117 protein-coding genes and 6 tRNA genes (2 of these 123 only partly in view) are annotated in these 111,995 nt (G+C 73.3%); 90 read left to right on the forward strand and 33 right to left on the reverse strand.

Annotated features, from left to right (window positions below):
* From DER29_RS02325 to DER29_RS02565, 53 genes are all read left to right on the forward strand, one after another.
* Positions 1–1,119: the 3' portion of an ADP-ribosyltransferase gene (locus DER29_RS02325; RefSeq protein WP_121395805.1), read on the forward strand. 1,767 nt of this gene lie to the left of the window's left edge; 1,119 of the gene's 2,886 nt are visible here — the last part of the coding sequence; the start codon falls outside the window, past its left edge; it ends in the stop codon at positions 1,117–1,119.
* 62 nt (positions 1,120–1,181) lie between these two features.
* On the forward strand, positions 1,182–1,487 hold the full coding sequence (locus tag DER29_RS02330; RefSeq protein WP_121395806.1) for a hypothetical protein: 306 nt from the start codon (positions 1,182–1,184) through the stop codon (positions 1,485–1,487).
* A gap of 149 nt (positions 1,488–1,636) precedes the next feature.
* The gene (locus DER29_RS34040; RefSeq protein WP_158618955.1) at positions 1,637–2,185 is read left to right on the forward strand and encodes a hypothetical protein; all 549 of its coding nucleotides are present in this window, start codon (positions 1,637–1,639) and stop codon (positions 2,183–2,185) included.
* An 18-nt stretch (positions 2,186–2,203) separates the two neighbouring features.
* Positions 2,204–3,121: a P22 phage major capsid protein family protein gene (locus DER29_RS02340; protein WP_121395807.1), complete on the forward strand. Its 918-nt coding sequence runs from the start codon at positions 2,204–2,206 to the stop codon at positions 3,119–3,121.
* A 15-nt stretch (positions 3,122–3,136) separates the two neighbouring features.
* The gene (locus DER29_RS02345; protein ID WP_199729092.1) at positions 3,137–3,577 is read left to right on the forward strand and encodes a hypothetical protein; all 441 of its coding nucleotides are present in this window, start codon (positions 3,137–3,139) and stop codon (positions 3,575–3,577) included.
* Positions 3,574–3,843 carry a hypothetical protein gene (locus tag DER29_RS02350; RefSeq protein ID WP_121395808.1) on the forward strand — a complete coding sequence of 90 codons (270 nt, stop codon included), beginning with the start codon at positions 3,574–3,576 and terminating at the stop codon, positions 3,841–3,843. The genes DER29_RS02345 and DER29_RS02350 overlap by 4 nt, the downstream gene beginning before the upstream one ends.
* A 4-nt stretch (positions 3,844–3,847) precedes the next feature.
* Entirely contained in the window at positions 3,848–4,144 is a 297-nt protein-coding gene (locus tag DER29_RS02355) for a hypothetical protein (RefSeq protein ID WP_121395809.1), read from the forward strand.
* Positions 4,141–4,533, forward strand: a complete 393-nt coding sequence (locus tag DER29_RS02360; RefSeq protein ID WP_121395810.1) for a hypothetical protein — start codon at positions 4,141–4,143, stop codon at positions 4,531–4,533. Before DER29_RS02355 ends, DER29_RS02360 begins: the two co-directional genes overlap by 4 nt.
* A gap of 12 nt (positions 4,534–4,545) precedes the next feature.
* Positions 4,546–5,094 carry a hypothetical protein gene (locus tag DER29_RS02365; RefSeq protein WP_121395811.1) on the forward strand — a complete coding sequence of 183 codons (549 nt, stop codon included), beginning with the start codon at positions 4,546–4,548 and terminating at the stop codon, positions 5,092–5,094.
* A gap of 117 nt (positions 5,095–5,211) precedes the next feature.
* Positions 5,212–5,484, forward strand: a complete 273-nt coding sequence (locus DER29_RS02370; RefSeq protein ID WP_121395812.1) for a hypothetical protein — start codon at positions 5,212–5,214, stop codon at positions 5,482–5,484.
* Between the two features lie 375 nt (positions 5,485–5,859).
* Positions 5,860–8,109: a hypothetical protein gene (locus tag DER29_RS02375; RefSeq protein ID WP_121395813.1), complete on the forward strand. Its 2,250-nt coding sequence runs from the start codon at positions 5,860–5,862 to the stop codon at positions 8,107–8,109.
* Between the two features lie 120 nt (positions 8,110–8,229).
* On the forward strand, positions 8,230–9,063 hold the full coding sequence (locus tag DER29_RS02380) for a phage tail domain-containing protein (protein WP_199729094.1): 834 nt from the start codon (positions 8,230–8,232) through the stop codon (positions 9,061–9,063).
* Complete coding sequence (locus tag DER29_RS02385) at positions 9,060–10,202, forward strand: siphovirus ReqiPepy6 Gp37-like family protein (protein ID WP_121395815.1); 1,143 nt, start codon at positions 9,060–9,062, stop codon at positions 10,200–10,202. Before DER29_RS02380 ends, DER29_RS02385 begins: the two co-directional genes overlap by 4 nt.
* On the forward strand, positions 10,202–11,110 hold the full coding sequence (locus tag DER29_RS02390) for a hypothetical protein (protein WP_121395816.1): 909 nt from the start codon (positions 10,202–10,204) through the stop codon (positions 11,108–11,110). The genes DER29_RS02385 and DER29_RS02390 overlap by 1 nt, the downstream gene beginning before the upstream one ends.
* Before the next feature lie 8 nt (positions 11,111–11,118).
* Positions 11,119–12,258 (forward strand): hypothetical protein, encoded by a 1,140-nt coding sequence (locus DER29_RS35025; protein ID WP_121395817.1) that lies wholly within the window; start codon positions 11,119–11,121, stop codon positions 12,256–12,258.
* A 68-nt stretch (positions 12,259–12,326) separates the two neighbouring features.
* On the forward strand, positions 12,327–13,280 hold the full coding sequence (locus tag DER29_RS35030; protein ID WP_121395818.1) for a peptidoglycan-binding protein: 954 nt from the start codon (positions 12,327–12,329) through the stop codon (positions 13,278–13,280).
* 7 nt (positions 13,281–13,287) lie between these two features.
* Positions 13,288–13,629 (forward strand): hypothetical protein, encoded by a 342-nt coding sequence (locus DER29_RS02405; RefSeq protein ID WP_121395819.1) that lies wholly within the window; start codon positions 13,288–13,290, stop codon positions 13,627–13,629.
* A gap of 58 nt (positions 13,630–13,687) precedes the next feature.
* A complete protein-coding gene (locus DER29_RS02410) occupies positions 13,688–14,005 on the forward strand; it encodes a hypothetical protein (protein WP_121395820.1) in 318 nt (105 codons plus the stop codon).
* A 378-nt stretch (positions 14,006–14,383) separates the two neighbouring features.
* Positions 14,384–14,743 carry a hypothetical protein gene (locus DER29_RS02415; RefSeq protein WP_121395821.1) on the forward strand — a complete coding sequence of 120 codons (360 nt, stop codon included), beginning with the start codon at positions 14,384–14,386 and terminating at the stop codon, positions 14,741–14,743.
* A 119-nt stretch (positions 14,744–14,862) separates the two neighbouring features.
* Positions 14,863–15,273, forward strand: coding sequence for a hypothetical protein (locus DER29_RS02420; RefSeq protein ID WP_121395822.1), 411 nt, complete (start codon positions 14,863–14,865; stop codon positions 15,271–15,273).
* Complete coding sequence (locus DER29_RS02425) at positions 15,270–15,917, forward strand: hypothetical protein (RefSeq protein WP_121395823.1); 648 nt, start codon at positions 15,270–15,272, stop codon at positions 15,915–15,917. The genes DER29_RS02420 and DER29_RS02425 overlap by 4 nt, the downstream gene beginning before the upstream one ends.
* Positions 15,918–16,083: 166 nt before the next feature.
* The gene (locus DER29_RS02430; protein ID WP_121395824.1) at positions 16,084–16,704 is read left to right on the forward strand and encodes a hypothetical protein; all 621 of its coding nucleotides are present in this window, start codon (positions 16,084–16,086) and stop codon (positions 16,702–16,704) included.
* 238 nt (positions 16,705–16,942) lie between these two features.
* Complete coding sequence (locus DER29_RS02435) at positions 16,943–17,764, forward strand: hypothetical protein (RefSeq protein WP_199729096.1); 822 nt, start codon at positions 16,943–16,945, stop codon at positions 17,762–17,764.
* Positions 17,761–18,126 (forward strand): hypothetical protein, encoded by a 366-nt coding sequence (locus tag DER29_RS02440; protein ID WP_121395825.1) that lies wholly within the window; start codon positions 17,761–17,763, stop codon positions 18,124–18,126. The genes DER29_RS02435 and DER29_RS02440 overlap by 4 nt, the downstream gene beginning before the upstream one ends.
* Before the next feature lie 132 nt (positions 18,127–18,258).
* Positions 18,259–18,981 carry a hypothetical protein gene (locus DER29_RS02445; protein ID WP_121395826.1) on the forward strand — a complete coding sequence of 241 codons (723 nt, stop codon included), beginning with the start codon at positions 18,259–18,261 and terminating at the stop codon, positions 18,979–18,981.
* Positions 18,982–19,308: 327 nt separating this feature from the next.
* The gene (locus tag DER29_RS02450; protein ID WP_121395827.1) at positions 19,309–19,533 is read left to right on the forward strand and encodes a hypothetical protein; all 225 of its coding nucleotides are present in this window, start codon (positions 19,309–19,311) and stop codon (positions 19,531–19,533) included.
* Positions 19,530–19,751, forward strand: a complete 222-nt coding sequence (locus tag DER29_RS02455; protein ID WP_121395828.1) for a hypothetical protein — start codon at positions 19,530–19,532, stop codon at positions 19,749–19,751. The genes DER29_RS02450 and DER29_RS02455 overlap by 4 nt, the downstream gene beginning before the upstream one ends.
* Complete coding sequence (locus DER29_RS02460; protein WP_148709964.1) at positions 19,748–20,197, forward strand: hypothetical protein; 450 nt, start codon at positions 19,748–19,750, stop codon at positions 20,195–20,197. The genes DER29_RS02455 and DER29_RS02460 overlap by 4 nt, the downstream gene beginning before the upstream one ends.
* Positions 20,198–20,272: 75 nt before the next feature.
* Positions 20,273–20,443, forward strand: coding sequence for an Lsr2 family protein (locus DER29_RS02465; RefSeq protein ID WP_121395830.1), 171 nt, complete (start codon positions 20,273–20,275; stop codon positions 20,441–20,443).
* 6 nt (positions 20,444–20,449) lie between these two features.
* Positions 20,450–20,558, forward strand: a tRNA-OTHER gene (locus DER29_RS33805).
* A 211-nt stretch (positions 20,559–20,769) separates the two neighbouring features.
* A complete protein-coding gene (locus DER29_RS02475) occupies positions 20,770–23,448 on the forward strand; it encodes a phage/plasmid primase, P4 family (protein ID WP_199729098.1) in 2,679 nt (892 codons plus the stop codon).
* On the forward strand, positions 23,445–23,606 hold the full coding sequence (locus DER29_RS34045) for a hypothetical protein (RefSeq protein ID WP_158618957.1): 162 nt from the start codon (positions 23,445–23,447) through the stop codon (positions 23,604–23,606). The genes DER29_RS02475 and DER29_RS34045 overlap by 4 nt, the downstream gene beginning before the upstream one ends.
* Complete coding sequence (locus DER29_RS33810) at positions 23,603–24,031, forward strand: hypothetical protein (protein WP_148709965.1); 429 nt, start codon at positions 23,603–23,605, stop codon at positions 24,029–24,031. Before DER29_RS34045 ends, DER29_RS33810 begins: the two co-directional genes overlap by 4 nt.
* 40 nt (positions 24,032–24,071) lie before the next feature.
* The gene (locus DER29_RS02485) at positions 24,072–24,320 is read left to right on the forward strand and encodes a hypothetical protein (protein ID WP_121395834.1); all 249 of its coding nucleotides are present in this window, start codon (positions 24,072–24,074) and stop codon (positions 24,318–24,320) included.
* A 75-nt stretch (positions 24,321–24,395) separates the two neighbouring features.
* Positions 24,396–24,662, forward strand: a complete 267-nt coding sequence (locus tag DER29_RS02490) for a co-chaperone YbbN (RefSeq protein ID WP_121395835.1) — start codon at positions 24,396–24,398, stop codon at positions 24,660–24,662.
* Entirely contained in the window at positions 24,650–26,578 is a 1,929-nt protein-coding gene (locus tag DER29_RS02495) for a DNA polymerase (RefSeq protein WP_121395836.1), read from the forward strand. Before DER29_RS02490 ends, DER29_RS02495 begins: the two co-directional genes overlap by 13 nt.
* Positions 26,579–26,634: 56 nt before the next feature.
* A complete protein-coding gene (locus DER29_RS33815) occupies positions 26,635–26,982 on the forward strand; it encodes a hypothetical protein (RefSeq protein ID WP_148709966.1) in 348 nt (115 codons plus the stop codon).
* Positions 26,982–27,335, forward strand: coding sequence for a DUF4406 domain-containing protein (locus DER29_RS02500; RefSeq protein WP_121395837.1), 354 nt, complete (start codon positions 26,982–26,984; stop codon positions 27,333–27,335). The genes DER29_RS33815 and DER29_RS02500 overlap by 1 nt, the downstream gene beginning before the upstream one ends.
* 235 nt (positions 27,336–27,570) lie before the next feature.
* Positions 27,571–28,362 carry a hypothetical protein gene (locus DER29_RS02505; protein ID WP_121395838.1) on the forward strand — a complete coding sequence of 264 codons (792 nt, stop codon included), beginning with the start codon at positions 27,571–27,573 and terminating at the stop codon, positions 28,360–28,362.
* Positions 28,363–28,458: 96 nt separating this feature from the next.
* On the forward strand, positions 28,459–28,620 hold the full coding sequence (locus DER29_RS34050) for a hypothetical protein (RefSeq protein ID WP_158618958.1): 162 nt from the start codon (positions 28,459–28,461) through the stop codon (positions 28,618–28,620).
* A complete protein-coding gene (locus tag DER29_RS02510) occupies positions 28,617–28,859 on the forward strand; it encodes a hypothetical protein (protein ID WP_121395839.1) in 243 nt (80 codons plus the stop codon). The genes DER29_RS34050 and DER29_RS02510 overlap by 4 nt, the downstream gene beginning before the upstream one ends.
* Complete coding sequence (locus DER29_RS02515; protein WP_121395840.1) at positions 28,856–29,143, forward strand: hypothetical protein; 288 nt, start codon at positions 28,856–28,858, stop codon at positions 29,141–29,143. The genes DER29_RS02510 and DER29_RS02515 overlap by 4 nt, the downstream gene beginning before the upstream one ends.
* On the forward strand, positions 29,140–30,168 hold the full coding sequence (locus DER29_RS02520) for a hypothetical protein (protein ID WP_121395841.1): 1,029 nt from the start codon (positions 29,140–29,142) through the stop codon (positions 30,166–30,168). Before DER29_RS02515 ends, DER29_RS02520 begins: the two co-directional genes overlap by 4 nt.
* A gap of 69 nt (positions 30,169–30,237) precedes the next feature.
* Positions 30,238–30,447, forward strand: a complete 210-nt coding sequence (locus tag DER29_RS02525) for a hypothetical protein (RefSeq protein ID WP_121395842.1) — start codon at positions 30,238–30,240, stop codon at positions 30,445–30,447.
* A gap of 13 nt (positions 30,448–30,460) precedes the next feature.
* Positions 30,461–30,973, forward strand: coding sequence for a hypothetical protein (locus DER29_RS02530; protein ID WP_121395843.1), 513 nt, complete (start codon positions 30,461–30,463; stop codon positions 30,971–30,973).
* A 136-nt stretch (positions 30,974–31,109) separates the two neighbouring features.
* The gene (locus tag DER29_RS02535; protein WP_121395844.1) at positions 31,110–31,409 is read left to right on the forward strand and encodes a hypothetical protein; all 300 of its coding nucleotides are present in this window, start codon (positions 31,110–31,112) and stop codon (positions 31,407–31,409) included.
* Positions 31,410–31,494: 85 nt separating this feature from the next.
* Complete coding sequence (locus DER29_RS34055) at positions 31,495–31,662, forward strand: hypothetical protein (RefSeq protein WP_158618959.1); 168 nt, start codon at positions 31,495–31,497, stop codon at positions 31,660–31,662.
* Complete coding sequence (locus DER29_RS02540; RefSeq protein ID WP_121395845.1) at positions 31,659–32,564, forward strand: hypothetical protein; 906 nt, start codon at positions 31,659–31,661, stop codon at positions 32,562–32,564. Before DER29_RS34055 ends, DER29_RS02540 begins: the two co-directional genes overlap by 4 nt.
* 131 nt (positions 32,565–32,695) lie before the next feature.
* A complete protein-coding gene (locus DER29_RS02545; protein ID WP_148709967.1) occupies positions 32,696–33,115 on the forward strand; it encodes a hypothetical protein in 420 nt (139 codons plus the stop codon).
* Between the two features lie 113 nt (positions 33,116–33,228).
* Positions 33,229–33,456, forward strand: coding sequence for a hypothetical protein (locus DER29_RS02550; RefSeq protein ID WP_121395847.1), 228 nt, complete (start codon positions 33,229–33,231; stop codon positions 33,454–33,456).
* Positions 33,457–33,729: 273 nt separating this feature from the next.
* Entirely contained in the window at positions 33,730–33,957 is a 228-nt protein-coding gene (locus tag DER29_RS34415) for a GntR family transcriptional regulator (RefSeq protein WP_305036115.1), read from the forward strand.
* Positions 33,945–34,349 carry a YciI family protein gene (locus DER29_RS02560; protein ID WP_121395849.1) on the forward strand — a complete coding sequence of 135 codons (405 nt, stop codon included), beginning with the start codon at positions 33,945–33,947 and terminating at the stop codon, positions 34,347–34,349. Before DER29_RS34415 ends, DER29_RS02560 begins: the two co-directional genes overlap by 13 nt.
* 3 nt (positions 34,350–34,352) lie before the next feature.
* Complete coding sequence (locus DER29_RS02565; RefSeq protein WP_121395850.1) at positions 34,353–35,615, forward strand: RNA polymerase sigma factor; 1,263 nt, start codon at positions 34,353–34,355, stop codon at positions 35,613–35,615.
* A 293-nt stretch (positions 35,616–35,908) separates the two neighbouring features.
* Here DER29_RS02565 and DER29_RS02570 read toward each other — a convergent pair whose 3' ends face one another.
* Positions 35,909–37,297, reverse strand: a complete 1,389-nt coding sequence (locus DER29_RS02570; RefSeq protein ID WP_121395851.1) for a cellulase family glycosylhydrolase — start codon at positions 37,295–37,297, stop codon at positions 35,909–35,911.
* Between the two features lie 239 nt (positions 37,298–37,536).
* Between DER29_RS02570 and DER29_RS02575 the strand changes: the two genes are divergently transcribed.
* Both DER29_RS02575 and DER29_RS02580 read left to right on the forward strand, forming a co-directional pair.
* Complete coding sequence (locus DER29_RS02575; protein ID WP_121395852.1) at positions 37,537–38,499, forward strand: TIGR03557 family F420-dependent LLM class oxidoreductase; 963 nt, start codon at positions 37,537–37,539, stop codon at positions 38,497–38,499.
* Positions 38,496–39,353, forward strand: coding sequence for an alpha/beta fold hydrolase (locus tag DER29_RS02580; protein ID WP_121395853.1), 858 nt, complete (start codon positions 38,496–38,498; stop codon positions 39,351–39,353). Before DER29_RS02575 ends, DER29_RS02580 begins: the two co-directional genes overlap by 4 nt.
* 247 nt (positions 39,354–39,600) lie before the next feature.
* Here the strand turns inward: DER29_RS02580 and DER29_RS02585 are convergent, their stop codons facing one another.
* The 7 genes from DER29_RS02585 to DER29_RS02615 all read right to left on the reverse strand — a co-directional run bounded on the left by DER29_RS02585 (position 39,601) and on the right by DER29_RS02615 (position 45,892).
* Positions 39,601–40,341: a hypothetical protein gene (locus tag DER29_RS02585; protein WP_148709968.1), complete on the reverse strand. Its 741-nt coding sequence runs from the start codon at positions 40,339–40,341 to the stop codon at positions 39,601–39,603.
* 120 nt (positions 40,342–40,461) lie between these two features.
* Entirely contained in the window at positions 40,462–41,265 is an 804-nt protein-coding gene (locus DER29_RS02590) for an endonuclease/exonuclease/phosphatase family protein (RefSeq protein WP_121395855.1), read from the reverse strand.
* Positions 41,266–41,273: 8 nt separating this feature from the next.
* A complete protein-coding gene (locus DER29_RS02595; protein WP_121395856.1) occupies positions 41,274–42,764 on the reverse strand; it encodes a phosphatase PAP2 family protein in 1,491 nt (496 codons plus the stop codon).
* A 79-nt stretch (positions 42,765–42,843) separates the two neighbouring features.
* Positions 42,844–43,845, reverse strand: a complete 1,002-nt coding sequence (locus DER29_RS02600) for a YihY/virulence factor BrkB family protein (protein ID WP_121395857.1) — start codon at positions 43,843–43,845, stop codon at positions 42,844–42,846.
* The gene (locus DER29_RS02605) at positions 43,838–44,842 is read right to left on the reverse strand and encodes a diacylglycerol kinase family protein (protein WP_121398944.1); all 1,005 of its coding nucleotides are present in this window, start codon (positions 44,840–44,842) and stop codon (positions 43,838–43,840) included. Before DER29_RS02605 ends, DER29_RS02600 begins: the two co-directional genes overlap by 8 nt.
* A gap of 235 nt (positions 44,843–45,077) precedes the next feature.
* The gene (locus tag DER29_RS02610) at positions 45,078–45,656 is read right to left on the reverse strand and encodes a Clp protease N-terminal domain-containing protein (RefSeq protein ID WP_121395858.1); all 579 of its coding nucleotides are present in this window, start codon (positions 45,654–45,656) and stop codon (positions 45,078–45,080) included.
* The gene (locus DER29_RS02615; protein ID WP_111218248.1) at positions 45,656–45,892 is read right to left on the reverse strand and encodes an HTH domain-containing protein; all 237 of its coding nucleotides are present in this window, start codon (positions 45,890–45,892) and stop codon (positions 45,656–45,658) included. The genes DER29_RS02610 and DER29_RS02615 overlap by 1 nt, the downstream gene beginning before the upstream one ends.
* A gap of 81 nt (positions 45,893–45,973) precedes the next feature.
* Here DER29_RS02615 and DER29_RS02620 point away from each other — a divergent pair, with 81 nt between their 5' ends.
* Together DER29_RS02620 and DER29_RS02625 are read left to right on the forward strand one after the other, a co-directional pair.
* Complete coding sequence (locus tag DER29_RS02620) at positions 45,974–46,408, forward strand: VOC family protein (RefSeq protein ID WP_121395859.1); 435 nt, start codon at positions 45,974–45,976, stop codon at positions 46,406–46,408.
* Between the two features lie 109 nt (positions 46,409–46,517).
* A complete protein-coding gene (locus DER29_RS02625) occupies positions 46,518–47,270 on the forward strand; it encodes a PP2C family serine/threonine-protein phosphatase (protein WP_233599619.1) in 753 nt (250 codons plus the stop codon).
* Between the two features lie 77 nt (positions 47,271–47,347).
* On the opposite strand, the gene DER29_RS02630 is transcribed toward DER29_RS02625, so the two are convergent.
* Complete coding sequence (locus tag DER29_RS02630; protein ID WP_121395861.1) at positions 47,348–47,941, reverse strand: hypothetical protein; 594 nt, start codon at positions 47,939–47,941, stop codon at positions 47,348–47,350.
* Positions 47,942–49,149: 1,208 nt separating this feature from the next.
* Here DER29_RS02630 and DER29_RS02635 point away from each other — a divergent pair.
* The 5 genes from DER29_RS02635 to DER29_RS02655 all read left to right on the forward strand — a co-directional run bounded on the left by DER29_RS02635 (position 49,150) and on the right by DER29_RS02655 (position 56,548).
* On the forward strand, positions 49,150–50,007 hold the full coding sequence (locus DER29_RS02635) for a universal stress protein (protein WP_121395862.1): 858 nt from the start codon (positions 49,150–49,152) through the stop codon (positions 50,005–50,007).
* A 96-nt stretch (positions 50,008–50,103) separates the two neighbouring features.
* Positions 50,104–52,506 carry a phosphoketolase gene (locus tag DER29_RS02640; protein ID WP_121395863.1) on the forward strand — a complete coding sequence of 801 codons (2,403 nt, stop codon included), beginning with the start codon at positions 50,104–50,106 and terminating at the stop codon, positions 52,504–52,506.
* Positions 52,507–52,721: 215 nt separating this feature from the next.
* Positions 52,722–53,594 carry a universal stress protein gene (locus tag DER29_RS02645; protein ID WP_121398945.1) on the forward strand — a complete coding sequence of 291 codons (873 nt, stop codon included), beginning with the start codon at positions 52,722–52,724 and terminating at the stop codon, positions 53,592–53,594.
* A 97-nt stretch (positions 53,595–53,691) separates the two neighbouring features.
* Complete coding sequence (locus tag DER29_RS02650) at positions 53,692–54,774, forward strand: nitroreductase (RefSeq protein WP_370040020.1); 1,083 nt, start codon at positions 53,692–53,694, stop codon at positions 54,772–54,774.
* 142 nt (positions 54,775–54,916) lie between these two features.
* On the forward strand, positions 54,917–56,548 hold the full coding sequence (locus DER29_RS02655) for a GAF domain-containing protein (protein WP_233599991.1): 1,632 nt from the start codon (positions 54,917–54,919) through the stop codon (positions 56,546–56,548).
* Positions 56,549–56,559: 11 nt separating this feature from the next.
* Here the strand turns inward: DER29_RS02655 and DER29_RS02660 are convergent, their stop codons facing one another.
* Positions 56,560–57,198, reverse strand: coding sequence for a response regulator transcription factor (locus tag DER29_RS02660; RefSeq protein WP_121395865.1), 639 nt, complete (start codon positions 57,196–57,198; stop codon positions 56,560–56,562).
* Between the two features lie 224 nt (positions 57,199–57,422).
* Here DER29_RS02660 and DER29_RS02665 point away from each other — a divergent pair, with 224 nt between their 5' ends.
* The gene (locus DER29_RS02665) at positions 57,423–58,397 is read left to right on the forward strand and encodes a nitroreductase (protein WP_121395866.1); all 975 of its coding nucleotides are present in this window, start codon (positions 57,423–57,425) and stop codon (positions 58,395–58,397) included.
* Positions 58,398–58,434: 37 nt separating this feature from the next.
* Here the strand turns inward: DER29_RS02665 and DER29_RS02670 are convergent, their stop codons facing one another.
* The 4 genes from DER29_RS02670 to DER29_RS02685 all read right to left on the reverse strand — a co-directional run bounded on the left by DER29_RS02670 (position 58,435) and on the right by DER29_RS02685 (position 61,075).
* On the reverse strand, positions 58,435–59,445 hold the full coding sequence (locus DER29_RS02670; RefSeq protein ID WP_121395867.1) for an NAD-dependent epimerase/dehydratase family protein: 1,011 nt from the start codon (positions 59,443–59,445) through the stop codon (positions 58,435–58,437).
* A 418-nt stretch (positions 59,446–59,863) separates the two neighbouring features.
* Positions 59,864–60,418, reverse strand: coding sequence for a dihydrofolate reductase family protein (locus DER29_RS02675; protein WP_121395868.1), 555 nt, complete (start codon positions 60,416–60,418; stop codon positions 59,864–59,866).
* Positions 60,419–60,878: 460 nt separating this feature from the next.
* Positions 60,879–60,953: transfer RNA gene (locus DER29_RS02680), tRNA-Val, on the reverse strand.
* Positions 60,954–61,002: 49 nt separating this feature from the next.
* Positions 61,003–61,075: transfer RNA gene (locus tag DER29_RS02685), tRNA-Gly, on the reverse strand.
* Positions 61,076–61,239: 164 nt separating this feature from the next.
* Between DER29_RS02685 and DER29_RS02690 the strand changes: the two genes are divergently transcribed.
* Together DER29_RS02690 and DER29_RS02695 are read left to right on the forward strand one after the other, a co-directional pair.
* The gene (locus tag DER29_RS02690; protein ID WP_091620076.1) at positions 61,240–61,479 is read left to right on the forward strand and encodes a DUF6458 family protein; all 240 of its coding nucleotides are present in this window, start codon (positions 61,240–61,242) and stop codon (positions 61,477–61,479) included.
* Positions 61,480–61,669: 190 nt separating this feature from the next.
* Positions 61,670–63,400 carry a helix-turn-helix domain-containing protein gene (locus DER29_RS02695; protein WP_199729102.1) on the forward strand — a complete coding sequence of 577 codons (1,731 nt, stop codon included), beginning with the start codon at positions 61,670–61,672 and terminating at the stop codon, positions 63,398–63,400.
* A gap of 444 nt (positions 63,401–63,844) precedes the next feature.
* On the opposite strand, the gene DER29_RS02700 is transcribed toward DER29_RS02695, so the two are convergent.
* The 3 genes from DER29_RS02700 to DER29_RS02710 form a co-directional block, all read right to left on the reverse strand.
* Positions 63,845–63,919, reverse strand: a tRNA-Val gene (locus DER29_RS02700).
* Positions 63,920–63,932: 13 nt separating this feature from the next.
* A tRNA-Cys gene (locus DER29_RS02705) sits at positions 63,933–64,003 on the reverse strand.
* Positions 64,004–64,037: 34 nt separating this feature from the next.
* A tRNA-Gly gene (locus DER29_RS02710) sits at positions 64,038–64,110 on the reverse strand.
* A 305-nt stretch (positions 64,111–64,415) separates the two neighbouring features.
* Here DER29_RS02710 and DER29_RS02715 point away from each other — a divergent pair.
* Both DER29_RS02715 and DER29_RS02720 read left to right on the forward strand, forming a co-directional pair.
* Positions 64,416–65,018 (forward strand): TetR/AcrR family transcriptional regulator, encoded by a 603-nt coding sequence (locus DER29_RS02715; RefSeq protein WP_121398949.1) that lies wholly within the window; start codon positions 64,416–64,418, stop codon positions 65,016–65,018.
* 217 nt (positions 65,019–65,235) lie between these two features.
* A complete protein-coding gene (locus DER29_RS02720) occupies positions 65,236–65,811 on the forward strand; it encodes a TIGR03086 family metal-binding protein (RefSeq protein ID WP_121395869.1) in 576 nt (191 codons plus the stop codon).
* A gap of 138 nt (positions 65,812–65,949) precedes the next feature.
* Here the strand turns inward: DER29_RS02720 and DER29_RS02725 are convergent, their stop codons facing one another.
* Positions 65,950–67,128 (reverse strand): alkane 1-monooxygenase, encoded by a 1,179-nt coding sequence (locus DER29_RS02725; RefSeq protein WP_121395870.1) that lies wholly within the window; start codon positions 67,126–67,128, stop codon positions 65,950–65,952.
* 248 nt (positions 67,129–67,376) lie between these two features.
* Between DER29_RS02725 and DER29_RS02730 the strand changes: the two genes are divergently transcribed.
* Positions 67,377–70,307 (forward strand): M36 family metallopeptidase, encoded by a 2,931-nt coding sequence (locus tag DER29_RS02730; RefSeq protein ID WP_121395871.1) that lies wholly within the window; start codon positions 67,377–67,379, stop codon positions 70,305–70,307.
* A gap of 80 nt (positions 70,308–70,387) precedes the next feature.
* Here the strand turns inward: DER29_RS02730 and DER29_RS02735 are convergent, their stop codons facing one another.
* On the reverse strand, positions 70,388–71,269 hold the full coding sequence (locus DER29_RS02735; protein ID WP_121395872.1) for a hypothetical protein: 882 nt from the start codon (positions 71,267–71,269) through the stop codon (positions 70,388–70,390).
* Between the two features lie 240 nt (positions 71,270–71,509).
* On the opposite strand from DER29_RS02735, the gene DER29_RS02740 reads away from it, so the two are divergent.
* From DER29_RS02740 to DER29_RS02755, 4 genes are all read left to right on the forward strand, one after another.
* Positions 71,510–72,178, forward strand: a complete 669-nt coding sequence (locus DER29_RS02740) for a methyltransferase (RefSeq protein WP_121398951.1) — start codon at positions 71,510–71,512, stop codon at positions 72,176–72,178.
* 9 nt (positions 72,179–72,187) lie between these two features.
* Entirely contained in the window at positions 72,188–73,351 is a 1,164-nt protein-coding gene (locus DER29_RS02745) for a cytochrome P450 (protein ID WP_121395873.1), read from the forward strand.
* A gap of 193 nt (positions 73,352–73,544) precedes the next feature.
* Positions 73,545–74,477: an ABC transporter ATP-binding protein gene (locus tag DER29_RS02750; RefSeq protein ID WP_121395874.1), complete on the forward strand. Its 933-nt coding sequence runs from the start codon at positions 73,545–73,547 to the stop codon at positions 74,475–74,477.
* On the forward strand, positions 74,474–75,226 hold the full coding sequence (locus tag DER29_RS02755) for an ABC transporter permease subunit (RefSeq protein ID WP_121395875.1): 753 nt from the start codon (positions 74,474–74,476) through the stop codon (positions 75,224–75,226). Before DER29_RS02750 ends, DER29_RS02755 begins: the two co-directional genes overlap by 4 nt.
* A 36-nt stretch (positions 75,227–75,262) precedes the next feature.
* On the opposite strand, the gene DER29_RS02760 is transcribed toward DER29_RS02755, so the two are convergent.
* The 4 genes from DER29_RS02760 to DER29_RS02775 form a co-directional block, all read right to left on the reverse strand.
* Positions 75,263–75,940 (reverse strand): response regulator transcription factor, encoded by a 678-nt coding sequence (locus DER29_RS02760; RefSeq protein WP_121395876.1) that lies wholly within the window; start codon positions 75,938–75,940, stop codon positions 75,263–75,265.
* Complete coding sequence (locus DER29_RS02765) at positions 75,937–77,718, reverse strand: sensor histidine kinase (protein WP_121398952.1); 1,782 nt, start codon at positions 77,716–77,718, stop codon at positions 75,937–75,939. The genes DER29_RS02760 and DER29_RS02765 overlap by 4 nt, the downstream gene beginning before the upstream one ends.
* Before the next feature lie 54 nt (positions 77,719–77,772).
* Positions 77,773–78,501, reverse strand: a complete 729-nt coding sequence (bioD, locus tag DER29_RS02770; protein WP_121395877.1) for a dethiobiotin synthase — start codon at positions 78,499–78,501, stop codon at positions 77,773–77,775.
* A gap of 133 nt (positions 78,502–78,634) precedes the next feature.
* Complete coding sequence (locus DER29_RS02775) at positions 78,635–79,771, reverse strand: 8-amino-7-oxononanoate synthase (RefSeq protein WP_121398954.1); 1,137 nt, start codon at positions 79,769–79,771, stop codon at positions 78,635–78,637.
* A 154-nt stretch (positions 79,772–79,925) separates the two neighbouring features.
* Between DER29_RS02775 and bioB the strand changes: the two genes are divergently transcribed.
* Genes bioB through DER29_RS02790 form a run of 3 tightly spaced genes read left to right on the forward strand, consistent with a single transcriptional unit; the run spans position 79,926 to position 81,663 of the window.
* Complete coding sequence (gene bioB / locus DER29_RS02780) at positions 79,926–80,921, forward strand: biotin synthase BioB (protein ID WP_121395878.1); 996 nt, start codon at positions 79,926–79,928, stop codon at positions 80,919–80,921.
* A complete protein-coding gene (locus DER29_RS02785) occupies positions 80,918–81,151 on the forward strand; it encodes a hypothetical protein (RefSeq protein WP_370040024.1) in 234 nt (77 codons plus the stop codon). Before bioB ends, DER29_RS02785 begins: the two co-directional genes overlap by 4 nt.
* 5 nt (positions 81,152–81,156) lie before the next feature.
* Positions 81,157–81,663, forward strand: a complete 507-nt coding sequence (locus tag DER29_RS02790; RefSeq protein WP_121395879.1) for a GNAT family N-acetyltransferase — start codon at positions 81,157–81,159, stop codon at positions 81,661–81,663.
* Positions 81,664–81,697: 34 nt separating this feature from the next.
* Here DER29_RS02790 and DER29_RS02795 read toward each other — a convergent pair whose 3' ends face one another.
* Complete coding sequence (locus tag DER29_RS02795; protein WP_121395880.1) at positions 81,698–82,222, reverse strand: DUF488 family protein; 525 nt, start codon at positions 82,220–82,222, stop codon at positions 81,698–81,700.
* 9 nt (positions 82,223–82,231) lie between these two features.
* On the opposite strand from DER29_RS02795, the gene DER29_RS02800 reads away from it, so the two are divergent.
* Positions 82,232–83,293, forward strand: a complete 1,062-nt coding sequence (locus tag DER29_RS02800) for an endonuclease domain-containing protein (protein WP_233599620.1) — start codon at positions 82,232–82,234, stop codon at positions 83,291–83,293.
* A 90-nt stretch (positions 83,294–83,383) separates the two neighbouring features.
* Here the strand turns inward: DER29_RS02800 and DER29_RS02805 are convergent, their stop codons facing one another.
* Positions 83,384–86,317 (reverse strand): glycoside hydrolase family 9 protein, encoded by a 2,934-nt coding sequence (locus DER29_RS02805; protein ID WP_121398959.1) that lies wholly within the window; start codon positions 86,315–86,317, stop codon positions 83,384–83,386.
* Between the two features lie 445 nt (positions 86,318–86,762).
* On the opposite strand from DER29_RS02805, the gene DER29_RS02810 reads away from it, so the two are divergent.
* Together DER29_RS02810 and DER29_RS02815 are read left to right on the forward strand one after the other, a co-directional pair.
* On the forward strand, positions 86,763–88,328 hold the full coding sequence (locus DER29_RS02810; protein WP_121395881.1) for an aldehyde dehydrogenase family protein: 1,566 nt from the start codon (positions 86,763–86,765) through the stop codon (positions 88,326–88,328).
* Positions 88,329–88,398: 70 nt separating this feature from the next.
* Positions 88,399–88,794, forward strand: coding sequence for a VOC family protein (locus DER29_RS02815; RefSeq protein WP_121395882.1), 396 nt, complete (start codon positions 88,399–88,401; stop codon positions 88,792–88,794).
* A 21-nt stretch (positions 88,795–88,815) separates the two neighbouring features.
* Here DER29_RS02815 and DER29_RS02820 read toward each other — a convergent pair whose 3' ends face one another.
* Positions 88,816–89,877 (reverse strand): GNAT family N-acetyltransferase, encoded by a 1,062-nt coding sequence (locus DER29_RS02820; RefSeq protein ID WP_121395883.1) that lies wholly within the window; start codon positions 89,875–89,877, stop codon positions 88,816–88,818.
* Positions 89,878–90,001: 124 nt separating this feature from the next.
* Complete coding sequence (locus DER29_RS02825; protein WP_121395884.1) at positions 90,002–90,706, reverse strand: amino acid-binding protein; 705 nt, start codon at positions 90,704–90,706, stop codon at positions 90,002–90,004.
* A 152-nt stretch (positions 90,707–90,858) separates the two neighbouring features.
* Here DER29_RS02825 and DER29_RS02830 point away from each other — a divergent pair, with 152 nt between their 5' ends.
* Both DER29_RS02830 and DER29_RS02835 read left to right on the forward strand, forming a co-directional pair.
* Positions 90,859–91,947: a phosphotransferase family protein gene (locus DER29_RS02830; protein WP_121395885.1), complete on the forward strand. Its 1,089-nt coding sequence runs from the start codon at positions 90,859–90,861 to the stop codon at positions 91,945–91,947.
* The gene (locus DER29_RS02835) at positions 91,947–93,161 is read left to right on the forward strand and encodes an acyl-CoA dehydrogenase family protein (protein WP_121395886.1); all 1,215 of its coding nucleotides are present in this window, start codon (positions 91,947–91,949) and stop codon (positions 93,159–93,161) included. The genes DER29_RS02830 and DER29_RS02835 overlap by 1 nt, the downstream gene beginning before the upstream one ends.
* A gap of 446 nt (positions 93,162–93,607) precedes the next feature.
* Here the strand turns inward: DER29_RS02835 and DER29_RS02840 are convergent, their stop codons facing one another.
* The 6 genes from DER29_RS02840 to DER29_RS02865 form a co-directional block, all read right to left on the reverse strand.
* Positions 93,608–94,654: a LacI family DNA-binding transcriptional regulator gene (locus tag DER29_RS02840; RefSeq protein ID WP_121395887.1), complete on the reverse strand. Its 1,047-nt coding sequence runs from the start codon at positions 94,652–94,654 to the stop codon at positions 93,608–93,610.
* Positions 94,655–94,739: 85 nt separating this feature from the next.
* Complete coding sequence (locus tag DER29_RS02845) at positions 94,740–96,173, reverse strand: GH1 family beta-glucosidase (RefSeq protein WP_121395888.1); 1,434 nt, start codon at positions 96,171–96,173, stop codon at positions 94,740–94,742.
* A complete protein-coding gene (locus DER29_RS02850; protein WP_121395889.1) occupies positions 96,170–97,012 on the reverse strand; it encodes a carbohydrate ABC transporter permease in 843 nt (280 codons plus the stop codon). The genes DER29_RS02845 and DER29_RS02850 overlap by 4 nt, the downstream gene beginning before the upstream one ends.
* Positions 97,013–97,023: 11 nt before the next feature.
* On the reverse strand, positions 97,024–97,995 hold the full coding sequence (locus tag DER29_RS02855) for a carbohydrate ABC transporter permease (protein WP_121395890.1): 972 nt from the start codon (positions 97,993–97,995) through the stop codon (positions 97,024–97,026).
* Between the two features lie 156 nt (positions 97,996–98,151).
* Positions 98,152–99,444 carry an ABC transporter substrate-binding protein gene (locus tag DER29_RS02860; protein WP_121395891.1) on the reverse strand — a complete coding sequence of 431 codons (1,293 nt, stop codon included), beginning with the start codon at positions 99,442–99,444 and terminating at the stop codon, positions 98,152–98,154.
* Between the two features lie 373 nt (positions 99,445–99,817).
* Complete coding sequence (locus tag DER29_RS02865) at positions 99,818–100,363, reverse strand: plasmid pRiA4b ORF-3 family protein (protein ID WP_121395892.1); 546 nt, start codon at positions 100,361–100,363, stop codon at positions 99,818–99,820.
* A gap of 150 nt (positions 100,364–100,513) precedes the next feature.
* Between DER29_RS02865 and DER29_RS02870 the strand changes: the two genes are divergently transcribed.
* The 10 genes from DER29_RS02870 to DER29_RS02915 form a co-directional block, all read left to right on the forward strand.
* Positions 100,514–101,260 (forward strand): pyrimidine reductase family protein, encoded by a 747-nt coding sequence (locus tag DER29_RS02870; RefSeq protein ID WP_121395893.1) that lies wholly within the window; start codon positions 100,514–100,516, stop codon positions 101,258–101,260.
* A gap of 144 nt (positions 101,261–101,404) precedes the next feature.
* Positions 101,405–103,159 (forward strand): ATP-binding protein, encoded by a 1,755-nt coding sequence (locus DER29_RS02875; RefSeq protein WP_121395894.1) that lies wholly within the window; start codon positions 101,405–101,407, stop codon positions 103,157–103,159.
* A gap of 9 nt (positions 103,160–103,168) precedes the next feature.
* The gene (locus tag DER29_RS02880) at positions 103,169–104,317 is read left to right on the forward strand and encodes an exonuclease SbcCD subunit D (protein ID WP_121395895.1); all 1,149 of its coding nucleotides are present in this window, start codon (positions 103,169–103,171) and stop codon (positions 104,315–104,317) included.
* The gene (locus DER29_RS02885) at positions 104,317–106,791 is read left to right on the forward strand and encodes an AAA family ATPase (RefSeq protein ID WP_121395896.1); all 2,475 of its coding nucleotides are present in this window, start codon (positions 104,317–104,319) and stop codon (positions 106,789–106,791) included. Before DER29_RS02880 ends, DER29_RS02885 begins: the two co-directional genes overlap by 1 nt.
* A gap of 37 nt (positions 106,792–106,828) precedes the next feature.
* Positions 106,829–107,788, forward strand: coding sequence for a hypothetical protein (locus tag DER29_RS02890; protein WP_121395897.1), 960 nt, complete (start codon positions 106,829–106,831; stop codon positions 107,786–107,788).
* The gene (locus DER29_RS02895; RefSeq protein ID WP_121395898.1) at positions 107,788–108,645 is read left to right on the forward strand and encodes a spermidine synthase; all 858 of its coding nucleotides are present in this window, start codon (positions 107,788–107,790) and stop codon (positions 108,643–108,645) included. The genes DER29_RS02890 and DER29_RS02895 overlap by 1 nt, the downstream gene beginning before the upstream one ends.
* A gap of 175 nt (positions 108,646–108,820) precedes the next feature.
* The gene (locus DER29_RS02900; RefSeq protein ID WP_121395899.1) at positions 108,821–109,516 is read left to right on the forward strand and encodes a sigma-70 family RNA polymerase sigma factor; all 696 of its coding nucleotides are present in this window, start codon (positions 108,821–108,823) and stop codon (positions 109,514–109,516) included.
* Positions 109,513–110,292, forward strand: coding sequence for an anti-sigma factor (locus DER29_RS02905; RefSeq protein ID WP_121395900.1), 780 nt, complete (start codon positions 109,513–109,515; stop codon positions 110,290–110,292). The genes DER29_RS02900 and DER29_RS02905 overlap by 4 nt, the downstream gene beginning before the upstream one ends.
* A gap of 217 nt (positions 110,293–110,509) precedes the next feature.
* Entirely contained in the window at positions 110,510–111,139 is a 630-nt protein-coding gene (locus DER29_RS02910; protein WP_121395901.1) for a hypothetical protein, read from the forward strand.
* Positions 111,140–111,307: 168 nt separating this feature from the next.
* Positions 111,308–111,995, forward strand: partial view of a DNA-3-methyladenine glycosylase gene (locus DER29_RS02915; protein WP_121398961.1) — the 5' portion only. It continues 233 nt past the right edge of the window; the window shows 688 of its 921 coding nt (coding positions 1–688); its start codon is at positions 111,308–111,310; the stop codon falls past the right edge of the window.

Consider the following 111,995-nt stretch of genomic DNA (forward strand, 5'->3'; position numbering starts at 1 on the left):
GCGCGGGCCGAGCGGACGAAGCTCGAAGTCGAGGCGAAGGCCGCCGCCGCGAAGGCCGCCATCGTCAAGAAGTGGAAGGGCAAGCCGGCGCCGCAGCCGCCCGACAAGCCGAAGCCGCCGGTTCCCGAGAAGCCGCGCTTCCTGGACGGTTGGGTCGCGAAGGTGAAGGCCCGCTATGAAGCCTTCGCCCCGGGCAAGAAGCTCGAAGACTCCCATAATTGGGCCCTGGTCGAGCAGGTCGTTAACGAACACAGCCTTTACGCGGTCGAGCAACTGCGCCTGAAGTCGTACATCGATTGGGACCTGTCGCAGGAAGCCGCCGACCTGTTCGGCGACTACCTCGAAGCGGTCGAGGCCGCCGAGAGCGACGCCGACTACCTGAAGGCCCTCCGGTCCTACAAGAACCGCGCGACCCGCTACAAGCGGTATCTCGCCGAGTGGCGGGAAGCCAACGGCGGCGGCGGGGCGCTGCGGGGCATGGACGCCCCGGTCGAGCGGCACAGCTCGCACGAGGAGGGCGAGGCGTGGGCCGACCGGGTGTTTACACGGCCGGGCACCGTCGAGGCCGCCGCGCTGAACAGGTACACGGGTAGCGACTACACGCCTTGGAACACGGCCCTTCGGCAGACCGCCGACAAGGCCGCCGTTCCGCCGGGCTGGGAAGAGGACACCCGCAACGCCGACGCCGGTATGTCGGCGATCCCGGAAGACGTGATCATTCACCGTGGGACCGACTTCCTAGAGTTCGCCTTCCCGGACGGCACGCGAACGGCCTACCTTCCGCCGCCGGACCCGCGCGAGTTGGTCGGCACCGTCCAGACGCAGCACGGCTACATGTCAACGTCGGTCGGTCACCGCGCCGCCTTCTACACGAAAGACGTCCAGCTAGTGATCCGGATGCCTGCCGGGCATAAGGGCGCCTACGTCAATCACTTCTCGCAGTTCGCGGGCGAGTATGAATTGCTGGTTGAGCGGTCGTCGTCGCTGTTCATTCACGACGTCTACCGGCGCGGGCATCAGTGGGTGGTCGAGTGCGAGATCCTTCCGCCGGGCGCCGACCCGGCGTCGTTCGAGGGCCTGGCCCCGATGCCCCGGGCGTCGAAGCCTGACCTCCCGTGACCTGGGCTGGTACGCTAAACGTTCAACGGAAGGACGGCCCGATGCCCTGGCGCCCACAACCTATGGACCTCGCCCACGCCCCGCCGCGCTACCCCGGACACGACTACCGGGGTGACGGCGAGATCGTGACCGTGCGGGTAGCCGGCGAAGTCGTCGGCCACCTGTCGCGGAAAGACTGGACGGCGGTTGGCTGGCTTCCCCGGCCCGACCTGTCCGAGGATGCCGACACCGTCCGCGTGATGGTTCAGGACATCCTCCGGGACTTCGCCCGCGACGGACGGCCCCTGGTCGACGCCTGGGCCGAAGTCCTGAACCACACACAGCACGATGCCCCCGTGACCGCTCCCCTGGACGGCCTCGCGGGGTAGCCCCGTAACACCCCCTGAGAGGGCCCCTGACCGCTTGGCGGTTGGGGGCCCTTGTCGTTCCCTAGCCAAGGTGCGTTGAACGTTCCACGCGCCTCCTAGGACCCCCGCGCGGGCAGGCCCCGCGCCCTACCTGACCCAGGAGGTCACCCATGCCCGACCCCGAGACCGCCCCGACGACCACCCCGGACCCGACCGGCGCCACGCCGCCGGCTGACCCGGCCCCGACGGGCGACCCGGCCCCGGGCACTACCCCGCCGGCCGTCACCCTCGACGGCCCGTACGACGAAGCGCGCGGAACCCAGCTCATCGCGAACCTTCGCGCCGAGCTGGCGGCCGAGAAGGCGAAGCGCCGGACCGGCGAGCCCGCGCCCGACGTCGCCGAGCTGAAGGCCCAGCTCGACGCCCTGACCGCCGAGCTGGCGAAGACCCGTACCGACGCGATCGAAGCCGCGAAGCGTGCCGCGATCGCAGACGCGAAGGTCCCCGCCCACCTGACGGCCTACGTCACCGGCTCGACCGCCGAGGAGATCGCCGCGAGCGCCGCGAAGGTCGCCGCCGACTTCGCCGCCGGCCAGCCGCCGGCCGAGGACCCGCTTCCCGGCCTGCCGCGACCGCAGCTCACCCCGGGCCGCGCGCCGGCTGACGCCGCAGCCCCCTTCGACCCCCTCGCGACCGCCCGCGCGGCTCGCGGTTACTGACCCCCTGGAAGGTAGGAAATGCCTCACTCTTTCGTCATCCCTGAGCAGGTTCTCTCCACTGCAATCGCACTGGTGACCGACGACCTGGCCCTGGCCGCGACCGTCAATCGCGACTACGAGGACGCCTTCGGCGGGGGCCGGGGCACCGTGGTCAACGTCCGCGTGCCGGCGACCCTGAAGGCCCGGCGGCGGAAGCTGACCGAGGACGGGACCCCGATCGTCGTGGACACGGTCACCGAGGAGACCGTCCCGGTGACCATGACCGAGCACGTCTACAGCGCGACCGACGTCTCTGACGTTCAGATGCGCATGGACATCGCCGACTTCTCCCGTCAGGTGACCGTCCCGCAGGTCAGGGGCATGGTCGAGGACCTGGAAAACCTGGTCGCCGAGACCATGCAAGCCCTTCCCGAGTCGCTGGGGATCGCCTTCGACGCTGCGGCCCCGCACAAGACGTTCAACGCCGCGCGGAAGACCCTGCGCGACCTGGGCGTCCCGCAGGCCGGCATGTTCGCGACCGTCGGTACCGACGTCTACCGGCAGCTTCTCGACGCGCGGGTTCTGTCCGACGCCGGTCAGTCCGGCTCGACCGCCGCGCTTCGGAACGCGACCGTCGGTAGCCTGTCCGGCTTCACCGTCGTCGAGAACAACCGGATCGACGAGGACGAGATCATCTGGTACTCGCGGGACGCCTTCACCCTGGCAATCCGGGCCCCGTACCCGCCGGACGGCGCGGCGTTCTCCGCGTCGACCTCGGAGGGGAACTTCGCCATGACGTGGATCAAGGACTACGACGCGTCGATCCTGAAGAACCGGTCGGTCTTCCAGACCTACGCCGGTTGCCAGGCCATGCAGATCAAGCGCCTGGCGAAGGACGGCACGACCACGAAGGTTGTCCCGGCCCTGCGCGTGAAGACCTCCACCGTCCCGGCCTGACCGAAGGGGTAACCCGTGAGCCTGCCCCCGCTCGCCCCGGTCGCTGAACTAGAGCGGCGGCTAGGGCTGGCCCCGGGCACGCTGACCGGATCGGACCTGGTCCGGGCAGGGGTGGCGCTAGAAGACGCGTCCACCCTTGTCCGGGCCGAGGCCGGGACCGATTGGGTCGCCGAGGACGGCGTCACGGTTACGGCCCCGGCCGTAGTCGCGACGGTCGTTCTCGCGGCGGCCCTGCGTGCCTACCGAAACCCCGACGGCTACCAGGGCGAGTCCGTCGGCGACTACTCCTACCAGTACGCCCGCGAGTCGACGTCCGGCTACCTGACCGCGAGCGAAGCCCTGATCGTCCGGCGGGCCGCAGGCAAGACGGCCGGCATGGGCGTTTACACGGTCCGGACCCCGTCGGCCTACGAACCGCCCGCCGCCCCCGACCCGTTCCGGGCGGTGATCGCGTGAGGTTCCCGGACACGGTCGAAGTCCTGCGCCCAACCGGCGCCGACGAGTACGGGAACCCGGGCGCCGGCCCGCACGCCCCCGCCGGGACGTTCGCCGGCTTCCTGTCCGGCGACGCCGTCTACGGCCCGCCGACCGCCGACGTTCAGCGGGGCGATCGGCTGCGGATCGGCCCGGACGTCTACGACGTCGAGGGCGACCCCCGCCGGCTGCGGTCGCCCTCGAAGGCGGTCCTAACCCGCGTCGCTGTCCGTCTGCGAAGGAGGTAAGCCCGTGGCGGGCGCGAAGATCCGGCTCGACTCGAAGGGCATTGCCGCGCTGCTGAAGTCGGCAGGCTTCGCGGCGGCGGTCGCGACGAAGGCCGCCGAGGTCGAGACGCTTGTCTCGGCGCATCACTCGGTACGGCGGCACGGGATGCCGGTTGAGCGCGAGGCGTACGTGACCGACCGTGCGGCACAGGAAGTGACGATCGCACACCCCGGCGGTCTGCCCGTTCAGGCGAAGTACGGCGCCCTGACGCAGGCCGCCGCCGCAGCCGGTCTCGAAGTGACCGAGGAGGCCCCCGAGTGAAGGTCCGCCACCACGACCCGCGCGCCGGGACCCTGGCGGTCGTGCGGGCCCTGCGCCCGGACGCGACCTTCGGGACGCTGCGGCTCGAAGACTTCCCCGAGGGCGACGTTCCGGCGCTCCCCTATGGCCTGGTCGCCGCTGATGGGACCTTCGTCCGTCAGCGGGTCACCGCGAGCGCGACCGTGAGGGTCGCTGTGTGGGCCGAGACCGACGCTGCCGGCTACGACCTCGCCGACGACCTTCACGCGTCCCTCCTCGCGTACGTCGGCGGGCCGCAGGTCGTCAGCTTCCGCCCGATGACTGGGCCCCTCCCCACGACCGACCCGGACACGGGGCGGCCGATGACTTTCTTCACCGTGCGCGCCCGGCTTCGCCCGCGCACAGACTAGGAGCGTTTACACATGGGCGACCCGACGAAGGTAAACCTTTGGTCCGGCGCGGACGTCTTCATCGCCGAGGTCGGCACCGCTGACCCGTCCGACCTCGTAACCCCCTGGGCGGTCGATTGGGACCCGGTCGGCATCCTCGACGGCGAGGAGGGCTTCACCTGGGAGCGCGAGGAGGACTCTTCGGAGTTCTTCGGCTGGGGCGGCATTCTCGTAAAGAAGACCCGCTCGAAGCACAAGCGGACCGTCACGTTCGTTGCGATGGAAGACAACCCCGTGGTCTTCGAGCTGGTCAACCCTGGCTCGACCCAGACCGTCGCGGGCGGTATCACGACCTCGAAGGTCAAGGTTCCGCAGACGCGCGAGTTCGCGATCGGCTTCGAGCTGCGCGAGGGCACGAAGGTCCGGCGGCGCATGGTGAAGCGGGCGACCGCCGAGGTCACCGGCGAGGTCAAGGAGTCCGAGACCGAGCCGACCGTCTACACGATCACCGTGACCCTGTACCCCGAGGCCGACGCCACCCTCTACACCGAGCTTTCCGGCGACACCGCCGTCACGCCGTAGTGCGTTGAACGACTAACGCACCGACCGCACTACCCGGACCCCGAGGCCGCCGCGCGGACGGCCTCGGGGTCCCTCTTTCCGCGCCCAACCGCGCCGCACTCCCGAAGGAGCCCCCGAATGAAGGCACCGCAGACCCAGGCCGCTCGCGCCGAGGCCGCCGGCCAGCTCGCGCAGTTCGTCTACGACGGCGAGACCTACACGGTCGCGCCTACGACCGATTGGGACCTCGACGCCCTGGCGGCGTTCGAGGACGGCCACATTCTGACCGCCGTGCGGCTCATCCTCGGCGACGCGCAGATGAAGACTTTCCGCTCGAAGCGGCGGACGATCGGCGACCTGAACGACCTCTTCGAGGCCGCACAGAAGGCCGCCGGGATCTCGGGAAACTAGCCGCCCTCGTCCGTCTCCTCGGGGAGCACTACGACGCCGTAGAAGCCGATCTTCAGCGCTTCTACGGCGTCGACCTCGGGGACCTCTGGACGGGGGCCCTGTCCCTGCGCCGGGTGTGCGCCCTGGTCGCGAACCTCCCGCCCGGGTCTGCCGTCTGGGCGGTCGAGTCGGACCTTCCGCCCGGCCTGACGCCGTCAGACGTCCTTCTCGCCGACGTCTACCACGCGCTTACCGGCACCCCTCACCCGCTGCGCCCGCAGCCGTCCCCCGAGGCGACGGCGACCGCCGCGCGCACCCATCACGAAAACCTCGCCGCGAAGCTGCGCGCCCTGCGCGAGCGGCACGGCCGACCGCCCCGAGAGGAGGCCCCGCCCAATGTCGAACGTCGGCTTCGCGACGCTTCAGGTACTCCCGAGCCTGAAGAACCTCCGGAAACACCTTCAGCGTGACGCGGACCCGATCCTGTCCGCCTGGGCGAAGGAGGCAGGGAAGACCATCGGCGACGGCCTGGCGGCCTCTGCCGGACAGGGGATCGCCGACGCCGTAGGCGACGCGCTGAAGGACGGCGCCGACCGGGGGGCGGACGGTCTCGGCGACAGCGTCCGCGAGTCCGTCGGCGACAGCGTCCGGGACGGCTTCCGGGACGGCTTCCGGGACAGCGCCGACGACGCGGAAGAGGCCGTCGCGCGCCCGCTGCGGCGGGGTGTGACCCTCGCCCTGCGCGACGGCTTCCGCCAGGGCTTCCGAAGTCTGTTCTCGATTTCTCAGGATCAGGGCGGCCGTATGCGGAAGTCCCTGGCGCTGGGCGTCGCGGGCGGACTCATCAACGGCGCGAAGGAGGGCTTCGACGCCGCGATGGACGCGGCTAAGGGGTTCTCGAAGTTTCTGAGCGACGTCGGCCGGGCGGGCGGGCAAGCCGCTTTCGCCGGCCTCACAACGGCGCTTCAGGGCCTCGGGACGACTGTCGCGACCGGCGGCCTGAACCTACTTGCCGGCGCGCTACTAGCGGTCGCGGCGGCGGTCCCTGCCGTCCTGACCGGCTTCACCGCGCTAGCCCCGGTCGTGCTACTGGCGGGCGGACTCTTCGGGTCGCTGTTCACGATCATCGCGGGCGGCGTCGGCTCGGTCGGCGTCTTCGCCCTGGCCTTCCGGGGCCTCGGCGACGCCTTTTCCGAGGTCATGGAAAAGGGCAAGGCGACCGATGAAACGCTGAAGAAACTCGCGCCGAACGCGCGTAAGTTCGTAAAGGCGTTCGCCGGCCTGCGTAAGCCGCTGTCTGACCTTCGCCGCGCTGTTCAGGACAAGCTTTTCGACGGACTCGACAAATCGCTGAAGAGCCTCGCGAAGAGTTGGCTTCCGCAGCTAAAGCCGATGCTTACCGACCTCGCCGCACGGTTTGGCAAGTTCGGCAAGACGGTCATGTCTGCGCTCGGGAAGCCGGACTTCATCCGGAATATCCGGGAAGCGATGCTCGGCTTCGGCGCCTTCCTCGACCGCCTCGGCGAGTCAATGGACCCGCTTATCGGGGCGTTCGGAAAGCTCGCGAAGGCGGCGGGCCCCTTCCTCGCCACGCTCGGCGACAGCCTGGCCGGTGCGTTCGAGACCTTCAGCGCGTGGATCGACAAGGCCGAGAAGTCGGGCGCGCTGTCGACGTTCTTCACGGACGCCGCGAAGGCCCTGCGGGATATCTGGGATATCGGTGGGCTTGTCCTCGGAATTGCTAAGGAGCTTATTAGCACGTTCTTCCCGTCCTCGAAGGCGGCGAGCGACACCTTCCTAGGCGGCGTGAAGCACTGGCTCGGGGAAATCAAGGCGTGGCTCGCGGACCCCGAGAACAAGAAAAAGATCCAAGAGTTTATGGACAAGCTCGGGGAATTCGTAAAGAAGGCCACAACCGAATGGCTTCCCGCCGTAATGGATTTCATGACGAAGGTCGACGGCTGGGCCACGCGAATCGAAAGCTGGGGCGCGACGGTCGAGGGCTGGGGCCAGCGAGTCTCGGGCGTCTTCGCCACCGTGCGCGCGATCGTGTCCGTTTCGGTCGCGGCGATGCGGGCGGCGATCGACACGCTTACGTACCCCCTCGACGCTGCGATCGGGGCCTTCCGCCGGCTGCGCACGGGCGCCGAGGGTCAGCTTCGGGCCCTCCTCGGCGTGGTCTCGTCCATTCCGGGACGCATCCTCGCGGCGCTCGGCGGCCTGGGCGGAATGCTTTACGGCGTCGGCGCGAACATCGTTCAGGGCTTGATTAGCGGCATTCGGGACATGATCCCATCGGCCGCGTCGGTCGCCCGTTCCCTGGCGGGCAGCGTTCGGGCCGCCGCAGAAAGCGCCCTCGGCATTAACAGCCCGTCCCGCGTCTTTATGAAGATCGGCGGGTTTGTCGCTGAAGGTATGGCGCTCGGTATCGACAAGGGGACCCCGAGGGTCACTAAGGCTGTTACCGCAATGACGCGGGTCCCGGATACCGCGCGGGCGACCGCCGGTCCGGATTGGCAGGCCGCGCCCTCGGCGGCGCCCTCCTCGACCGCTTATCACCTTCACGATTCGCGGGCGACTATCGCACAGCTCGAAGCCCTTCAGGCCCGACAGGCGATCCTCGCCCGAGCTGGGAGAGCCCGCTAAATGCCTATCCTCATTCGTCCGGGGGCGGTTGTACCGCCGCCCCCGGGCCTGCCGAACGCGCCCCCGAACCCGGTCCACGCATGGCCCGAGCTGGACATGCGGCGCCCTACGGCGTCGTTCGTGGCCCCTGACGGGTCAGTGTGGCCGCTGTCCTCGCCCGAGCTGGGTTGGGCCACGCTGGATGACGTTACGGGCCTCGGCCCGGCGCCGGTCGACCTCGTGACCGACCCGCACCCGCGCGGCGGCGAGCGCGTCCGCCACGTTCAGCCGCTCGCGCGGGTGGTCACCTGGCCCCTGGCGGTGTGGGGCGACTCGCACCTTCAATTCCTCGCGCGCTGGCGGGCGTTGTCGCGGGCGTTCGCCCTGACCCGCCGCCTCGGCCCCGGCCGCCTTCAGATCACCCGCCCGGACGGCAGTCGCCGGGAAATCCTCGTCTATTTCCAAAATGGGTTCGAGGGCGTCCCGGGGATGGGCTATACGGACGACGTCGCGGTTATCTCGCTGCTATGCGAAGACCCGTACTTCCGGGCGGTCGACCCGCTGGCGGTCACGTTCGGAACGGGCGCGTCGCGGCCCTTCCTGAATCCGTTCCCGTCACTGTCGTCCGGGCGCGTCCTGGGCGACGTGAAGGTAACGAACCCGGGCGAGGTCGAAGCGTGGCCGGAATGGACCCTCACCGGGCCGTTTAGTAGCTTCGTCGCCTTTAACCGGACCCTCGGTCAGACCTTCGTCCTGAACTACCCGCTCGCCTCCGGCCAGCGGGTCACGATTTCGACGGACCCGCCGACGGTGCGAGGGCCTGCCGGCCAGCCGTTGACGTACGCGCTTCAGTGGCCCGGCTCGGTCCTTTGGCATTTAGAACCGGGAACGAACGACGTCCAGTTTACCGCGCACGACGCGGAACCCGGCGCGTCGGTCGTTCTCGAATACCGGCCGAGATTCGAGACCGCATGATTACTCTTCTTGTCACGGATCGGAACCTAAACGTACTCGGCGACCCGATTACGCAATGGACCGACATTGACATAACCCTTCGGTTCAACGAACCGGACAGCGGCTCGGTCGCCCTCCCGACCGGCGTCCTGTCCCCCGCCCAACTCGCCCCCGGTAACCGCCTGGTCGTCATCCGCGACGGGGCGTACTTCACGGCGGGCCCCATCGAAACCCCGGGCGCGCTGTCCTGGTCCGTCAGGGGCGGGGACAGCGGTCCGGGGACGACGACCCTCACCTTCGCGTCCGACCTCGCGTCGATCGTGGCCGAGGTCGCCTACCCGGACCCGGCCCGCGCGATCACGGCCCAGACGGTCGCCCGGCGCACGTTCACCAACGCGAACGCCGAGGCCGTCATGCGTCAGCTTGTGACCGAGAACGTCGGGCCAGCTGCGCTAGCTGCGCGCCGCATCCCGGGCCTGTCCCTGGGCGCGGTCGCGGGGGTCGGCTCGGCGGTGACCTTCGGCTTCCGCCTCGACCAGCTCGGCGACGCGTTGCGCGCGGTCGCGCTGGCGGGCGGGGGCCTCGGCTTCCGGACGCGCTGGACGGGGACGGGGATCACCTTCGAGGTCTATCAGCCGCGTGACCTGCGCGCACAGGTCCGGTATTCGCGGGGCCTCGGGAACCTGCGTGGCTACGAGTTCGACCCCGCCGCGCCGACCGCAACGGTCGCGATCGTAGGGGCCACCGGGGAGGCCGCAAACCGGGCCTTTTCCGAGTTCGTGTCGCCGGCCGCCGCGACCTGGGGCCGCATGGTGACCGTAGTTGACCAGAGGACCGCCGAGGACCCCGCCGAGATCGTTCAGGCCGGCGCGGAAGCCCTCGCGCAAGGAGCCGAGTCGGCCCGACTGACGGCGGACACGGTCGACACCGCCACGCAGCGATACGGCACGCATTACGGCCTCGGCGACCTCGTTTCAATCGAACTGAACAACGGCGTCGAACTAGCCGACATCGTCCGCGCCGTGAATCTCAAAGCCACGCCGGCTACCGGCGAGGTCGTCACTTCGACTATCGGTACGCAGAGCGCGAGCGTCGACCCGGATTGGGTCCGTTTGCTGCGCGACCTCGCCCGCAGACTCGGGCGTTTGGAGGCAATCTAATGGCGCAGGAATCGCCCCTTAGCGCTACCGGCGCACTGACCGAGGCGCAATACGAAAGGCTAGCCGCGCCGCAGTGTGCGGACGGTCTGATCGGTCACCCGAGCAACCCCGCGCCGGTCACCGTGTCGGGCGGACAGGTGCGGGTGCGTGCGGGCCTCGCCGGCCTATTGCGGGGTTTCCCCTGGGCCAGCGGCGACGCCGACACCGTTTACACGCCCAGCCTGACCGGGCCGGCCCGAACCGACCTCGTTGTGCTGCGGCTCTACCGCGACCAGGGCTACAAGGTCGAAACCGCCATTCGCACCGGCTCCCCCGGGGCGGGCGCTCCCGTTCCGTACACGGACACGGGCCCGACCGACTGGCACGAAATCCCCCTTGCGGAGTACGACGTCGCGAACGGGGCCTTCGGCGCGGTCCGGCGGCGGGCCTGGTACATCGGCGACGACGGCCAGATCCTCTGCCGGTCGGACTCCCGCCCGCCTCACCAGGCAGGCCGCCGAATCCGCGAGGTCGACACGGGCCGCGCGTATGAGTCGAACGGCAGCCGGTGGGTGACTCTGCTTGACGACTCGGGCCCGCTGACTCATCTCGCGGTCGCCAATTGGACGTACTCGAAGCGGTATCTTCGCCGGTTTAACGGCATGGTGACGTCGCAGGTAAGCGCGAGGCGGTCCGGCGCCATCCCCGGGTCCACGCAGCAGCTTATCGCCACCCTGCCGCCCGGAACCGTGCCCGACACGGCACTAGAGACCACGGCGTTTATCACGGGCGCGGGAAACGGCTCGGGACCCTACTCGACCTGGGCGGAATACCGCACTAACGGCATGATCGTCGCCGATTTGTCCCGAGGAATCGCTAGCGGCGCCTGGGTAATCACGGCGCCCGCAACCTTCGTCCCCACCGCGTAAGGAAACCAATGTCCATTTACACGCACGGCGGCGACCTCGCCGCGTATGTGATCGTCGCGGGTGAGGGGAACGCCCTCACCCTCGGCGCGGGCGCGGCCCTCGACGCGTGGAACACCCGCACGGGCGGCGAGCAACTGACCGACCTAACCGCGCTCGACGGCGCCCCGCTCGCGGCTATCGTCTCCTCGGACGGGACGGACGGCTTCGCGCCGGGTCAGATCGCCCCGTACAAGGCCCCGTTGCCGGCTGTATGGCTCGGCGAGGCGGGGAACCCGGCCGCCCCGCGCGTCCTGTCCCTGACCGTCGACATGCCGGACCTGATCTCGCAGGTAGGCCAGGCCGCGACCGACGCCCAGCGCGCCGCCGAGGCTGCCGCCGCGTCCGCCGCCGAGCTGGCCGCGAGTTCGTCCGTGGACGGTCACGAGGCCGCCGCCGACCCGCACCCGCAGTACCTCACCCCCGAGCGCGGCGACGGCCGCTACCTGGCCGCGAAGCCGCCGCCGTCCGCCCCGCTGACCGAGGCCCGCGAGGTCTTCGACTTCACCTCGACGCCGGCCAGCTCGGACGCGGACATGCGTCAGGTCTACGTGACGCACAACGGCGTCCGCCGGTTGGTGGCGTGGCTGAACGAGAGGGGATACTACCGGGCCGAACAGGTCTCGGGTGCCCTGTACGACGCCCCGCTTGTGTCGATCACGGCGCACAACGGCACCGGCCGCGCCCTTCAGATTCAGCAGCGGGGCGCGGACAACGTCCGGCGCGACGTCGGCGGGATCGACAAGGACGGCCGGGTCGTGACGACCGATCAGGCGTGGGTGGCCCCCGCCGCCGTCGACCCGGGCGCCACGGGGAAGTACGTCGCGAAGACCGGCGGGAGCCTCGACCCGCTCGGCGTCCGGTTCGACTCGAACGACATCGTCCGGATGCGGGGCCGCCTGACCTACACGGCGAGCACCGTAAGCGGCGAAGTGATGTTCACGCTTCCCGCCGGCTACGCACCGACGCGCGACCGAATGCTGATCGCGCCGGTATCGAACGGCGCCGCGTCCACGATCGAAGTGATGACGACCGGCGCGGTCATCGTCCGCCGGCCGAACACCGGGGCCCCGTCGGACATCTCTTTCGACGACCTGACTTACCACCGCTGACCGTTCCCGAGAAGGGGCGTCCCCACCGCCGGGGGCGCCCCTTCTCGCGTGCCCGGAAAGGAGGCCGCGTGACTGCGGCACCGAAAAACCTGAAGGCCGTCCGGACCCTTCTCCTCGACGCGTTCGAGGACTACGGACTTCACCCCCTGGCGGTCGGCATCGTCGGCGACGCCGCGCACCGGGGCGGGTACCACTGCGGTTCGGACCGGGTCGTGAAGGGCGATTACAGCGTTCACGAGTCCGCCCGCGACCGCGCCGGCCTGTCGATCAACGCGAGCGCGCTCGACGTCGGTCAGTTCTACAAGGGCGGTCACAACCTGCGGACGTTCTCGCTGTGGTTGGTCGTGGAGTGTGCAGCCGGCGCCCCCGACACCCTCGACATTCGCGAGGTCATTTACTCGCCCGACGGCCGGACCGTGAAGCGTTGGGACCGCGAGGGGAAGCGGAAGTCGGGCGACCGCTCGCACCTGTCCCACACGCACATTTCGTTCTATCGGGACGCGACGAAGTCCGGGAAGGACTTGACGCCGCTCTTCCGCCGGTACCTGGCGCACGTCGAGGGGAAGCCGAAGCCGAAGCCGGCCCCGAAGCCCGCCCCCGTTTACACGCTCGGGTCGCGGACGCTGCGGCGCGGCTCGACCGGCGCGGACGTCCGCGAGCTTCAGGCCCTCTTGAACCGCCTCGGCGCGCGGCTGACCGTGGACGGCGACTACGGCCCGGCGACTGAGAACGCCGTGAAGGCCGTTCAGCGTCTCCGCTGGCTCGACCCGGACGGCATCGTCGGCCCGCTCACCCTGACCGCCCTGCGGACCGGCTTCGGTCGCCGCACGCTGCGGGCGGGGAACACGGGCGCCGACGTCGCCGAGCTTCAGCGTCAGCTCACCCGGCGCGGCTACAAGCTGACCGCTGACGGCGAGTACGGCCCGAAGACGAAGGCCGCCGTCCTCGCCTTCCAGAAGGCCCGCAAGCTGACCCGCGACGGGATCGCCGGCCGACAGACCATTACCGCTCTCCGGAAGTGACCCCACCGTGACCATGCACGTAACCGCGACGTCCGAGGGCGCCCCCGCCGTCACCACGGACGGCACCGCGTCAATGCTGATCATCCTCGCCCGGCTGGAAGGGAAGGTCGACGTCGTGACCGCCCAGCACGGCGCGCAGCTCGACGAGCACGCCCGCCGGCTGAACGACGTCGAGCTTCGCCTTCGCGCCGAGGAGGCCCGCCCGGCGACCGCGCCCGAGGTCGACACCCGCCTTCGCGCCGTCGAGGCCCGCCCGGTCGTCACGCCGAAGGCCGTATGGGCGGCGGTCGCCACCCTCGGCGGTCTGCTCTTCGGCGCGGTCGGCCTCGCCGACAAGTTGCTCTCCTGACCGCCCGGCACGCCCGCCACGCCCGCCTGCACGCCCGCCCCGCCCGAGAGGTACGCCCGTGAACCGTCAGCCCCTCATGAACCGCGCCCTGATCGTCGCCGCGCTCGCCCTGGCGTACGTCGGCCTGTCCCGCTTCGGCGTCGAGGTCCCGCCCGACGTGAAGGACGCCGTCGAGGACTTCGCCCTGATCGCCGTCCCGCTCGCCGTGGCGTATTGGGGGCGGCGCCACGTCACGCCCTCGGCGGACCCGCAGGACGCCAACGGAACGCCCCTGGTCCCGGCCGAAGCCGCAGCTAGCGAGCCGGATGGCGGGGCCGGGGCGGGGTCCTACTCGCCCGAGGCGGGCGACGAAACCGCCTTCCTGCCGCGTCTCTGACGCCCGCCGCCCGCCACCGCCCCGCCCCTCGGGCCCGTCCCGGAGGGCGGGGCGTTTCGGCGTTTCCGGGGCGGACGCCCGGCACGCCCGGGGCGACGCCCGAGGACGTCAGGCGGGACGCCGGGCGCACGCCCGAGGTCGCCCGGGAGCGTTCCGCGGAATTTGGGCGGGACGCCTGACGGACGCCCGGGACCGCCGGGCGTAACCCCCGGTCGCCCGGCGTCGTTGGGCGGGGCGATGGGCGGCGTCAGCGAGCGGCGTCCTCGGACAGGCGGCCCCCGTTTACCGGCGGGGGCCGTTTCCGGGCGGGGTTGCGTTGAACGTTCAACGCGAGTACCGTCAGGCGTGTAAACAACCGCACCGCCTGAAGGAGTCGAGATGACTGCCACGACCGCCACCGCCGCCCACGCCATCGCCTACCGGATCGCCCAGGCTGGAACCACCCCGGGCCACATGAAGACCTTCGTTCAGCCCGACGGCACGCTTCGTATCGTGGCTAAGAGCGTGGCCGCCGCCCGCGTGGTGATGGACCGGGCCTTCCGGGCGACCGGCCTCAGCGAGACCGACCTTCCCGAGTTCGAGGTTCGGATCTGGCGGACGGGGCACGTCCTTCGGTTCCCGACGACCCTCCCCGTGTGGGACGTCGCGCGCCGGGTCTACGTAAACCCTCTGACCGGCGAGGCGTGGCCGGCAGGGCTGCGGCTCGACCGGCGAACCGGGGCGATCGTCGCCCGCTGACCGCCCCCACCCCCCGAGACCCCCGGCCCGCCGCCGGGGGTCTTCGCTTTTCCCTGAACACCTTCGCGGCCACTGGCCGACTCCTCCCCTGTCCGAAACCCCGACAGGAGGAGGCCCCCGTGTCTCTCAGCTATCACGACGTCTACGGCTCGCCGTGGGTGGACGACCAGTCGCGGACCCGCGCCCGGTTGGCATCCGAACGCCTGATGGCCCGCCCCCGGCAGTACGAGATCGCCCGCGACGCCTCGCCGACCGAAACGATCGCCCTGGCGAAGCTTGTCCTCGCCGACGCGGGCGTGAAGGCCGAAGTCGTCCGGAAGTCGCCGACGTGGCGCCCGGGTGACGTCGTGGTCGTCTTCTACGGCCCGCACCGCACCCCGTACACCTACGTCCGAGGCCGCGAGACCTGGCCGACCGACGAGGGCCGTCAGCCGAAGACGGACGAGTTCATGACCGCCCAGCTCGACGCGGGCCGGCTGAAGCCGGTCCTTCAGTCCGGCGGCGAGCCGTTCGACGGGGGGCGTCTGTGACCGCCACCTTCGACCGCGCGGCCGACGACCTGGCGGCCCTGATCGACGAGGTCTTCCCGCCCCGCGAGGGTTGGCGTCCGATCGACACCCCGAAGCGCCCGCCTCTGGTCGGCGTCATGGGCCGGGCCCGTGCCGGGAAGGACACGGTCGCCGGTCGCCTGGTCGAGCGGTACGGCTTCCGGCGCTATGGCTTCGCGGACGCCCTGAAGGAGGCGGCGCTGATCGCGAACCCGATTGTGACCCCTGTGGACACCGTCGGCGGGTCGCTGCGGCTGTCCGACGTGGTCTCGGCGGTCGGCTGGGAGTCGGCGAAGGAGCATCGCGAGGTCCGGCGCACGCTGCAACAGTTCGGCGTGGGCATCCGCCACCTTCAGCCCGATTTCTGGGTCCGCGTCGTCATGGACGAGGTCGCCCACCGGCCCGGCCCGGTCGTGATCCCGGACGTGCGCTTCCCGAATGAGGCTGCGGAGATCCGCCAGGAAGGCGGCATACTGATTCGGGTGACCAGGCCCGGACAGGACGAGAGCGATCAACACGTCAGCGAGACGGCGCTTTCGGACGTTCGGGCGGATCATGAGCTGGCGAACGACGCGGACCTTCACTCTCTGCTTAACAAGGTTGACACCCTCGCGCTCAGCCTGTAAGGAATCCCACCCCTGACTAGGCCCCTGCCTGCGGTCGGCTATACGCTGATCGCCGGCAGGGGCCTTTTGGCGTTTACACGCCACCGCGTCCGCGCCGTCGCGATTCTTAAGACAGGGTTAAGACAACGGGTTAGCGTGAAACGTTCAACGCGTCTACGCTGACCGGATGACCGTGACGACAGAGGCGGACCTGATGACGGCCACTAAGGACGAGTTGGGCGCGGCGCTTGTGAAGGCGCTTCGCGCCCTGCGGCGGGTGGGCGACAACCGAGAACGACGCACTGAGCTTTATCGACAGGTCGCGGACGCTTCGGTTGACCTACGCGAGCACTTCCTTACCCCGGACACGGGCGAGCCGGACTGGGCCGGTCGGTCGTGGGCTTATCGCGAGTACGTCCGGGACCGCTACAGCGAAGCCGGGGTCAGCAAAGACGAAGCCCGATCAATTCAGGCATCGGTCCGCTACCACGTGTCGACGCGCGTCCGTCAGCGGCTCACCCCCGAGGAGGTCGAAGACCTGGGCCTGCGCGCCGAGAACATCGCGCAGCGAGCACAGGCGACCCGGGCAGTCAACAGCGCTCTTCTATCTTCGCTGGGAGCGGGGACCCCGGACGAGAACAACCCTGACGTCAGCCGGGCGCTAGCCGGCGCGTTCGTGGTCCTTCAGCGGATCACGCCGGCCGAGGTCGCGGCGCTCGACGGCCAGGGGCGCTCGCAGGCGCGGGCGGTGCTGGGCCGTCTGCTCGCGCACGCCGAGGAGCTTCACGCGGCGGTCGCGCCGGAGTGACGAAGTGACCCCCGTTTCGTCACTTCCCTATTACTTCTTCTAGAGGAGGAGGAGAAGAGCTAGAAGAGGAATATAGAAGTGACGAAACGTCCGTCACTTCGTCACCCCCGCTCCCGCACCGCCCGCTAGGCCGCGTCCCCGGCCCGGCGGGCGTTTCGCATTTCCGCAGGTGAACAGGGCGCCCCCGCCTGGCCGACTAAGCCTATGTCCGCTTTTGCAGGCATAGGAGGCCCAGCGCGTGACTACGCCCAAAATCAATACCATTAGCCGGGGAGGGTCCCGGTTTTACGTCAATCCGGAGACCGGCGAGAAGGCCCCCGGCGTGACGTCGATTCTCGGGATGCTCCCGAAGCCCTTCCTTCAGCATTGGGCGGCAAAGGTCGTCGCGACCTACGCCGTCGAAAACCTGGGGGACATCGTCGGAATTGCCCTACGGGGTGACAAACAAGGCGCGATCGACTACCTGAAGGGGTCCCCGCGCCGCGACACCGCGAAGGCCGCCGAGACCGGGTCCGCCGTCCACGACCTCTTCGAGAAGATGGCGAAGGGTGAGCCCGTCGGCCGCGTGCACCCGGAGTACCGCGTGTTCCTCGACCACTTCGAGGAGTTCCTGAAGGAGTTCTCCCCGGAGTTCGTTTTTCTCGAAGAGACCGTCTGGTCCGAGACGTGGGACTACGCCGGCAGCTTCGACGCCTACGCGATCATCGACGGCGAAAAGGTCTTCCTCGACTGGAAGACCACCCGCAGCGGCGTACACCCCGAGGTCGCCCTTCAGCTCGCCGCGTACCGGCACGCCGATTACATCATCCGGCCCGACGGTAGCCGCGTGCCGCAGCCGCCCTCGACCGGCGGCGGGGTGCTTCACGTTCGGCCCGAGGGCTGGTCGTTCGTGCCCGTGAAGTCCGACCCCGATGTGTTCGAGGCGTTCAAGGTTCTCCGTCAGGTCTTCGATTGGGACCGGATTACGAAGGACACCGTCATCGGTAACCCGATCAACCGGGCGCCGGGGTCGGGCCTGACCGTGAAGCGCACCGCCGCCCCTCGGCGGGCCGCCGCGTGATCGCCACCGCGACCCGCGACGACGTGATCTGGCTCGCCGGCCTCCTCGAAGGCGAAGGGGCCTTCGACCTTCAGCGGGGCCGGTACCCGCGCGTTCGCGTTGCGATGACCGACCGGGACGTCATCGGCCGCGCCGCGACCCTGTTCGGGGTTTCGGTCCGGCTGTCGCTGAAGCCGGCGCCGCACAAGGCCATGTGGCACGCGGAGTGCCAGGGCCCGAAGGCCGAGGCCGTCATGAGGTCGATCCTCCCGCACATGGGCGCCCGCCGGTCGGCCCGCATCGCCGAGATCCTGGGCCACGCCCCGAAGACCGACAAGGCCCCGCCGTCGATCTCCCGCCCGCCCGGCCTGCCGCTCGCCTGAACAGGGCGAACACCCCTGGCCGACTTACCCACTGTCAGAACCGCAGCGCGGGGCGGGGCCTTGAACGCCGCCCAGCTCAAACGACCCGGCTTAGCAGGGTGCCCGCGCTCGACAACGGAAGGAGGCCCGTACGTGGGCCTGCGAATCTGGGAGACCGATCCCGAGGCCGAGCCGAAGCCGAGACAGAACTTCTCCGGGGACCTGGTCGGGCGCTTCCGCTCGGGCTACCAGGTGAACGGCCGTCCGGCCAGCCTGGAAAAGTGGCGGGTGACCTCCGGGGACCCGGCGGTCGCCGAGGAAGTCCGGCGCATGTTCGGCGGCGACAAGCCGCAGACGTGGGAGACGACCGGGGAAGACAACCTCGAAGTCTTCACGAACGCCGAGCGCGTGAAGATCCTCCTCGACGGCCCCCGGGCGATCCGTCAGGAGATGGTCCTCTGGGGCCGGAACGCCGCCCTGCGGCGCTGCGACGGCGTCGAGCAAACCGGCGTGGACGCGGACGACCCGGCGAAGGGCCGTCCGTGCGAGTGCCCGGCGAGTTACCAGGACCGGAAGGACGCCGCGAAGGCGGGCCGGGGGTGCCAGCCGTCGACCACCGCCTATTTCAAGTTGGCCGACGCCCCCGACCTGGGCCGGTTCAAGTTCAACAGCGGTTCGTGGTCCCTGGTCCGCGACATCGTGACCACGGAAAAGGCCCTCGACGAGATCGGCGGCCCGGCGCTCGCGTGGCTGGGTCTCGAAGTCGTGTCGTACGAGGTGAAGGCGACCGGCGCGAAGCGGCAGTTCACGAAGCCGCTTATCGACGTGATCGGCGCAGCCCCGGCGGCGCTGATCGACGAAGAGCCCCCGTTCTAATCGGGCCGGTGCGTTGAACGTTTAGCGCACAGAAAGGAGGGCGCGTGAAGGACTTCATCTGGAACTGACGTAACGCAAATGGCCTCGGGGCCGGGGTGCACTAAGTCTCCCCCGGCCTCGGGGCCCTCTTTGTTTTCTGGGAGGGGAAATGCAAGAGCCGTACCTTCCGCCCGTCGTTTGGCGGGTGGCGATCCCCCGGCGATCGGGCTACCAAACCACGCCCGCGAGCCGTACCTACACGAGCGAACGCGGCGCGCGGGACTACGCGGCGCGACACCCGGGCGCCCGCATCTTCCGCGCCGAACAGACCTGGGCCGAGGTGACCGAATGAGCTACGGAACCCGCGACTACGTGAAGCCCGGCGCCCCGATGTACCGCGCGGCCGGGTACGACGCCGCCGGCAACTGCGTCCGGTCGGTCGGCCCCTACGCCACGAAGGGCGCAGCCATGGGCCAGCGCGGCACGGTCCGGGGCCGGGCCGTCGTCCGCGTCTGCGTCGAGGTCTGCGAGCCGAGCTGGGCGCCCATTCCGGGGACGGAGGTCGAGCGGTGAGCCCGTCAGCCCGCGCCCTGGCGAACCTGGCCGGCGCGTTCGCGGCGTTCGTGGACGGCTTCACGGCGGCGCTCTCGTGCCTCGGGGTAGAGACCGCCCAGCGACGGGCCGCCCGCCGGCAGGGGCAGGTGGTCTGCTGGTTCCCTCACGACGCGCTAGACCCGGCACATCGCGGGGGTCCCCGCGCGGCGTGCCCGGAGTGCGGGGCGGCGCTGTGAGCGCGAATAAGGCGAAGGGGACCCGCTGGGAAACCGCCCTCGTGCGGTTCTTCCGGGCCGCGACGATCCGCGCGTTCCGCCCGGCACAGGAGGGTTTCCGGGACGTCGGCGACCTGGGCGGTCTCGACCCGTTCGCGGGTCAGGCGAAGGATTGGGCGAACTGGCAGGCCGCGATCCGCGAGGGCCTGGACGGCGTCGAGAAGCAACGTTTACACGCCCGCCAGGACTACGGCGTCGCGTTCGTGAAGCGGGCCCGCGCGTCGACCGGGCGCGGGTACGCCGTGATGACCGTCGCGACGTTCGTTCGGCTCTTGCTGCGGCTGCGGCGGGCGGAAGCCGCGCTCGCCGAGGCGGCCCCGGACACGGCGGCCCTCCTTCGCGGGTTCGCCGAGGAAGACCTTCAGGCCGACTTCGACGCCCTGGCGAAGGCCCTTCGCGAGGAGTGAACACCCCGGCCGCGCCTGGCCGACTTACCCATTAGCCGCCCAGCAAGGGCACCGCGACTACCAGGGAGCGCAGCCATGAACGAGACCACGACCGAGACCGCGACCGAGACCGAGGCCCCGGCGACCGCGAAGGAGGTCCGTACCTGGGCCGCTGTCAACTTCCGGGGCCACGTCGGCGCGCGTGGCCGCCTGGCGGGCGACGTGAAGGCCGCCTTCACCGAGGCGACCGGCCGCCAGGTCGCCTGACACGCGGCGGGCGTAGTCCAGCGGCCTAAGACGCCGTGCTGCGGACGGTTCGAGTCCGGCCGAAAGGCAAGCGGCCCCCGCCACGGTAACGCCGGTTCAAATCCGGTCGCCCGCCACCAACCCCCGAAAAGCCCTCGGCCTAGTGCCGGGGGCTTTTCGCATTTCTGCCCTGAACACCCCGCCGGCCACTGGCCGACTCCTCGGACGTCCCCGACGGAAGGAGGCGCAATGCCGCCCCGTAAGTACGCCCCGCCCCGTGAGTCCGACGGCTTGAAGCCGTACGTCCTGCGGTACCGGAGTTTCACCTTCACGAGTAACCGCATCGTGTGGGCCGCCTCGCTGAAGGACGCCCAACAGTTCACATACACCCGCGAGCGGTTCGCGAGCTACACGGTCCGCCGTGCCACCCCCGCCGATATGGAGGCCCACGCCTGATGAAGCTCTCTGACCTCCTCGACCGCCTCGGCGCGACCGACGAAGGGGACGGCTGGCTTGCCGTCTGCCCGGCACACGCGGACTCCCGCCCGTCCCTGCGGATCGCCGTGGGCGAGTCCGGCGCCGTCCTGCTGAAGTGCCGCGCCGGCTGCTCGACCGTCGAGGGCGAGGCCGGCAAGATTCGCCCCGGCGCCGTCCTGCTCGCGCTGGGCATGTCCGTGGCCGAACTGCACAACATCGACGCCACGGACGCCCCCGTTCGCGCGACGTCGACCAGTACCCCGGCGAGCCCGGCGGCGGTCGCGGCCCTGGCGGCGCAGCTCGACCGTTGGGCGGCGGCACTGTGGAACGGGTCCGACCCCGCGACCGCTGACGCCGCCTTCACGTACGCCCGCGACAGGTTCGGTCTCGCCGCAGACGACATGACGCGCCTCGGTCTGGGCGTCGCCGAGCGGGCCGCGTACGACGACGCCGGTACCCTCCTTCGCGGCCTGCCCGGCGGTCCGCGCCTGGTCGTTCCGTTCCGCGACCGCGACGGCGTCCCGCGTGGCTACCAGGCCCGCGCGCTCGACGCCTCGGCGAAGGTCCGATGGTTGGGCGCGAAGTCGCCGCAGGGCGAGTCCTGGGCCCGGGTCGGCTTCCTGCCGGGCGAGTCCGGCTGGGCCGAGCTGATCGTGACCGAGGGCCCCGGCGACGGCCTGACCGCGTGCGCGACCGGCTATGACGTCGCCTTCGTGCGTGGCGCCGGCCTGGCCGCGTCCGTCGCGGGCGAGGTCGCCGCTCTGGCCGACGGGCGTCCGGTCGTCGTCGTCGGCGACGCGGACGCCTCGGGCGACCGTTTCTCGCGGGTCCTGTGCGCCGAGCTGGCGAAGCTGGGCCTCTCGGCCCGCAGCGTCCGGCCGCCGGCTGACGGCGACGACGTGACGGACTGGCGGGGCCGCAGCCCGGAGACCTTCGCGACGGACTTCATTCGGGCGGTCACCAACTCGCAGGACCCGGGCGGGCTGAAGACCCGGCTCAACGCGTGGACGGACGCGGACCTGACCGAGGTCGCGTCGGCCCGCCGGCTGAAGGACTTCTTCGAGGAGGCGGGGTCCGGGGTGAAGTACAGCCCCGAGGCCGGTTTCTTCATCCTCACGGATGGCGTGTGGAGGTCGGACAAGCTCGACGCGGTCCGGACCGCTGCACAGGACGTCGCCGCGTCGATCTGGGCCGAGGCCGCCGAGCTGGCCGAGGCGCTGAAGGAGGTCGTCAAGGCGGGCGATAAGGAGGAGGCGAAGGAGCTTTCCGCCCGCGTCGGGAAGCTGAAGAGCTTCGCGAAGGCGGCGAACAGCTCGAAGGGCATCGACGCGATGGTTCGCGAGCTGAAGGCCCTCCGGGGCGTTGCCGTCGACTTCGAGGCGTTCGACAAGCATCACCACTTGCTCGCCGTGCGGAACGGGGTTATCGACCTGCGGTCGGGCCGGCTTCAGGAGCACGACCCGGACCTTCTCCTGACCCGGCGCGTCGACCTCGACTATGACCCCGAGGCGACCGCGCCGCGCTGGGAAGCCTTCCTCCGTGAGGTCTTCCCGCACGCCCGCCACGCCGGCCTGCCGGACTACATGCGCCGGCTGGTCGGGTACGGGATCACGGGCGAGACCGGCGAACAGTGCTTCGTCGTCCACCACGGCGGCGGCGCGAACGGGAAGAGCGTTTACACGGACACGCTGACGGAGGTCTTCCGCGAGCTGGTCGTGACGACGCCCTTCAGCACGTTCGAGGAGAAGCAGAGCGGCGGCATCCCGAACGACCTCGCCGCGCTGAAGGGGTCCCGGTTGGTCTTCGCGGCCGAGGGTGAGCAGGGCCGCCCGATGGCCGAGGCGGTCCTGAAGCGGGTCACCGGCCGCGATTCGATCTCGGCCCGGTTCATGCGGAAGGAGTTCTTCGAGTTCCGCCCGACGTTCCTCCTTCAGCTCGCGACGAACTTCCGCCCGCAGTTCAGGGGTCAGGACGAAGGACTCTGGCGCCGCGTGAAGCTGGTCCCCTGGGAGCGGTACTTCACGCCGGCCGAGCGGGATCACAAGCTGGGCGAGAAGTTGCTTGCCGAGGCCGCCGGCATCCTCGCGTGGGCGGTCCGGGGCGCGGTCGACTGGTACCGCGACGGCCTTCAGGACCCGGTCGTGATCCGGGACGCGACGAAGGAATACCGGCAGACGTCCGACGCCCTGGCCGGCTTCCTGCCCGGCGTCCTGGTCGCCGAGGAGGGCGGGAAGGTCACGGCCAAGGTCGTATGGGACGCGTACCGCCAGTGGTGCGACGACGAAGCCCTTCCCGGGAAGGAGCGTTGGACGCGGCGAGCCATGTTCGCGGCGCTCGAAGAGCGGGGCGCGACGAAGAAAAAGGAGAACATCGGCGTCGTCTTCCTGGGCCTGCGGGTGGCCCGGCCGTCGGACCACGCGACCGACGAGACCGCCGAAGAAAACCCGGTCGAGGGGCGAACAGTTGCCTCGCCGCTGGCCGACTCCCCTAGCGACACCCCTTCCGCCGGTCCTTCGCTGGACGACATCTTCTCGGGAGATTCCCTGTGAGCCGACTGACCCGCCGCCGCAAGCGGTACCGCGTGCACATCGAAGAGCGCGACGGCCTGGGCGAGACCGCCGAGGTCTACCTGACCGAGGCCGAGGCCGACGCCGTCCGCTACGTCGCCGACCTCCTTCCGACCCTGACGATCGAGGAGGCCGTGTGACCACCCCGGCTGACGACTGCGGCGTGACGGGCGGGTGCCAGGCGTGCCCGCTCTTCGCCGCGAACGTGTGCGGCGACCCGGCGCCCGAGCCCCGCGCGCCGGTCCTGTGCAACGCGCCCATGCCCCCTGCGGGCAGGGTGCGTTGCGACAAGCCCGCAGGCCACAACGGCGACCGCCACCTGTCGCGGATGTTCGGTCTCGGCGAGGCGGCGTGGGGCTACGTCCCGACGGCCGCCGAGAACCCGGCCCGGTTCGAGGTCGACGGCGCGGGCGTCGTGACCGACCGGGACGCGGCCGAGCCCGCCCCGGCCCGGTTCGAGGTCGACGGCGCGGGCGTGGCGCTCGACCTCGACGCCCCGGACGTCGACCCGAACGAGCCCCGGCCCGAGGGCGCCGGTTGCTGCGGTGGCGGGTGTGGTGCCTGAGTCCGAGGGCGCGCGTCGCGCACGCATAAAGGCCCAGGTCATGCGGGACCACCCGTTCGAGGGCCCGGGGGCGTTCTGTCAGCACTGGACGCCGCTCGCCTCGCGCAACACCGCTGATGGGCTGCTGTCCTTCCGGTCTCAGTGCGGGTACGGGCGCGACACCCACCCGGACGCCGAGCACCCGATGAACCGCGAGACCCGGGCCGAAGAGGACGAGCTAAACGACCTCTGCGGGACCTGCGGCGAGCAGGCCGGGAGCCTGCGGCACACCGACCCGGAACCCAACTGACCCCATAACCCGACCCGAACGAAGGGCCGCTTCCCGCGTGGGAGCGGCCCTTCGGCCGTACCCGAGGAGTTCCCCGTGACCCGCATCCTGTACTTCACCGCCCCGTGGTGCGTTCCCTGCCGGAAGTTCGGCCCGATGCTCGACGTTCAGGCCCGCGCCCGCGACCTTCCCGTTCAGCGCCTCGACATCGACGAGGACGCCGCCGGCCGCGTCGCCCTGGCGCTCGACGTCCAGTCGGTCCCGACCGTCATCGTCGAGAGTGACGGCGAGGTCGTCGACCGCTTCGGCGCCCTCTCGCCGATCGCCCTGCGCGACCGTTTGGAGGCCGCGTGCGGACGCTGACGCACACGGTCGGCGGGACGGTCGTCGGGATTCACTTCCCCGAGCGGCGGGCGGACCTCGACGGTTTCCGGGCCTTCCTGGCGGGCGGTGACAAGGTTCTCGCGTTCGACACGGAGGGGACCGGCCTCGACATCTTCTCGCCGGATCACCGGCTGCGGCTGGCGCAGTTCGGCAACGGCCGCGAAGCGTGGGTGTTGCGGAAGGACCTCTTCGCCGAGGAGGCCGCCGCCGCCCTGCGGCAGCCACGGGCGTACGTCATGCACAATGCGCCGTTCGACCTCCTGACCGTGGACCGTCACCTAGGCGTCCGGCTCGAAGAGCTGGGCGGGCGCACGTTCGATACCCGCGTTCTGGCTCACCTGATCGACCCCCGGTCGCCGCAGGAAGGCGGGATCGGCCTGAAGCTGAAGCCGTTGAGCGCCGTCTACGTCGACCCGGACGCCCCGGACACGCAAGACGGCCTGACGGCTGAGTTCCGCCGGCTGGGCCTGACGAAGGCGACCGGCTGGGCGGGAATCCCCATCGACAATGAGCTTTACGTCAGGTATGCCGGCCTCGACGTCATCCTGACGTGGCGCCTGTTCCGCGAGCTGGGCCCGCTGGTCCGGGGGATCGGCCTCGACCACCTGTCGAAGTTCGAGCATCACCTTCAGGTGTTGCTCGCGATCCTTCAGCGCAAGGGCTTCCGCCTCGACGTGCCCTACGTCGAGCGGCTGCGGGCGGACCTGACGGACGAAGCGGAGTCCTTCCGCCTGGTCGCGAAGCGGTACGGCGTCGAGAACGTGAACAGCACAGCGCAGCTCGCGGCGGCGCTCGAAGCGATGGGCGAGACCCTGACCGAGCGGACGCCGTCCGGGGCCCTGAAGGTCGACAAGGGCGTTCTCTTGCCCCTGGCGGATCTCAACCTGGACTGGGCCCGGATCGACGTCAGGACGCCTAACCCGCTGGCCGACGCCGCGCTTCGCTCGAAGCGGGCCGAGAAGTGGGCGACGACGTACGCGGACGCCTTCCTGACGCTGAAGGACGCGGACGACCGTTTACACGCGTCCATCGGTGCCCTTCAGGCCCGCACGGCGCGCATGTCGATCAGTCGGCCGCCGCTTCAGCAGTTGCCCTCTTCGGACTGGCGGGTACGGCGGGCGTTCATCGCGGACCCGGGGCAGACGATCATCGCGGCCGACTATCAGGCGGTCGAAATGCGTGTCCTCGCGGCCCTGGCGGACGTGGCGAAGATGAAGGACGCGATCCGCGACGGGGCGGACCTTCACTCCTTTACCGCCGCCCTGGTCGAGGGCGTCACGGTCGAAGAGTTCGCGGCGCGGTTGAAGGCCGGCGACAGGGGCGCGAGTAAGGCGCGGAAGCTCTACAAGGGCGTCGGGTTCGGGAAGGTCTACGGCGGCGGGGCGGTGACCCTGGCGCGGCAGACCGGCGCCGAGCTGGGCGCGGTGAAGCGCGCTATCGCGGCGTACGACAGCGTGTATCCGGAGATCAAGCGCTACTCGCGCCGGCTCATGTCGCGTGCGGAGTTCGGCCGCAAGGAGGTCGTCACCCCGTCGGGGCGTCACCTTCCGCTCGACCGCGACAGGTTGTACGCGGCGACGAACTACGTCGTTCAGTCGACCGCACGCGATTTGTTGGCACAGGCCATCGTCGACATCTTCGCCGCCGGCCTCGGTGACCACCTGTTGCTGCCCGTTCACGACGAGTTGATTGCGCAGGCCCCGACCGAGAACGCCGAAGAGGTCATCCGGGAGATCGGCCGCGCGATGGAGTCGACCTTCTTCGGGGTGCGGATCGAAAGCGACCCGGACGTCTACGGCGCGAGCTGGGGCCACGGCTACGGGTGCGCCGTGAAGGACGGGCGCTGCGTGGTTCGTGAATCGCACCCGCACAAACACGGGGTCACGCACGCGTGACGCCGGATTCGTGCCCGGATCGCCCATGTAACGAAAGAATAAGAAAGGACGCTGCGGTGACTCCTGCCGATCTTGACATTGACCGTGACGCAATTCGCATGGGGGACCTTGTCGCCGCGCTGCGGGACGAGTTGGGCAAGCTGGAATCCGTCCTACCTGCGGCGGTCGACGCGCAATGGACGGCCGCACCCGTCGCACGGCCGAGGGAAGACACGGCCGAACGGATGAAAAATCGTCGCAGTGACCCCACGGGAGACATCGCGCTTGATTCGGACCGGTTGCGCCTACGCGCGGAACTAGTACGCTCTGCAAACGTTCTTGCCTGCGGGATTGTTTCCCTGCGGCAAGCGCGCCAGGCGGTCCGCGATTCGCTGACGCCGTGGTTCGGGGAGGGCGGGGAGTAATGATCAATCGGGCCGCAGAGTCCTACCGACAGGACGGGATGCGTCGCGCCTACCTCCTCGGCCCGTCGCACGGGACACCGGCCGAGCGGGTCGCCCGCTTCCGCCCCGCGTTCGACGCCCTGACGTCGGCCGGCTTCGCGGTGACCGCCCCCGCCGTGTCGCAGCCAGCCGCGTGCGAATCGGCCGACCACCTACTGTCCGTGATGGATGACGACCTTGACGCCCTCGCGGCGGCGGACGTCGTTGTGACGCTGCCGGGGTCCGATCGCCTGTGGGAAATCGCAATCGCGGACGCGCTGGGCGTGCCGGTCGTCTCCTTCGCGGACTGCCTGGCCGAGCGAGCCTGCGCCTGAACTAGCAGCGGAAACAGGGCCCCGGGGAATCTCCTCGGGGCCCTTCGCCGTACCCGCGACTGACCCCGACTCAGCCATCCGGTTAGGACGGCGCCCCGAAGGTCTTAAAGATCGCGCGACCCTTTGCGTTGAACGTTCAACGCAATAGCGTTCATCACGCATCGCAACTCGCACACCCGTTCGAGGTAAGCCGGCGACCACCGGCGGACCCCTTACGCCCTCAGGAGGGCCCGCAATGTCTGCTTTCGCCCAGCTTTGGACCGTCACGACCACCCCCCTCGACGTCGAGGAGGAGCCCGCCGTGATCGCCGCCGCCCAGGCCGGCGACGAGGCCGCGACCCTTCGCCTGTTCGCCGCATATCAGCCGGCCCTCCGGGCGGCGGTCAAGCAGTCGATGGTGGGTCTCGGCGGTCGGATGACCCGCGACGACGCTCAGCAGGCCGCGACGCTCGGGTTCCTGGAAGCCCTCCGGGTCTACCGCCCCGACGCCGAGACCGGGGGCCGGCTCGCGGCCTTCCTGCGTCACCGCCTGGCCGATGAGATGACCCTTGCGGCCTCGGACATGACCGGCGGCTTCAGCGTCCCCTCGCGGACCCTGCGGCGGTTCTTCGGCATCATGGCCCGCGCCGACCGGGACCCGGTCGAGGCGGCCCGGATCGCCCCCGACTTCGAGATGTCCGAGGAGACCTTCTGGTTGATCTGGACGGCGGTGCGGGCTGAGTCGTCGCTGGAAGAGGCCGTCGAGATCCACGGGGACGCGGACCGGGCGGCGCCGGTCGGGGACGCGTCCGAGCCCCGGGGCGTGGCGGACGCCGAAGACCGCGTCCTGTGCGACCTCGCCTTCCGGGCCGTGGACGACTTCGAGCGCGACGTCTGCCGGCTGGCCTACGGCTTCGCCGACTTCGACCCGCAGCCGGACGCCGAGATCGGCCACCGCCTCGGCGGGTTCTCCCGGCTGAAGGTCCAGCGGACCCGGACCCGGGCCCTCGGCAAGATGCGTTCGGCGCTCGGTGCGTTGAACGACTAACGCACCTAAACCGGGGGCCGGGTTTCTGAACAGCCCGGCCCCCACTGGCCGACTTCCCCCACGTAACCGCCCGACCCTCCCGTTAGGAGCCCTGCCGTGGACGTCTTCGAGACCGACAACTTCCCCACCAACCCCGACACCCGCGAGGGTTACGACCTCCTCGACTTCGAGGCCCGCGACGACCTCGACGATGCCTACGCGGACGACCTGCGGGCGGTCGTGACCGGCCTGCCGGCCCGGCCCGGGACCCGGCGGTGAGTCCCGAACGCGAGTACGCCCGTGCCGAGCTGGCCGAGATCCTGCCGAAGTCGGCACATCGGCACATCGGCCGCATCCTCGACACACTCGGCCTCCCCGAGGTCGTCCGCGCCGTTGACGTCGTCGGCGCTCGCGTGCCGGTCGAGACGGTCGAGGTCTACGGCCTGTCGATTGGCCTCGACGCCAACGGCAACGCCGCGACCGTCGGCTTCCCGCACGGGGCCGAGGTGTCGGGATGATCGCCCGCCTGAAGCGCTACCTCGCCGAGCGCCGCGAGGCCGCCCAGGTCCCGACCGGCTGGGAGTCGCCCGAGGCTGCCGCCGAGCTGGCCCGGATCGTCCGCGAGGCGACCGGCGAGCACGGGCACATCGGGCCCCGTCACGGGGCGGTCGGATACGCCGCGACCCCGGCGGACTACCGGCCCCGGCACGCCGCGCCGGGCCCCGTTTGCGTTGAACGTTCAACGCATGTAGAGTCGCGTTTACACGCCCCACCGGGGCCGCAAACGAAGGAGTCGACATGACCGCCGCCGGGAAGATCACCGCCGCCGCCCTCGCCGCTCGCGTTGCCGCTGGCGAGTCGGCTCGGGTGCTACTGGTCGAGGCCGAGGAGGGCTTCCGGCCCGCCACGCGGAAGACCGGCGTCGTGACCCTGGCCGTGACCCGCGCCGGGGCGCGGCACGTGGGCCCGGCCTGGCGCGCTAAGCGTCAGTACAGCTTCGAGACCTCGCAGGGTGAGACCGTGTGGGTCTCCCCCTCCCAGACCTTCATCCTCGCCCCCGAGGACGCCGCCGCCGTGAAGCGGGCGCACGCCGAGGCCCTGGCCGAGGATGCGCTTCGCACGAACCGCGCGGAGCGCGAGGCCGCCCGGCGCATCGCTCCGGACCTCATGCGCCGTTCCGGTCGCCCCGCCCCCGCCGTCTGCAACGCCGAGGCCGCCGAGGAGGGCCCGGTCGCCGCCCCGGCGAAGTCCTTCAGCACCCGCGAGGAATGGCTGACCGAGGCCGTCGAGGCGCTGAAGCCGCTCTTCGAGGGCGTCGGCGCGACCGTCCCGACCGTGCGGGTGTCGGTCGGCTGGCCCGGCGGGAAGGGCAAGAAGAACAGCGTTATCGGCCAGTGCTGGGCGTCGTGGACGGCGGCCGACAAGGTCTCGCAGGTCTTCATCTCCCCGGTTCTCGACGACGCCGGCCAGGTTCTCGCGACCCTGGCGCATGAGGTCGTGCACGCCGTGGACGACTGCAAGTCGGGGCACAAGGGCGACTTCGCGAAGATCGCGAAGGGGATTGGCCTGACCGGGAAGATGACCGCCACGGTCGCGGGCGACGACCTGAAGGTGACCCTCGGCGAGATCGCCGCCTTCCTGGGCCCGTACCCGCACGCGAAGTTGTCCATCACGGACGGCGGGGCGGGCGAGAAGCCGCAGAAGAACCGGCAGTTGAAGGTTGAGTGTGCTGCCTGCGGCTACACAGCCCGCACGACGCGGAAGTGGCTGGACGAGGTCGGCGCCCCGCTGTGCCCGTGCAACCGAGAAGAGATGGTGATTGCCTGACGTGCGTTGGGCGTTTGACGCGGCGATTAGTCTCGGTGCGTTGAACGCCCAGCCCCCGAAGGAGTCCCCATGTACCCGCCCCCGTCGCCGTACGACCCCCGCGCCGAGGCCGAGCGCCAGAAAGCCGGCCTGTTCAAGGCCGGGAAGGTCGCGGCCTGGGTCTGGGTCTCGCTGACCGTCGCTGCCGTCGTGATCGTCGTCGGGTGCTGCGGCCTGTGCCTCTTCGGCGGGGTGCTGGGCGTGGTGATGCCGACCGGGACCCCGACACCAACACCCTGACTGAAGGAGAGCAATGGAGACAACGACCGCCGCGAAGCTGTCGAAGGGGGCCCGGGTCATGGTGACCGGGGCCCCCGCCCCGTTCGTGACCCTGGCGAAGGCCGCCGAGGGGGCGACCGCCGCGACCGTGACCGCCGACCCGACGAAGGACGGCCGGAAGCTGGTCTTCGCGACCACTGAGGGCGTCCTGACCGCCGGCCCGACGGCGCGGGTACTCCTGGCCCCGGACGCCGCTCCCGAGGCCGCACAGGGCCCCGAGGAGGCCCCGGAGGAGACCCTTCCGCCGCCGGCTGGCCTGGCGACCGCGAGGGTCGACGTGGACGCGGCAGGCCGGCTGATGAAGGGCAGCGTCGTTCGGGTCGGCGACCGCGCGGCGCCGGTCCCGCTGACGACCGAGCGGGGCGGGATCGTGGCCCCGATTCGGCTGGCCGAGGCCCTGGCGTCGATCGGCTTCGAGCCGGTGACCCGCTGGACGCCGGTCGAGGACGCCGACGCGGTTGCGTGCCAGGTCCGCCCGGCGCACTAGCGCTCCCCTGTAGACGCCCCGTGACCTGGGCTTTCCCGGATCACGGGGCGTTTACACGATTCGGGGTTGCGTTGAACGTTCAACGCATGTTCTACTTGACCCCGTAAGCGAGAACGCCCCACCGAAGGAGTCCGAAGTGAGCGACCTGGTCACCGGAGACGACATGATCGCCCTGCTCGTCAGCGAGGGTGGCGACGAGGGGGCGACCTACGCCCCTGGCGACAGGTCCCCTGAGGCATTGATCGCCCGCAACGCCGACGTGCTCATGGCCATCCGCAACCCGGCTCGCGGCTCCATTGTCGACTATCACGCCCTCCTCGGCGGGGACGAGTTGGAGCGCATGGGCTACGTGTCCCGCCCGGTCTACACCGCCGTTGCCTGCTACGCGCTGACCGACAAGGGCGCGGCGGTTGCTCGCGCCTTGCAGGCCGTCTGATCACTTCCGGCCGGGGGCGGAAGCTCGCCCCCGGTCCGTTGAACGTTTCGCGTACCCTGTCCGAACCCCATCGAAAGGATCGGCCATGAACAGCAAGCCCCGCCCCTGGCGCGACTTCTTCGCCGCCGTTGTCGAGGCCGTTCTTCCCGAGACTCCCGAGCGTCGGGCGGTCAGGGAACGCGAAGACCTGAAGCGCGAGCTTCGCGCGAACCGCGTACCCACGAACGACGAGAACGGGAGAACCGAAGAGTGAACACGAAAGCGACCGGGCGCGGTTGGGCCTACTTCGGCGCGATCCTCGGCGGCGGCCTGTCCGTCACCGCGAACATTGCCCACCCGTACATCGCGGGCGACCCCGCCGCGCTCGAAGTGATCTTCTCGGCCGCGTGGCCGTTGCTGCTCTTCGTCGGGATCGAAGTCCTAGCGCGGGTCGCCTTCCCGACCGGCTTCGGGTACGCCTTCCTGCGGTTCGCCGGGGTCGGCCTGGTCGCCCTGGTCGCCGCGATCGTGTCGTACCGGCACCTGTCGGGCCTGTTCGACCACTACGGCGACGACCCCATGACGGTCGTCATCGGACCGCTAGCGATCGACGGTCTTCTTGCCGTGTGTTCGGCGGCGCTGATCCTGACCGGGCGGAAGCGGGCGCTCGCCGAGGAGGCGCCGGCCGCGAAGCCGGCCCCGCCGACCACCTTCGAGGAGCTTTTCCCCCACGCCACCGCGATACACGCAGAGGAGAACCCGACGTACTTCCCGGCCGCGTGGTCCGACCCCCGCCAGACGCACGCAGACGCCCCCGTGAGCCCCGCCCCGGCCCTGCCTACCCCTGAGCCCGTTCCGGCCGTCGTGGACGCTCTCCCGGCCCCTGCGCCGGCCGTCGAGGAGTGCGAGGCCCCCGAGCCGGAGCCCCAGCCCGAGCCGGTCGACCCGCGCATGGTCACCGCGCTGCCCTTCGATCCCCTGCCCGAGGTCGGCGACCCCGACCGTCACCCGGAGATCCGCCGCCGCGCCGAGGCGCTGAAGGCCGAAGACCCGAAGCGCTCGCAGCAACACATCGCGGACCTGATCGGCATTGCCCGCTGGACGCTGCGGGACGCGCTCGCGAAGACCGCGCCGCAGCCGGCCAGCCCGCCGGCCCTGACCCTGGTAACCACCTGATCGACGGAACGGCCCGCCCCTGGAACCCTCGGGGGCGGGCTTTGTCGTACCCGCTTGCGTTGAACGATCAACGCACCTAGACTCCTGTTTACACGCCCCGCAGGGGCGCACGACCCCGAAGGGTGTTAGACATGGGCGTTATGCGCAGCGCGATCGACCCCCGCACGATCCCGGCCGACCTGAAGGCCCGCCTCCTCGCGAGCCTGGCCGACCACATGCGCGAGGCCGAGACCCCGCGTGATGGCGTGATCGCCGCCGCGAAGGCCGCGAAGGCGGAAGCCCTGCGGAACGGCTGGACGCCGGCCGTCGCGCAGGCCCTCGGCGAGCTGGTCGCCACGATGGGCGGGGACCTGATCGGGGCGGCCATCGTGGACGCTGAGAAGGACCTCCGGAAGGCCCGCGCCGTCGAGCGCGAGGCCGAGACCTTCCACCGTCGGGCGGTCGAGGGTGGACGCCAGGACGCCGCCGAGGCGTGGGCGGCGAAGCTCGCCGCCGCCCGGGACGCGCGGATCGCCGCCGAGGCCGAGGCCGAGGCCCAGCGGGTCCGCTGACCCATCCCCTATCGGCCCTCGGGAGCAATCCCGGGGGCCGGTTTGCGTTGAACGTTCAACGCATGTAGAGTCGTTTACACGCCCCCCGGGGAACGCAAAACGAAGGAGCCGACATGAACGCCGCCACCGCCGCCCGTCGCCAGGCCGTCGCCGACACCCGCGCCCGCATCGCCCGCGTCGAGAACGGCGGCAGTTTCATGCGCCGTGCCAACGCTGGTGACCGCGCCGGGATCTACGCCCGCATGGACGCCGGCCAGCTCACCGCGATGCGCAACTACTTCCGCAACACCCCCGACAAGCTGGCCGAGGTCGAAGCGGAGATCGCCCGCCGCGCCGCCTGACCCGCCACGCCGCAGGCCCGCTACCGGACACCCCGGGGCGGGCCTTCCGCGTATTCTGGGGGCATCTCAGCGCCCCTGAAGGAGCCCTCCCGTGTCGACCCCGCCGAGCTTCCCGCCGGACCTCGTAAACCGCCTGTGCGCCCTGATCGCTGGGCACGCCCGCGACGCCCGGAACATGGTCGTCGTCACCCCGCCCGCGACACGCTGACCCGCTGCGCCCGACGCCCCGCCCGGACTCCCGGCGCGGGGCGTTTCGCGTTGTACGGTGGCCGCGTGCCCGTGACTCCCCCGAAGTATCAGCGCATCTATGCCGCGATCCGCGCGGCGATCGAATCCGGCGAGTACGCCCCCGGCGCCCGACTTCCCTCGGAAGCCGCCTTCGCCCGTGAGTTCGGCGTCACGCACGTGACCGTGCGCCAGGCGCTCGCCGAGCTTCGGCGGGACGGCCTGGTCGAGCCGCGCCAGGGGGTCGGTACGTTCGTCCGCGAATGTCCAAGTTGAGATGTGCGTCTAGGCGCAGCGCCGCCGGCACGGACTTCCCCCCGATCGAGGCGTGGGCGCCCGAGGAGATCCGGGCGCACGTCGCGTTCATGGGCGAGGTCAACGAGAAGCTGATCGCCGACGGCGAGCTGGTCGGCGGCGAAGGGCTCGCCGCCCCGGCCCAGGCGAAGATCGTCCGGGCGGGCGCCGGCGGTGCCCCCGTGGTCACCGAGGGGCCGTTCGCCGAGACCAAGGAGTTCCTCGCCGGCTTCTGGATCGTGGACTGCGACAGCCCCGAGCGGGCCGTCGCGCTCGCCGCGCACATCTCCACCGCGCCCGGCCCGGGCGGCCGGCCGTTGAACATGCCGATCGAGGTGCGCCCCGTGATGTCGGCGCCGCCGCAGGAGATGTGACGACTGACCACCGCCGACCCACCCGTCGAGGACCTGCTGCGCGAGCTGGCGCCGCAGGTCCTCGGCGTGCTCACCCGCCGGTTCGGCGACTTCGCCACCGCCGAGGACGCCGTGCAGGAGGCGCTGCTGGCGGCGGCCACCCAGTGGCCGGTCGAGGGGACGCCCGGCAACCCGCGCGGCTGGCTGATCCAGGTCGCGTACCGACGGATGGTCGAACTGGTCCGCGGCGAGACGGCCCGGCGGCGGCGTGAGGACCTCGTCGCCCGCCGCGAGCCGGACGACCGGCGCGCCGCGCCGCCGCCGGACGAGGCGCTGACCGCCGACCGGGACGACACCCTGACGCTGCTCTTCCTCTGCTGTCACCCGACGCTCACGCCGGCGTCGGCGATCGCGCTGACCCTGCGCGCCGTCGGCGGCCTCGGCACGGCCGAGATCGCCCGCGCCTTCCTCGTGCCCGAGGCCACCATGGCCCAGCGGATCAGCCGCGCCAAGCAGCGCATCCGCGCCTCGGGCATCCCGTTCCGGATGCCGGAGCCCGCCGACCGGGAGGCCCGGCTGGCCGCCGTGCGGCACGTGCTCTACCTGATCTTCACCGAGGGGCACACCGCCAGCCTGGGCGCCGACCTGCGCCGGGTGGACCTGTCGGAGGAGGCCATCCGGCTGACCCGGGCCCTGCGCGCGCTCCTGCCCGACGACGCCGAGGTCGCCGGGCTGCTCGCCCTGATGCTGCTCACCGACGCCCGCGCCGCCGCGCGCACCGGGCCCTCGGGTGAGCTGATCTCGCTGGCCGACCAGGACCGCGGCCGGTGGGACGCGGCGGCCATCGACGAGGGGATCGCCCTGGTCACCTGGGCGCTGCCGCGCGGGCCGGTCGGGTCGTACCAGCTCCAGGCGGCCATCGCCGCGCTGCACGACGAGGCGCCCAGCACCGCCGAGACCGACTGGCCGCAGATCCTCGCCCTGTACGAGGTGCTGGAACGCGCGTCCGGCAACCCCGTCGTCTCCCTCAACCGCGCCGTGGCGACCGCCATGGTGCACGGCCCGGCCGCCGGCCTGGCGGCACTGGACGCCCTCGACGCCGACCCCCGGCTCGCCGGGCACCACCGGCTGCCCGCCGCCCGCGCCCACCTGCACGAGATGGCCGGTGAGCGGGAACGGGCGGTGGCCGCGTACCGGGCCGCCGCCGCCCTCACCACGAGCCTGCCCGAGCAGCGGTACCTGACGATGCGCGCCGCCCGGCTGGCGACCCGGGCGACCAAGCGCTGACGGGCACGACGCGGCGTACGCGTGCGGACGCTGTCGAGCTGCCCCCACGGATGGGGCAGGGAGTCCCGGGTCCGTGGCGGCTGGCGGTCTCATGAACGGGGCAGCTCGACAGCGCGCACAGGGGCCGCCTGCGGGCCCGTCACTTCGCCTGCGGCGGCCGGCCGGTCATCAGCGCCGGGCGGCGCCCGCCGTCCCCACGCCGCCCGTCCGGAACCCGCAACTTCCCGACGACACCACGAGGAGGCGGCCGGGCCCGCAGCGGGCCCGGCCACCGGTCGTACGAGGTAGGTACCTCAGCTCGCGGTGCAGGTCACGGCGGGCGTGGCGTTGGTGCCGTTGAAGCTGGCGATGAAGCCGAAGCTGGTGCTGGCACCGGCGCCCAGCCGGCCGTTCCAGTCGGCGTTGCGGGCCGTGACGGTCGCCCCGCTGCTGCTCAGGACGGTGCTCCAGGACTGGCTGACGGTCTGGCCGTTGGCGAACGTCCACTTCGCCGTCCAGCCGGTGATCGCCGTTGAGCCGGCGGTCACCTTCACCTCACCCTGGAAGCCGCCCTGCCACTGGTTGGTCACCGTGTACGTCGCGGTGCAGCCTCCCGGCGGCGGGGTGGACGGCGGCGGGGTCGTGGGCGGAGGCGTCGTGGGCGGCGGGGTGGTGGGCGGGGGCGTCGTCGGCGGCGGGGTGGTCGGCGGCGGGGTGCTGCCGAAGACCGTCGCCTCCTTCGCGGTGGCCTTGATCCCGTTCGCCCCGTTGAAGAGGCGCTGGCCCCACGTGGTCAGCGCGGCGGGGTTAAAGTTGGTGACCATGTCGAGGTACTCGACGCCACCGCCGTTGCCGCTCCAGGACCAGCCCAGGTAGCCGATCCCGTTGGCCTGGCTGTAGGAGAGGATGGTGTCCTCGTCGGGGTTGCCGTCGGAGTGGTCGAAGCCGAACTCGCCGACCACGATCGGCAGCTTGGCGGCACGGAACCGGCCGAGGTAGTCGCTGATCTCGGCGGCGGTGTCGAAGACGCCGTACATGTGGATGGAGAAGACCGTGTTCTTCTGCGGGTCGGCCGCGAACACCGACGCGGCGTTGTCGCGCATGGTGAACGACCAGTCCTGACCCCAGTTGGGGGCGTCGACCATGATGGTGTGCGTCAGGCCGCCCGTGCGCAGCCGCTTGACCGCGTTGGCGGTGTCGGTCGCCCAGGTGCCGTAGCCCTGGTTGCCGTACGGCTCGTTGCCGATGTTGACGATGACGTACTTCTCCTGGCCGGCGAGGGCGCTGGAGACGCTGAGCCAGTAGTCGACCGCCTGGTCGAGGGTGGCCGCCCCGCTCTGCTCGCCGTAGCCGGTGGTGTCGTGCACCTCCAGCACGCAGATCAGCCGGTTGGCCTTGCACAGCGAGATGACGTTGGCGACGTCGGCGGTGTCGTTCTTCGCCCACCGCTGGCCGCTGGCCAGCACCACCCGCACCGTGTTCGCCCCGAGCGCCTTGATGTTGGCGAAGGAGCTGGTCTGCTGCTGGTACCAGGTGTGCGCGTGGTTCACGCCACGCATGACGAACTCGCTGCCGTTGGCGTCGTAGAGCTTGCCGTCGGCGACGGAGAAGCCGGTCGCGGCCCGCGCGGGCTGACCGAACGCCAACACGGCGACCAGCAACGCGAGCAGGGCCGCACCGGCGGCGGAGAGTCTCTTCTTCATGGCCTTCCTCAGAGGGAGGACCCCCGCTGCCCAGGTGGGGGTGGGACGTCACAGGGGATGGCGGCTGCAGCCCGACAGCCGCCGCCCGGCTCCCGGCGGCGCAGGGATCAGCGTAGGCCGGACGGGCCGGTCACGCAATGAACCGGTTAAGCGGCGGGCCGCCGACACCGCACGCGAGGGTTGACCCGACCTGGCAGGGGTATCCGGGGATGATCCGCCCGGGTCGGAAGGAGACGCCCATGGTCAACGTCGGCTACACCCTGATGTGCGAGCAGGCCGGTCCGAAGCAACTGGTCGACTACGCGGTGCGGGCGGAGGCGGCCGGCTTCGACCAGCTCGTCATCTCCGACCACTACTACCCCTGGCTCGACTCCCAGGGCCACTCCCCGTACGCCTGGTCGGTGCTCGGCGCGGTCGCGCACGCCACCAGCCGGGCGGAGCTGATGTCCTTCGTCACCTGCCCGATCCGCCGCTACCACCCGGCGGTCGTGGCGCAGAAGGCCAGCACGATCGGGGTGCTCTCGGACGGCCGGTTCACCCTCGGCTTGGGCGCCGGCGAGAACCTCAACGAGCACGTGGTCGGCGGCTGGCCGCACGTGCAGCAGCGGCACGAGATGTTCGAGGAGGCCCTCCAGATCATCCGGCCCCTGCTCAACGGGGAGACGCTGACCTTCTCGGGCAACCACTACGACGTGCCCGACGCCTACGTGTGGGACCGGCCGGCCCGCCCGGTGCCGATGGCCGTCGCCGCCTCCGGCCGCCAGTCGGTCACGCTCGCCGCCGAGTACGGCAACGGCCTCGTCGCGACCGAACCGGACCCGCACATCATCGAGATGTACGACGAGGCCGGCGGCGCCGGGCAGCCCCGCTACGGCCAGGTGGCCATCTGCTACGGCCCGGACGAGGCGGAGTGCCGCAAGATCGTGCACGACCAGTTCCGCTGGTTCGGGATGGGCTGGAAGGTCAACGCGGACCTGCCCGGGCCGGAGTCGTTCGCCGCCGCCACCCAGTTCGTCCGCGAGGAGGACGTGGCCGAGGGAATCTCCTGCGGACCCGACGTGGAGCGGCACGTCGAGGCGTTCCGCAAGTTCGTCGACGCCGGCTTCACCCACGTGGCGATCGTGCAGGTGGGCGGCGAGACGCAGCCGATGTTCCTGGACTGGGCCCAGGAGCAGCTCCTGCCGAGGCTGCGCGAGCTGTGAGGGCGACACCGGGCGGGCGGCCCCGCGTGACCCCGCCGGGCCGGTTCGGTCCGGCGGAGCTGCGCCTCGCGCTGGCCGCCCCGAAGCCGGCCGCCGGGCTGACCAGCGAGTGGCGGCTGGTCGACGGGCTCCGTACGCACACCCGCCGCGCCGGCGACCCCGGCACCGCCGCCACCCCCGTCGTGCTGGTGCACGGGCTGGCCGTCTCCCACCGCTACCTGACCCCGCTCGCCCTCGCGCTGGCCGACACCCACCCGGTGTACGCGCCCGACCTGCCCGGCTTCGGGCTGACCGAGCGCCCCGGACGCGCGTACGACGTCCGCGAGCACGCCGCGCACCTGGCCGCCTGGCTGGCCGCGTACCGGATGCCGCCCGTCTGCCTGGTCGGGCACTCGTTCGGCGCGGAGGTCGTCGCGGCGCTGGCCGCCCGGCACCCCGACGCGGTCGCAGCGGTGGTCCTCGCTGGCCCGACCAGCGATCCCGCCGCCCGCTCCCGCCGGGGACAGTTCGGGCGCTGGCTGGTGGACACCCTGCGGGAGGCGCCGTTGCAGGCGCCGATCCTGCTCCGGGACGTCCTCGACGCCCGCCCCTGGCGGGTGCACGCGACGCTGTCGCACTCGGTGCGCAACGGGATCGAGGCGGACCTGGTCCGCATCGCCGCGCCCACCCTGGTGGTGGCCGGCTCCCGGGACCCGGTCGTGCCGCCCTCCTGGCGCGCGCAGGTCGGCCGGCTGGTGCCGCACGCCCGTACGGTCACCGTGCCGGGTGCCGCGCACAACGTCGTGACCACCGCCCCGGCGCAGGTCGCCGGCGCGGTGCGCGCCCTTCTCGCCCCCTCGCTGACGAACAGGTGACGACATGCGTATCGGCAACACGGAGATCCGGCCGGCCGGCGGCGGCCTGGGCTGCCTGCTGATGATCCTCTTCTCGATCGTCGCGTCGGTCGTCCTGACCGTCCTGCTCAACCTGCTCCTGTAGCGCCCCGGCCCCGGCCCCGCCTCCGGCTCCGGCTCCGGCGATCTTGGCGCGGGGGTGCCCCTGGAGGGGCCGTTTCGCGCCAAGATCTCGCTCGGGCGCCGCTCAACTCCGGCGGCGGTCGGGTCAGCCGCGCAGGCCGAGGGCGGTCAGCGCTTCACGGGTCGCCTGGCGGACCGGGTCCACGACGGCGCGGCGCACCCAGCGGACGGTCGGCGACACCGTCGCCCGCCACGCGGCGGCCACCGCCCGCCCCACCGGGCGGACGGCGTGCCGCCACAGCCAGCCCGCCCCGAGCACGAAGGGCCGCAGCGTGAGCGCGTAGCACCACCAGAGCAGCCGGCCGGCCGCCCACCAGGCCCACGCGAGCGCGTCCAGCAGCACCCGGCCCGCCGCCGCCAGCCACCGGCCGACCGCCACGAGCCCCGCCACTAGCAGGCGTCCGAGCGGCGCGAGGAGCCGGGCCAGCCAGCGCAGCGGCACCCAGATCAGGTGGTACGCCAGCCAGGTCAGCGGCACCCACACCACCGTCCGGGCCAGCCAGGCCAGCCCACGGGCGAGCCACACCGCAGGCACCCAGATCAGCGTCCGGAACAGCCAGCCCAGACCGCGGCCGAGCCACACCAGCGGCACCCACACCAGGATCCGCAGCAGCCAGCCCAGCGGCCGCAGCAGCCAGCGGTCCAGGAACCGGCCGACCGGCGCGAGCAGCCAGCGGTGCAGCCAACGGCCGACGGCGACGACCAGCTCCCAGACCAACCGCAGGGGCACCACCACGACCAGCGCGATCCCCCGGGCGACGGCGACCAGCAGCGGAGCGGGTGGCGACCCGGTGCGTCCCGGCTCCGGGCTCGGGGAGTTGATCACCGGCTCACGGTAGTCGGCCCCGGCAACGCCCGTGCCGCCGCGGCCCACCGGACGGACCGGAGCCGGCCGGACGAGCGGGCCGGCGAGGCGACCGGGGCGGCAGGGCGGGCGGTCAGGCCGTCAGGCCGGGTCGAGGTCCAGGTCCGCCACGACCGGGTAGTGGTCGGAGGCGTACTCGGTCTCGCCGCCCCGGAGCACCCGGCAGTCCCGCACCCGGCCGGCGAGCGCCGCCGTGCCGAGCAGGTAGTCCAGCCGCATCCCGGAGAACTCCGCCCCGCCACCGTGCCGGGTGGGCGCGGTCAGCCCGCCGTCGGATGCTCCCGCCGCCGCGTACAGGTCGACCAGGCCGGCGGCGAGCAACCGGGCCACCGCCCGGGTCTCCACCGTCCGCCCGTCCCGGCGCAGGTGACGGCGGCGGTACGCGGCCGGGAGCCGGGCGATGCGCTCGGTGTGGTCGGCGACCGGGTCGAGGGTGTTCAGGTCCCCGGCCAGCAGCCCCAGTTCCCCCGGCGCGCGGCGCAGCGCGGCGGCGGCCCAGCCCGCCTCGACGCGCCGCCGCAGCCCCCAGTACGGGTCGAGGTGCACGCTCAGCACCGTCAGCGGGCCGGCGCTGGTCGCCACGGTGACCCGCTGCGCGGCGTGGTGGAACGGCCGGCGTACCCGGGTCGCGGCGAGGGCGCGCAGCGGCGGACGCAGCAGCACCGCCACCGGCTGTCCGAAGCAGGAACGGGCCAGGTGGGGACGCATCCCCACCCGGCCCGCGAAGTCGGCGAGCACGTCGCCTGCGTCGAAGCCCCGCAGCTCCTGCAACGCCAGCACGTCCGGCCGCTCGTCGGCGACGACCCGGACCAGCCGGTCCCGGCGGTCGGCGCCGCCGGAGTCCCGGCCGCCGGTCCGGATGTTCCAGGTCATCGCCCGCAGCATCGGCGGCGTCAGTCCGCCCGACCGGCCTTGGCCAGCTCGTCGTCGAGGGTGTGCACGTCCTCGGACTCGATGCTCGGCCGGTTGCCCTCGCGCAGGTCCTCGTTGGGGCGGACCACCCAGTAGAGCAGCCCGATCCAGAGGGTGGTGAGGATGATCGCGCCCATGAAGTCGGTGGGGTGGTGCATCCCCCGGTACATCCGGCTGATCGCCACGCCGGCCGGCATCACGACCGCCAGCGCCACGAAGACCCACCGCCACCACCGGTCGGTACGCGGAAAGACGATCACCGCGATCGCCACCCAGACGCAGAGCGTGGCGGCGATGTGGCCGGACGGGAAGGAGGAGGTCGGCATCGGCCCGTCGAGGTTGCCGACGGGCGGGCGCGGCCGGTCGACCGCGGCGGCGGAGGCGAGGAAGAGGGTCAGCTCGCCGAACATGGTCAGCGCCACGAACAGCACCGGCCGCCAGCGCCGCCACACCGCGAGCACGAGCGGGCAGAAGACCAGCGAGATGAGCAGGATGGCGTGGGTGTCGCCGACCTTGCTCCACCAGTAGCTGAAGTCGTCCCGGCCAGGGGTGCGGTGCTCGGCGAACCACCTCGGCACGTCCGTGTCCAGGGTGGCGAAGAAGGTGCCGCCGGCGTGGTAGCTGACGAACATGCCGAAGCCGAAGAGCGCGCCGAGGATCAGCACCCAGCCGACGATCAGCTCGAACACGGCGGCCCGGGGGTGCGGCAGCAGGTGCGCCTCGTCGGGGGCGGGCGCCACGTCGTGCGCCGCCTCCGGCTCCAGCCCGTCGCTCAACGCCGGGACCGGCCGGCCGCGCTCCAACCGCCAGAGCCGGAAGGCGTACGCGGTGACGCCGAGCCAGGCGGCGCCGAGCAGCCAGGCCCCGAGCACGTCCGAGACGAAGTGCACGCCCAGCGCGATCCGGGTCAGGCCGATGAGGAAGACGACGAGGGCGACCAGGGCGATCGCGGGCTTGCGCCAGCGGCGCGACATGGCCGGCAGGAAGACCAGCAGCAGCGCCCCGTACGCGACCATCGAGCCGAGCGCGTGCCCGCTGGGGAAGCTGTCCCCGGCGTACGTGCCGATGGGCACCTCCACCTCGGGGCGCAGCCGGTCGACCAGCGTCTTGAGCGCCGGGTCGAGGACGAGGGCGCCGACGCCGGTGACGATGAGGAACACCGCGAGCCGGCCCTGCTTGCGGATCAGCAGGCCGACCACGGCGACCGACACCAGCCAGATGATGACCGCCCGCCCGCCCAGGTCGGTGAGCGCGTTGAGCACGGTCACCAGCGGTCCGTGCGGGGCGACCAGGTCGTTGAGCCAGGCGGCCACGCCGTGGTCGACGTCGTAGAGCGGGGACCACCGGGTCCGGACCAGGACGAGGAGCACCCCGAAACCGACCCCGGCACCGAGCACGATCGCCAGGCCGGCGAGGGTCCGCTCGGTGAAGTGACCCAAGGGTCGTCGTAACGCCTCTTTGACCGCGCCCACGGCAGCCTCCCTCTCGCTTCTGGCGTGCCGCATTACCCGATCGGCGCTCCGCGTACACCGGGGGGTGTCCGATGCGGAGCTACAGGGAGCTCATCTCGCCGGTGTCGTGGATCTCCTGGCGCTGGGTCTCGGGCTCCCAGAGGTCGGGCTGGGCGGGCTCGCGCACCCCGATGCGCAGCGCCTCCAGTTGGGCGGCGAAGGACAGTCCACCGAAGAGCGCCATGCCGGTCAGGTTGGCCCAGAGCAGCAGCGCCATCATCCCGGTCAGCGCCCCGTACGTCTGGCCGAACCCGCCGCTGAACCGCACGTACGCGGCGAGCAGCAGGCTGGCCAACCACCACAGCGCGGTGGCGATGCCGGCGCCGAAGAAGAGCCAGGACAGGCCGGGCTGCTTGCGGCGGGGGGCGTGCCGGAAGATCACCGCGACGGCGAGGACGGTCAGGCCCAGGCTGAGCGGCCAGCGCACCACGTTCCAGAGGCCGTTGGCGAGTTCGCCCCAGGCGTAGTGCCGCTGCACCGAGTCGCCCATCGGGCCGCCGCCGACGAGGATCAGGAACCCGGTGAGCGCCGGCACGCCGGCGGTGAGGGCGAGGACGCTCGCGCGGACGTACTTCCACAGCGCCGGCCGGTCGCGTTCCACGCCGTAGATCCGGTTGGCGCCACGCTCGATCTGGGCCATGGTGGTGGTCAGCGCGACCAGGCCGGTGAGCATGCCGAGGCTGAGCGCCAGCTCCCCGGCGCGTTCGGTGCGGTCCCCCTCGCCGAGCAGCTCGGCCACCATCGGTTCGCTCGCCCCGGGGGTGAGCGCGAGCACCGTGTCGGCGACCACCCGGCCGCCCTCCTCCACGCCGAGTTCGCTGATCAGGCCGGTCAGCGCGATCAGGAACGGCACCACGGCGAGACAGAGTTGCAGCGCGAAGGCGCGCGAGTGGCTGAACCCGTCGCCGTAGCGGAACCGGATGAACGCGTCGCGCAGCAGGTGCCAGCCGCCCTGCCGGCGCAGTGTGTGCCAGGCGTCGTCGGCGTTGAGTTCCTCGTCGGACATCAGCCGGGTCTCCGGCACCATCCGGGTGCTACTCACGGCGCGCGTCCTCGATGAGCTGCTCACCACGCTCGGCGGCCGCCTGCGCGTCCTCGGCCAGGTCGGGATCCTGCGCCGGCTGTGGCACGCAGAGCCACAGCGACCGCCGCCGGATCTCGGCCTTGAGGGTGCGACCCGGCTCGATGAGGTCGCCGTCGAGCTCCCGGGGCTGGGCCCGGTTGCTGGTGATCTCCACCCGTCGGGCCCGGAAGACCTCCATCCGGGGGACGCGGTCCTGCTTGCGGACGACCGCCCAGCCGAGCGCGAGCCAGTGCCGCAGCGTACGCGGGGTGAGCACCGCGACGTCGAGGTAGCCGTCGTCCGGTTCGGCGTCGGTGAGCAGCCGCACGCCGCCCTGGAGGCGACCCACGTTGGCGACGAGGACGGAGCGGGCCCGGCGGCGGATGGGCTGCTGGTCGTCGATGCGGATGGAGACCCTCATCGGCCGGTCGCGCAGGTGCCGGGCGGCCCCCACCACGTACGCCGGCCAGCCGATCCGCTTCTTGGTGGTCTCGGAGGTGTCGGCGAGCATCTGGGCGTCGAAGCCCATGCCGGCCATGACGGTGAAGTAGTGGTCCTCGACCGCGCCGACGTCGAGCAGCCGGCGGCCCCGCTCGACGGCGACCTCCAGCCCGGCGGCCAGGTCACCCGAGAGGCCCAGGTTGGCCGCGAGGAGGTTGCCGGTGCCCTGGGGCAGCACGGCGAGCGCCACGTCGGTGCCGACCAGGCCGCTGACGCAGGCCATCACGGTGCCGTCGCCGCCGCAGGCGAAGACGACGTCCACGCCGGCCTCGACCGCCTCCTGCGTCTGACCGCGGCCCGGGTCCTCGACCGTGGTCTCGAACCACATCGGCTCGGGCCAGCCGGCCGCGGCGAGGGCGTCGTGGACCGTCCGCCGCAGCTCGTCGAGGTCGGTCACCTTAACCGGGTTGACCACCACGGCGGAGCGCAGACCGCCGTCGTGCGCCGCGCGTCGCTTGTCCTGTCGAGGATCCACGGCGCCAGTGTGCAGCAGATCCGGCACGGCAGCGACCCGGCGGACGGTGACCTTACGCGCAGCGAAAACGCGTTTGCCCCCGCCCCGCGCTGTCCCCCCGCGCGGTCCCCCGCCCACCCGGCCCCACCTCGCCCCGCCGGCGACCCGTCGATCATGAGGTTGACCGCGGTCCTGGAGATCGACATCACCGCCAACCTCATGATCGACGCGCTGGGCCGGGGGTGGGGTGGGTGGGTCAGGCGGGGGCGCGGAGGGCGGTTTCCACGCGGCGGCGCAGGTCGTCGAGGTCGGCTCCGGCCTCGGTGAGCACCAGGGCGCCCAGCCCCTGCCCCTCGCGGAGCACGCCGAGCAGGATGTGCTCCGTGCCGATGTGGCGGTGGTGCAGTCGCAACGCCTCCCGCAGCGCCAGCTCCAGCACCTTCTTGGCCTGCGGGGAGAAGGGGCCGCCCGCGTACCGCCGACGACCCCAGCGGCGGCGCGGCGCCGGCGCGGCCTCGCGCAGCGCGTCCGGGCCGAAGGACTCCTCGATCCGGGCCACGATGGCCGCCAGGTCGATGCCGATCTCGCGCAGGGCCGCGGCGTCGGCGTCGGCGAGGCCGGTGGCTCCCCGCTCGGTGTGCCGGCGGACGCGGGCCCGCAGGTCGTCGGCGCGCAGGCCGGCCTCGGCGAGCACCCGGGCGGCGAGGCTGTCGCCGTCGGAAAGCAGGGCGAGCAGCAGGTGCTCGGTGCCGACGGGCCGCTGGCCCTCGGTCCGGGCCTCGTCCCGGGCGTGCCGCACGACCGTGCGGGCCCGGTCGGTGAACCGTTCGAACATCACGCCTCCCAGGAGGATCCGACCGCCGGACGACCGGCGTGCTTCTTGTGGACCGCCTGCCGGCTGACCTCGAGCGCGTCGGCGATCTCCTGCCAGGACCAGCCCTGTCGACGGGCGTTGTCCACCTGGACCACCTCGAGGCGTTCGAGCAACCGGCGCAGCGCACGGACGGCGCGCAGCCCGACCCGGGGGTCGGTGCTGCCCGCTGCCGCCGCGAGTTCCGTTGCCTGACTCATGTCGTCAACCTACGTTGACATCACCGCCATGTCAACCCATGTTGACACCCCGCGACCGAAGACCGCCGCTATGGTGGGCCGATGGCATCGGTCAGGCAGGTCCAGGTCACCTTCGACTGCGCAGAACCCGAGCGCGTCGCCCGCTTCTGGTGCGAGGTGTTGGGATACGTCGTACCGCCGCCACCGGAGGGGTTCGCGACCTGGGACGATTTCGACCGCGCGCTGCCGCCTGAGCGACAGGGTTCAGCGTTCGCCTGCGTCGATCCCACAGGTGCGGGCCCGCGACTGTTCTTCCAGCGCGTACCCGAAGGCAAGGTCGTCAAGAATCGACTACATCTTGACGTACGGGTCGGCACCGGGCTCGTGGGCGAGGAGCGCCTGGCCGCGCTCGAGGCCGAATGCGCGCGACTGGTCGCGCTCGGCGCGGTACGCGTGCGGCTGCTGCTCGCCGACGACCACAACGAGTCGTGCCTCGTGATGCAGGACGTCGAGGGCAACGAGTTCTGTCTCGACTGAGCGGCCGCGAGCGTGGCAACCCGGATCACCGTCCGCCGCGCACCGCAGTACGATCCGCCGGTGCCCCTCCTCAGCCGGCCGCCGCGCCGAGGTCACCGTGCCCGGTGACGTGCGCCGTCTCCCGCTCGGCGAGGTCACGCTGGAGTTCGCCGGCGGCAGCGTGGTCGGCAACCGCTACCCGGCCAACTTCGACGTGCTGCACGTCGACCCCGCACTGCCGTTCGTCGCGGTGGCCGACGGCATGGGCGGCGGCGAGGGCAGCCGCCGCGCCGGCACGACGGCCATGGGCACCCTGGTCGCGCGGGTCGAAGCCGCCTGGCCCACGGTCGACGCGCGCCAGTTGCGCGCCGCCGTGGGCAACGTTCAGTCAGCCGTACGCGCCGCCGGCGCGCAACTGACGGAGCTGACCGGCTGCACCCTGACGGCCCTGCTCGTGGAGCCCGACGGCGGGCAGGGCTGGCTCGTCCAACTCGGTGACTCCCGCGCCTACCGGCTGCGCGACGGCCTGCTGGAACTCGTCACCGTCGACCACACGGCGGCCTGGCTGGGCGTGCTGCACGGCTGGTACCCGGTCGACTCCCCCGCCGCCGGTCGGGCCCGCTACCAACTCACCCGCTACGCCGGCCATCCGGACGAGCCGGAGGCGGACCTGCTCGCGGTGTCGCTGCGCCCCGGCGACGTCTGGCTGCTCTGCACCGACGGCGTCAGCGACCAGGTCGACTATCACCTGATGCGCGAACTCCTGGCGGCACCGCGACCGGAAGAGGCGGTGCGGGACCTGCTCGACGGCACCCTGGAGGCCGGCGGCGACGACAACGCCACCGCCGTGGTCGTCCGGGTCCACGCCACGGCTGCCCGCTGACAGGGGCCCACCGACGGAGACGCCGCTGGCCGGCACCCCGGGTGGGGTGCCGGCCAGCGGCGTTTCGTTCATTGTTGTCAGCTGTTCCAGTGCTCGGCGACGAGGTCGGCGGCCTGCTGCTCCCACTGGGCGTAGTGGTCGGGGTACGCCGACACCTGCACCGTCTGCGCGGCCTTCGTCAGGGGCATGTCCTGCCACCCGTCGACCTGCTTGAGGCCCTTCAGGAACGCCGTCGTCGAGTACTCCGGGTCGGTGATCTGCTCGACGGTGCCCCACCCGCTGGAGGGGCGCTGCTGGAACAGGCCCTGCGAGTCGTGGTCGTTGCGGTCACCCAGATGACCCAGGTTCTCCAGCTTCGACTCCTGCAACGCGGTCGCGATCGAGACCACGGCGGCGCGCTCGTTCATGCCGGCCTTCTTCGTCGCGGCGATGATGGCCTTGACGTTGGCGACCTGCTCGTCGGACAGGTCGATACGCGACTGCGCACCCTGCACACCATGCGGCACCAGCACGCCCATGTCCGGCTTGTCCGCCGCCACCGCCACGGCGGTGATCGGAGCCGCCGACTGCACCGACGGGGCCGCCTGGGCAGTCGCGGGACCGGCGAACACGCCACCGGCAAACGCCAGACCCGCAACACCAAGAACGCTCTTACGCAGAATCGTGTTCATCAGAAACGCTCCATTCGGGGGTTGGCACCCACACCGAGGGGGATCGGCTACGCGGATGCAAGCACCGTCCGGCGCCCAAGAACTGCAAGGGGAACCTCCAGCAGAAGCTGGAGGGGGTCTCCGGCGTCGCACCGGAGGAAAGATCAGATCGGCCGTGTTGGCCGGATGTCCGACCTGTGCGGGTCGGAAAGGGCCGGCTGTTTCGCGGGGCGGGGGTTGCCCTCACGTCGGCCGGACCATATGTAACGACCGCCAGCCCGCCATCATTCCGGGCCCCGGCCCACCATCCCATCGGGCGGCGCGGCCTTGCCTTGCTCGGTCGTACGCAGGGTGTAACGACCCCACCCCCGCCACGATTCCGCCCCCACGATGCCCCCGACCACACCCCGAAACCGGACACATGCCTCATTACACGCGCCCAAGGCGATCAACCAACCGACACCCCACCGAACAACCGGCGCACCGGATCCGCCCGCACCTCCGGGATCTTGGTAGGTAAACGCCCCTCAGAGGGCCCTTACCTATCAAGAGCACCCGAGCACCGGATCCGCCCCCACGTCCGTGATCTTGGTAGCTAACGGCCCTTCAGAGGGCCCTTAGCTACCAAGATCTCCCGCCTGCCGGAGCACCCGAGGCGGGGCGGGCGTCGATCATGCAGTTGTGACGCCCCACATAAGGCGCAATCCTGGGCACGACGCCCACCACAACTGCATGATCGGCACGGCGAAGGGCGGGCACGTCGAGCCACCCTCGCTCAGGCCGCGCCGCACCAGGGCCCGCATCGGGCGGACGCGAGAGTGGGCACCGACGGGGTGTGGCCCGCCGTGCCCGGCGCAGGGATCAAGCCTGACCGCCCGGAGCCGGGCACGGCGGGCCACACCCCCACCCCGACGCGGCGCAACCACCCCACCCGGCGCAATCACCCCACGCGGCGCAACCACCCCACGCGGCGCAACCAACCACCACCACAAATCACCCCACGCCCCGCAACCACCCCACGCCCCGCAACCACCCCACGCCCGGCAGCCACCCCCGAATCACGCAGCCATCCGACGACCCGACCCCCGACGCCACACCCCGAGCACCGGCCGGACCTCCGCGGACACCCAGCCAGAGCCCACCGTCGCCCGCGATCCCGCCCCACCGTGGTACCGGCGGGACTAGCCTCGACAGGAGGGCCGGGCGCGACGCCTGCGGAGGTGATTCGGATGGGCGCAGCCACCGACGCGGCGGTGCTGGTCGGGCTCGGCACGGAGCGCAACCTGCCGATGGTCAGGCTTGCCGCGCAGGAGGCCGCCGCGCACGGCCGTCCGCTGTGCCTGTTGCACGCGTTCAACTGGGCGGCCGCGCTGGAGGCGCCGTCGATCGCGGGGCCGCGCGCGGACGCCGAGGAGCTGATCTCCCGGGCCACCGAGATCGCCCACGAGGTCGAGCCGGCGCTGCCGGTCGGCGGCGAGATCGTCGAGGGCGCCCTCGTCGCCACCCTCGTCCGCCGGTCGGAGCAGGCGTTCCTGCTCGCCGTCGGGGACGGCGGCATGGCGACCAGCGGCGAGTGCGTGTCGGTCGACGCGCCGGCGGTGCAGCTCGCCGCCCGCGCCAGCTGCCCGGTGCTGGTGGCCCGCCGGGAGCCGCCCCCGCAGGGGCCGGTGCTGGTCGGGGTGGACGGCTCCGACAGCTCACGGGACGCGCTGGAGTGGGCGTTCGAGTGCGCGGCCCGGCGGGAGGCGCGGCTGTTGGCGGTCCGCGTCGTCGAGTCGGAGGAGGGCGGGGAGGATCCCGAGTTGCTCGCCGGGTTGGTGGCACGGTCGGCGCGCCGGTTCCCGTCGGTGGCCACGGAGTGCCACACGATCCGGGGCGACCCCGGCACCGTCCTGGTGGAGCAGTCCCGCTCGGCGCAGGTGGCGCTGGTCGCCGCCCGGGGCGACGAGCCGTGGCGCGGCATGCTCGGCGCGGTGAGTCAGGCGCTGCTCTACCACTCCCCCGCACCGCTGATCGTCGTGCGCGGGCTGACGGGGATTCCGGGGGACGGGCGCAACGCCCAGCGTCCACAGGACCAACGGCCCTGATCCACACCGGCGCCGACCGGCGATGCTGGGGCCGGCCCGGACGAATCCGCGCGCTGAGGATGCAGGATTCCCCTACCCGCGAGAGGCTCATGCAGTATGGACACCGCTCTCGACCTGCACAGCCCCCTGACCGAAGACGAGCTGCGCCGGCTGGACGCCTACTGGCGGGCGGCGAACTACCTGACCGTCGGGCAGATCTACCTGCTGGACAATCCGCTGCTGCGCGAGCCGCTGGCCCCTGAGCACGTCAAGCCGCGCCTGCTCGGCCACTGGGGCACCAGCCCCGGCCTGAACCTGCTCTACGCCCACCTCAACCGGGTCATCGTCGCCCGTGACCTGTCGGCCCTGTTCGTCACCGGCCCCGGTCACGGCGGCCCGGCGATCGTCGCCAACACCTGGCTGGAGGGCACCTGGAGCGAGGTGTACCACCACATCGGCCGCGACGAGGCCGGCATGGCACGGCTGTTCCGCCAGTTCTCCTTCCCCGGCGGCATCCCCAGCCACGTGGCGGCGGAGGTGCCGGGTTCGATCCACGAGGGCGGCGAGCTGGGGTACGCACTCAGCCACGCCTACGGCGCGGCGTTCGACAACCCCGACCTGCTGGTGGCCTGCGTCATCGGCGACGGGGAGGCGGAGACCGGCCCGCTGGCCGGGAGCTGGCTGTCCAACGTCTTCCTGAACCCGGCCCGGGACGGGGCGGTGCTGCCGATCCTGCACCTCAACGGCTACAAGATCGCCAACCCGACGGTGCTGGACCGGATCAGCGAGGACGACCTCCTGGCCATGATGCGCGGCTTCGGCTACGAGCCGTACGTGGTCGCCGGCGACGACCCGGCGACGGTGCACCAGGCCCTCGCCGGCACGCTGGACCGGGCGCTGGACGAGATCGCCGCCATCCAGCGGCGGGCCCGCTCGGGCGGCGCCGTCGAGCGCCCCCGCTGGCCGATGATCGTTCTGCGTACGCCGAAGGGCTGGACCGGGCCGCGCGACGTCGACGGCAAGCAGGTCGAGGGCACCTACCGCGCGCACCAGGTGCCGCTGTCCGAGGTACGCAAGAACCCGGAGCACCTGGCCGAGCTGGAGCGCTGGCTGCGCAGCTACCGGCCGGAGGAGCTCTTCGACGCCACCGGCGCACCGGTCGCCGAGCTGGCCGAGCTGCCGCCCCGCGGCGAGCGGCGGATGAGCGCCAACCCGGTCACCAACGGCGGGCTGGTGCTGCGTGACCTGGCGCTGCCGGACTTCCGCGAGTACGCCGTCGACGTGCAGCGGCCGGGCGAGACCGTGGCCGGGGCGACCGGTGCCCTCGGCCCGTGGGTACGCGACGTGATCACCGCCAACCCGCAGACGTTCCGCCTCTTCGGCCCGGACGAGGTCGCCTCGAACCGGCTCGGCGCGGCGTTCGAGGTCACCGGCCGGGCCTGGATGGCCGGCACCGTGCCCGGCGACGACCACCTCTCCCCCGACGGGCGGGTGATGGAGGTCCTCTCCGAGCACCTCTGCCAGGGCTGGCTGGAGGGCTACCTGCTGACCGGCCGGCACGGCATCTTCACCAGCTACGAGGCGTTCATCCACATCGTCGACTCCATGCTCAACCAGCACGCCAAGTGGCTGAAGGTTACCCGGGGCATCCCGTGGCGCAAGCCGGTCGCCTCGCTGAACTACCTGCTCTCCAGCCACGTCTGGCGGCAGGACCACAACGGCTTCTCCCACCAGGACCCGGGCTTCATCGACCACGTGATGAACAAGAAGGCCGAGGTGGTGCGCGTCTACCTGCCACCGGACGCCAACACCCTGCTCTCCACCATGGACCACTGCCTGCGCAGCCGGCACTACATCAACGTGGTGGTGGCCGGCAAGCAGCCCGCCCCGAACTGGCTGTCGATGGACGAGGCCGTCCAGCACTGCCGGCGCGGCATCGGGATCTGGGACTGGGCCAGCACGGACGCCGGCAGCGAGCCGGACGTGGTGCTGGCCTGTGCCGGGGACGTGCCGACCCTGGAGACGCTGGCCGCCGCGGACCTGCTGCACCGGCACCTGCCGGAGCTGAAGGTGCGGGTCGTCAACGTGGTCGACCTGATGCGGCTCCAGCCGCCGACCGAGCACCCGCACGGGCTGTCGGACAAGGAGTTCGACACCATCTTCACGCGGGACAGGCAGGTCATCTTCGCGTACCACGGCTATCCGTGGCTGATCCACCGGCTCACCTACCGCCGCACCAACCACGCCAACCTGCACGTGCGCGGCTACAAGGAGGAGGGCACCACCACCACGCCGTTCGACATGGTGATGCTCAACGACCTGGACCGTTTCCACCTGGTCATCGACGTGATCGACCGGGTGCCGGGGCTGGCCGACCGGGCCGCCCACCTGCGGCAGGAGATGGTCGACGCGCGCCAGTCCTGCCGTGACTACACCCGCGAACACGGCGAGGACGACCCGCGGGTCGCGGAGTGGCGCTGGGTCCGCGAGACGGACCCGGGACTGCGGGGGGACCAGTGAGCGCGAGGAGTGAGCTTGCGAGCCCCGCAGTCGCGAACGAAAGGCCAGCCCAGTGAGCGCGAGGAGTGAGCTTGCGAGCCCCGCAGTCGCGAACGAAAGGCCAGCCCAGTGAGCGCGAAGAGTGAGCTTGCGAGCCCCGCAGTCGCGAACGAAAGGCCAGCAAGCGCGAGGAGTGAGTTCGGTTGTCCGGCGGTCGTGAACGAGAGGTGGACCCGATGAGCGGCAACGAGATCCTGGTCGGCTACGACGGCTCCGCCGACGCCTCCGCCGCGCTGGAGTGGGCGCTGGAGGAGGCCGGCCGCAGAGGGCGGCCGGTGCGGTTGGCGTACGTCTTCGAGTGGCTCACCGTGACCGGCTGGATCGGCCCCGGCGTCGCTCCCGGCATCTGGCCGGACGACACGGCCCGCCGGCAGGTCGAGGAGCTGGTCCGCAAGGCGGCGGCGGACGCGTCCGCCGCGCATCCGGAGCTGACCGTCACGGGCGAGGTGTTCGACGGGCCGTCCGCGCTGATGCTCCAGGAGCGCTCGGCGCAGGCGGACCTGCTGGTGCTGGGCACCCGGGGGCACGGCGGGTTCGGCGGGTTGCTCGTCGGTTCGACCGCGGTCGCGGTCACCGCCCACGCGCACTGCCCGGTCGTGGTCGTCCGCGGCGAGGCCGCCGCCGGTGGGCGCACCGGGCACGTGGCGGTCGGCGTGGACGGGTCCGAGTGTTCGCTGCTGGCGCTGGGCTTCGCGTTCGAGCAGGCCGCCGCCCGACGGGTACCCCTGCACGTGGTGCGGGCCTGGCACCCGCCGACCGGCCAGCGCCCGCCGGCGGGTCCTGACGCGCGGGAGGCCATGGCGGCCGACCGGGCCGAGCTGGACGAGCCGCTGGCCCGGTGGGGCGCCACGTTCCCCGACGTGCCGGTCACCGTGGAGGTGGCGGAGGGCCGCCCGGCGTCCCTGCTGGTCGACGCCAGCCGCGACGCGTGCCTGGTGGTGGTCGGCACCCGGGGCCGGGGCGGCCTGACGGGGATGCTGCTCGGTTCGGTCAGCCAACAGCTCATCCAGCACGCGCAGTGCCCGGTGGCGGTGGTCCGGGAACGGTGAGCCGAAGGGCCGGCGTTCCGGGCGGACCGGCGAGGGGCGAAGCGCCCGGCCGCGCCGGGGCCTGCGTACCGTGCGTCGGCACGGGGCATGGCGCAGGATGGAGCGGCAACCCCGCCCGGGGGCACCGCCGGGCTGGGGCACGATGGGGAGAAACGGAAAGGTCGTAACGATGAGCCACGAGACGTCGGCGACGGGCCGTCCGCTGACCACCGCACTCGCGGAGGCCGCCGCGACGGCCGGGCACGCCCCGTCGGTGCACAACAGCCAACCGTGGCGGTGGCGGGTGCTGCCGGACGCGCTGGAGCTGCGGGTGGTCCGCGATCCCCGGCTCACGGCGACCGACCCCGAGGGCCGGCTGCTGGCGTACAGCTGCGGGGCGGCGCTGCACCACGCGCGGGTCGCGCTGACCGCGGAGGGCTGGACGGCCGTGGTGGAGCGGATGCCCGACCCGGCCGAGAAGGACCTGCTGGCCCGGCTGACCGGAATGGCCCGCACGGAGGCCGACCCGGAGGCCATGCGCCTGGTGCAGTGCATGCAGGTGCGGCACACTGACCGGCGCCCGGTCAGCGACGAGCCCGTGCCGACCGCCGCTCTCGGGGAGATCGCCTCGGTGGTCGCCGCCGAGGGCTGCCAGCTCCAGTTCCTCGACCGCGACAACGTCCTGGAGCTGGCCGCTGTCGCCAGCCGCGCCGCCTCGGTCGAGGCGGAGGACTCGCAGCTGCGCGAGGAGCTGGAGTACTGGACCAGCCGCAGCGGCACCGGCACCGGACTGCCGCCGGAGGTGCTGCCTGCGGAGGCGCCGCAGACCACCGTGCCGGCGCGCGACTTCGGCCGCCCCGGCACCCTGCCGGTCGGCCCCGGGCACGACCGGGCCGCCGTGTACGGGGTGCTCTACGGCGACGAAGACGAGCCGGACAGCTGGCTGCGCGCCGGCGAGGCGCTCTCGGCAGCCTGGCTGACCGCGACCCGACTCGGAGTCTCCGTGGTGCCACTGAGCGGGGTGGTGGAGGTCGCGGGCACCCGGCAGACGCTACGCGGGCTGCTGGCCGGCCTCGGCTACCCGTACCTCGTGATCCGGCTGGGGCTCGCGGACCCGGCACACGCCGGCCCGCCGCACACCCCGCGCCTGGAGGCCGCGCAGGTGGTCGACACCTCGGCGGTGCGTTCCACCGACGCGTAGCGCAGCCGGGACACGGCCACCGGGCGGCTACCATCGCCCGGTGGCCGCCAGCGAACCGAACCCCCGCCCCGAACCGCACGTGACCCCCTCGCTGGGGCTCAGCCCGCTGTCCCGGGTACGGCTCGACGAGCTGCTCCAGGAGATGCTGGACCGGGTCGGCGAGGTGGTGACCAGCCGGGAGCGGCTGCGTGCCCTGCTCGACGCGGTGGTCGGCATCGGCACCGACCTGGACCTGCGCAGCACCCTGCAACGCATCGTGGAGTCGGCCTGCGAACTGGTCGGCGCCCGCTACGGCGCGCTCGGCGTGATCGGCCACGACCGCCTGCTGCACGACTTCATCACCTACGGCATCGACGCGGAGCTGCACGCCAGGATCGGTGACCTGCCCCACGGGCGGGGCGTGCTCGGCCTGCTCATCGACGACCCCCGCCCGCTGCGGATGCCCGACATCACCCGGCATCCGAAGTCCTACGGGTTCCCGCCGCACCACCCGCCGATGCACAGCTTCCTCGGCGTTCCCGTGCGCATCCGCGACCATGTCTTCGGCAACCTCTACCTGGCCGAGAAGCAGGGCGGCGCGGAGTTCACCGAGGACGACGAGGAGATCGTCGTCGCGCTCGCCGCCGCCGCCGGCGTGGCGATCGAGAACGCCCGCCTCTACGCGCTGGCCCACCGCCGCGAACGCTGGCTCGCGGCGACCGCCGAGATCACCACCGTGCTGCTGGGCGAGGTGCGCCGCACCGACGCCCTGACGCTCGTGGCGCGGCGCGCCCGCGAGGTCGCCGAGGCGGAGGTCGCCCTCGTGCTGCTCTACGACCCCGACGCCGAGAAGTTCACCGTCGAGGTGGTGGACGGTGCCGACGAGCAGGCCGGCGCCCTCGTCGGCACCGCGCTGCCGGCGGCCGAGACGAGCTTCGCCGCCGCCGTCATCGAGGGCCGGCACGACCAGGTGGCGGACCTGGCCCACGCCGCGCCCTGGCCGGCGCTGCTGCGCACCGGCCCGGCGATGGTCGCGCCGCTGGCCACCGCCGACACCCTGCACGGGGTGCTGGTGATCGCGCACCGGGCCGACCGGGCGCCCGTCGCCAACGACGACGACATGGCCCTGCTGGGCAGCTTCGCCGGCCAGGCCGCGCTGGCCATGGAGCGGGCCCGCGGGCAGGAGGAACGGGAGCTGCTGGTGGTCCTGGAGGACCGCGAGCGCATCGCCCGGGACCTGCACGACGTGGTCATCCAGCGCCTCTTCGCCACCGGCCTGCAGTTGCAGAGCGCCGCCCCGATGACGACGAAGCCGGAGGTCGCCCGGCGGATCAACGCGGCGGTCGACGACCTGGACGCCACGATCAAGGACATCCGCCGCACCATCTTCGAGCTGCGAACCCCGATGAGCGCGGCGCTGCGCACCGAGATCCGGGAGGCGATCGAGGTGGCCGCGGAGTCGCTCGGCCACCGGCCCCGCCTGGAGCTGACCGGGCCGATCGACAGCGCCGTCCCCGACGCGGTCCGCCCCGACCTCACCGCCGTGCTGCGCGAGGCGCTCTCCAACGCCGTACGGCACGCGCGGGCCGACCGCGTGGCGGTGGCGGTGCGCGTCGACGCCGGCCGGGTGACCGTGACCGTCACCGACGACGGGGTGGGCTGCGACCCGGCCGCCGCGCGGGGCGGCCTGGTCAACCTGCGCGAGCGCGCCGAGCGCCACGGCGGCGAGTTCGAGGTACGCCGGGCGGAGCCCCGGGGCACCGAGGTGTGCTGGTCGGTGCCGCTACGCGACTGAGCCCGCAGGCGTCAGTGGGACTTGCCGAGGAGTCGGGTGGCGAGGACGGCCGCCTGGGTGCGCCGCTCCAGGCCCAGCTTGGCCAGCACGCTGGAGACGTAGTTCTTCACCGTCTTCTCGGCCAGGAACATCTTCCCGGCGATCTCTCGGTTGGTCAGGCCCTCGGCCACGTACTCCAGGATCCGCCGCTCCTGCTCGGTCAGTGACTTCAGCTCGCGCGGCTGCTCGACGCCGCTGCGGATGCGCTCCAGCACCCGGGTGGTGATCGCCGGGTCGAGCAGCGACTGCCCGGCCGCCACCCGCCGCACCGCGTCGACGAGGTCGGTGCCGCGGATCTGCTTCAGCACGTAACCGGACGCGCCGGCCATGATCGCCGCGAAGAGCGCCTCGTCGTCCTCGTACGAGGTCAGGATCAGACCCCTGATCGAGGAGTCCACGGCCCGCACGTCGCGGCACACGTCGATGCCGTTGCCGTCGGGCAGCCGCGCGTCGAGGATCGCCACGTCCGGCCGCAGGGCCGGGATACGCCGGGCCGCCTCCTGGGCGAGACCGGACTCGCCGACCACCTCGATGTCCCCGCTGCTTTCCAGCAGGTCGGCCAGGCCACGGCGGACGACCTCGTGGTCGTCGAGCAGGAACACGCGGATCATCCCTCGTTTCTACCCGCTGCCGACCCCTCCCCGCACGGGTCGAAGGTCCCGAACCGGCATCACCTGCCAACCCTTACGCCCACCACGCAGACGTCCCCGGCCGGCGGCGGGTAGGTCGGGCCCGGCGGGACGGGACGTCCGGCCCTGCCCGGGCCACGGTCCGGTGACGCACCGTGGACACGTACCACTCGCCGGCGCACGACCGCTGCGGAAGGAGCACGACCATGGAGACCGGCTTCACCGTCGAGCAGCTACGGGCCGCCGTCGCCGACGCCGTACGCGCGCCGTCGCTGCACAACACCCAGCCGTGGCGGTTCCGACTCCGCGACGGCGGCATCGAGGTGCTGGTCGACCCGGACCGGCGGCTGCCGGCCACCGACCCCACCGGCTGGGGCGTGCGGATCGCCTGCGGGGCGGCGCTGTTCAACCTGCGGCTCGCCCTGGCCGTGGCCGGCACCCCGGCGACGGTGCGGCTGCGCCCCCACCCGGCCGAGCCGGACGTGGTGGCCCGGCTGGTGCCGGACGTGCCGCGCCGCCCCACCCCCGCCGAGCAGGCCCTGCACGCGGCCATCCCCCGCCGGTTCAGCAACCGCGCGCCGTTCTGGCCCGACCCGGTGCCCGCCGACGCCCGCTGGCGCCTCACCGAGGCCGCCCGTGCCGAGCAGTGCTGGCTGGAACTGGTGGTCGGGGTCAGCGCGGTGAACGCGTTCGGCGAGATCGCCCGCAGCGCCCACCGGGTGCTGGAGCGCAGCCCGGAGTACCGGGCCGAGCGCCAGGAGTGGGTACGCACCACGCCCGCCCCGGACGGGATTCCGGCCGCGTCCGGCGGCCCGCAGGGCGAGCCGCAGGACCTGCTGCCCTCCCGGGGCTTCGGCGGCCTGGACCGGGCCCCGGGGCGGGACTTCGAACCGGAGCCGCTCGTGGCGGTGCTCGGCTCGCCCGGCAACACGGCCGTCGACCAGGTCGTCGCCGGGCAGGCGTTGCAGCGGGTGCTGCTGACCACGACGGACTCGGGGCTGGCGGCGTCGATGCTGTCCCAGCCGATCGAGGTGCCGTCGGCGCGCGATCAGCTGCGGCTGTCGCTGGGGCGGTTCGGCACGCCACAGATGGTGCTGCGCGTCGGCTACGGCCAACCGGGCTGGCCGACCCCCCGCCGCGACGTGGACGAGGTGCTCGACCTGCCGGTCGTCCGGTCCTGACCAGCAGCGGGCCGGCGGCGCCGCATCGCCCACCCGCTCAGGTGCGCTTCGCGCCCGTCGGCGACAGCAGCGCCGCCTCCCGGTCGGGGTCCAGCCCGACGGGGGCGCGCTGCGGTCGGCCTGCCCGGGGCGGGACGGTGCCGACCTGTCGCAGCCAAGCCCAGGTGTCGGCGACCGTCTCGGTCACCGGGCGGCAGGTCAGCCCGGCCGCGTACGCGCGCTCGACGCCGCGCTCCTGCAACCAGCGGTACTCGTGCCCGGCCGGGATCCAGATCGGCAGGTCGTTCCACGGCTCCACGCCGGCGGCCAGGATCGGCTCCGGGTCGGTCCAGCGCAGCCGGGCGTCGGCGCCGGTGGCCGCGACACAGGCGTCGAGCAGCTCCCCCATCGTCGCGTGCCCGGGGCGGCCCACCAGGTTGAACGTCCCGCCCGACCGCGCCGCGCCCCGGTCCAGCATCCAGCCCGCCAGGTCGCGCACGTCGACGTACTGCACCGGCAGGTCGACCGGACCCGGCGCCAGCACGTCCCCGCCCTGCGCGATGCGCGTCAGCCACCAGGGCAGCCGACCGATGTCCTCCCCCGGCCCGAGGATCAGCCCGGCCCGCGCGATCAACGCGCGCCCGCCGAACGCCTCCCGCACGGCCCGCTCGGCGCCGGCCTTGTTGGCCGCGTAGTCGCCGTCGTCGGCGTCCGGCTCCGCGTCCACCACCGGAGCGTCCTCGCCCACGCCTGCGGCGACGGGCGGCGCGTAGACCGAGCCGCTGGAGACGTAGACGTACCGGTCGACCCGGTCGACCAGCGCGCGGGCGGCGTCCCGCGCCGCGCGAGGCGCGCCGTCCCAGGTGTCGACCACCAGGTCCCACTCGCCGTCCGCGAGCGCCGCGAGGCCGTCGGGCGCGGTCCGGTCACCCCGCAGCCGGCGTACGCCCTCCGGCGTCGCGCCGTGCAGCCCCCGGTTGAACACGGTCACCGTCCAGCCCCGCCGCACGCCCTCCGCGACCGTCGCGCCGCCCACGAAACCCGTCCCGCCCAGCACCAGTAGCCTCATGCGCTCCACTGTGCCCGTTGCGGGCGGCGACGTGATCCCGTGTTCACGGTCAGCGGATCTGCCCACGGCAGAACCGCCGACGGACGGATCTTCCGCGTGTTCATGGTCGGGTCGCCGGGTTTCTGGGATACCGGTGCCGTTCGCCCGCCGGGTCAGCCTGCTCCCGGGATGTCCCGCGCGTCGAGAGGCGGGTCGGGTCCGAAGACGTGGTGGACCTCGCCAGGTGCTTCTCGAACCCCGCAAGCCGTTTCGTTCGCTGATTCGGCGTGTTCTCAAGGGATCGAGGCACCCGGCGTCGCGTCCGTCGCGCCAACCTATCGAGGATGTGCGGGACCGGGTGGCGAACAATTTGTTGCGCGGCGAGAAGGCTCCCCACGACGCGCGGCCCGCGAGCTTGGCGCGAAGGGACCGCTCCGAGTCAGCGCGCGCGCCGGTAGTGCACGGCGATCACGCCGTTGCTGAGCGGCTTCGCCGAGACCAGCTCGAGCCGTCGCGTGCTGGGCAGCCCGCTCTGGTACAGGGTCGGGCCGTGGCCGGCGATCCGGGGGTGGACGAGGAACTTGTACTCGTCGATCAGCTCCAACCGGTCCAGCTCGGTCGCGAGCTTGCCGCTACAGAGGAGCACGCCGGCCGGGGTCGCGTCCTTGAGCTCCTGCACGCCCGTGCGCAGGTCGGCGATGTGGTGGCTGTTGGTCCACGGGAAGTCCTTTCGCGTGGACGACACCACGTATTTTGGCTTGGCCTCCAGCTTGACCGCCCACTCGCGCATCGCCGGCGGCGCCTCCACGTCGCCGCGGGCGACCGCCGGCCAGGCGCTCTCCATCATCTCGTAGGTGACGCGGCCCCACAGCATCGCTCCGGCCTCGTCCATGAGGCGGGTGAAGAAGGCGTGCGTCTCGTCGTCGGCGATTCCCTCCTCATGGTCGACGCACCCGTCCAAAGTGAAGTTCATGTTGAAGGTCAAGAGTCCCATGAGGCGAGTTTAGTACCCGACGCGGCAACCACCATGGTTCACAGGCCGAGTTATGCGGATCAGTGGTGTGCTCGCACAGAGCCGTTCCATTGTCGATGACGAGGGTGCATGCATTCTCGCCTGTCCTTGCCGTTCTCGACCGGCCCACGGCCGCTGATCAAGTGGACGTTCGAGGCCTACGCGACCGGCAACCACTACCGCACGGGTGAGATCCCCGAGCACATCTTCGGCCCGCTGCGGGAGCTGAGCTACTGCGAGTTCGACCGCTCTATGCGACGGCCAACGACGAACGCAAGGCGTTCTTCGAACGGCTCACCGTGGCCGAAGACAACAGGATCGATTGGGAGTCGGGAGAGCTGTTCGACACGAACGTGCCGGTCACCGCACTCGCCGCGCAGAGGGCGGGCGGGAGATTAGGCGGCTCAAACGGGAAACGTCGCTCGTTTGAACGGCAACCTTCTGGTGGGCGATACTGGGTTTGAACCAGTGACCTCTTCCGTGTCAAGGAAGCGCGCTCCCACTGCGCCAATCGCCCGGGGCTGACCGCCCGGTCCGGCAGGCCGGACCACGAGGGGCGAATCGCGAGCGGACGACGGGATTCGAACCCGCGACCCTCACCTTGGCAAGGTGATGCGCTACCAGCTGCGCTACGTCCGCGTGCCGCCGATGTTCCTCGGCGACGGGGGAAACTCTACCCGACGGCAAGATCGCCTGGCACGCCGCCCCGCCGACGGCCCGACCAGGCGATGATTGCGCTGGTCAACCACGGGGTACTGAGGTCCATCGACAGCACACCACATCCCCTGACCAAGGAGGCTGTCGTGGGTATCGGCACCAGCATCTTCCTGATCGCGCTCGGCGCGATCCTCACCTTCGCGCTCGACGCGAGCCTCGGCGGCATCAACCTCGACGTCGTCGGGTGGATCCTGATGGCCGCCGGCGTGCTCGGCCTCATCATGACCACGCTCATCTGGGGGCGCCGCCGCCAGGTGGTCAGCACGACCGAGCCGGTCGAGTACCGGCGGGTCGAGGAGCGCCGGGACGTCGCCCCGCCGCTCTGACGCGGGTCCCACGCGGCCGCCGGAGCTGAACGGTCGCGCAACGCACCGACGTGCCGGTCACCCGGATCAGGGTGACCGGCACGTCGCATACCGGCAGCCCGTACGCCCAGCCCCGGCGGCCGGTGCCTCGGGGTCGCCCCTCGACGGGCTCGCTGGCGACCGTCGTCACCGGGTAATAGCGTCTGCTGCCATGCGGACGGAGCCGGACAGGTCGCGGGCGCGCGGACGGCCGCCGCGCCCCTGCCCCGAGCGCGCCGAGGCCGTCGTCGCGATGACCCGGCTCGCCGCCGGCCCCGATCCGGTGGCGGCCGTCCTCGGCGAGCTGGCCCGCCGGTCGGCCGCCACGGTCGCCCTGATCGGCGTCGACGGCACGGTCCTGAGCGTCCGGGCGGGTCGACACCCACTCGCCCCGGCCGTGCTGACCGTCGCCGCCCGCGCCGTACCCGACCTGCACGCGCGCGGCACCCCGGCGGCCGTGCGGGGCGGCGACGGGGCGCCCACCGTCCACCTCGTCGCCCTCGGTGCCGGTGAGCCCGGGAACGGCGCGGACTGCGATCCCGACGGTGCGACGGACCCGCCACCGTGGCTCGCGGCCGTCGACCCGGTGGCCTCGGTCCCGGGCGACCTGCTCGCCGACGCCGCGCGTCTCCTCGGGCTCTGCTGGCGGCTGGACCGCTCCGAGCGGGCCCGACGCCGGGTGGCCGCCGGCGACGGTCGCGGCCGGGAGGCGGTGCTGCACCTGCTCATGGTCGGCGACGTGGCGCCGGCCCGGCGCGTCGCGGCGGCGCTGCGCCCTCACCTGCCGGACGTGGCCCGGGTGTGCGTCGTCGAGTGCGCCCCCGGCCGGCGCGGCGCGGCGGCCGGGCAGGTGACCCGCGCGCTGGGCGGGCGGGCCTGGGTGGTGCCCTGCCCGGTGCGCTCCCGGCACCTCATCGCGCTGGTTCCGCAGCACGGCGGAGCGCCGGGCGCCCGCCGCGCCGACGCGGACGCGGCGGGCCGGCTGATCAGCCAGTGGGTGCCGGACACCCGGGTCGGGGTGAGCGAGCCGGTCCCGCTGCACCGCACCGCCGTCGGCTACGAGCAGGCGTTCCACGCGCTCGCGGTGGCCCGCAGCCGGCCGGAGGGGCACTGCCGCTTCGACCGCCCGGCAGACCTGCGGTCCGCGCTGGGCCCGGCGGGCAGCGACTGGGCCTCTACGCTGCTGGCGCCGTGCCTGTCGTACCGGCCGGGCCGACGCACCGACCCCGACGGGCAGGAACTGCTGGCCACGCTCGGCTCGTGGCTCGCCTTCGACGGCGCGGCCCACCGCCACCTGCGGATCCACCGCAACACCCTCGCGGCCCGGCTGGCGCTGCTGCGCGACCGCCTCGCCCTGGACCTGTCCCGGGTTTCCGACCAGTCGGTCGCGTGGCTGGCCCTGCGCCTGCTCGCCCCGACCGCGCCCGAAGACGACGGCGACGACGGCGACGGTCCGGGCGGAACCCGCGGGGACCGGCCGGGCGGAACCCGCGGGGATGGGCCGCGCGGAACGCCCGGGAACCAGCCGGGCGGAACCCGCGGGGATGGGCCGCGCGGGGTACGCGGCGACGGCCTGGGCGGGGCTCCCGGCGGCGACGAGGACATCCGGTGGCACGGCCTGGACCGGCTGCTGGCCGCCCCGGCCCTGCGCCTCTGGGCGCACGACCAGGTCGCGCTCCTGGGCACCGACGGGACGGCCGTGGGCCTGGCGACGGTACGCGCCTGGCTCCGCGCCGACGGCCGGCTCCCCGGCACCGCCGCCGCGCTCGGGATCTCGGTGTCCGCCGTACGCAAGCGGCTGGCCCGGGCCGAGCAGGCCCTCGGACGTTCCCTGCTACGCGGGCCGAGCGCCCGGCACGAGCTGTGGCTCGCGCTGCGGATCCTCGACTCCCGACCGGACTGAGGGTCATCGCCCGGCTCGGGACAGGGCGGCGGGGGGTCGCTGTGCAGCCCGGCACCCCCGACGCCCTCGCTGTGCGGATCGGTCCTCGCCTTCGCCCGCAGGGGCTTCCTACCGTGGGGGTGCAGCCGGTACGGGACCGCCGGCCGCCCACCGGCCCGCGTCCGGACGCGCGGCACGGGGAAGCACGTCCGACCGGTCACTCCGGGGGGAGGTGCGACCGCCCCGTCCACGCCTGACGGCCGTGGGCGGGGCGGTCGCCGTCGATACGCCGGGCGGGCCTTCGCCGCCGGTGGCCGCGGATCCTCCCCCGCCATGGGCTCCGGCTTCGTCACCGCCGGCCTTCGTCACGAGCCGGCCCGCGCCCCCGAGGGTGCCGTCGCGCGGGCTCGGCGTGGGCGGACGAACGGCGAAGGCCCGTCACCGGATGGTGACGGGCCTTCGTGTTGGTGGGCGATACTGGGTTTGAACCAGTGACCTCTTCCGTGTCAAGGAAGCGCGCTCCCACTGCGCCAATCGCCCTCGCTTGTTACCGAGGTGGGGACGGGATTTGAACCCGCGTACACGGCTTTGCAGGCCGTTGCCTCGCCTCTCGGCCACCCCACCGAGGTTGCCCCCGTCATGCGTGGCGGCAGCTCCGAGCGGACGACGGGATTCGAACCCGCGACCCTCACCTTGGCAAGGTGATGCGCTACCAGCTGCGCTACGTCCGCGTGTCTCCGGCGTTAACCGGTGACGGGTGAGAACTTTAGCCGAGCCGGCGAGCGGTTGCCAAATCGGGGTGGCTCCCGGCGAGTCGGGTGGGACTCGAACGCCACCACCTGCGGCGGAAGGGTGACGTCCCGCCCGTCGCCTGAGCTTCCTAGGAGGATGGGCCGGACTCGTCCCGTCCATCCGCGGCCGGCGCGGCCCACGGCCGGGATCCGCCCCCGGAACTGTCCGGCTTCCGACTGTAGTCGGCCGAAGGCACCGTGATCCGTAACTGCCCGTGTTCGATCGGATGGGCTACGGTAACGGCGTGACGAGACGTGCGGCCGAGATCCGCCTGGATGCCCTGCTGCGCACGGCCTGTGACGTGATCGTGGAACGCGGTCTGGCCAACACCCGCACGGCCGACGTGGCACAGGCCGCCGGGGTGAGCCAGGCGCTGGTCTTCTACCACTTCGCCACCAAGGACCGGCTGCTCGCGCAGGCGTTCGCGTACGCGGTGGAGCAGGATCTGGCCCGCCTGGACGCGGTGATGCGCTCCAGCGCCCCGCCCCTGACCAAGCTCCGCCGGATCGTGCGGCTCTACACGCCCGCGGGCCGGGCGACCTCCTGGGCCATGTGGATCGACGGCTGGGCGGAGTCGCTGCGTACCCCGGAGTTGGAGAAGGTCTCCCGCCGGCTCGACCTGCGCTGGCGGGAGGACCTGGCGACGGTCATCTCGGACGGGGTCCGCGAGGGCACCTTCGACTGCGCCGACCCGGCCGGGGCGGCGTGGCGGATCAGCGCGGTGGTGGACGGGCTGGCGGTGCAGCTCGCGGTGCACGACCGGGTGATCTCCCGCCGGCAGTTCGCCGAGTGGGTGCGCCTGCTCACCGCCCGCGAGCTGGGGCTCGACCCGGCGCAGCTGGACTGAGCCGGGCAGGAAGCCCGGTGGGGCGGCCGGCGCACGACGCGCCAGTGCCGATCACCGCCCGCGCGGGGCGACGCGCCGGCGGCCGGGTCCCCGACGAGGCCGGCCGGGCACGACCGGCGCTCCGTGCCAAGGGGCGGCGGTCACGACCGGCGCTCCGCCCGCCCGCGAAGCCGGCAAAACCGCTCGGCTCCCCCAGGCAGCCGGAACAATCGTCGGCATGGACCCGCTGGAGACGTACCGCCGCAGCCTGGCCGAGTTCACCGACCGGGTGGCGCAGGTCGGCCCCGACCAGTGGTCGGACCCGACCCCGTGCCCCGACTGGGACGTCCGGGCGCTGGTCAACCACGTGGTGGGCGAGGACCGGTGGAGCGTCGCGCTGCTCGCGGGGCGGACGATCGAGCAGGTCGGCGACCGCTACGACGGCGACCTGCTCGGCCCGGACCCGGCCGACGCGGCCCGGGAGGCGGCGGGGCAGGCCGAACTGGCCTTCACCCACCCGGGGGCGCTGGAGCGCACCGTCGGGCTCTCCTCCGGCGAGACCCCCGCCGACGAGTACCTGCACCAACTGACCGCGGAGCACCTGATCCACGGCTGGGACCTCGCCGTGGCGATCGGCGCGGACCCCCGGCTGGACCCCGACGCGGTCGCCGCGTGCGCGCGGTGGTTCGGCCGGCGGATCGGCGACTACCAGCGGGGCCGGCTCATCCGGCCGCAGGTCGACGTGCCGGCGCGGGCGGACGAGCAGGACCGCCTCGTCGCCGCCTTCGGCCGCGACCCCGACTGGGCGCCGTGAGGAACCCCGACGGGACGCCCTGAGCGCCCTCCCGGACGGACGCCGCGACGCGACCCGGCGGGAGCCGGCCCGGGCAGCGTGCCGGGGGCGCGACCCGGCGGAGCCACCGCCGGCAGCGCGCCGGGACGCGAACGGCCGTCAGGCGGCCACCGGGCCGCGCCGCCGGCGCTCCCGCAGCCGGCGCAGGGCCGGCGGGTGGACGTTGGCCAGCGACAGGTCCCCGCCGTAGTGGGCGAGCACCCGGTGGTCCATCAGCCGGCGCCACACCGGCGGCACCAGCGCGGCCACCACCATCGTGGCGTAGCCGGCGGGCAGCTGCGGGGAGGACTCGAAGGTGCGCAGCGTCTGGTAGCGGCGCAGCGGGTTGGCGTGGTGGTCGCTGTGCCGCTGGAGCTGGAAGAGGAAGATGTTGGTCACGCTGCGGTCGCTGTTCCAACTGTGCCGGGGGTCGACCCTCTCGTAGCGCCCGGCGGAGGTGCGCTGCCGCGCCAACCCGTAGTGCTCCAGGTAGTTGACCACCTCCAGCAGGGAGAACCCGACCACCGCCTGGAGCGCCAGGAACGGCAGCACGCCCGGGCCGAAGGCGACGGCCAGCGCCGCATAGAGCGCGAGGGTCATCGCGAACGCGTTGAGCACGTCGTTGCGCCACGTCCACGGGCTGCGGCCCCGCAGGCGGAACCGGCCGGTCTCCAGCCGCCACGCCGAGCGCAGGCTGCCTGAGACGGTACGCGGCCAGAACGCCCAGAAGCTCTCCCCCAGCCGGGCGCTGGCCGGGTCCTCCGGCGTGGCGACGCGGGTGTGGTGGCCCCGGTTGTGCTCGACGTGGAAGTGCCCGTACGCGGCCGGCGCGAGGGCCACCTTGGACAGCCAGCGCTCCAGCCTCTCCCGCTTGTGGCCCAGCTCGTGGGCGGTGTTGATGGCGATGCCGTCGACCACCCCGATCGTGGCGACCAGGCCGGCCGCGCCGGCCACCGTCAGGCCGCCCCGGGCCCAGACCGCGCAGCAGAGCACCAGGGCCGTGTACTGGGCGGGCAGGTAGAGGTAGGTCAGCCAGCGGTAGTAGCCGTCGGCGGCCAGCCGGGGCACCGCCTCGTCGGGCGGGTTGCGCCGGTCCTCGCCGACCAGCAGGTCGACCACCGGGATCAGGACGAACACGGCGGCGGGGGTGAGCCACCAGGCCCACGCGTCGCCGGTGGCCCGCCAGGTCGCCCAGCCGACGAACGGCAGCGCCGGGACGAGCAACGCCAGCGGCCAGAACGGCCGGCGGGCGTCCCGCCACCCGGCGGCGGTGGCGGGCGCTGCGGGGTCGAGGGCCATGGCCGGCCTCCGATCTCTCGGTCCTCCCTCGACTGTGACAGCCGTCACGTCCGTGTACAAGGGACTGTTTTTGTCGAAACCAGCGCGGGGAGTCGGCCCGCCACGGCGTCCGGGGCCGCGCCGGGCCGCCTTGAGTAGGCGCGACCCTTGTTCCCGCCAAGGCAGGCTGATATCCACAGATGCGCATGCGTAACCGCGCTGCGCGGGCCGGCGGAGGGCCGGCCACCCCGCTCCCACGAGGAGGTCCCGTGGCACAACCGGAGTGGACACCCTGGATGAGCCGGCGGCGACGCCGACTCGTCCCCGTCCTGGCGGCGACCGCGGTGGCGGCCGCGCTGCTGCCCACCGGCCCCACCGCAGCCGCCCCCACCGGTGGCGCCTCCGCCGAGCGGCGCTCCGGCCCGTTCGCCGAGGGGCAGCACCAGCACGCCGACGTCGACAACCGCCCCGGCACCGCCGCCCCCGACGCGCGGCAGCGGGGCCTGGCGCGCAGGGCCGACCCGGACGCCCGCTGGAACCGGCTCGGCACCCCGCACGCGCTCGGCCCCGGCAGCGCGCCCCTCGCCACCGGTCTCCCCGCCGAGCCGGAGGCGGCCGCCCGCGCGTACCTCACCGGTCATCACGACCTCTTCGGCCTGGACGCCGCGGCGGTCGACGCGATGGACCGGGTCCTGGTCCGCCCGATCGGCGCCGGCGCCGTCGTCACGCTCCGGCAGCGCTTCGGCGATCTGCCGGCCGGGCACGACGGCCTGGTCACCGTCGCGGTCGCCGGCGGCAAGGTCCTCGCGGTCAGCTCCTCGCTGTCCCGGGACACCGCCGCGCCGGCGCCGGCCACCCTCACCGACGAGCAGGCGTACGCCGCGGCGCGCGCCGACGCCGGCCTGACCGCCGAGGCGGTACGCAGCCACAGCGTCCGCGCCGTCGCCGTGCCCACCCCGCTCGACGGCCCCCGGGCCGCCTACGAGGTGACCCTGATCGGCGCCGACACCGACCACCCGGAGGCGTTCACCACCTACGTCGACGGGATCACCGGGCAGGTGCTGGTCCGCGAGGACCTCGTCGACTTCGACTCGGACAACCCGAGCTGGGCGGTCTTCCCGGCCACCCCGCCACGCGACCTGGGCCCCGGGCAGGATCCCCGGGTGCGCTGGTGCGGCGACCCCGCGCCGGGCTGCCAGGCGGCCTTCCGCGACCCGGCCACCGGCCAGCCCTGGGACGTCGACGCGGCCACCGGCACGCCGACCGGCACCGCCCGCGGCAACTCCGCCAACACCGTGCTCTCCTGGGGCGGCGGCACGCCGGCCGTACCGGCCACGCCCAGCCCGGAGCGCCGCTACGAGTACCCGTTCACCGACCAGTGGCACCAGGCCCGCTGCAACCCGCAGGTGTTCACCTCGGCGCAGCGCAACGACGGCGACGCCGCGATCGCCAACCTGTTCGCCATGCACAACCGGATGCACGACTGGGCATGGCACCTCGGCTTCACCGAGGCGACCTGGAACCTCCAGGCGGTCAACCTGACCCCGCAGGGCCTGGGTGGCGACGCCGAGCAGGGCCGCGCCCAGCAGGGCGCGCTCAGCGGCAACCGGAACAACGCCAACCAGGGCACGCCGCGCGACGGCCTGCCGCCCACCACCAACATGTACCTGTGGCAGCCGCAGGCCGGCGGGCCGTACCCGCCCTGCGTCGACGGCGACTACGACATGACGGTGATCGGGCACGAGTACACCCATGCCATCACCAACCGCATGATCGCCGGCCCGGACAGCGGCATCAGCGGGCACCAGGGCGGCTCGATGGGCGAGTCGTGGAGCGATCTGCTCGCCGCCGAGTACCTGTTCCAGCACGGGCTGCGCGCCCCCGGCGAGACGCCCTACGTCACCGGCGGCTACGTCACCGGCAACCTGGTCAGCGGCATCCGCAACCACGACTTCAGCCGCAGCCCGCTGAACTACTCCGACGTCGGCTACAACACCGGCGGGCCCGCCGTGCACGCCGACGGCGAGATCTGGAGCGCCACCAACTTCCGGGTGCGCGCCGCGCTCATGAAGCGGTACGGCGCCGGCACCCCGCAGCGGCAGCTCGACTGCGCACTCGGCAAGGTGGCGGTGGAGCAGTGCCCGGGCAACCGGCGCTGGTCGCAGCTGGTCTTCGACTCGTTCCTGCTCCAGGCCGCCAGCCAGGTGAGCATGCTCGACATGCGGGACAACATGCTCACCGCCGACCTGCTCCGCTTCGGCGGCGCCAACCAGGACCTGCTCTGGGCCGAGTTCGCCCGCTCCGGGATGGGCCGCGACGCCGCCACCAACGGCGCCGCCGACACGGACCCGACGCCGAGCTTCGCCGCCCCCGGCGCCGACAACGCGGTGCTCACCCTCCGGCCGAAGGGCGACAGCGCCGACGCGCCGATCCGGGTGTACGTCGGGGCGTACGAGGCGCGGGCGGTGCCGGTGGCCGACACCGACCCGGCCACCGCGCTGCCGGACACCGTCGAGCTTGTGCCCGGCACGTACCAGCTGCTCGCCGTCGCGCCCGGCTTCGGCCACCAGCGGCTGACCGTGGTCGCCAAGGCCGGCAAGGAGGGGTACGTCGACCTTCGGATGAGCCGGAACCTGGCGTCCACGGCGTCCGGCGCGACGGTCACCGGTGACGGGGTCAACCTGGAGCGCATCGCCGACGACACCGAGGCCACCAACTGGGCCTCCCTGGACGGGGTGGCCGGCCGGCAGGTGACCGTGGCGCTGCCCGGGGACGCCCCACAGGTCGTGAAGCGGGTGAACGTCAGCGCCATGCTGCGCCCGGCGATCGCCGGCGACGCCGACCCGGGCAGCCAGAACGCGCTCAGCGCGCTGCGCTCGTTCGCGGTGTCGGCGTGCAACGCGAAGACGACCGACTGCGCGGATCCGGCGAACTGGCGGCGGATCCACACCAGCGCGCCCGACGCGTTCCCCGGCGGGGCGTACCGGGCGTACGTGCGGGACGTCAACCTGCGCGAGTTCCTGGTGCCGACCACGCTGGCCACGCACCTGCGGTTGGAGGTGCTCGCCAGCCAGTGCACCGGCGGCCCCGCCTACGCCGGTGAGCAGGACGACGACCCGGCGACCACCACCGACTGCGCGACGGCCAGCCCGGCGCGTACGCAGGTGCGCATCGCCGAGTTCCAGGCGTTTTCGAAGTGACCGCCCGTCGGGGCCGGTCGGCGCGTCGGCCGGCCCCGACGGACCACCTCCGGTGACCGGTCCCGGTGGCGTCCCCCCGGTCAGCGGCGGGCGGCCCGCCACCGCCCGGGCGCGGCGGGCCGTTCCCAGCGCCGGTCCGGCCCGGCGTCGTCGTCCGCGCCGGCCGCCCGGGTCAGGTGGCGCAGCCGCAGCAGCAGGCCGAGGCCGAGTGAGAGCAGCAGCCCGCCGAGCAGGAACGCGGCCTGCACGGCCCCGAAACCCCCGGACCCCGCCACCGGCCGCCCCGCGCCGGCTGCCGGCGGCGCCCCGGCGGCCGCGGGCTCGTCGGTGACGGGTTCGTCGGTCACCGGCTCGTCGGCGGCGGCCGCCTCCCCGGGCTCCGCCGCTTCTGCGGTCGTCGCGGCCAATCCGGTCGGATCGGCCGGGGTGGCGCGGGGCTCCGGCTCCTCGGGCGCGGCCGTCCGGGCGGCCGACCCGACCACCGACCGCGTCGCCGTCTGCCGGGACAGCAGCCGCAGGTTCGCGTCGTACGCCTCCGCCGCCAGGGTGATCCGCCCCCGGGTGACGTCCCCGGCGAAGGCCAACCGGTAGCGGGCGGTGACCGTCCGCCCGAGGCAGAGCGTGCCCGGGTCGAGCCGACGGTCGGTCAGCCGGGCCACGTCCCCGTCGGCGCGGATGTCCAGCGGGAACGAGCCGGTCTCCTCGACCCGGTCCATCCTGACCTGGTCGAGCCGGATCCCGCGTACCCGCAGCACCATCGACCAGCGGACCTTGTCGCAGCCGCCGTCGTCGCGGGAGACCACGGCGGAGACGGTCTCCACCCGGCCCCCGGCGGTGAACTCGTCAGGCAGGCCGCTCAGCTCGGTGGTGAAGGCCGCCTGCGCGGGCACGGGCAGACCCGCCCCGGTCAGGCAGCCGAGCACCACCCCGGCCCGTAGCGCGTACCGCCACCCGGTCGCCACCGTTCCCACCTCCCGTCGGTCGCCGCCAACCCGCAACGCTGCCAGCGCCACCGGCCGGCCGGTAGACGGGCGTGTTCGCACCGGTCGCCAAGCGCGGGGGCTGATTTAACCGACGGTGGTGAACCGGTCACCCCTCCCCCGCGACACGCCTGGCCCCGACGACCGCGCGCCGGCAGCCGGGCGGTGCCGGCCGGGGTGGCGCCGGTCGGCGGGTCCGGGCGGCGGGGGACAATCGCCGGCGTGTCCGACCTCTCTGCCGCCTTCGTCCGGCTGCACGCCAGCCTCTCCCCGGTCGCCTTCGTTCCCGAGGTGCGGTTGCACCAGGCGGACGACGCCATCGGGCTGTGGGAGTTGACCGAGGGCGAGTTCCGCAGCGCGCAGCCGCCGCCGTTCTGGGCCTTCGCCTGGGCCGGCGGGCAGGCGCTGGCCCGGTACGTCACCGACCACCCGGAGCTGGTCGCCGGCCGCCGGGTGCTCGACCTCGCCGCGGGCTCCGGGCTGGTCGCCATCGCCGCCGCGCGGGCCGGCGCCGCCGCCGTGCGCGCGGTGGAGATCGACGAGCTGGCCGTCGCGGCCGTCGCGGTCAACGCCGAGGCCAACGGGGTACGCGTCGACGCCGAACTCGGCGACGTCCTCGACGGCGACGCCGGTGGTGCCGAGGTGGTGCTCGCCGGGGACGTGTTCTACAGCCAGGCGATGGCCAACCGGGTGCTGCGCTTCCTGCTCCGGGCCGCCCGCTCCGGGGCCCGGGTGCTGGTCGGCGACCCCGGCCGGGCCTTCCTGCCCCACGACCGCTTCGACGAGCTGGCCGTCTACGACGTGCCGGTGCCCGAGACGCTGGAGAGCGTACGGGTGAAGCGCACCACGGTGTGGCAGTTGCGGGCGGGGCTGCCGGGGGCGGGCCGCTAGCGTGTCGGCGTGCTGTTCCGGAGCTGGGCGCAGACCGCCGACGCGCACTGGCCGGACGTGGCCCGGGTGGCCGACCACGTGGGGGTCGCTCACCTGGTCGTGACCCGGCACGCCCTGGTCCGACAGGTGCTCACCGATCCCACGACGTACCGGCCGGACAACGCGCTGGACGCGGTGACCCCGATGCCGGTGGCCGCGCTGCGGGTGCTGGCCGGGCACCGGTTCCGGCTGCCGCCGACCCTGGCGAACAACGGTGGCGCCAGCCACCCGGCGATCCGGGCGATCGTCGCCGACGCCCTGCACCCGACGCGGGTCGCCGCCCAGCGGCCCTGGCTGACCGGGCTGGTCCGGGAGCGCGTCGGCGGGATCGCCGCCACCCTGGACGCCGGCGGGTCGGTGGACCTGTACGCCGAACTCGCCGCCGACCTGCCGCTGCTGGTGCTGGCGCGGCTGGTCGAGCTGCCGGACGCACCGGTCGGCGCCGTGAAGGAGTTCGCCCGCGCCGCGCTGGAGCTGTTCTGGGCGCCGCTGGACGCCGGACGGCAGCAGGCCCTCGCCGCTGAGGTGGGCCGCTTCCACCGGGTGCTGCGGGAGTTCGCCGCGACCGGGGGCGGCCTGGCCGGGTCGCTGCGGGCTGCCGGGCACCCGCCCGACGTGGTGGTCGGCGCGCTGTTCTTCCTGCTGGTGGCCGGCCAGGAGACGACCTCGCAGTTCCTCACCCTGCTGCTGCACCGGCTGACCGGCGAGCCGGCCGTGCTGGCCGGCCTGCGCGACGGCACCGTCGCGGTCGCCGACGTGGTCGAGGAGGGGCTGCGGCTGGAGCCGCCGATCGTGACCTGGCGACGGGTGGCGGCGGTGGACACCACGCTGGGCGGGACGGCGGTGCCGGCGGGCACCAGCATCGTGCTCTGGCTGGCCCGCGCCGGACGGGATGCGGCCACCGTCGACGCGCCGGACGAGTTCCGGCCCGGACAACGGGGCTCCCGCCGGCACCTGGCCTTCGGGGCGGGCGCGCACCGGTGCGTCGGCGACCAACTGGCCCGGATGGAGGCGGCGGTGGTGGTCACGGAGACCACCCCGCTGCTGGACGGGGTGACCGTGCTCCGCGAGCCGTGGTGCCCGGACAACCTGACCTTCCGGATGCCCGACGCCTTCGTCGTCCGCAGGCGCTGAACCGGCACGCCCGCCGTGGTGCGCGCGCCGTGGCAGGCCAGGAACACCGGCCAACCAGCGGTGATCAGGACGCCGGAGCGGACCGCGTCGCCCGGCGGGAGGGGTGGCGGTGGGAGAGACCCGACGAAAGTCAGTGGACGGTGGTGCCGTTCGGGCGCGGTCGGGGCGGGGGTGCCGGACCTAGCGTCAGTGCATGATCACATTACGTGGGTTGACCAAGCGGTTCGGGGACACGACCGCCGTCGACGCCCTGACCGTCGACATCGGACCCGGCCGGGTCACCGGGTTCCTCGGCCCGAACGGCGCGGGCAAGTCCACCACCATGCGGATGATCCTCGGGCTGGACCGGCCCACCGCCGGGCAGGCGCTCGTGGGCGGGCGGACGTACCGGGAGCTGCGGCGCCCGCTGCGCGAGGTCGGCGCGCTGCTCGACGCCCGGGCCGTGCATCCCGCCCGCTCGGGTCGGGCGCACCTGCTCGCGATGGCCCGCAGCAACGGGATACCGGACCGCAGGGTGGACGAGGTGCTCGCCACCGTGGGGCTGGACGCCCGCGCCGCGGCCAAGCCCGGCCGCACCCTCTCCCTCGGCATGGGCCAGCGGCTCGGCATCGCCGGTGCGCTGCTCGGCGACCCGCCGGTGCTGATGTTCGACGAGCCGGTCAACGGCCTCGACCCGGACGGGGTGCGCTGGGTCCGGCAGCTGATGCGGTCGCTGGCAGACGAGGGCCGGACGATCTTCGTCTCCAGCCACCTGATGACCGAGATGCAGCTCACCGCCGACCGGCTCGTGGTGATCGGCCGGGGTCGCCTGCTCGCCGACGCGCCGATCGACGAGGTCATCGCCGGCAGCGCGGTGGCCGTCCGGGTACGCAGCCCGCAGCCGGCCGGCCTCGCCGCGCTCGCCGGGCGGCTCACCGCCGCCGGGGCCGCCGTCGAGCCGGCCGGCCCGGACGAGCTGACCGTCACCGGCGCCACCGTCGAGCGGATCGGCGATCTGGCGTACGAGCTGGGGGTGCGGTTGCACGGGCTCAGCCCGCACGGGGCGTCCCTGGAACAGGCCTTCATGGAACTGACCGCCGACAGCGTCGAGTACGCCGGCACCCCCACCCGGAACGAGGCACGATGAACACGATCTCCGCCGAGTGGACCAAGCTGTGGTCCGTGCGTTCCACCTGGTGGTCGCTGCTGGCCGGGGTGCTGCTGATGGCCGCCACCGCCGGTCAGCTGGCCATCTACGCCGCCAACGCGAACACCAACGACGACCCGGCCGACGACGCCGGGATCGTCACCGTCGGCAGCGTCGTGATCGGCTCGGTCGAGCTGACCCAGTACGCCGTGCTGGCGCTGGGCCTGCTCGTGGTCACCAGCGAGTTCACCAGCGGCACGATCCGTACCACCCTGCAGTGCACGCCGTCGCGCGGCCGGGTGCTGCTGGCCAAGGCCGCGGTGACCGGGGCGGTGACGTTCGCGCTCGGGCTGCTGCTCGGCGCGGTCGGCGCGCTCGTGGCGCGGCCGGTGCTCGGCCGCTGGGGCGCCGCGCCGGCTGGCGGCACGGTCAGCGACGTCCTCGCGGTGGCGACCTACCTGGCGCTGGTCGGCGTGCTGGCCCTCGGGCTCGGCGCGGCCCTGCGCAGCGCGGTGCTCACCCTGACCGTGCTCGTCGCCACCCTGATGATCGTTCCGCTGTCGTTGCAGGAGCCGGACATCGCCGTGCTCAACCGGGTCGCCGACGCCTTCCCTGGGGTCGCCGGCGGGCACTTCCTGGCCGGGGACACCGACCCGTACCCGGCGCCGGTCGGGTTGCTCCTGCTCGCGGGCTGGGCCGGCGCGGCGCTGTTGCTGGGCCGGGCCGCGATGCGCCGCCGGGACGCCTGAGGCACCCGGACGCGTGCGGTGCCGGGGCGGGGCGGGTCAGCCGGTCGGCTCGACCAGCCCCGCCTCGTACGCGAGGATCGCCGCCTGCACCCGGTTGCGCACCTCGAGCCGGGTGAAGATGCTCGTCAGGTAGCTCTTCACGGTCCCCTCGACCAGGTGCAGCCGGCGGGCGATCTCGGCGTTGGACAGCCCGACCCCGACCAGCGCGAGGACCTCCCGCTCACGCTCGGTCAGCCCGGCCAGCCGGTCCCGGGCCACGGGCCGACGGGCCACCCGGTCACCGCCCAGCTCGATGACCCGGCGGGCCACCCGCGGCGACAGGTACGCGCCACCGTCGGCGACGGCGTGCACACCGGCGATCAGCTCGCGCGGGTCGCCGGCCTTGAGCAGGAATCCGCTCGCCCCGTGCCCGAGCGCCCGGGCGACGTGGTCGTCCTCGCCGAACGTGGTCAGCATGAGCGTCGCCGTCTCCGGCACGAGCCGGCGGATCTCGGCGGCGGCGGTGAGCCCGTCCATCCTCGGCATCCGGATGTCCAGCAGCGCCACCCGGGGCCGGTGCGCCCGGACGAGTTCCACCGCGGCCCGGCCGTCGCCGGCCTCGGCCACCACCTCGATGCCCGCATCGGTGGCCAGGATGGCCCGGACACCGGCCCGGATCATCGCCTCGTCGTCGGCGAGGACGACCCGCACCGGGCCGGCCGTGTCGGCGTTCATCCGTCGATCCGCTCCTTGCTGACCAGCCGACCCTCGACGAAGCAGAGCCGCCACGTCGGTTGGGCCAGGGGGAAGTTGCCGTCGGTGTAGTGCTCGCAGCCGGGGCGTGCCGTCCCGGCGGGCGGGGCCAGTTGCCGTCGGGGCAGCCCGGTCAGCTCGGCGCGCTGCGCGCCGACGGGCATCCGCGCGAAGGCCCCGTCGTCGAGGACCGTCCCGGCGGTGGCGACCGGGTAGTAGACCAGGGAGAGGACCAGCGCGAGACCCGCCGGGGCGCCGAGCGCCGTCAGCAGGCTGAGCCGCACCCGCCGGCGGGCGTCGCGCAGCCGCCGCTCGGCCTCGGTCGCGGTCGCGGACCTCGACGGCGACGGCGACGGCCGCTCCCCCGGCGACCCGCCGTCCGACGGATCGGTGCCCGCCCCCGTTGCTGAGGCGACCGGAAACCCCGGCTCGTCCGCCTCGCCCGCTAACCACCCGCCCACCGGCCACCGGCCACCGGCCCGGCCGGAGTCGCCCGTGCGCGACGGGAGGGCGAAGGCCCCCGGCCGAGCGGCTACGGGAGGGAGGGCGTCGGCGCCCGCCCGGGTCGCCAGCAACGGGAGGGCGTCGTCGCCCGCCCGGGTCGCCCCCGGCAGGCGGGCGCGGACGGCGAAGCCGCCACCGTCCTGGTGACCGGTCGTCAGGGCGCCGCCGGCGAGCCGGACCCGCTCGGCGAGGGCGAGCAGGCCGGAACCGGTGGACGGCGGTCCCGGCAGCGGCCCGGCCGGTGGGGGCGCGTTGACGACGGCCACCTCGAGCCGGTCGCCGTCGCGGTGCAACACGACGCTGACCGCCGCGCCGGGTGCGTACCGGGCGGCGTTGGTCAGCGCCTCGCGGACCACCCGGTGCGCGGTGTGCGCGGCCATCGGGGACAGCACCGCGAGGGCGTCCGCGCCGTCCAGGCGCACCGCCATGCCCGCCTCCCGGGCCCCGTCGACCAGCTCGGCGACGCTCTCGTCGGCCGGCCGGGTGGTCGCCGCGCCGTCCGGCTCCCGCAGCACCCCGATGATCCCGTGCAGCCGCTCGGTGGCGGCGGCGACGCTGGCCCGCAGCTCCCCGGCGGCGGCCCGGTGCCAGGGCGCGAGGTCGCCGGCGACCTCCAGCGCGGCGGCGCGCAGGGCGATCAGGCTCAGGTCGTGCCCGAGCGAGTCGTGCATCTCCTGGGCGATGCGGGCCCGCTCCCGCAGCCGGATCCGCTCGGCGGCGCCCCGCCGCTCCCGGTCCCGCGCCTCGACGTGCCGGCGGCCGGCGTCGGCCAGCACGGCCTGCTGGCGCCGGTACCGCCCGACGAGCCACGGGAACACCCCGGCGAAGAGCAGCACGGAGGCGAGCAGGAACCAGGTGGCCGCGCCGGTGCCGAGCAGCCCCAGGTTGAGCACGGTGCCGCCGGCCGCGAGCACGGCGAAGGCGACGGCGGCCGGGACGGCGGTGGCGCTGCGGCGACCGGTCAGGTAGCTGAACACCGGGATCGCGAAGAGGAAGTTGCCGTCCAGCAGCGACCCGAGCACCACGACGACCAGGGCGACCACCGGCCACCGCCGGCTCACCGCGACCGCCGCGGCGAGCAGCAGCAGCGCGCCGGCCGTCAGGGCGGAGGCGTACGCCGAGTGCGGCGGGGTGACGCCCGCGTACCCGATCGGGGCGGCGGTGGTCGCCCACAGGAGCAGATCGGCGCTCCGCCGCCGGACGGCCGCCCGGGACCACCCACCCCCGCCCGCCCCGACGGACCACCAGCTCTTCACGGCGGCCAGGCTACCCACGCCCGACCTGCGCCGACACCGACGAAAGTCAGGTTCTCAGCTGATCTCCTCGGCCCACGCGCGCCAGTCGTCGAGTACCCCGTACAGCGTCGGGGTGAGCCAGCCGGGCGCGGACCGGCGGAAGACCCCCGGATCCATCGCCCCGGTGCCGGCCGGCAGGGCGCCCAGCAGCTTCGGCACCAGGTCGGTCAGGTTGGCCCAGTGCACCAGCTCCGGCGCGGCCGGCCAGGCGCCGACCACCACGCCGGCCGGCACCGCCCGGCGCTCCAGCGCCTCCAGCGTCAGCGCGGTGTGGTTCAGGGTGCCCAGGCCGGCCCGGGTCACCACGACGGCCGGGCAGCCCAGTTCCACCGCCAGGTCCGCCACCGTCCAGGGCTTGCCCTCCGGCCGCAGCCCCATCGGTACGAGCAGGCCGCCCGCGCCCTCGACGAGCACCAGGTCGTGCTTGTCGGCCTCCTCGCGGACCGCGTCGACGGCGGTGTGCAGCGCCAACGGCTCCAGCTCGGCGACCCGGGCCGCCGCCAGCGGGGCGAGCGGGTCGGGGAAGCTTGCCAGGGTCCGGCCGGTCAGCGGGGCGGCCAGCCGGTTGACCGCGTCGACGTCGCCCGGCTCGCCGCCGGCCGTACCCGTCTGGGCGGGTTTGACCACCGCGACCCGCAGGCCGGCCGCCTGCGCTGCCGCCGCGATCGCCGCCGTGACCACCGTCTTGCCGACGTCGGTGTCGGTGCCGGTGACCAGCACCGGCCCACGCCACGGCCCCGTCATGTCGTGCCCCCGGCTCACGGGACGACCCTCGTTCGCGACTGCGGGGCTCGCAAACCCGGCTCACTCCTCGCGCTCACGGGCGCCACCTCAGTTCGCGACTGCGGGGCTCGCAAACCCGGCTCACTCCTCGCGCTCACGGGGCACACTCCACGATGGTCTCCAAGGCCCGCTCGAAGTCCGCCCGGGGGGTGCCGGCGCCGATGGTCAGCCGCAGGCGGGACCGGCCGTCCGGCGTGGACGGGGGCCGGAAGCAGCCGACGGCGACTCCCCGGTCGCGGCAGTCGGCCGCCCAGGCGCTCGCCGCCTCGGGACCGGGGGCGGTGACCGAGACGACCGCGCCGTCGGGGGCGGAGACCGCCAGCCCGGCGGCGCCCAGCCGGCGCACGACCCGGGCGGCCCGCTCGGCCAGTTCCGCGCGCAGGTCGTCGCCGGCGCGGGCCAGCCCGACGGCGGCGTGCACACCGGCGGCCACGGCCGGCGGCAGCGCGGTGTCGAAGATGAAGGTCCGGCCGGTCTCGATCACGTGCCGGACGAACTCCGCAGGCCCCGCCACCACCCCGCCCGCGCCGCCGAGGGCCTTGGAGAGGGTGGCGGTGACGACCACGTCGGGCTGGCCGGCGAGGCTGGCGGCGGCGACACCCCCGGCGCCGGCCGGGCCGGTCACCCCGAGGGCGTGCGCGTCGTCGACCAGCAGCAGCGCGCCGTGCTCCCGGGCCACGGCGTGCAACCTGGCCAGCGGGGCGAGATCGCCGTCGACGGAGAAGACCGACTCGGTGACGACCACCGCCGGCCGGCCGGGCGCGGCGGCGAGCGCGGCGGCGACCGCCGCGACGTCGGCGTGCGGGGTCACCACGGTCTCCGCGCCGGAGATCCGGCAGCCGTCGATCAGGGACGCGTGGTTGTGGGCGTCGGAGACGAGCAGCGTACGGGGTCGCACCAGCGCCCGGACCGCCCCGAGGTTGGCCAGGTAGCCGGAGGAGAAGACGAGTGCCCGTTCGGCGCCGAGCCAGTCGGCGAGGGCGTCCTCGAGCGCGTGGTGGGCGTCGGTGGAGCCGCGTACCAGGCGCGACCCGGTGGCCCCCAGCCCGTACGCCGACAGCGCCCGCGCCGCCGCGGCGGTGACCTCGGGATGGGTGGCCAGGCCGAGGTAGTCGTTGCCGGCCAGGTCGACCACGGCGTCGCCGGCGGCCCGCGGTCGCAGCCGGCGAGCCAGCCCCGCCTTCGCGCGCAGTGCGGCGCGGCGGTCGAGCGCCGCCAGCCAGTCCGCCACCGTCACCCCCACGCCGCCCGGCCGGCCGCCGTCGGCCGCTTCCGCCGGGCGAAATTACCACCCGCCGGCCAGCGCCCGGCGTGTCCACCCCTGCGTCCAGGTGCCGACACGCGGGCCGTTCATCCCGGCCAGCTGGCCTTGTAGGGTACGAGCCATGCCAGAGATCCTCGACCAGGCCCGAACCCAGGTGCTGGAGAACGGCGTCGGTCTCGACGAGGCCGGCGCCCTCGCCGTGCTGAACCTGCCCGACGAGCAGCTGCCCGCCGCCCTCCAGCTCGCCCACGAGGTGCGGATGCGGTGGTGCGGGCCCGAGGTGGAGGTCGAGGGGATCGTCTCGCTGAAGACCGGCGGGTGCCCGGAGGACTGCCACTTCTGCTCGCAGTCGGGCCTGTTCACCTCCCCGGTCCGGTCGGTCTGGCTGGACATCCCCTCGCTGGTCGAGGCGGCGAAGCAGACCGCGGCGACCGGGGCGACGGAGTTCTGCATCGTGGCGGCCGTGCGCGGCCCGGACGCCCGGCTGATGAAGCAGATGCGCGAGGGCGTCGCCGCGATCAAGGCCGAGGTCGACATCCAGGTGGCCGCGTCGCTGGGCATGCTCAGCCAGGAGCAGGTCGACGAGCTGGTCGACATGGGCGTGCACCGCTACAACCACAACCTGGAGACCTGCCGCTCCTACTTCCCCAACGTGGTCACCACCCACTCGTGGGAGGAGCGCTGGGAGACCCTGCGGATGGTCCGCGAGTCCGGCATGGAGGTCTGCTGCGGCGGCATCCTCGGCCTCGGCGAGACGGTGGAGCAGCGGGCCGAGTTCGCCGCGCAGCTCGCCGAGCTGGACCCGCACGAGGTCCCGCTGAACTTCCTCAACCCCCGCCCCGGCACCCCGCTGGGCGACCGGCCGGTCGTCGAGGGCAAGGACGCGCTGCGCGCCATCGCCGCCTTCCGGCTGGCCATGCCGCGCACCATCCTGCGGTACGCGGGCGGCCGGGAGATCACCCTCGGTGACCTGGGCACCCGCGACGGCCTGCTCGGCGGCATCAACGCGGTCATCGTCGGCAACTACCTGACCACCCTGGGTCGGCCGGCGACCGCCGACCTGGAGCTGCTCGACGACCTGAAGATGCCCGTCAAGGCGCTCTCCGCGACGCTGTGAGCGCCCCGGTGACGACGAGTGACGCGGCGACGGCGGCCGGCGGGGCGTCGGCCACCTGGTGCGACCGCTGCGGCGAGGCCGTGGCGGCCGGCTCGCACGAAGGGTGCGCGACGGCCCGGGTGCTGGAGCCGCCGCGCTTCTGCGCGCACTGCCGCCGCCGGATGAAGGTTCAGGTGCTGCCGGTCGGCTGGGCGGCGGTCTGCGTCGAGCACGGCGAGATGCGGGGCTGAGGGCGATGCTGCGCGGCCGGACGGTGACCCTGCGGCCGGCGGGCGCCGAGGACGTGCCGGCGCTCGCCGCGATCCGGGCCGACCCGGAGGTCCGGCGCTGGTGGCGCGGCGGCGACGACCTCGCCGCCGCCGTCCGGGCCGACCTCGACGACGAGGCCCTGTCGGTGTACGCGATCGAACACGACGGCCGGGTCGTCGGCGCGATCCAGTGGTACGCCGAGGACGACCCCGACTACCGGCACGCCAGCATGGACCTCTTCCTCGACCCGGCCGTGCGCGGCGCCGGGCTCGGCGGGGACGCGATCCGCACCCTGGTCCGGCACCTGATCGACGAGCACGGCCACCACCGCTTCACCATCGATCCGGCGGCGGCGAACACGGCGGCCGTCCGGGCGTACGCGAAGGTCGGCTTCCGCCCCGTCGGCGTGCTGCGCCGCTACGAACGCGGCGAGGACGGGCGCTGGCACGACGGGCTGCTGATGGACCTGCTCGCCGACGAACTGGCCGACTGAGCCGCGACCGCGCACGGGACGCCCCGCCCGCCGGTCACCCGTCCCAGACGAGGTCGCCGTCGGCCAGCCGGCGGGCGCCGTCGGCGGGGCGGTGCGGGGTGAGCCGGCCGTCGGGCATCAGGTGGGACGCCGGCACACCGCGCCCCAGCACGGCGACGTCGGCGATCAGCCGCCGGTGGCAGCGCCACCAGACGCTCTCGCTGCACATCACCGCCGTGGTCCGGGCCGCCGCGTCGGCCAGCACCGCGTCCAGCGCCGCCCGGAAGTCGGCGGTACGGGTGTACGCCGCGTACGCCCGGAAGGCGGCGACGGTCCACCAGCCGTCCGGCTCCTCGACCCCGGCCGGGGTGTGCCGTCGGCCGCCGAGGCGCTGCTCCCAGCGGTAGTCCACGCCGGCCGCCGGCAGCCAGCGGGCCAGTTCCTCCCGGCGTACGTCGGGGTTGGTCCGGCTTGCCGGGAACCGCCGCACGTCCACGACGAGCGCGACCCCGGCACCCGTCAGTAGCTCGCCCAGCCGTTCCCGGTCCGCCGCCCCGTGCCCCACCGTCAGCAGTGTCACAAGGAGGATATGCCCCGATTCCCGGACGGCTACCGCCCGCGCGAGGCGGAGACCGCCCGGGATCTCCGCGCGGGGCGGCGGGAGTCGGGGCCGGCGGCGAGGGTGGTACGGGTGTGCCCCGACCTCCCGGCCGACGAGGCCGACGCCCTCGACTGGCTGGCGTTCGAACAGGCCGGCGTCGTCACCACCGCCCAGGTGACCCGGTCGCTGACCGGGGGCACCGTACGCGGACGCGTGCGCTCCGGGCGCTGGCGCTCGATCTGCCGGGGCGTCGTGCTGCTGGGCAACGGCCGGCTCACTCGGGACCAGCAGTTGTGGGTGGCGGTGCTCGCCGCGGGTCCCGGGGCCGTACTGGCCGGTCCGACGGCCGCCGCCGAGGCGGGCGTACGCGGGTTGCGGAGTGAGCCGTTGCACGTGCTCGTGCCGGCACACCGGCGGGCGGGCCGCACCGTGCTGGGCCGGCTGCCCGTCGACATGCCGGCGGTCGTCGTGCACCGCGCGTCGAAGCTGCCGCCGGAGCACCTTCAGCTCGCCCGCCCGCCGCGCACCACCACCGCCCGGGCACTGGTGGACGCGGCCGGCTGGGCCCGCACGGTCGACCAGGCGCAGGCGGCGCTGGCGGCCGGCTGTCAGCAGCGACGGGTCACGCCGGAGGAGTTGTCGGCGGTGCTGGACGCCCTGCCCCGGGCCCCTCGGCGGGCGCTGGTCCGGCAGACCGTGGCCGACATCGCCGGCGGTGCCGAAGCGCTCTCGGAGATCGACTTCGTCCGACTCTGCCGCCGCCACGGCCTGCCCGCGCCCCGCCTCCAGCAGCGACGCGCCGACGCCTCCGGGCGGACGCGGTGGCTCGACGCGTACTGGCGGGAATGGGGGTTGCACGTCGAGATCGACGGGGCGCACCACATGGACGTCCGGCACTGGGCGGCCGACATGCGGCGCCAGAACGACGTCTGGACCTCGGGCGACCGCATCCTGCGCTTCCCGGCGTGGCTGGTCCGCGCCCGCCCCGACGAGGTCGCCGCCTCCGTCCGCCGCGCCCTGACGGCCGCCGGCTGGCGAGCCGGAAAGTGAATCTTGGACAGTTGCCGTCCTCGAGGAACGGCAACTGTCCAAGATTCTCCGGTGGCGCGGACGGTGACGTCCGCGCCACCGGATTATGTGTCAGGAGACCGTGCAGGGGGTGCCGTTGAGGGTGAATGCCGTGGGTTTCGGGTTCGAGCCGGTGTGGGTGCCGTTGAAGCCGAAGCTCGTCGACGCCCCCGGCGCGAGCCGGCCGTTGTAGGAGATGTTGGTGGCGGTGACCGCGGTGCCGGTCTGGGTCCAGGTCGCCGACCAGCCCTGGCCGACCTTTTGGCCGGCGCTGGGGAAGGCGAAGGCGAGCGTCCAGCCGTCGATGGTGGTCGTGCCGGTGTTGGTGACGGTGACGTTCGCGGTGAAGCCGCTGTCCCAGGTGCTGGTCGTCCAGGCCACGGCGCAGCCGCCGGACGCGGGCGGGTCGGCGGTGGTGACCGCGACCGGCGCGGACGCCGCCGAGGCGTTGCCGGCCGCGTCCACGGCCACCACGAAGAACTGGTACGCGGTGGCGGCGGTCAGCCCGGTCACCGCCAGCGTGGTGCCGGTGGGCGAGCCGACCAGCGCGTCGGTCGCGCCGGCCTCGCGGTAGACGCGGTAGCCGGTGACGCCGACGTTGTCGGTCGACGCGGCCCAGTTCAGCGTGAGCCCGGTGGCGGTGACCGCCGAGGCGGTCGGCGTGCCGGGGCGGGTCGGCGCGACGGTGTCGGGGGCCGGCGCGACGGGCGTGGTCACCTCGGCCACGGGTGAGGCGGCAGAGCGGTTGCCGGCGCCGTCGCGCGCCCGCACCGTGAACCGGTACGTGCGCTCGGGCAGCAGCCCGGTCACGGCCAGGGAGTTGGTGGCGGCGTTGAGCAGGACGAGCGCGTCGCTGCCCACCTGCGCCTGGGTGACCTCGTAGCCGGCCAGCCCGCTGCCGCCTGCGTCGGTGGAGGCGGGCCAGGTCAGCGTCAGCCCGGTCGCGGTGACCGCCGAGGTGACGGGGGTGCCGGGCACGGTCGGCGCCGTGGTGTCCGGGGTGGCCGGCGCGGGCTCCTCGCCCCAGACGCGGGTGGCGCCGGAGTGGAGCGTGACCTTCCGGTTCGGCCCCGCCGCCGGCTGGTACGACGGGTCGTTGGTCGGGTCCCAGGTGCCGCCCTCGGGCACGCCGATCTTGAACTGCACCTCCATCCGGTGCTGCGACTGCCCGGCGGGCGCGATGGTGTGCCCGGTGCAGTCCACCTCGACGTACCAGACGTCGCCGGAGAACTGCTTGGCGCTGGACGGCGACGGGCAGCCCTGGGTGTAGCCGGGGGTGACGGTGACCGGGCCGGTGCCGTCGGGGCGGAAGTAGTAGCGGAACCTCCCGTCGGTCAGGGCGCGGGCCGGGAACGCGGACTTGTTGTAGACGATGGCCTTGAGGCCGGTGGCGCGCGGCTCGGCCTGCATCACCGTGGTCTCCACGGTCAGCTCGTCGATGTCCGGCGTCTCGGCGCGGGGGAAGCCGGCGAGCGGGGTGCCGCCGTACTCCTGGGTGAGCCGGGCCAGCGCGGAGCTGAAGCCGGCGTTGTAGTCGGTGGCGACCTCGTTCATCACGTAGTCCGACCGGTTGTCGGTGTACGCGTCGTTGGCCGCCGACGGGCCGCCGACCAGCGCGCCGTAGAGGGTGTGCCGCGTCTCGACGGGCACCGTCTGGCTGTCCCACCAGGAGCCGTGCGCGGTGCGGTGGTGCGGGTTCTTCGGGGAGTTGGCCCCGAAGCCGATGACGTAGCTGGAGGCGCGCGGGTTGTCGCCGAGTGCGTAGTCGATCTGCCGGACGGCGAAGTCGTGGTAGCGGGCCTTGCGGGTGGCGTCGGTGGTCTTGTCGCTGTAGACGAGGGCGGCGAAGGCGGTGTTCGCGGCGTAGCGCAGCGCCCCCCACGAGTCGAGCACGGCCATCCCGCCGGGCGAGTACGGCACCCGCTGCCCGTTGACGCCGACGGTCCAGTAGTCGAGCCAGCGGTTGGCGTCGTCGACGTACTTCTGCTTGCCGGTCAGGTTGGCCAGCAGCACGTACGCCCCGAACTGCTTGTTGTCCCAGGCGATGGTCCACTTGTAGGACCGCGTGGTGCTCTGGTTCTCGGTGCCGAGCTTGTCGTACTCGCTCTCGGCCTTCGCGAGGTAGGCGGCGTCGCCGGTGGCGCGGTGCAGCCAGATCGCGGACCAGACCAGCTCGTCCTGCCAGCCGCTCCAGGATCGGTAGAAGCTGGTCGCGTCGGTGATGCACTCGTGGTAGCTCTTGCGCACCGTGTCGGCGAAGGTGTGCAGCTGCTTCGCGTGCCCGAGCAGCCGGTCGGCGTAGGCGGCGTCGGTGGGCCGGAAGACCATCGACGACGCGGCCATCGCCGCCGCCGTCTCACCGGCCAGGTCCGCGCCGCCGCAGCTCGCGTCGATCTTGTACGCGGGCCGCGCCATCGGCATCACCTCGGCCGGACCCCACCACTTGTGGTCGTCGTCGCCCTTGCCGACCTGGCCGTAGAGGACGTTGGGGGCCGGGTGCGCCCGGATGAAGTAGTCGTTGACGAAGCGCAGGTTGTTGAGCAGGTGGGGCAGTTGGCCGGAGGCGACGTAGCCGGCGCGGTACTCGACGGCGCCCCAGGCGAGCATGGTGGCGCTGAACGCCATCGGGAAGCCGAACTTGACGTGGTCGCCGGCGTCGTACCAGCCGCCGGTGAGGTCGAGCCCGACGTCGGCGCCGTCGGTGAGCGCGGAGTCGCCGCGCCAGGAGACCCGGTTCCAGTCCGGCAGCGGGCCGGACTGCTGCGCCTCGTAGAAGTAGAGCGACTTCTGCAACGCCTCGGCGTAGTTGAACGCGCCGGCGGCGGCGGGCTTCGTGGCGGGGCCGGGCGCGGTCCGCGTGGCGCCCCCGGCGGGCGCCGCGGCGGAGGCGGGCACCGGGGCGGTGACGGCGAGGGCGAGGCCGGCGGCGAGGGCGGTGCCGGCGGCCAGCAGGCGGGGCAGCCAGGGCTGCTCGCCCGGCCGGCGCGGACGTCTCGGGTGACGCATGACGGTGCTCCTGTCGGTGGCGTCGCCGGCGGCACCGGGGACGGCGCGCGGGATCGTGATCGGGGCGTGCCGGCGAAGGTGGTGGGGGTACGGCCACGGGTCCGGGAGCGCTCCCATGGATGACCGACAATGTAATGCGGCGGTCACCGGTTTGTGAAGACGCCGGCAGCGGGGCGCCCGCGCGGGGCCGCTGGCAGGAAAGCCCTTACCTGTACACCGGACATTCGTCACACCATCGAACTACTTGGATCGAATTCCGGCGTACGGGCAGGTCATCACCGGGGCAGGTGGGCGAGGACGCGCGTCGCGGCCGGGCGGGCGGCGGGCCGGGCGTTCCGGCATACGAACGTACTGTTGCCGCACCGCTTTCCGGCGCGCGACAGTACGCCACATCAGCGGTGCCATCGACGCCGCCGCTCCCCCGGCCAATCCTGAGGAGATCGCGATGGCTCTACGACTCGCCGACGGCACCGCCTGGTCCGACACCCTCGCCCGCGCGGTGGCCGCCGTGCCCGAGGCGTTCGGTTCCCCGGTCGACGGTGTCACCACGCTGCACAACCTCGTACGCGGCGACTGGCACGCCGTGGGCTCGCCCAGCCCCGTCCGCACCCCGGTGGACAACACCGTGCTGGTCAACCTGGCCCGCCTCGACGCGGAGTCCGCCCGCGCCGCGGTCGCGCACGCCGCCGCCGCGCACCGGGTCTGGGCCGACACCCCGCTCGCCGACCGCAAGGCCCGGGTCACCGACGCCCTGGACGCGCTCACCGCCCACCGCGACCTGCTCGCCCTGCTGCTGGTCTGGGAGATCGGCAAGCCGTGGCGGCTGGCCTGCGCCGACGTGGACCGGGCGCTCGACGGCGTCCGGTGGTACGTCGACGAGATCGACCGGATGCTCGCCGACGGCCGGGAGCCGCTGCCGGGACCGGTCAGCAACATCGCGTCGTGGAACTACCCGATGAGCGTGCTCGTGCACGCCGAGCTGGTGCAGCTGCTCGCCGGCAACGCGGTCATCGCGAAGACCCCGTCGCAGGGCGGGGCGGTCTGCCTCACCGTCGCGCACGCGCTGATGCGCCGGGCCGGGCTGCCCGCCACCCTGGTCTCCGGCGGCGGCGAGGAGCTGTCCGAGGTGCTGGTGCGGGCGCCGGAGATCGGCGCCGTCGCGTTCGTCGGCGGGCGCTCCAACGGCGGCAAGGTCGCCGCCGCGCTGCTCGACTCGGACAAGCGGCACTTCATCGAGCAGGAGGGCCTCAACGCGTGGGGCATCTGGGACTTCTCCCAGTGGGACCTGCTCGCCGGGCACCTGAAGAAGGGCTTCGAGTACGGCAAGCAGCGCTGCACCGCGTACCCGCGCTTCGTGGTCCAGCGGGACCTCGTCGACGAGTTCCTCGACATGTACCTGCCGGTGGTGCGCTCCGTCCGGTTCGGACACCCGCTCGCCGTCGGCGACGACTGGACCGCCGGTGACCCGCTGCCCGAGCTGGACTTCGGCCCGCTCATCAGCGCCGCCAAGGCCGACGAGCTGCGCCGCAAGGTCGACGAGGCGGTACGCGGCGGCGCCGTGCCGCTGCACCGGGGCAAGCTGCACGGCGCGCCGTTCCTCGACGGGCAGGACACCTCCGCGTACGTGGCCCCGTCGGTGCTGCTGGCCCCGCCCGGCCGGTCCCGGCTGATGCACGCCGAGCCGTTCGGCCCGGTCGACACCATCGTCGTGGTCGACACCACCGACGAGCTGCTGGCCGCGATGAACGCCTCGAACGGCGCGCTGGTCGCCTCGCTGGCCTGCGACGACGAGGAGCTGGCCGGCAAGCTCGCGGTTGACCTCCAGGCGTTCAAGGTGGGCATCAACAAGCCGCGCTCGCGGGGCGACCGCGACGAGCCGTTCGGTGGCCGGGGCGCGTCCTGGAAGGGCGCCTTCGTCGGCGGCGACCTGCTGGTGCAGGCGGTCACCCAGGGCGGCGACGGCCGGCTCTACGGCAACTTCCCCGACTACAGCAGCTACCCGACCACCTGAGACGTGAGGCGGGGCCCCTGTGCACGCCGCAGTGGGCCCCGCCGACACCAGGGCCACGTACCGTCGAGTGATGTCGATCATCGCGCAACTCTCACTGGGAGAGTCCGACCCGCAGCGGGCGGCGGCCTTCTGGTCAGCCGCGCTGGGCTACCACCGCCGCCCGCCCCGGTACGCCGGCGATGACTGGATCGTGCTGGAGCCGCCGCCCGGTGTGCCGGGCACGGCCATCGCCATGGACGTCAGCGAGAGCCCGGCCGAGGAGTTCCCCCGGATCCACCTGGACATCGACGCTGGCGACCGGGACCTCGACGAGGAGGCGGCGCGGCTCGTGGCGCTGGGCGCGCGCCCGGTCGACTGGCGGCACTACCCGACCGACCCGCACCCGGCCGAGCCGCCGTACGTGGTGCTCGCCGACCCGGAGGGCAACCGATTCTGCGTGCAGGGGACGCGAGCACCCGCGACGTGACGCCTCCTCGCGTCCGCCGCGTCAGCAGGGGCCCCGTCCGTTGACCGAGGGCACGCCCACGGTGAGCGGGACGGTGAGGGTGACCAGCGCGCCGTCCCGCTCGGTCGGGGTGCGCCGACCGAGCCGCCGCACGGTACGCAGCATCGGGGCGTTCTCCGCGTGGACGTGCAGCACCAGGGCCGCGTAGCCGGCCTGCTCGGCGTGCCGGACCAGCCGGCGCAGCAGGGCCGAGCCGAGGCCCCGGCGCTGCCAGTCGTCGCGCACCAGCAGCGCCACCTCGGCCTCGTCGCCCTCGGCGAGCAGGTTCGCCATCGCCACCACCGGCTCCGTCGCCCCGGCGTCGCCGGCCGTGGCGAGCAGGGTCACGCCCCGGGCCGGCTCCAGCAGCCGGCGCAGCCGGGCCGGCGGGGGAACCGCCGCACCGCCCAGGTAGCGGCGGTACCGGCTGCGCGCCGAGCAGCCCTCGTGCAGCTCGACCACGCCGAGCAGGTCGTCTACGGTCGCGGGCCGTACGGCCGCCTCGGCGCCGTCGGGCAGCACCAGGGTGACCTGCTCGGCGGCCCGGCGCGCGACGGCGGCCGACAGCTCGACCAGGGCCTGGGCCCGGGCGTACTCAGCCGGGGTGAAGCCCGGCACGGCGCGGCGCAGCGCGTACGACCCGCCGGCCGGGTCGTCCAGCAGCATGGTGGTGTCGGCGAGCCCGCCGCCGGGCCCCGCCGACGCCGGTCGCCAGGTCACCGCGTCGGCGCCGAGCAGGGCGCGCAGCGCCTCCCCGGTCGCGTCCGGGTCCCGCACCAGCCGGGTGGCCAGGCCGAGGGCCCGGGTCGGCTGGTCGGCGAGGCCGCGCGCCTCGCTGCGCGCCACCCAGCAGTCCCGGGCCCGCCCCCGCCGCACGGCGGCGACGAGGCCGGCCTCGTCGAGCGTGTCCGGTGCGTCGACCAGGAAGTCGTCGACGGCACCCCGCTCGGTGGTGTGCACCTGCACGGCGAGGATGTTGACCCCCCGCAAGGCCAGGCTCGCCGTCAGCACCGACAGGTAGCCCGGCCGGTCGTCCACGGTCGCCCGGATCCGCCACAGCGTCATGGTTTCGCTCCCTTCCCCGGTACGAGGCTCGCCGGTCGCTGTTGCGGGCCGGTTGCCCCGGGGTGACGGCTCCGGTTCGGCGGCGCGACCTGCGCCACAGCGACCACCGCCCGGCCGACCCGGCTCAGGGGTTCGCGGCCACCGGCGGGGCCCCGACCAGGTCGAGCCGGTCGCCGAGGATCACCGCGGCGGCCCGGACGAGCTGCGCCAGCCGGTCCACCTCCGTGACGTGGAACGCCGCCGCGGCCGGCGCCCCGGCGCACTCCCGGGCCACCACCAGCACCAGGCCGGCCCGGCCGAACGGCGCGACCGCGAAGTGCGCGCCGCCGGGCGTGCTGAGCGCCCGGGCCCGCAGCGGGGTCACCTCCGGCAGCGGCGGCGGTACGGGCGCGCGCCAACTCGCGAACCCGACGGTCGCCTCCCCGGCGGCGCCGGTCCGGGCGGCCCAGTCCACCGGCACCACCGCGGCGACCGCCCAGTCGGCGGCCAGCAGCCCGGGAACGGCGTCGACCAGGGTCGCCACCCCGTCGACCGGGTTGGCCGCGACCTGGGCCAGCAACTCGGCGTCCTGCCCGGAGGTGGTGGGCGCGCCGATCGCCCGCCACACCCCGTCCACCCGGACGCCGGGGATCGCCGCCAGCCCGGCGAGCAGCCGCTCGACCCGCGCCGCGCCCGGCCAGACCACGGTGAAGTCGTCCACCGCCCGCCCGCCGAGCCGCTCCAGGACGACCACCTGGACGATGTCCGCACCGGACACGCCCATGGTGCGCGCCACCTGACCGAGCGTGCCCGGACGGTCCGGCAGGGTGACCCGAACTCGCAGCAACATGTCTGAAACCCTCCGCTCGGCGGGCCGGCGCCGCTGGCCGGCAGGCTGGGCCCCAGCCTGGTCGGTGGCCGTTTCGCCCCTGTTGCCGTGGCATGTCCCGAGGGTCAAATCCCGACCTTGACAACATGGCGGAGCTGCCATCAACTAATCGGATGACCGAGCCGGCCGTCGACGCGCACGGGCCGGGCAGCGCGACTGCCCCCGCCGCCGCCCCCCGCGGGCTGGATCTCGACCGGCTCGCCGGTTACCTGGCCCGGCACCGGCCCGAGCTGGCCGACGGCCCGCTGCGCGCCCGGCTGATCGCCGGCGGCAAGTCCAACCTGACCTACCTGCTGGCTGTCGGGGAGCGGGAGGTGGTGCTGCGCCGCCCGCCGCTCGGGCACGTGCTGGCCACCGCGCACGACATGGCCCGGGAGTACCGGGTGATCTCCGCGCTGGCGCCGACCGACGTGCCGGTGCCCGCCGCGCTGCTGCTCTGCGAGGACGCCGAGGTGATCGGCGCACCCTTCTACCTGATGGAACGGGTGCGCGGCGAGGTGTTCCGCACCCGCGCCCAGACCGACCCGCTCACCGCCGACCAGCGTCGGGAGCTGGCGCTCGCGATGATGGACACCCTCGCCGCCCTGCACGCGGTCGAGCCCGCCTCGGTCGGGCTGGGCGACTTCGGCCGGCCGGAGGGCTACCTCGCGCGGCAGGTCCGCCGCTGGGCCGGCCAGCTCGACCGGTCCCGCAGCAGGCCGCTGCCCGGCATCGAGGAGCTGCGGGACCTGCTCGCCGGCACCGTGCCGGAGGGCGCCAACGCCGGCCGGATCGTGCACGGCGACTACCGGCTGGACAACCTGCTCGCCACCGTCGACCCGGTGGCCGTACGGGCCGTGCTCGACTGGGAGATGGCCACCCTCGGCGACCCGCTGGCCGACCTCGGGCTGCTGCTGACCTACTGGGACGTGCTCGGCGGCAGCGAGTCGGCCGCCGACAACCCGGTCGCCGACGGGCTCGGCCCGCGCGCCGGGTTCCCCACCGGGACGGAGCTGATCGCCCGGTACGCCGGGCGCGGCGACGTCGACGTCGGGCCGCTGCACTGGCACGTCGCGCTCGGCTGCTTCAAGCTCGCGGTGATCTGCGAGGGCATCCACTACCGGCACACTCTCGGGCAGACGCTCGGCGAGGGCTTCGACCGGATCGGCGACATGGTGGCACCGCTGGTCGAACACGGGCTGACCGCCGCCAGGGAGCGTTGATGGACTTCGCCTACGACACCCGCACCGAGCAGCTGCGGGCCGAGCTGACCGCGTTCCTGGACGAGCACGTGTACCCGGCCGAGCCGGTGCACGCCGCGCAGGTGGCCGCCGCCGGCGACCCCTGGGCCCGGCCCCCGGTGATGGCCGAGCTGAAGGCCGAGGCGCGCAAGCGCGGCCTGTGGAACCTCTTCCTGCCCGACCCGCGCCACGGCGCCGGCCTGACCAACCTCCAGTACGCCCCACTGGCCGAGCTGACCGGGCGCAGCCCGCACCTGGCCCCGGAGGCGCTCAACTGCGCCGCGCCCGACACGGGCAACATGGAGCTGCTCGCCGAGTTCGGCTCGCCGCAGCAGCAGGAGCGCTGGCTGCGGCCGCTGCTGGAGGGCGAGATCCGCTCCGCGTTCTGCATGACCGAGCCGGAGGTGGCGTCCTCGGACGCGACCAACATCGCGACCCGGATCACCCGCGACGGCGACCACTACGTGGTCAACGGGCGTAAGTGGTGGTCGTCGGGGGCGATGGACCCGCGCTGCGAGATCTTCATCGTGATGGGCAAGACCGACCCGGAGGCCGACCGGCACCGCCAGCAGAGCATGATCCTGGTGCCCCGGGACACCCCCGGCATCGCCGTGCGGCGGGGCATGACGGTGTTCGGCTACAGCGACGCCTCGCACGGCGGCCACGCCGAGATCGACTTCACCGACGTCCGCGTACCGGCGGAGAACCTGGTCGGGGCGGAGGGCACCGGCTTCGCGATCGCCCAGGCCCGGCTCGGCCCCGGCCGGATCCACCACTGCATGCGGCTGATCGGCATGGCGGAGCGGGCCCTGGAGCTGCTCTGCCGGCGGGCGCTCGAGCGGGTCGCGTTCGGCCGGCCGCTCGCCGAGCAGGGCGTGGTGCGCGAGTGGATCGCCGAGTCCCGGGTGCGCATCGAGCAGGCCCGACTGCTGGTGCTCAAGACCGCCTGGCTGATGGACACGGTCGGCAACAAGGGCGCGCACTCCGAGATCCAGGCCATCAAGATCGCCACGCCCGCCATGGCCGAGTGGGTCATCGACAAGGCCATCCAGGCGTACGGCGGCGCCGGCGTCAGCCAGGACACCCCGCTCGCCGCCCTCTGGGCCCAGTCGCGGACGCTGCGCCTGGCGGACGGCCCCGACGAGGTCCACCGTTCCTCGCTCGCCAAGCGCGAACTGCGCCGCTGGTCGGACTGACCACGGCACCCGGCCGGACCCGCCCCGCCACCCGCCGACCGGACCGCCCGCCCCCGCCGGGCTCCGCTCCGCCCGCGTCGATCATGCAGTTGTGGTGGGAATTTCCGGCTACTTCAGCCCTTTTGTCGAGCACCACAACTGCATGATCGACGGGCCGTGGGGCGGGGCTGCCGGCGAGCGCTGGCGGTGATGTCGTAGACGACTCACCTCGACAGGTCACACCGGCGGGATACCGCCCGGGGCTGAGGGTGCGGCGGGAGGCCGGTGGTGACCGGCGGTGGCCCGGGGCGGGGCGGCGGTGGCTCGGGGCCGGCGGCAAGGCCCCGGTCCGCGCCGGAGCGGAGGTCCGCGCCGGAGCGGAGGCCGGCTTGTCCAGCCGGAGGAGGCCACCGCTGCGGCGCGCCGCCGGCGCGGCCCGGAAGTCAGGCAGGCGCGGCGGCCCAGGATCAGGCGGAGGCGCGTTCGATCAGCTGGGTGTCGAGCAGGATGTGGGGCGACGGCAGCTCGTCGCCGCGGATGCGGCTGACCAGCAGGCGGGCCATCTGCCGGCCCATCTCCTCCACCGGCTGGAAGACCGTGGTCAGCGGCGGCTCGGACTGCCGGGCGATCGGGGCGTCGTCGAAGCCGACCACCGCGACGTCCTCCGGCACCCGCCGGCCCGCCTCGCGCAGCGCGCGCAGCGCCCCGAACGCCATCAGGTCGGAGGCGACGAAGACGGCGTCGAGGTCGGGGCAGTCCTCCAGCAGCCGACGCATCCCGGCGGCCCCGCTGCCCTCGCTGAAGTCGCCGTACGCGATCAGGGCGGGGTCGACCCCGCCCCCGGCGGCCCGGACCGCCTCCTTGTAGCCGGTCAGCCGGCCCAGGCCGGCGCCCATGTCCTGGGGGCCGGCGATGGTGGCGATGCGCCGCCGCCCCCGGCCGGCCAGGTGTTCCACGGCCCGCCGGGCGCCGCCGACGTTGTCCACGTCGACGTAGTACGCCGGCTGCGCGCCGGGTTGCAGCATCCGGGCCGGGCGGCCGCCGAGCACGGTGGGCAGGCCGCGCTCCTCCAGCAGGGTGGGCAGCGGGTCGGAGTCGTGCAGCGACAGCAGCAGGACCCCGTCGACGTGCTGGTTGGTCAGGTGGTGCTCGACCCGCTCCCGCTCGATCGGCGACTGCACCATGGCCAGCCAGAGCTGCAACGGGGTCTCCAGCAGCCCCGAGCTGACGCCCCGGACGATGCCGGCGAAGAACGGCTCGGTGAAGACCCGGTCGCCGGATTCCGAGACCACCAGGGCGATCGAGTCGGTGCGCTGGGTCACCAGGGCACGGGCGGCCCGGTTCGGCACGTACCCCAGCTCGGCGATGGCCTGCTGCACCGCGGCGCGCGCCTCGGGGCTCACCTGGGGTGAGCCGTTGACCACCCGGGAGACCGTCCCGCGACCGACGCCGGCGCGGGCGGCGACGGCGTCGAGGGTCGGGCGCCCGAGCGACCGGGTGCGCTGCGTTGTCATTGTCTGCTCCTCCGACGGCGGACCGGCCCCGGCGCCACCCCGTGTGGGGTGGCGCCGGGGCCGCCCGTTGATGGCTGGCCCTGGCCTATTGTGCGGCCAGACCGTTGCGTCGGATCACCTCGGCGTACCACCTGGCGCTGGACTTGGGAATGCGGACCTGGCTGTCGTAGTCGACGTGGATCATCCCGAACCGCTTGGTGTAGCCCCAGGCCCACTCGAAATTATCCATCAGTGACCAGGCGAAGTACCCGCGCAGGGGCACCCCGGCCCCGATCGCCTCGTGCGCGGCGCGCAGGTGGGCGTCGAAGTACGCCAGCCGGTCGACGTCGTCGACCTGCCCGTCGACCACCTCGTCGACGAAGGCCGAGCCGTTCTCGGTGACGTAGAGCGGCAGGTCGGTGTACTCCTCGTGCACCCGGCGCAGCGTCTCCACCAGACCGGGGGCGTCGATCTCCCAGTTCATGTCGGTGACCGGGACGCCCCGGGTGACGAACCGGACGTCCTCGCTGCCCGGCCAGCACGACGGCGCCCGCCAGTACGGCTCCGGCTCGGCGCCGGGGACCGGCGCGGCGACCACGTGGCGGCTGTAGTAGTTGACGCCGACCACGTCCAGCGGGGTGGAGATGGTCGCCAGGTCGCCGTCGCGCACGTGCCCGAAGTCGGTGACCTTGGCGAGGTCGGCCATCAGGTCCGCCGGGTAGGACCCGCGCAGCAGCGGGTCCAGGAAGAAGCGGTTGGCCAGCCCGTCGATGCGCCGCGCGGCGTCGACGTCGGCGGGCGCGTCGCTGGCCGGGGTGACCGGGTAGAGGTTGACCGTCACCCCGACCTCGGCGGCCGGCCGCGCCGCGCGCAGCGCCTGCACCGCGAGGCCGTGGCCGAGCATCAGGTGGTGTCCGGCCCGTACGGCGTCCGCGCCGTCCGAGCGGCCCGGCGCGTGCACGCCGGAGCCGTAGCCGAGGAACGCCGAGCACCACGGCTCGTTGAGCGTGGTCCAGTAGCGCACCCGGTCGCCGAGCGCGTCGGCGACCAGCGTGGCGTAGTCGGCGAACCGCGCGGCGGTGTCCCGGGCCGGCCAGCCGCCGGCGTCCTCCAGCGGCTGCGGCAGGTCCCAGTGGTAGAGGGTGAGCCACGGCTCGATGCCGTGCGCCAGCAGCTCGTCGACGAGCCGCCGGTAGAAGTCGAGCCCCTCGGCGTTGGCGGGGCCGGTGCCGCCCGGCTGCACCCGCGGCCAGGAGACCGAGAACCGGTACGACTTCAGCCCCAGCTCGGCCATCAGCGCGACGTCGGAGCCCATCCGGTGGTAGTGGTCGCAGGCCACGTCGCCGGTGTGCCCCTCGACCACCCGGCCGGGGGTGTGACTGAAGGTGTCCCAGATCGACGGGGTCCGGCCGCCCTCGGCCGCCGCGCCCTCGATCTGGTACGCGGCGGTGGCCGCGCCCCAGAGGAAGCCGGGCGGGAAGGTCAGCGGCGGACGGTCGTCGACGACACCGACGGCGGGCGGGCTGGCGGGGTTGCTCACGACTTGACGGCACCTTCCATGATGCCGCCCACGATCTGGCGGCCGAACACGATGAACACGATCACCAACGGTAGAGTGCCGACCGCCGTGGCGGCGAACACCTGCGAATAGTCGGTGTAGTAGGCGTACGACAGGAAGGCCAGCGAGACCTGGAGCGTCGGGTTCTCGGAGGTGAGCACCGCGTACGGCCACAGGAACGAGTTCCAGGTCTCCATGAAGGTCAGCAGGCCGAGCACGGCGGCGGCCGGCCGCAGCGCGGGCAGCACGATGTTCCAGTAGATGCGGAAGGTGCTCGCCCCGTCCACCCGGCCCGCCTCGATCAGCTCGTCGGAGATGGCCTGGGTGGCGTACTGCCGCATCATGAACACGCCGAACGCGCTGACCAGGAACGGCACGGTCACCGCGTAGAGGGTGTCGAACCAGTTGAGGTCCTGGATCATGCCCCAGAGCGGGATGAGGCCGAGCTGCGTCGGGATCATCATGGTGACGATGATCGTCAGCAGCAGGGCGTTGCGGCCCCGGAAGCGCAGCTTGGCGAAGGCGAAGCCGGCCAGCGAGCCGGTGATCACCACGGAGACCGTCACGATGCCGGAGACGATCACCGAGTTGAGCAGGCCGGTGAGGAAGTTCGCCGCGTCGTTGTCGAGCACGCGGCCGAAGTTGTCGCCGAACGACCCGGCCGGCGTGACCGGCGGCGGGACGTCGTTGATCGAGTCCAGGCTGCGGGTGGCGATGACCACCATGTAGTAGAACGGGTAGATCGAGAAGAGCGTCGCCAGGACGAGCGCGACGTAGGTCAGCGGGCTGGTGCGCCACAGGCGCCGGGATGCGGAGTTCATCTGGGCGGTCCTCACTTCACCGTGCGGCGGACGAGCAGGAAGTTGATCCCCGAGACGAGGGCGATCATCAGGAACATCGCCCAGGCGACCGCGGCGCCGTAGCCGGCGGTGTTGAGGTTCTCGATGCCCAGCTCGTACATGTACATGGCCAGGGTCTGGAACTCGCGCTGGTCGCCGCCGATGATGTTGCCGTTGGCGAAGACGAGCGGCTCGGTGAAGAGCTGGAGCCCGCCGATCGTGGAGAGGATGACCACGAAGACGAAGGTCGGCGTGAGCATCGGCAGGGTGATCCGCCAGAACTGCTTCCACTGGCTGGCGCCGTCGAGCGCCGCCGCCTCGTACAGGTCGCGCGGGATGGCCTGCATGCCCGCGAGCAGGATCAGGGTGTTGTAGCCGGTCCACCGCCAGTTGACCATGGAGGCGATGGCGGTCCAGGAGCTCCACCGCTCGGCGTCCCAGTCGACCGCGTCGATGCCCACGAAGCTCAGCAGCCAGTTGATCACGCCGAAGTCGCGCTGGAAGAGCATGCCGAAGACGATCGCCACGGCGGCCACCGAGACCACGTTCGGCATGAAGATCGCCATCCGGAACAGCGTGCGCGCGCGCAGGAAGGTGCGGTTGAGCAGGTTCGCCAGGAACAGGGCGAGCAGCAGCTGCGGGATGGTCGACAGCAGGAAGATGCCGAAGGTGTTGAGCGTGGCGTTCCAGAAGTACTCGTCCTTGACCAGGGCGACGTAGTTGTCGAACCCGATGAAGCTGTGGTCGCCGATCAGGTTCCAGTCGTGCAGGGACATCCAGGCGGTCCGCAGCATCGGGTAGAGCCCGAAGATGCCGAAGATCACGAAGAACGGCGCGATGTAGAGGTACGGCGAGTACTTGAGGTCCAGCCGGGTCAGCGAGTGCGACCGGGACCGGCGCCGCGCGGGCGGGCGGGGTGGCGGTGCGGCGGGCGACGGCGGCGCCGTCGTGGCCGAGAGGCTCATGCGGGGTCCTTTCCCGGCGTCGGCACGGGCGCGCGCCGACGCCCAGGCGCTCTTACGCGAAAACGGGACGGCGCCGATGGCGTCCGGGGCGGAACGGGGACGGCGCCGGTGGCGTCCGGGTGTGTGGACCCGGACGCCACCTGGCGACGAGGTGGGTCAGAAGGCGCCCTGCGTCTTGGCGTCCTTGGCGAACTGCTCCCAGGCCTTGTCCTTCGTGGCCTGTCCCTGTTCGTACGAGCGCAGCGCCGGCTCGAACGCGTTCTCCTTCACCGCCTGGTGCTTCGGGCCGAGGTGCAGCGGCTGGATCTTGGCGACGCTCTCACCGAAGATCTTGCCGGTCGGCGCGTTGTTGAAGTACTCGTTGGTGTAGGCGAGGAACTCCTGGTTCTTCAGCGCCTCCAGGTTGGTCGGCAGCGGGCCCTTGAGCTTGAACGCCGCCACCTGGCTCTGCGCGTTGGTCAGGTACTCGGCGAGCTTCGCCGCCTCCTTGGGGTACTTGCTCTGGGTCGGCACGCCGAGCCAGGAGCCACCCCAGTTGCCGGCGCCGCCGGGCACCGGTGCGACGTCCCACTTGCCCTTGTTCTCGGGGCCGGAGTTGTCCGCGACGATGCCGAGCATCCAGGACGGGCAGAAGGTCGCCGCGAAGGTGCCCTGCTTGAAGCCGGCCGACCACTCCGGCGACCAGGTGGCCGTCTCGGCGGTGATGTTGGCGTCGGCCATCGCGACCGCGGTGTCCCAGGAGGTCTTCACCGCCGCGCTCTTGTCGGCGACGATGTTGTCGTCCTTGTCGTAGAACAGCTCGCCGCCCTGCTGGAACATGACCGCGCTGGCGGCGGTGGTGACCGAGTCGAGCAGGCCCTTGCCGGTGGCGGTGCGGTACTTCTTGCCGGTCTCGATGAAGGCGTTCCAGTCCGGCCAGAGGGCGGCGACCTGGTCCCGCTCGACCGGCAGCTTGGCGGCCTGGAAGAGGTCCCGGCGGTAGCAGACGGCGAGGCTGCCGACGTCGGTCGGCAGGCCGATCAGCCGGCCGTCGGGCGCCTTGCCCAGCTCCCACTTCCAGGGCAGGTATTCCTTGCTGTGGTCGGCGACCAGCGGGGCGAGGTCGGCCCAGTTGGCCGGGTTGGCCTTGAACTCGTTGAGGATGCCCTCCTCCAGGGCGACCACGTCGGCCGCGCCCTTGCCGGTGGCGAGCGCCCGCACGATCTTCGGCCGGTACTCGTTGAGCTGGGCGGTCTTGCGCAGCTCGACCTTGATGCCGGTGTCCTTCTCGTACTGCTTGATGATCTCGTCGTAACCGAACTCGCCGAACGTGTCGACGACCAGCTTGGCGGGCTTCTCGCCGGCCGCGGGCGCGTCGTCGTCCTTGCCGCAGGCCGCGAGACCGCCGATGGCGGTTATCGCGGCCAGGGCGGCAGCCGCCATGCGGGTGCGCCGCGTGGTGAGGCTCATCGGAGACCCCTCTTTCGGTGGTGAGGCTGACTGGGTGTGGTGGGGGGTGCCGTGCGCGCCGTCGGCACCGGTCGGGGCCGGCGGTCGACGTCCGGAGCGGGCGCGGGTGAGTCGTGCCACGTTCGCGGGAGCGCTCCCATGAGATTGCCGGCGGGTGTCGGGGGTGTCAATAGGCCCTTGGGAGCGTTCCCAGATCGTTACCGCGAGTGCGTGCGTCCCGACTGCCGAACGTCGCCGGTCGACCCGCCGAGCGGCGCCACCTGGGCATCCGTCGCATTGAAGCGGTTCAGTGCGCCCGGCCGGGGCGACGGACACGCTGAGCAGCCCGTCGAGCACGCCGCCTGCCGACGGGAGGCGCCTCAGCCGAAACGGTTCAGCAGAGGCGGCGCAGTAGGGTGTCGGCCCGGCCCGCGTCGAAGGCGGCCGGGTCGAACCGGTCGCCCACCCGGTCCCGCGCCTGGAGGTGCTCCGGATGACCCGGGTCCGTCAGCGCGGCCAGCAGCACCTGGTAGCCGGCCGGGCCGCCGACGTCCTCCGGCGGGCACGCCCGCTCGCCGTCCAGGCAGGACGGGTACCGCTCGTCCGGGTCGGCCGTGAAGGCGTCCTCCACCACCAGGCCGTGCTCCCACCAGTCGCCGAAGTCGTACGTGTAGTGCAGCCGGCTGCCCTTGCCCACCACCGCGTCGAGGCGGACGTCCAACTCGTCGTGCAGGGCCAGCTCGCCGTCGGGGTCGGGCTCGCCGTACTGGCGGCCCTCGATCCCGAACGAGTGCAGGTGGCAGTCCCGCCAGCCCATGGCGTGCTGCACCACCCGGTGCAGCCGGTCCAGGGTGTAGCCGCCCGGGACGAGCACCCTGCGCCAGACGGGCGGTCGGACCCCGGCCAGGGAAATCTTCAGCTGGAAGATCTGACGCGGCATGCTGTCCCATCCTTCCTCGGCATAGGCTGCGGGCATGATCTGCCGAGCGTGCCGGGCCAGGCGGCACGACGACTGCCCGGGGCGGAACTGGTGCGACTGCCAGCACCGTACCCCCCGACCCACCCCTCCGGTCACCGGTCCGGCCGGCGAATGAGCGTCGGAATCCCGATTTCGGCGCTCTGGCCGCAGCCGTCGGCCCGACCGCTGGACGACGCCGCGCTCACCGCGCTCTACGGCCGGTCCGACCGCCCCCACCTGCGGGTGAACTTCGTGACCAGCGTGGACGGCGGCGTCTCCGTCGACGGCTACTCCGCCGGGCTCTCCGGCGAGCCGGACAAGCGCGTCTTCGGGCTGCTGCGGATGCTCTGCGACGCCCTGGTAGTGGCCGCCGGGACGCTGCGGCACGAGGGCTACCGGGCGGTACGCCTCAACGAGCGGCGCCGGGCGTGGCGCCGCGAGCACGGCCTGCCCGAGTACCCGACGCTGGTCGTCGTCTCCGGCTCGCTCGACCTCGACCCGGCGCAGGCCGCCTTCGCCGACGCGCCGGTGCGGCCCGTGGTGCTCACCCGGGCCGATTCCGTGGCCCCGCCCGGCCTCACCGGGGTCGCCGACGTCGTGCGCTGCGGCGACGACCGGGTCGACCTCGGGGCGGGCCTGGCCGAGCTGCGCCGCCGCGGCCTCGGCCAGGTGCTCTGCGAGGGCGGCCCGCACCTGTTCGGCGCGCTCACCGCCGCCGATCTCGTGGACGAGGTCTGCCTCACCGTCGCCCCGCTGCTCGCCGGGGCGGGCCCGGGGCGGATCACCGCCGGCGACCCCAGCGACGTACGCCACCTGCCGCTGCGACACGTGCTCGCCGCCGACGGCGGGGTGCTCATGCTCCGTTACGCCCGCGACTGACGGTGGTCGGCCGGACACCCTGCGGCTGAGGGCCGTCGGCGGCGGCGTGGCGTCCGCCGCGTCGCGTGGCAACGTGTCGTACTCCTCGGGCAGGATGCAGGGCGTGTGCCCCGACCGCGACGACCAGCCGACCGGAGTTGCCCGATGACTGACGACGGGTTCGACGGCCCGGGCGAGGTGGTCGGCCGGGTGCTGGGCACCGCCGACGCCACCCCCCTGCAGTTCTGGACCGCGGTCTCCCCCGGCAGCTACCTCCAGCTCGACGACGTCGTGGTGACCCGGCGTGAGCTGCCCGACCGCGAGCCGGTGACGATCGCCGGGGTGGTCACCCAGGTCCGCGCGCGGCACGAGGGCGCCCAGTTCGACTCCGACGTCTTCGCCATCGCCGACGGCACGCTGCCCGCCCAGGTGCAGGAGGCCGCCGAGATCACCACCACCCGCGTCGACCCGGAGCTCTACGTGCCGCCGTCGCCCGGTGCGGTGGTGCACCGCGCCGAGGGCGACGCCCGGGCCCGGGCGCTGCACTTCGACCGTATGGAGCGGCGCATCCCGATGGGCATGGGCCGCGACGGGGTGCCGGTCTACCTCAACGCCGACTTCCTCGACGGCAGCCGGGGCGCGCACGTGTCGATCTCCGGCATCTCCGGGGTCGCCACGAAGACGAGCTTCGCCACCTTCCTGCTCTACTCGGTCTTCCGCTCCGGGGTGCTGGGCGGCGACGCGGTCAACGCCAAGGCGCTCATCTTCAACGTCAAGGGCGAGGACCTGCTCTTCCTCGACCATCCCAACACCCGGCTGGACGACCCGACCCGCGCCGCGTACGCGAAGCTCGGCCTGGTCGCCGGCGCCTTCCCCGACGTGCGGGTCTACGCCCCGCCCCGGGTGGGCGACTCCTCCGGCACGCCCGACGTGAGCAGCCGCCTCACCGGGGTCGACAGCTTCTACTGGACGCTGAGCGAGTTCTGCGCCGACCGCCTGCTGCCCTACGTGTTCGCCGACGCCGACGACGAGCGCCAGCAGTACACGATGGTGGTGCACTCGGTCACCGCCCACCTGGCCCGGCACGCCCAGCCCGCCGACGGCGGCATCAGCATCGACGGGGTGCGGCTCGGCTCGTACGCCGACCTGGTCGACCACGTCGTCGACCAGGTCAACGACGACGAGACCCGCTCCGACTGGGCCGGCAGCGCCGTCGGGCTCGGCACGGTCAACGCGTTCGCCCGCCGGCTGATCGGCAGCAAGAAGGACCTGTCCCGGCTGATCCGCGGCGACCTGGCCACCCGCCGCCCGCACTCGATCAACACCGCCGAGAGCGCCCAGGTCACCGTCGTCGACCTGCACAATCTCCCCGACCGGGCGCAGCGGTTCGTGGTCGGCGTGACGCTGAAGAGCGAGTTCGAGCGCAAGGAGAAGTCCGGCACCGCCAAGCCGCTGCTCTTCGTGGTGCTCGACGAGCTCAACAAGTACGCCCCACGCGAGGGCTCCTCCCCCATCAAGGAGGTGCTGCTCGACATCGCCGAGCGGGGTCGCTCGCTCGGGGTGATCCTGGTCGGCGCCCAGCAGACGGCGAGCGAGGTGGAGCGGCGGATCGTCACCAACTCGGCGATCCGGGTGGTGGGCCGGCTCGACCCGGCCGAGGCGTCCCGCCCGGAGTACGGCTTCCTACCGCCCGCCCAGCGGCAGCGCGCGCTGCTGGCCAAGCCGGGCACGATGTTCGTCAACCAGCCCGACATCCCGGTGCCGCTCTGCCTGGAGTTCCCGTTCCCGGCCTGGGCCACCCGGGTCTCCGAGGCCGGTCGCGCCCCGTCCGAGACGCTCCGGTCGATCACCCAGTCCGTCGACCCGTTCGCGGTCGTCGGCTCCGGCGGCGGCACCAGCGACGACGACATCCCGTTCTAGGGGGCACCCGTGAAGATCCTGCACACCTCCGACTGGCACGTCGGCAAGGTCCTCAAGGGGCAGTCGCGGGCCGAGGAGCACAAGCGGGTCCTGGCCGGCGTGATCGACGTCGCCCGCACCGAGGCGCCCGACCTGGTCATCGTCGCCGGTGACCTCTACGACACCGCCGCCCCGACGCCCGAGGCCACCCGGCTGGTCACCCGGGCCCTGACCGCGCTGCGCCGCACCGGCGCCGACGTGGTGGCCATCGGCGGCAACCACGACAACGGCCAGGCCCTCGACGCGCTGCGGCCCTGGGCCGAGGCCGCCGGGATCACCCTGCGCGGCGGGGTCCGGGACAAGCCGGACGAGCACGTCATCGACGGCACCACCGCCGGCGGTGAGCGCTGGCGGCTGGCCGCGCTGCCGTTCCTCTCCCAGCGCTACGCCATCCGCGCCGTGGAGATGTACGAGCTGACCGCCGCCGAGACCACCCAGACGTACGCCGACCACCTGGGCCGGGTGCTGGGCCGGCTGACCGAGAGCTTCACCGAACCGGACCGGGTGCACCTGGTCACCGCCCACCTGACCGTGGTCGGCGCGACCACCGGCGGCGGGGAGCGCGACGCGCACACCGTGCTGGGCTACGCGGTGCCGGCGACCGTGTTCCCGGGCACGGCGCACTACGTGGCGCTGGGTCACCTGCACCGATCGCAGCGGGTGCAGGGCCCCTGCCCGATCCGCTACAGCGGCAGCCCGCTGGCGGTCGACTTCGGCGAGCAGGAGAACGTGCCGTCGGTGACCGTCGTCGAGGTCACCGCGACCACGGCGGCGCAGGTGCGGGAGGTGCCGGTGACCGCCGCCACCACGCTGCGCACGGTCCGGGGCACCCTGGCCCAGCTCGCCGAGATGCAGGTGCCGGACGCCTGGCTGCGGGTGTTCGTCCGGGAGCAGCCGCGCGCCGGGCTGCGCGAGGAGGTGCAGGAACTGCTCCCCGGGGCCCTGGAGATCCGGATCGACCCGGAGCTGGTGCCCGCCCCGGGCAGCGGCGCCCGGACGGCGCAGCGGGCGGGCCGCTCGCCCCGGCAGCTCTTCGCCGACTACCTGGACAGCCGGGGGCACACCGACGACGGGGTGCGGGATCTCTTCGACGAGCTCTTCGAGGAGGTCGAGCACTGATGCGGCCGATGCGGCTGGACATGGCGGGTTTCACCGTCTTCCGCGACGAGACCACGGTCGACTTCACCGACGCCGACTTCTTCGCGCTGGTGGGGCCGACCGGCTCCGGCAAGTCGACGGTGCTGGACGCCATCTGCTTCGCCCTCTACGGCACGGTGCCCCGCTGGGGTGGGGCCCGGGGCCTGTCCAACGCCCTGGCCCCGTCGGCCACCGAGGCGCGGGTCCGGCTGGTCTTCGAGTCCGCCGGTTCCCGCTACGTGGCGACCCGGGTGGTCCGCCGGGACGGCCGGGGCAACGTCAAGACGGCCAACGCCGGGTTGCAGCTGATGCCGGCCGGTTTCGACGTGACCAAGCTCGACACCGGGTTGAGCCCGGACGACCTCGGCGAGGCGGTGGCCGGCACCCCCGCCGAGATGGAGCAGGCGGTGCTGGAGGCGGTCGGGCTGCCGTACGAGCAGTTCACCAGCTGCGTGGTGTTGCCGCAGGGGCAGTTCGCGGACTTCCTGCACGCCAAGCCGGCGACCCGGCAGCAGATCCTGGTCAACCTGCTCGGCCTCGGCGTCTACGAGGACGTGCAGAAGAAGGCGACCGCGCGGGCCGCGCAGGCCGAGGCGAAGCTGGAGGCGGTCGACCAGGCGCTCGCCGGGCTCACCGACGTCGACGACGCCGCGCTGGAGGCGGCGACCGGGCGGGTCGACCGGATGCGGGAGCTGGCCGGGGCGGTGGCGAGCGCCGTACCGGAGCTGGAGGCGGCCCGGGCGACGGCGCGGGAGGCGGGCGCGGCCCTGGCGGCCCTCGACGCCGACCTGGCGGTGCTGGCCGCCGTGCGCGCGCCGGACGGGGTGGCGGAGGTGGCCCGGGCGGTCGCCTCGGCGCGGTCCGGCGCTGACGAGGCGGCGACGGCGGTGTCGCTGGCCGAGGAGCGGGAGGAGAAGCTGCGCGGCGAGCTGGCCGCCGCCGGCGACGAGAGCGCGCTGCGGCTGCTGCTGCGGGCGTACACCGACCGGGAGAAGCTGGCCGGCGAGGCGGCGGCGGTGCGCGCGGCGGTGACCGGGGCGCAGGCCGAGCACGGCGCGGCGGTGGCGGCGCTGGCCGAGGCGCGGACGGCGGCCGAGAGGGCCGAGGCGGAGCTGGAGGCGGCCTTCCGCGCCCACGAGGAGGCGAAGGCGACCGACCAGGCGGTGGCGTTGCGCGCGCACCTGCGCGACGGGGCCACCTGCCCGGTCTGCGAGCAGACCGTCGCGGCGGTGCCGGCGGTGCCGGCCGATTCGGCGGTGGCCGCCGCGACGGCGGCGGGGCGGGCGGCGCGGGCCGCCAGCAAGGCCGCCCAGGCGGTGGTGCAGGAGCGCGACGGCGCGGCCCGGGAGCTGGAGCGGGTGCTGCTGCGCGCGCGGGCCCGGCAGGACCAGGTGCAGGCCCGCCTGGCCGAGCTGGACGACCAGTTGGCCGGGGCGGCCGAGCCGGCGGTGCTGCGCCGCGAGCTGGACGACCACGCGCGGCTGCGCCGGGCGCTGGAGGAGTCGGCGGCGGCGGTGCGGGCCGGCCGGGACGCCGCCCGGCGGGCCCGGGCGGCGGTGGACGCCGCCGAGGAGCGGCTGCGGGCGACCTGGCGGGCGTTCGACGCGGCCCGCGACGGGCTGGCCCGGTTCGGGCCGCCGTCGGCGGACCGGGAGGACCTGGGCGCCGCGTGGGCCGCCCTGACCGGGTGGGCCGGCGAGGAGGCGGCGCGCCGCCGCGCGGAGCGGGCCGGGCGGGCCGCGGCGGTGACGCAGGCCGAGGCGGTGGCCGCCGGCGTCGGCGAGCGCATCGCGGGCGTCCTCGCCGCCGCCGGGCTGCCGCCCGCCGACGATCCGCTACGCGCCACCGACCGCGCCCTCGAGCGGGCCGAGGCCGACCTGCGCGAGCTGGAGCGGCGCCGGGAGCAGGCGGGTGGCCTGCGCGAGCAGCGGGCCGGCTACGAGCGCGAGGCGCAGGTGGCGCGGGCCCTCGCGGGGCACCTGCGGGCCAACAACTTCGAGCGGTGGCTGCTCGCCGAGGCGTTGGACCTGCTGGTCGACGGCGCCTCGGGCATCCTGCGGGAGCTCTCCGGCGGGCAGTACGACCTGGTGCACGACAAGGGCGAGTTCTTCGTGGTCGACCACCACGACGCGGGGCTGCGCCGGGGCGTGCGCACACTCTCGGGCGGCGAGACGTTCCAGGCGTCGCTGGCGCTGGCGCTGGCGTTGTCGGAGCAGCTCGCCGGGATGTCCACGACGGCGGCGAGCCTGGAGTCGATCGTGCTGGACGAGGGCTTCGGCACGCTCGACGCGGCCACTCTCGACACGGTGGCCGCCACGCTAGAGAACCTGGCCGCCCGGGGCGACCGGATGGTGGGGGTGGTCACCCACGTGCCGGCCCTGGCCGAACGCATCCCGGTCCGCTTCGAGGTCAGCAAGGACGCCCGGTCGGCGCGCGTGGAACGGACCGGCCGGTGAGCGGGGCCCCGGCGTCCGCGACGGGAGGTCCGCTGCGGTGACCGATCCCCGGTTCTTCGTCGACGCGTGGGATCCGGCGTACGGCGCCTCGTTCGAGGCGTCCGGCGGCGGTCCCGCCGCGCCGAGCAGCGCCCAGGTCGACCCGGACGCCGAGCTGCCGGCGGTCGACTGGCGGGCGATCGGGCCGCGTCCCGGCGTACGGGCCCCCGACGTGGTGCTGCTCGTCGACGGGGTGCGCCGGATCGACGCGAGTGTGTGGACGGCGGAGGAGGACGGGGCGTCCTTCCCCGGCCTGGCCGCGTCGTACGCCGCGGGGGTGGTCCGGTGCGACCTGGAGCGCGGCGCGGCGCAGCTGGCCGGCGCGCGGGTCGGTCGGGGGCTGTTCACCGCCAGTCCCTCCGCGGTGGACGTGGTGGCCGGCAGCGTCCGCTATCCGGTGCACCGGGTCAGCGGCACGGGCGAGCTGAACAAGCTCCCGGCCGCCGTGCAGGGGCCGCTGACCGCGCTCGAGGTGGAGGTCTCGGGGGCGGCCCGCACGGACGGCGACCTGCTGGTGGTCGACGGCCCGCTGCGCAACCGGCGGCAGCTGCCGCGCACGGTCGGCTACATCAAGACGCAGCACAGCCAGTACCTGGACGCCCGGCTGACCGCCGTGGTCACCGGACTGGCGGCCGGCGAGCGCTCCCCGGTGTTCAAGCTCGGCACGGCCTGGGGCGGCTGGTCGTGGTACCTGCGGCTGCCGGTGGCCCTCGGCGCGCCGTGGGCGGGCATCGTCCGGATGGAGTGCTCCGCCGAACTGAGCGTCGACGAGGCGGTGGGCCTGGCCGACCTGTCGCTGGTCACGCTGCCCCGGTTCGCCTCCACCCCATACAAGGACCCGCGCGCGCCGCAGAACCTGATCCCGATCGCCGGCCTGGAGCGCCGGCTGCGGGCGCTGCTCGGCGACGCGCGGCTGCTGCACCGGGTGCTCACCGCCGCCGCCCGGGGCAGGCGCTGATGGGCCGCAAGCGGGCGGCCGACACGGTGGCCGCGCGGGTGGACACCGGCCAGGCCGAGCTGGTGCCCGATCCGGACCGGCCGGGGTCGTGGACGCTGCTGCTGGACGGCGCCCCGCAGTCGCACGTGGACCTGGCCGATCCCACGCACCTGGAGTTCGAGTACGTCCGGCGGCTCGCCGCCGCGATCGACCTGGTGGCGCCGGCCGGCGCGCCGCTGCGGGTGCTGCACCTCGGCGGCGGCGCGCTGACCCTGCCCCGTTACGTGTCGGCCACCAGGCCCGGCTCCACCCAGCGCGTGGTCGAGGTGGACGGCGCGCTGGTGGAGCTGGTCCGGCAGGCCCTGCCGTGGCAGCCGGATCCCCGGCTCAAGGTGCGGGTGGCAGACGCCCGCGCGGTGCTCGCCGCCAGCCGCGACGCCAGCTACGACATCGTGGTGGCCGACGTCTTCGCCGGCGCCCGCACCCCGGCCCACCTGACCTCGGCGGAGTACGCCGCCGAGGTGGCCCGGGTGCTGCGGCCCACCGGCTTCCACCTGGCGAACGTGGCCGACGGCCCGCCGCTGCGCCACGCCCGGGGGCAGGTCGCCACGGTCCGGTCGGTGCTGCCCCGGGCCTGCCTGGTCGGCGACGCGGCGGTGCTGCGCGGGCGTCGGTACGGCAACCTGGTGCTGGTGGCCGGCCGGGTCGAGCCGCCGGTGCCGGAGCTGACCCGGCGCGCCGCCGGGGACTGGTTCCCGGGCCGGGTGCTGGCCGGCGAGGAACTCGACCGCTTCGCGAGCGGGGCACCGGTCGTCCGCGACGCCGACGCCACCGACTCGACCCCGCCGCCGCCCGGGATCTTCTCCGTGCGCCGTTGAGCGGAGTCTCCTGCGCGCCTCGTTGAGCGCGGTGTCCGCGCCGGCCACCGGTGCGGCGGGTGCGGAAGCGGATTCTTTTCCGCGCGCCGTTGATCCGTTCGTCCGGGCGCTGCGTACCAACGGGCGGCCGTGCCCGTGGGAGGCGGCCGATGTCATCGGACACCCGGAGGTCTGCATGCACGCGGTGGCGGCCGGTTGGCACGGCGACAGGGCGCGACCGGACTGGATGTCCGCGCGGTCCCAGTCCCGGCCGGGCGCGGCGGCACGCGGGGTCGACGCCCGCCAGGCGCCTCGCCAGAATGGGCCGGTGACGCCGAAATCCGCTCCGGGGCGCCACCAGGCGGCACCGTCCACCGAGGCGGGTCACTCGGATCGGCTGATCCGGCTGCTCTACGCCGAGCACGCCGGGCCGCTGCTGGCGTTCGTCATGCGGCTCACCGGCGGCGACCGGCAGCGGGCGGAGGACATCGTCCAGGAGACGCTGCTGCGGGCGTGGCGCAACGCGCACCGGCTGGGCGTGCAGGGGCAGGGCTCGCTGCGGCCGTGGCTGGTCACGGTGGCCCGGCGGATCGCCATCGACGAGCACCGCAGCGAGCAGGCCCGGCCGGCCGAGACGTACGACCGGGACCTGACCGCGTTCGCCGAGGCGGACAGCACCGACCGGGTGCTGCGCACGATGACGGTGGCGGACGCGCTGCGTACGCTGAGCCAGTCGCACCGGGAGATCCTGGTGGCCACGTACTTCCGGGGTCGGACGGTGCCGGAGGCGGCCGAGGAGCTGGGCCTCCCGCTCGGCACCGCCAAGTCGCGGGTCTACTACGCGCTGCGCGCGCTGCGCACGGCTCTGCAGGAACGGGGGGTGACGGAATGAGCCGGGCGGACCACTTGGACGTCGCGGCGTACGCGCTCGGCGTGCTGGACGAGCGCGACACGGAACGGTTCGAGGAGCACCTCGCCACCTGCTGGGCGTGCGCCGCCGAGCTGGAGACGATGGTGCCGGTCGTGGGCCTGCTCTCCGACATCGACGGCGAGACGATGGCCGCGCTGGAGCAGACCCGTACCGACCCGGCCCTGCTGGACCGGACGCTGGTCGCGGTCCGCGCCCACCGGCGGCGCAACCGGTTCCGGCAGCTGCTCGCCACGGCGGCGGCGGTGCTGGTCCTCGGTGGCGCGACCGGGCTCGGCTTCGCCAGCATCGCCGGCGAGAGCGCCCCCGAGGTGGTGGCCGAGCCGACCGCCACCGTGCCGGTCGCCCCGCCGACGGCCAGCCGTTCCAGCGATCCGAACGACCCGGACATCGGCGGGACGCTGCCGGAGGGCGACCCGGTCAATGTCGTCGACGCGACCACCGGCGTCGAGGCGACCTTCTTCGTCGTGTCGAAGGACTTCGGCACGGGCGTGGACTTCATCCTCGCCAAGCTGCCCGGGCCCCGGACGTGCCGGCTCGTCGTGGTGCGGAAGAACAACAGCACCGAGGTGATCTCCACGTGGTCGGTGCCCGGCACCGGGTACGGCACCAACGCGCGCCCCGACAAGCTGAGCCTGTCGGCCTCGACGTCGACGCGACTCGATGACATCAAGCAGTTCCAGGTGCAGTCGGTGGACGCCGGCGGGGTGGCGAGCCCGCTGGTCACGGTGCAGATGTAGCACCCGCCACGGGATCGGCGCCGGCCAGCACGACGACCGGTGCCGATCCCGCGTGCCGTTTCCGGAATCGTATCGGCGCAATTGTGTCTCGTCGCGGAAACGGATTCCGGGACCGTTCGGTTCAACGGTTTTCCGTGACATCGACCACGATTACGAATTCAACCTTGACAACGTCCCCTCCGTATCAACCGGTGAACGCCATAAACGAGGAGGGCACGTGGCACAGATGAAGCGAACCGTCATCGTCGCGAGCGCGATGGTCGCGTTGACGGCCTGCGCTCCCGCGGGTTACGAGGGGGCGAACCCGGGCGCGGCCGAGCCGGTCGCCGTGACCGCCGCCGAGTCCACCGCGGCGCCTGAGCCGGAGGTCTCGCCGTCCCCGGCCACGCCGCCCGCCGACGCGGACCTGACCGAGGAGCTGAACGGCCGGAAGGTCGCCCGGATGGGCAGCGTGGTCACCGACCAGGACGGGTGGATCCTCTACCGCTTCGACAAGGACACCAACGACCCGCCCTCGTCGAACTGCGTCGACAAGTGCGCCCAGGTGTGGCCCCCGGCGCTGACCGACGGCAACCCGGAGCTCAACGGCGTCTCCGACGACAAGGTCGGCACCGTCACCCGCCAGGACGGCAGCCGGCAGATCACCCTCGACGGCTGGCCGCTCTACCGCTACGTCGGGGACAAGAAGCCCGGCCAGTGGAAGGGCCAGGGCGTCGGGGGCACCTGGTTCGTGGTGGCCCCGGACGGCAGGAAGAACCTCAGCTGCCTGCCGACGGGCACCCCGAAGCCGGTCGCCCCGCCGTCCGACGAGAAGGCCGGGCAGGGCGACCCGAACTACTCGTACTGACCCACGGGACCCGGTGGCCGGTCGTGGCCGGGGAGGGCGCGGCCGGTCCCCGCCCCGTGACCGGCCACGACGCCGGACCGGCCATGACATCGGACCGGCACCACCGCCGGACCGGCCGCGCCCGGCGGTGTCGCCGGTCACGGGGCGGGGACGTGACAGCATGTGCGGGTGACCGGGACCGAACCCACCGCGCGTCGGGAGCTGCGCCCGCCCGCCGGGTACCGGTTGGCCGCGTCGGTCCGGGCGTTGACCTTCAGCCCGTACGACCCCTGCGCGCGCGTCGCGGCCGGCACCTTCTGGTGGGCCGCCCGCACCCCGGACGGTCCGGCCACCCTCGCCCTGCGGCCGGCCGGCGGCGCCCTGCTCGCCGAGGGCTACGGTCCCGGGGCCGACCGGGTGGTCGAGTCGGCGGACGCGGTCGCCGGGCTCCGGGACGACGTGGGCGGGTTCGCGGCGCTCGCCGCCGCCCACCCCGTGGTGGCGCGGCTCGCGGCCCAGCACCGGGGGCTGCGCATGCCGGCCACCGGGCAGGTCTTCCCCCGGCTGCTGCGGGCGGTCTTCGAGCAGAAGGTGACCGGCAAGGAGGCGTACCGGGCGTACGCGGCGACGGTGCGGCACTTCGCCGAGGCGGCGCCCGGACCGATGCAGCCGCTGCTGCTGCCGCCGGACCCGGCGGCGGTGGCCGCCACCCCGTACTGGGTGTTCCACCCGTTCGGGGTGGAGCAGCGCCGGGCCGAGACGCTGCGCCGCGCGGCGGCCGTCGCCGACCGGTTGGAGCGCTGCGCGGACTCCGCCGAGGCCACCCGCCGGCTGACCGCCGTCGCCGGTATCGGCCCGTGGACCGCCGCCGAGGTGG

This window comes from Micromonospora sp. M71_S20, assembly GCF_003664255.1.
In the GTDB taxonomy this organism is placed as follows: Bacteria; Actinomycetota; Actinomycetes; order Mycobacteriales; family Micromonosporaceae; genus Micromonospora.

Excerpts from the sequence above, each read along its gene's own strand:
- DER29_RS02330 (WP_121395806.1), top strand. The coding sequence starts at position 1,182 with ATGGACCTCGCCCACGCCCCGCCGCGCTACCCCGGACACGACTACCGG.
- DER29_RS02370 (WP_121395812.1), top strand. The coding sequence starts at position 5,212 with ATGAAGGCACCGCAGACCCAGGCCGCTCGCGCCGAGGCCGCCGGCCAG.
- DER29_RS02375 (WP_121395813.1), top strand. The coding sequence starts at position 5,860 with ATGTCGAACGTCGGCTTCGCGACGCTTCAGGTACTCCCGAGCCTGAAG.
- DER29_RS02575 (WP_121395852.1), top strand. The coding sequence starts at position 37,537 with ATGGTCAACGTCGGCTACACCCTGATGTGCGAGCAGGCCGGTCCGAAG.
- DER29_RS02340 (WP_121395807.1), top strand. The coding sequence starts at position 2,204 with ATGCCTCACTCTTTCGTCATCCCTGAGCAGGTTCTCTCCACTGCAATC.
- DER29_RS02530 (WP_121395843.1), top strand. The coding sequence starts at position 30,461 with ATGGAGACAACGACCGCCGCGAAGCTGTCGAAGGGGGCCCGGGTCATG.
- DER29_RS02365 (WP_121395811.1), top strand. The coding sequence starts at position 4,546 with ATGGGCGACCCGACGAAGGTAAACCTTTGGTCCGGCGCGGACGTCTTC.
- DER29_RS02545 (WP_148709967.1), top strand. The coding sequence starts at position 32,696 with ATGGGCGTTATGCGCAGCGCGATCGACCCCCGCACGATCCCGGCCGAC.
- DER29_RS02465 (WP_121395830.1), top strand. The coding sequence starts at position 20,273 with ATGAACGAGACCACGACCGAGACCGCGACCGAGACCGAGGCCCCGGCG.
- DER29_RS02635 (WP_121395862.1), top strand. The coding sequence starts at position 49,150 with ATGGGCGCAGCCACCGACGCGGCGGTGCTGGTCGGGCTCGGCACGGAG.
- DER29_RS02390 (WP_121395816.1), top strand. The coding sequence starts at position 10,202 with ATGGCGCAGGAATCGCCCCTTAGCGCTACCGGCGCACTGACCGAGGCG.
- DER29_RS02905 (WP_121395900.1), top strand. The coding sequence starts at position 109,513 with ATGAGCCGGGCGGACCACTTGGACGTCGCGGCGTACGCGCTCGGCGTG.
- DER29_RS02805 (WP_121398959.1), bottom strand. The coding sequence starts at position 86,317 with ATGCGTCACCCGAGACGTCCGCGCCGGCCGGGCGAGCAGCCCTGGCTG.
- DER29_RS02755 (WP_121395875.1), top strand. The coding sequence starts at position 74,474 with ATGAACACGATCTCCGCCGAGTGGACCAAGCTGTGGTCCGTGCGTTCC.
- DER29_RS02850 (WP_121395889.1), bottom strand. The coding sequence starts at position 97,012 with ATGAACTCCGCATCCCGGCGCCTGTGGCGCACCAGCCCGCTGACCTAC.
- DER29_RS02450 (WP_121395827.1), top strand. The coding sequence starts at position 19,309 with ATGAGCTACGGAACCCGCGACTACGTGAAGCCCGGCGCCCCGATGTAC.
- DER29_RS02865 (WP_121395892.1), bottom strand. The coding sequence starts at position 100,363 with ATGCCGCGTCAGATCTTCCAGCTGAAGATTTCCCTGGCCGGGGTCCGA.
- DER29_RS02620 (WP_121395859.1), top strand. The coding sequence starts at position 45,974 with ATGGCATCGGTCAGGCAGGTCCAGGTCACCTTCGACTGCGCAGAACCC.
- DER29_RS02840 (WP_121395887.1), bottom strand. The coding sequence starts at position 94,654 with ATGACAACGCAGCGCACCCGGTCGCTCGGGCGCCCGACCCTCGACGCC.
- DER29_RS02560 (WP_121395849.1), top strand. The coding sequence starts at position 33,945 with ATGTCCAAGTTGAGATGTGCGTCTAGGCGCAGCGCCGCCGGCACGGAC.
- DER29_RS02650 (WP_370040020.1), top strand. The coding sequence starts at position 53,692 with ATGGAGCGGCAACCCCGCCCGGGGGCACCGCCGGGCTGGGGCACGATG.
- bioB (WP_121395878.1), top strand. The coding sequence starts at position 79,926 with ATGCCAGAGATCCTCGACCAGGCCCGAACCCAGGTGCTGGAGAACGGC.
- bioD (WP_121395877.1), bottom strand. The coding sequence starts at position 78,501 with ATGACGGGGCCGTGGCGTGGGCCGGTGCTGGTCACCGGCACCGACACC.
- DER29_RS02670 (WP_121395867.1), bottom strand. The coding sequence starts at position 59,445 with ATGAGGCTACTGGTGCTGGGCGGGACGGGTTTCGTGGGCGGCGCGACG.
- DER29_RS02760 (WP_121395876.1), bottom strand. The coding sequence starts at position 75,940 with ATGAACGCCGACACGGCCGGCCCGGTGCGGGTCGTCCTCGCCGACGAC.
- DER29_RS02630 (WP_121395861.1), bottom strand. The coding sequence starts at position 47,941 with ATGAACACGATTCTGCGTAAGAGCGTTCTTGGTGTTGCGGGTCTGGCG.
- DER29_RS02430 (WP_121395824.1), top strand. The coding sequence starts at position 16,084 with ATGACCGTGACGACAGAGGCGGACCTGATGACGGCCACTAAGGACGAG.
- DER29_RS02660 (WP_121395865.1), bottom strand. The coding sequence starts at position 57,198 with ATGATCCGCGTGTTCCTGCTCGACGACCACGAGGTCGTCCGCCGTGGC.
- DER29_RS02655 (WP_233599991.1), top strand. The coding sequence starts at position 54,917 with ATGCTGGACCGGGTCGGCGAGGTGGTGACCAGCCGGGAGCGGCTGCGT.
- DER29_RS02485 (WP_121395834.1), top strand. The coding sequence starts at position 24,072 with ATGCGGGACCACCCGTTCGAGGGCCCGGGGGCGTTCTGTCAGCACTGG.
- DER29_RS02615 (WP_111218248.1), bottom strand. The coding sequence starts at position 45,892 with ATGAGTCAGGCAACGGAACTCGCGGCGGCAGCGGGCAGCACCGACCCC.
- DER29_RS02640 (WP_121395863.1), top strand. The coding sequence starts at position 50,104 with ATGGACACCGCTCTCGACCTGCACAGCCCCCTGACCGAAGACGAGCTG.
- DER29_RS02790 (WP_121395879.1), top strand. The coding sequence starts at position 81,157 with ATGCTGCGCGGCCGGACGGTGACCCTGCGGCCGGCGGGCGCCGAGGAC.
- DER29_RS02900 (WP_121395899.1), top strand. The coding sequence starts at position 108,821 with ATGCACGCGGTGGCGGCCGGTTGGCACGGCGACAGGGCGCGACCGGAC.
- DER29_RS02855 (WP_121395890.1), bottom strand. The coding sequence starts at position 97,995 with ATGAGCCTCTCGGCCACGACGGCGCCGCCGTCGCCCGCCGCACCGCCA.
- DER29_RS02810 (WP_121395881.1), top strand. The coding sequence starts at position 86,763 with ATGGCTCTACGACTCGCCGACGGCACCGCCTGGTCCGACACCCTCGCC.
- DER29_RS02505 (WP_121395838.1), top strand. The coding sequence starts at position 27,571 with ATGTCTGCTTTCGCCCAGCTTTGGACCGTCACGACCACCCCCCTCGAC.
- DER29_RS02385 (WP_121395815.1), top strand. The coding sequence starts at position 9,060 with ATGATTACTCTTCTTGTCACGGATCGGAACCTAAACGTACTCGGCGAC.
- DER29_RS02520 (WP_121395841.1), top strand. The coding sequence starts at position 29,140 with ATGACCGCCGCCGGGAAGATCACCGCCGCCGCCCTCGCCGCTCGCGTT.
- DER29_RS02610 (WP_121395858.1), bottom strand. The coding sequence starts at position 45,656 with ATGTTCGAACGGTTCACCGACCGGGCCCGCACGGTCGTGCGGCACGCC.
- DER29_RS02550 (WP_121395847.1), top strand. The coding sequence starts at position 33,229 with ATGAACGCCGCCACCGCCGCCCGTCGCCAGGCCGTCGCCGACACCCGC.
- DER29_RS02500 (WP_121395837.1), top strand. The coding sequence starts at position 26,982 with ATGATCAATCGGGCCGCAGAGTCCTACCGACAGGACGGGATGCGTCGC.
- DER29_RS02590 (WP_121395855.1), bottom strand. The coding sequence starts at position 41,265 with ATGCTGCGGGCGATGACCTGGAACATCCGGACCGGCGGCCGGGACTCC.
- DER29_RS02525 (WP_121395842.1), top strand. The coding sequence starts at position 30,238 with ATGTACCCGCCCCCGTCGCCGTACGACCCCCGCGCCGAGGCCGAGCGC.
- DER29_RS02870 (WP_121395893.1), top strand. The coding sequence starts at position 100,514 with ATGAGCGTCGGAATCCCGATTTCGGCGCTCTGGCCGCAGCCGTCGGCC.
- DER29_RS02515 (WP_121395840.1), top strand. The coding sequence starts at position 28,856 with ATGATCGCCCGCCTGAAGCGCTACCTCGCCGAGCGCCGCGAGGCCGCC.
- DER29_RS02720 (WP_121395869.1), top strand. The coding sequence starts at position 65,236 with ATGGACCCGCTGGAGACGTACCGCCGCAGCCTGGCCGAGTTCACCGAC.
- DER29_RS02750 (WP_121395874.1), top strand. The coding sequence starts at position 73,545 with ATGATCACATTACGTGGGTTGACCAAGCGGTTCGGGGACACGACCGCC.
- DER29_RS02820 (WP_121395883.1), bottom strand. The coding sequence starts at position 89,877 with ATGACGCTGTGGCGGATCCGGGCGACCGTGGACGACCGGCCGGGCTAC.
- DER29_RS02815 (WP_121395882.1), top strand. The coding sequence starts at position 88,399 with ATGTCGATCATCGCGCAACTCTCACTGGGAGAGTCCGACCCGCAGCGG.
- DER29_RS35025 (WP_121395817.1), top strand. The coding sequence starts at position 11,119 with ATGTCCATTTACACGCACGGCGGCGACCTCGCCGCGTATGTGATCGTC.
- DER29_RS02665 (WP_121395866.1), top strand. The coding sequence starts at position 57,423 with ATGGAGACCGGCTTCACCGTCGAGCAGCTACGGGCCGCCGTCGCCGAC.
- DER29_RS34055 (WP_158618959.1), top strand. The coding sequence starts at position 31,495 with ATGAACAGCAAGCCCCGCCCCTGGCGCGACTTCTTCGCCGCCGTTGTC.
- DER29_RS02800 (WP_233599620.1), top strand. The coding sequence starts at position 82,232 with ATGCCCCGATTCCCGGACGGCTACCGCCCGCGCGAGGCGGAGACCGCC.
- DER29_RS02695 (WP_199729102.1), top strand. The coding sequence starts at position 61,670 with ATGCGGACGGAGCCGGACAGGTCGCGGGCGCGCGGACGGCCGCCGCGC.
- DER29_RS02875 (WP_121395894.1), top strand. The coding sequence starts at position 101,405 with ATGACTGACGACGGGTTCGACGGCCCGGGCGAGGTGGTCGGCCGGGTG.
- DER29_RS02415 (WP_121395821.1), top strand. The coding sequence starts at position 14,384 with ATGACTGCCACGACCGCCACCGCCGCCCACGCCATCGCCTACCGGATC.
- DER29_RS02885 (WP_121395896.1), top strand. The coding sequence starts at position 104,317 with ATGCGGCCGATGCGGCTGGACATGGCGGGTTTCACCGTCTTCCGCGAC.
- DER29_RS02825 (WP_121395884.1), bottom strand. The coding sequence starts at position 90,706 with ATGTTGCTGCGAGTTCGGGTCACCCTGCCGGACCGTCCGGGCACGCTC.
- DER29_RS02645 (WP_121398945.1), top strand. The coding sequence starts at position 52,722 with ATGAGCGGCAACGAGATCCTGGTCGGCTACGACGGCTCCGCCGACGCC.
- DER29_RS02835 (WP_121395886.1), top strand. The coding sequence starts at position 91,947 with ATGGACTTCGCCTACGACACCCGCACCGAGCAGCTGCGGGCCGAGCTG.
- DER29_RS02830 (WP_121395885.1), top strand. The coding sequence starts at position 90,859 with ATGACCGAGCCGGCCGTCGACGCGCACGGGCCGGGCAGCGCGACTGCC.
- DER29_RS34040 (WP_158618955.1), top strand. The coding sequence starts at position 1,637 with ATGCCCGACCCCGAGACCGCCCCGACGACCACCCCGGACCCGACCGGC.
- DER29_RS02725 (WP_121395870.1), bottom strand. The coding sequence starts at position 67,128 with ATGGCCCTCGACCCCGCAGCGCCCGCCACCGCCGCCGGGTGGCGGGAC.
- DER29_RS02860 (WP_121395891.1), bottom strand. The coding sequence starts at position 99,444 with ATGAGCCTCACCACGCGGCGCACCCGCATGGCGGCTGCCGCCCTGGCC.
- DER29_RS02675 (WP_121395868.1), bottom strand. The coding sequence starts at position 60,418 with ATGGGACTCTTGACCTTCAACATGAACTTCACTTTGGACGGGTGCGTC.
- DER29_RS02570 (WP_121395851.1), bottom strand. The coding sequence starts at position 37,297 with ATGAAGAAGAGACTCTCCGCCGCCGGTGCGGCCCTGCTCGCGTTGCTG.
- DER29_RS02895 (WP_121395898.1), top strand. The coding sequence starts at position 107,788 with ATGGGCCGCAAGCGGGCGGCCGACACGGTGGCCGCGCGGGTGGACACC.